At 46.7% G+C, this 106,127-nt stretch carries 96 protein-coding genes, 1 rRNA gene and 1 riboswitch (1 of these 98 cut by a window edge); of the genes, 21 read left to right on the top strand and 76 right to left on the bottom strand.

The annotated features are described in order from the left end of the window. The 16 genes from AC6EJC_RS15885 to uptA form a co-directional block, all read right to left on the bottom strand. Positions 1 to 106, bottom strand: a 16S ribosomal RNA gene (locus AC6EJC_RS15885); the annotation flags it as partial. A 495-nt stretch (positions 107 to 601) separates the two neighbouring features. Continuing rightward, on the bottom strand, positions 602 to 1,480 hold the full coding sequence (locus AC6EJC_RS15880; RefSeq protein ID WP_444954809.1) for a nucleotidyltransferase-like protein: 879 nt from the start codon (positions 1,478 to 1,480) through the stop codon (positions 602 to 604). A 113-nt stretch (positions 1,481 to 1,593) separates the two neighbouring features. After that, positions 1,594 to 3,312 carry a glycosyl hydrolase family 18 protein gene (locus AC6EJC_RS15875; protein ID WP_444954808.1) on the bottom strand — a complete coding sequence of 573 codons (1,719 nt, stop codon included), beginning with the start codon at positions 3,310 to 3,312 and terminating at the stop codon, positions 1,594 to 1,596. 184 nt (positions 3,313 to 3,496) lie between these two features. Then, positions 3,497 to 3,928 carry a peroxide-responsive transcriptional repressor PerR gene (gene perR / locus AC6EJC_RS15870; protein WP_444954807.1) on the bottom strand — a complete coding sequence of 144 codons (432 nt, stop codon included), beginning with the start codon at positions 3,926 to 3,928 and terminating at the stop codon, positions 3,497 to 3,499. A 108-nt stretch (positions 3,929 to 4,036) separates the two neighbouring features. Beyond that, the gene (locus tag AC6EJC_RS15865) at positions 4,037 to 5,440 is read right to left on the bottom strand and encodes a DUF4097 family beta strand repeat-containing protein (RefSeq protein WP_444954806.1); all 1,404 of its coding nucleotides are present in this window, start codon (positions 5,438 to 5,440) and stop codon (positions 4,037 to 4,039) included. A gap of 7 nt (positions 5,441 to 5,447) precedes the next feature. Beyond that, the gene (locus tag AC6EJC_RS15860; protein WP_444954805.1) at positions 5,448 to 6,092 is read right to left on the bottom strand and encodes a hypothetical protein; all 645 of its coding nucleotides are present in this window, start codon (positions 6,090 to 6,092) and stop codon (positions 5,448 to 5,450) included. A gap of 83 nt (positions 6,093 to 6,175) precedes the next feature. Beyond that, positions 6,176 to 6,889 (bottom strand): MgtC/SapB family protein, encoded by a 714-nt coding sequence (locus AC6EJC_RS15855; protein ID WP_444954804.1) that lies wholly within the window; start codon positions 6,887 to 6,889, stop codon positions 6,176 to 6,178. A gap of 98 nt (positions 6,890 to 6,987) precedes the next feature. Beyond that, complete coding sequence (locus AC6EJC_RS15850) at positions 6,988 to 7,449, bottom strand: GNAT family N-acetyltransferase (protein ID WP_444954803.1); 462 nt, start codon at positions 7,447 to 7,449, stop codon at positions 6,988 to 6,990. A gap of 135 nt (positions 7,450 to 7,584) precedes the next feature. Beyond that, positions 7,585 to 9,030 carry an Asp-tRNA(Asn)/Glu-tRNA(Gln) amidotransferase subunit GatB gene (gene gatB / locus AC6EJC_RS15845; protein WP_444954802.1) on the bottom strand — a complete coding sequence of 482 codons (1,446 nt, stop codon included), beginning with the start codon at positions 9,028 to 9,030 and terminating at the stop codon, positions 7,585 to 7,587. Positions 9,031 to 9,056: 26 nt separating this feature from the next. Continuing rightward, complete coding sequence (gene gatA / locus AC6EJC_RS15840) at positions 9,057 to 10,514, bottom strand: Asp-tRNA(Asn)/Glu-tRNA(Gln) amidotransferase subunit GatA (RefSeq protein ID WP_444954801.1); 1,458 nt, start codon at positions 10,512 to 10,514, stop codon at positions 9,057 to 9,059. 27 nt (positions 10,515 to 10,541) lie between these two features. Further along, positions 10,542 to 10,829 carry an Asp-tRNA(Asn)/Glu-tRNA(Gln) amidotransferase subunit GatC gene (gene gatC / locus AC6EJC_RS15835; RefSeq protein WP_013311910.1) on the bottom strand — a complete coding sequence of 96 codons (288 nt, stop codon included), beginning with the start codon at positions 10,827 to 10,829 and terminating at the stop codon, positions 10,542 to 10,544. 367 nt (positions 10,830 to 11,196) lie between these two features. Next, on the bottom strand, positions 11,197 to 11,583 hold the full coding sequence (locus tag AC6EJC_RS15830) for an ATPase (RefSeq protein WP_444954800.1): 387 nt from the start codon (positions 11,581 to 11,583) through the stop codon (positions 11,197 to 11,199). A gap of 80 nt (positions 11,584 to 11,663) precedes the next feature. After that, entirely contained in the window at positions 11,664 to 11,873 is a 210-nt protein-coding gene (locus tag AC6EJC_RS15825; RefSeq protein ID WP_444954799.1) for a hypothetical protein, read from the bottom strand. A gap of 241 nt (positions 11,874 to 12,114) precedes the next feature. Further along, complete coding sequence (locus tag AC6EJC_RS15820) at positions 12,115 to 12,744, bottom strand: MBL fold metallo-hydrolase (RefSeq protein WP_444954798.1); 630 nt, start codon at positions 12,742 to 12,744, stop codon at positions 12,115 to 12,117. 3 nt (positions 12,745 to 12,747) lie between these two features. Beyond that, positions 12,748 to 13,317 (bottom strand): thioredoxin family protein, encoded by a 570-nt coding sequence (locus AC6EJC_RS15815; RefSeq protein WP_444954797.1) that lies wholly within the window; start codon positions 13,315 to 13,317, stop codon positions 12,748 to 12,750. 1 nt (position 13,318) lies between these two features. Further along, positions 13,319 to 13,933, bottom strand: coding sequence for an undecaprenyl phosphate transporter UptA (gene uptA, locus AC6EJC_RS15810; protein WP_444954796.1), 615 nt, complete (start codon positions 13,931 to 13,933; stop codon positions 13,319 to 13,321). 144 nt (positions 13,934 to 14,077) lie between these two features. Here uptA and AC6EJC_RS15805 point away from each other — a divergent pair, with 144 nt between their 5' ends. Beyond that, on the top strand, positions 14,078 to 14,401 hold the full coding sequence (locus tag AC6EJC_RS15805) for a dehydrogenase (RefSeq protein WP_103050295.1): 324 nt from the start codon (positions 14,078 to 14,080) through the stop codon (positions 14,399 to 14,401). A gap of 80 nt (positions 14,402 to 14,481) precedes the next feature. Here AC6EJC_RS15805 and AC6EJC_RS15800 read toward each other — a convergent pair whose 3' ends face one another. Then, positions 14,482 to 15,696, bottom strand: a complete 1,215-nt coding sequence (locus AC6EJC_RS15800) for a class I SAM-dependent methyltransferase (RefSeq protein WP_444954795.1) — start codon at positions 15,694 to 15,696, stop codon at positions 14,482 to 14,484. Next, a complete protein-coding gene (locus tag AC6EJC_RS15795) occupies positions 15,683 to 16,339 on the bottom strand; it encodes a DUF6483 family protein (RefSeq protein ID WP_061831456.1) in 657 nt (218 codons plus the stop codon). The genes AC6EJC_RS15800 and AC6EJC_RS15795 overlap by 14 nt, the downstream gene beginning before the upstream one ends. Positions 16,340 to 16,740: 401 nt before the next feature. Here AC6EJC_RS15795 and AC6EJC_RS15790 point away from each other — a divergent pair, with 401 nt between their 5' ends. Continuing rightward, complete coding sequence (locus AC6EJC_RS15790; RefSeq protein WP_444954794.1) at positions 16,741 to 17,307, top strand: pyridoxamine 5'-phosphate oxidase family protein; 567 nt, start codon at positions 16,741 to 16,743, stop codon at positions 17,305 to 17,307. Between the two features lie 94 nt (positions 17,308 to 17,401). On the opposite strand, the gene AC6EJC_RS15785 is transcribed toward AC6EJC_RS15790, so the two are convergent. Together AC6EJC_RS15785 and yyaC are read right to left on the bottom strand one after the other, a co-directional pair. Beyond that, entirely contained in the window at positions 17,402 to 18,196 is a 795-nt protein-coding gene (locus AC6EJC_RS15785) for an alpha/beta fold hydrolase (RefSeq protein WP_444954793.1), read from the bottom strand. 88 nt (positions 18,197 to 18,284) lie between these two features. After that, a complete protein-coding gene (gene yyaC / locus AC6EJC_RS15780; RefSeq protein WP_444954792.1) occupies positions 18,285 to 18,875 on the bottom strand; it encodes a spore protease YyaC in 591 nt (196 codons plus the stop codon). Positions 18,876 to 18,995: 120 nt separating this feature from the next. Between yyaC and AC6EJC_RS15775 the strand changes: the two genes are divergently transcribed. Further along, entirely contained in the window at positions 18,996 to 19,223 is a 228-nt protein-coding gene (locus tag AC6EJC_RS15775; protein WP_013373034.1) for a DUF1128 domain-containing protein, read from the top strand. A 197-nt stretch (positions 19,224 to 19,420) separates the two neighbouring features. On the opposite strand, the gene AC6EJC_RS15770 is transcribed toward AC6EJC_RS15775, so the two are convergent. Continuing rightward, on the bottom strand, positions 19,421 to 20,140 hold the full coding sequence (locus AC6EJC_RS15770; RefSeq protein WP_444954791.1) for a pirin family protein: 720 nt from the start codon (positions 20,138 to 20,140) through the stop codon (positions 19,421 to 19,423). Positions 20,141 to 20,373: 233 nt separating this feature from the next. Between AC6EJC_RS15770 and AC6EJC_RS15765 the strand changes: the two genes are divergently transcribed. The 4 genes from AC6EJC_RS15765 to AC6EJC_RS15750 all read left to right on the top strand — a co-directional run bounded on the left by AC6EJC_RS15765 (position 20,374) and on the right by AC6EJC_RS15750 (position 22,494). Continuing rightward, positions 20,374 to 21,078, top strand: coding sequence for a phosphatase PAP2 family protein (locus AC6EJC_RS15765; RefSeq protein ID WP_444954790.1), 705 nt, complete (start codon positions 20,374 to 20,376; stop codon positions 21,076 to 21,078). Between the two features lie 138 nt (positions 21,079 to 21,216). Next, on the top strand, positions 21,217 to 21,474 hold the full coding sequence (locus tag AC6EJC_RS15760; RefSeq protein ID WP_444954789.1) for a GlsB/YeaQ/YmgE family stress response membrane protein: 258 nt from the start codon (positions 21,217 to 21,219) through the stop codon (positions 21,472 to 21,474). A 43-nt stretch (positions 21,475 to 21,517) separates the two neighbouring features. Then, entirely contained in the window at positions 21,518 to 21,922 is a 405-nt protein-coding gene (locus AC6EJC_RS15755; RefSeq protein WP_444954788.1) for a YtxH domain-containing protein, read from the top strand. Between the two features lie 95 nt (positions 21,923 to 22,017). Next, positions 22,018 to 22,494, top strand: a complete 477-nt coding sequence (locus AC6EJC_RS15750) for a DUF5665 domain-containing protein (protein WP_444954787.1) — start codon at positions 22,018 to 22,020, stop codon at positions 22,492 to 22,494. A 115-nt stretch (positions 22,495 to 22,609) separates the two neighbouring features. Here AC6EJC_RS15750 and AC6EJC_RS15745 read toward each other — a convergent pair whose 3' ends face one another. The 11 genes from AC6EJC_RS15745 to AC6EJC_RS15695 form a co-directional block, all read right to left on the bottom strand. Next, positions 22,610 to 23,569 carry a magnesium transporter CorA family protein gene (locus AC6EJC_RS15745; protein ID WP_444954786.1) on the bottom strand — a complete coding sequence of 320 codons (960 nt, stop codon included), beginning with the start codon at positions 23,567 to 23,569 and terminating at the stop codon, positions 22,610 to 22,612. 120 nt (positions 23,570 to 23,689) lie between these two features. Further along, positions 23,690 to 24,463 (bottom strand): sigma-70 family RNA polymerase sigma factor, encoded by a 774-nt coding sequence (locus tag AC6EJC_RS15740; RefSeq protein WP_444954785.1) that lies wholly within the window; start codon positions 24,461 to 24,463, stop codon positions 23,690 to 23,692. Continuing rightward, positions 24,460 to 24,912 carry an anti-sigma B factor RsbW gene (gene rsbW / locus AC6EJC_RS15735; RefSeq protein WP_444954784.1) on the bottom strand — a complete coding sequence of 151 codons (453 nt, stop codon included), beginning with the start codon at positions 24,910 to 24,912 and terminating at the stop codon, positions 24,460 to 24,462. The genes AC6EJC_RS15740 and rsbW overlap by 4 nt, the downstream gene beginning before the upstream one ends. Positions 24,913 to 24,930: 18 nt before the next feature. Beyond that, positions 24,931 to 25,269 carry an STAS domain-containing protein gene (locus tag AC6EJC_RS15730; protein ID WP_444954783.1) on the bottom strand — a complete coding sequence of 113 codons (339 nt, stop codon included), beginning with the start codon at positions 25,267 to 25,269 and terminating at the stop codon, positions 24,931 to 24,933. 100 nt (positions 25,270 to 25,369) lie between these two features. Next, positions 25,370 to 27,040, bottom strand: a complete 1,671-nt coding sequence (locus AC6EJC_RS15725) for a hybrid sensor histidine kinase/response regulator (RefSeq protein ID WP_444954782.1) — start codon at positions 27,038 to 27,040, stop codon at positions 25,370 to 25,372. A 19-nt stretch (positions 27,041 to 27,059) separates the two neighbouring features. Then, positions 27,060 to 27,929 carry a CheR family methyltransferase gene (locus AC6EJC_RS15720; protein WP_444954781.1) on the bottom strand — a complete coding sequence of 290 codons (870 nt, stop codon included), beginning with the start codon at positions 27,927 to 27,929 and terminating at the stop codon, positions 27,060 to 27,062. A gap of 80 nt (positions 27,930 to 28,009) precedes the next feature. After that, a complete protein-coding gene (locus AC6EJC_RS15715) occupies positions 28,010 to 31,729 on the bottom strand; it encodes a response regulator (protein ID WP_444954780.1) in 3,720 nt (1,239 codons plus the stop codon). After that, a complete protein-coding gene (locus tag AC6EJC_RS15710; RefSeq protein ID WP_444954779.1) occupies positions 31,713 to 32,894 on the bottom strand; it encodes a PP2C family protein-serine/threonine phosphatase in 1,182 nt (393 codons plus the stop codon). The genes AC6EJC_RS15715 and AC6EJC_RS15710 overlap by 17 nt, the downstream gene beginning before the upstream one ends. 236 nt (positions 32,895 to 33,130) lie before the next feature. After that, positions 33,131 to 33,472 carry a YflT domain-containing protein gene (locus AC6EJC_RS15705; RefSeq protein WP_013373048.1) on the bottom strand — a complete coding sequence of 114 codons (342 nt, stop codon included), beginning with the start codon at positions 33,470 to 33,472 and terminating at the stop codon, positions 33,131 to 33,133. 96 nt (positions 33,473 to 33,568) lie between these two features. Beyond that, positions 33,569 to 34,087 (bottom strand): hypothetical protein, encoded by a 519-nt coding sequence (locus AC6EJC_RS15700; RefSeq protein WP_444954778.1) that lies wholly within the window; start codon positions 34,085 to 34,087, stop codon positions 33,569 to 33,571. A 51-nt stretch (positions 34,088 to 34,138) separates the two neighbouring features. After that, positions 34,139 to 34,663: a DUF948 domain-containing protein gene (locus tag AC6EJC_RS15695; RefSeq protein ID WP_444954777.1), complete on the bottom strand. Its 525-nt coding sequence runs from the start codon at positions 34,661 to 34,663 to the stop codon at positions 34,139 to 34,141. A 259-nt stretch (positions 34,664 to 34,922) separates the two neighbouring features. Between AC6EJC_RS15695 and AC6EJC_RS15690 the strand changes: the two genes are divergently transcribed. Continuing rightward, positions 34,923 to 35,090, top strand: coding sequence for a DUF1328 domain-containing protein (locus AC6EJC_RS15690; protein ID WP_444954776.1), 168 nt, complete (start codon positions 34,923 to 34,925; stop codon positions 35,088 to 35,090). A 129-nt stretch (positions 35,091 to 35,219) separates the two neighbouring features. On the opposite strand, the gene AC6EJC_RS15685 is transcribed toward AC6EJC_RS15690, so the two are convergent. Beyond that, complete coding sequence (locus AC6EJC_RS15685) at positions 35,220 to 36,386, bottom strand: C40 family peptidase (RefSeq protein ID WP_444954775.1); 1,167 nt, start codon at positions 36,384 to 36,386, stop codon at positions 35,220 to 35,222. Positions 36,387 to 36,577: 191 nt separating this feature from the next. Continuing rightward, the gene (locus tag AC6EJC_RS15680) at positions 36,578 to 37,447 is read right to left on the bottom strand and encodes a cation diffusion facilitator family transporter (RefSeq protein ID WP_444954774.1); all 870 of its coding nucleotides are present in this window, start codon (positions 37,445 to 37,447) and stop codon (positions 36,578 to 36,580) included. 454 nt (positions 37,448 to 37,901) lie between these two features. Here AC6EJC_RS15680 and AC6EJC_RS15675 point away from each other — a divergent pair, with 454 nt between their 5' ends. After that, positions 37,902 to 38,087 carry a hypothetical protein gene (locus tag AC6EJC_RS15675; RefSeq protein WP_029517162.1) on the top strand — a complete coding sequence of 62 codons (186 nt, stop codon included), beginning with the start codon at positions 37,902 to 37,904 and terminating at the stop codon, positions 38,085 to 38,087. 181 nt (positions 38,088 to 38,268) lie between these two features. Here the strand turns inward: AC6EJC_RS15675 and AC6EJC_RS15670 are convergent, their stop codons facing one another. From AC6EJC_RS15670 to isdC, 8 genes are all read right to left on the bottom strand, one after another. Next, complete coding sequence (locus tag AC6EJC_RS15670) at positions 38,269 to 39,897, bottom strand: ABC-F family ATP-binding cassette domain-containing protein (protein ID WP_444954773.1); 1,629 nt, start codon at positions 39,895 to 39,897, stop codon at positions 38,269 to 38,271. A 282-nt stretch (positions 39,898 to 40,179) separates the two neighbouring features. Beyond that, positions 40,180 to 40,959, bottom strand: coding sequence for an ABC transporter ATP-binding protein (locus AC6EJC_RS15665; RefSeq protein WP_444954772.1), 780 nt, complete (start codon positions 40,957 to 40,959; stop codon positions 40,180 to 40,182). Next, the gene (locus AC6EJC_RS15660; RefSeq protein WP_444954771.1) at positions 40,949 to 41,932 is read right to left on the bottom strand and encodes a FecCD family ABC transporter permease; all 984 of its coding nucleotides are present in this window, start codon (positions 41,930 to 41,932) and stop codon (positions 40,949 to 40,951) included. The genes AC6EJC_RS15665 and AC6EJC_RS15660 overlap by 11 nt, the downstream gene beginning before the upstream one ends. Positions 41,933 to 41,946: 14 nt before the next feature. After that, entirely contained in the window at positions 41,947 to 42,906 is a 960-nt protein-coding gene (gene isdE / locus AC6EJC_RS15655; RefSeq protein ID WP_444954770.1) for a heme ABC transporter substrate-binding protein IsdE, read from the bottom strand. Positions 42,907 to 43,063: 157 nt separating this feature from the next. After that, the gene (locus AC6EJC_RS15650) at positions 43,064 to 47,074 is read right to left on the bottom strand and encodes an NEAT domain-containing protein (RefSeq protein WP_444954769.1); all 4,011 of its coding nucleotides are present in this window, start codon (positions 47,072 to 47,074) and stop codon (positions 43,064 to 43,066) included. An 86-nt stretch (positions 47,075 to 47,160) separates the two neighbouring features. After that, entirely contained in the window at positions 47,161 to 47,661 is a 501-nt protein-coding gene (locus AC6EJC_RS15645) for an NEAT domain-containing protein (RefSeq protein ID WP_444954768.1), read from the bottom strand. Positions 47,662 to 47,693: 32 nt separating this feature from the next. Next, the gene (locus AC6EJC_RS15640) at positions 47,694 to 48,161 is read right to left on the bottom strand and encodes an NEAT domain-containing protein (RefSeq protein ID WP_444954767.1); all 468 of its coding nucleotides are present in this window, start codon (positions 48,159 to 48,161) and stop codon (positions 47,694 to 47,696) included. Positions 48,162 to 48,233: 72 nt separating this feature from the next. After that, entirely contained in the window at positions 48,234 to 48,749 is a 516-nt protein-coding gene (gene isdC / locus AC6EJC_RS15635) for a heme uptake protein IsdC (protein ID WP_444954766.1), read from the bottom strand. 400 nt (positions 48,750 to 49,149) lie between these two features. On the opposite strand from isdC, the gene AC6EJC_RS15630 reads away from it, so the two are divergent. Genes AC6EJC_RS15630 through isdG form a run of 4 tightly spaced genes read left to right on the top strand, consistent with a single transcriptional unit; the run spans position 49,150 to position 52,278 of the window. After that, positions 49,150 to 50,130 carry an ABC transporter substrate-binding protein gene (locus tag AC6EJC_RS15630; RefSeq protein ID WP_444954765.1) on the top strand — a complete coding sequence of 327 codons (981 nt, stop codon included), beginning with the start codon at positions 49,150 to 49,152 and terminating at the stop codon, positions 50,128 to 50,130. Positions 50,131 to 50,139: 9 nt separating this feature from the next. Continuing rightward, positions 50,140 to 51,138, top strand: coding sequence for a FecCD family ABC transporter permease (locus tag AC6EJC_RS15625; RefSeq protein WP_444954764.1), 999 nt, complete (start codon positions 50,140 to 50,142; stop codon positions 51,136 to 51,138). Further along, the gene (locus AC6EJC_RS15620; RefSeq protein ID WP_444954763.1) at positions 51,135 to 51,926 is read left to right on the top strand and encodes an ABC transporter ATP-binding protein; all 792 of its coding nucleotides are present in this window, start codon (positions 51,135 to 51,137) and stop codon (positions 51,924 to 51,926) included. Before AC6EJC_RS15625 ends, AC6EJC_RS15620 begins: the two co-directional genes overlap by 4 nt. A gap of 1 nt (position 51,927) precedes the next feature. Further along, a complete protein-coding gene (isdG, locus tag AC6EJC_RS15615; protein ID WP_444954762.1) occupies positions 51,928 to 52,278 on the top strand; it encodes a heme oxygenase in 351 nt (116 codons plus the stop codon). Between the two features lie 96 nt (positions 52,279 to 52,374). Here the strand turns inward: isdG and AC6EJC_RS15610 are convergent, their stop codons facing one another. The 4 genes from AC6EJC_RS15610 to AC6EJC_RS15595 form a co-directional block, all read right to left on the bottom strand. After that, a complete protein-coding gene (locus AC6EJC_RS15610) occupies positions 52,375 to 53,385 on the bottom strand; it encodes an MBL fold metallo-hydrolase (RefSeq protein WP_444954761.1) in 1,011 nt (336 codons plus the stop codon). A 212-nt stretch (positions 53,386 to 53,597) separates the two neighbouring features. Then, complete coding sequence (cydS, locus tag AC6EJC_RS15605; protein ID WP_007432143.1) at positions 53,598 to 53,708, bottom strand: cytochrome bd oxidase small subunit CydS family protein; 111 nt, start codon at positions 53,706 to 53,708, stop codon at positions 53,598 to 53,600. Positions 53,709 to 53,713: 5 nt separating this feature from the next. Then, positions 53,714 to 54,745, bottom strand: a complete 1,032-nt coding sequence (locus AC6EJC_RS15600; RefSeq protein WP_444954760.1) for a cytochrome d ubiquinol oxidase subunit II — start codon at positions 54,743 to 54,745, stop codon at positions 53,714 to 53,716. Beyond that, positions 54,742 to 56,088: a cytochrome ubiquinol oxidase subunit I gene (locus AC6EJC_RS15595; protein WP_444954759.1), complete on the bottom strand. Its 1,347-nt coding sequence runs from the start codon at positions 56,086 to 56,088 to the stop codon at positions 54,742 to 54,744. Before AC6EJC_RS15595 ends, AC6EJC_RS15600 begins: the two co-directional genes overlap by 4 nt. A 749-nt stretch (positions 56,089 to 56,837) precedes the next feature. Here AC6EJC_RS15595 and AC6EJC_RS15590 point away from each other — a divergent pair. Next, the gene (locus tag AC6EJC_RS15590) at positions 56,838 to 57,971 is read left to right on the top strand and encodes a virulence factor (RefSeq protein WP_444954758.1); all 1,134 of its coding nucleotides are present in this window, start codon (positions 56,838 to 56,840) and stop codon (positions 57,969 to 57,971) included. A gap of 121 nt (positions 57,972 to 58,092) precedes the next feature. Next, positions 58,093 to 58,295: riboswitch (Lysine riboswitch) on the top strand. A gap of 134 nt (positions 58,296 to 58,429) precedes the next feature. Further along, the gene (locus AC6EJC_RS15585; RefSeq protein ID WP_348620600.1) at positions 58,430 to 59,896 is read left to right on the top strand and encodes an amino acid permease; all 1,467 of its coding nucleotides are present in this window, start codon (positions 58,430 to 58,432) and stop codon (positions 59,894 to 59,896) included. Positions 59,897 to 60,014: 118 nt separating this feature from the next. On the opposite strand, the gene AC6EJC_RS15580 is transcribed toward AC6EJC_RS15585, so the two are convergent. Both AC6EJC_RS15580 and AC6EJC_RS15575 read right to left on the bottom strand, forming a co-directional pair. Next, positions 60,015 to 61,391 (bottom strand): MFS transporter, encoded by a 1,377-nt coding sequence (locus tag AC6EJC_RS15580; protein WP_444954757.1) that lies wholly within the window; start codon positions 61,389 to 61,391, stop codon positions 60,015 to 60,017. 48 nt (positions 61,392 to 61,439) lie between these two features. After that, the gene (locus AC6EJC_RS15575; protein ID WP_444954756.1) at positions 61,440 to 62,567 is read right to left on the bottom strand and encodes a transglutaminase domain-containing protein; all 1,128 of its coding nucleotides are present in this window, start codon (positions 62,565 to 62,567) and stop codon (positions 61,440 to 61,442) included. 281 nt (positions 62,568 to 62,848) lie between these two features. Here AC6EJC_RS15575 and AC6EJC_RS15570 point away from each other — a divergent pair, with 281 nt between their 5' ends. The 3 genes from AC6EJC_RS15570 to AC6EJC_RS15560 are packed head-to-tail and all read left to right on the top strand — an operon-like array spanning position 62,849 to position 65,307. Further along, positions 62,849 to 63,094 (top strand): FeoA family protein, encoded by a 246-nt coding sequence (locus AC6EJC_RS15570; RefSeq protein WP_016820309.1) that lies wholly within the window; start codon positions 62,849 to 62,851, stop codon positions 63,092 to 63,094. Beyond that, positions 63,085 to 65,094, top strand: a complete 2,010-nt coding sequence (gene feoB, locus AC6EJC_RS15565; protein WP_444954755.1) for a ferrous iron transport protein B — start codon at positions 63,085 to 63,087, stop codon at positions 65,092 to 65,094. Before AC6EJC_RS15570 ends, feoB begins: the two co-directional genes overlap by 10 nt. A 36-nt stretch (positions 65,095 to 65,130) precedes the next feature. Beyond that, positions 65,131 to 65,307 carry a FeoB-associated Cys-rich membrane protein gene (locus AC6EJC_RS15560; RefSeq protein WP_444954754.1) on the top strand — a complete coding sequence of 59 codons (177 nt, stop codon included), beginning with the start codon at positions 65,131 to 65,133 and terminating at the stop codon, positions 65,305 to 65,307. Between the two features lie 87 nt (positions 65,308 to 65,394). Here the strand turns inward: AC6EJC_RS15560 and xylB are convergent, their stop codons facing one another. After that, positions 65,395 to 66,918 carry a xylulokinase gene (xylB, locus tag AC6EJC_RS15555; RefSeq protein ID WP_444954753.1) on the bottom strand — a complete coding sequence of 508 codons (1,524 nt, stop codon included), beginning with the start codon at positions 66,916 to 66,918 and terminating at the stop codon, positions 65,395 to 65,397. A 179-nt stretch (positions 66,919 to 67,097) separates the two neighbouring features. Continuing rightward, positions 67,098 to 68,414, bottom strand: a complete 1,317-nt coding sequence (gene xylA, locus AC6EJC_RS15550) for a xylose isomerase (RefSeq protein WP_013311966.1) — start codon at positions 68,412 to 68,414, stop codon at positions 67,098 to 67,100. Positions 68,415 to 68,549: 135 nt separating this feature from the next. On the opposite strand from xylA, the gene AC6EJC_RS15545 reads away from it, so the two are divergent. Then, positions 68,550 to 69,722 carry an ROK family transcriptional regulator gene (locus tag AC6EJC_RS15545; RefSeq protein ID WP_103050338.1) on the top strand — a complete coding sequence of 391 codons (1,173 nt, stop codon included), beginning with the start codon at positions 68,550 to 68,552 and terminating at the stop codon, positions 69,720 to 69,722. Positions 69,723 to 69,794: 72 nt separating this feature from the next. Here AC6EJC_RS15545 and AC6EJC_RS15540 read toward each other — a convergent pair whose 3' ends face one another. The 5 genes from AC6EJC_RS15540 to trxB all read right to left on the bottom strand — a co-directional run bounded on the left by AC6EJC_RS15540 (position 69,795) and on the right by trxB (position 75,647). Beyond that, positions 69,795 to 71,252 (bottom strand): glycoside hydrolase family 1 protein, encoded by a 1,458-nt coding sequence (locus AC6EJC_RS15540; RefSeq protein WP_444954752.1) that lies wholly within the window; start codon positions 71,250 to 71,252, stop codon positions 69,795 to 69,797. A gap of 16 nt (positions 71,253 to 71,268) precedes the next feature. Continuing rightward, positions 71,269 to 72,105: a BglG family transcription antiterminator LicT gene (licT, locus tag AC6EJC_RS15535; RefSeq protein ID WP_444954751.1), complete on the bottom strand. Its 837-nt coding sequence runs from the start codon at positions 72,103 to 72,105 to the stop codon at positions 71,269 to 71,271. A 50-nt stretch (positions 72,106 to 72,155) separates the two neighbouring features. Then, positions 72,156 to 74,039 (bottom strand): beta-glucoside-specific PTS transporter subunit IIABC, encoded by a 1,884-nt coding sequence (locus tag AC6EJC_RS15530; protein WP_444954750.1) that lies wholly within the window; start codon positions 74,037 to 74,039, stop codon positions 72,156 to 72,158. A 375-nt stretch (positions 74,040 to 74,414) separates the two neighbouring features. Next, entirely contained in the window at positions 74,415 to 74,645 is a 231-nt protein-coding gene (locus AC6EJC_RS15525) for a glutaredoxin family protein (RefSeq protein WP_007432162.1), read from the bottom strand. A 60-nt stretch (positions 74,646 to 74,705) separates the two neighbouring features. After that, positions 74,706 to 75,647: a thioredoxin-disulfide reductase gene (gene trxB, locus AC6EJC_RS15520; RefSeq protein WP_039273728.1), complete on the bottom strand. Its 942-nt coding sequence runs from the start codon at positions 75,645 to 75,647 to the stop codon at positions 74,706 to 74,708. A 280-nt stretch (positions 75,648 to 75,927) separates the two neighbouring features. Here trxB and AC6EJC_RS15515 point away from each other — a divergent pair, with 280 nt between their 5' ends. After that, positions 75,928 to 76,659, top strand: a complete 732-nt coding sequence (locus AC6EJC_RS15515) for a ZIP family metal transporter (RefSeq protein ID WP_444954749.1) — start codon at positions 75,928 to 75,930, stop codon at positions 76,657 to 76,659. A gap of 81 nt (positions 76,660 to 76,740) precedes the next feature. On the opposite strand, the gene AC6EJC_RS15510 is transcribed toward AC6EJC_RS15515, so the two are convergent. From AC6EJC_RS15510 to AC6EJC_RS15435, 16 genes are all read right to left on the bottom strand, one after another. Continuing rightward, positions 76,741 to 77,034: a hypothetical protein gene (locus tag AC6EJC_RS15510; RefSeq protein ID WP_444954748.1), complete on the bottom strand. Its 294-nt coding sequence runs from the start codon at positions 77,032 to 77,034 to the stop codon at positions 76,741 to 76,743. 231 nt (positions 77,035 to 77,265) lie between these two features. Then, positions 77,266 to 79,245 (bottom strand): heavy metal translocating P-type ATPase, encoded by a 1,980-nt coding sequence (locus AC6EJC_RS15505; protein WP_444954814.1) that lies wholly within the window; start codon positions 79,243 to 79,245, stop codon positions 77,266 to 77,268. Between the two features lie 315 nt (positions 79,246 to 79,560). Then, positions 79,561 to 81,015: a PEP-utilizing protein gene (locus AC6EJC_RS15500; protein WP_444954747.1), complete on the bottom strand. Its 1,455-nt coding sequence runs from the start codon at positions 81,013 to 81,015 to the stop codon at positions 79,561 to 79,563. A 298-nt stretch (positions 81,016 to 81,313) separates the two neighbouring features. Beyond that, the gene (locus AC6EJC_RS15495) at positions 81,314 to 83,743 is read right to left on the bottom strand and encodes a heavy metal translocating P-type ATPase (protein WP_444954746.1); all 2,430 of its coding nucleotides are present in this window, start codon (positions 83,741 to 83,743) and stop codon (positions 81,314 to 81,316) included. Positions 83,744 to 83,929: 186 nt separating this feature from the next. Further along, positions 83,930 to 84,298 carry an ArsR/SmtB family transcription factor gene (locus tag AC6EJC_RS15490; RefSeq protein ID WP_007432172.1) on the bottom strand — a complete coding sequence of 123 codons (369 nt, stop codon included), beginning with the start codon at positions 84,296 to 84,298 and terminating at the stop codon, positions 83,930 to 83,932. A gap of 148 nt (positions 84,299 to 84,446) precedes the next feature. Then, positions 84,447 to 85,571, bottom strand: coding sequence for an NADH:flavin oxidoreductase (locus tag AC6EJC_RS15485; RefSeq protein WP_444954745.1), 1,125 nt, complete (start codon positions 85,569 to 85,571; stop codon positions 84,447 to 84,449). Positions 85,572 to 85,875: 304 nt separating this feature from the next. Then, positions 85,876 to 86,211, bottom strand: a complete 336-nt coding sequence (gene cyoD / locus AC6EJC_RS15480) for a cytochrome o ubiquinol oxidase subunit IV (protein ID WP_430192210.1) — start codon at positions 86,209 to 86,211, stop codon at positions 85,876 to 85,878. After that, positions 86,212 to 86,820: a cytochrome o ubiquinol oxidase subunit III gene (gene cyoC / locus AC6EJC_RS15475; RefSeq protein ID WP_444954744.1), complete on the bottom strand. Its 609-nt coding sequence runs from the start codon at positions 86,818 to 86,820 to the stop codon at positions 86,212 to 86,214. It abuts the gene before it with no gap. After that, on the bottom strand, positions 86,820 to 88,796 hold the full coding sequence (locus AC6EJC_RS15470; RefSeq protein WP_444954743.1) for a cbb3-type cytochrome c oxidase subunit I: 1,977 nt from the start codon (positions 88,794 to 88,796) through the stop codon (positions 86,820 to 86,822). Before AC6EJC_RS15470 ends, cyoC begins: the two co-directional genes overlap by 1 nt. A gap of 25 nt (positions 88,797 to 88,821) precedes the next feature. After that, positions 88,822 to 89,805, bottom strand: a complete 984-nt coding sequence (gene cyoA / locus AC6EJC_RS15465; RefSeq protein WP_444954742.1) for a ubiquinol oxidase subunit II — start codon at positions 89,803 to 89,805, stop codon at positions 88,822 to 88,824. Between the two features lie 338 nt (positions 89,806 to 90,143). Then, positions 90,144 to 90,392: a hypothetical protein gene (locus AC6EJC_RS15460; RefSeq protein ID WP_444954741.1), complete on the bottom strand. Its 249-nt coding sequence runs from the start codon at positions 90,390 to 90,392 to the stop codon at positions 90,144 to 90,146. 215 nt (positions 90,393 to 90,607) lie between these two features. Continuing rightward, the gene (locus AC6EJC_RS15455) at positions 90,608 to 91,954 is read right to left on the bottom strand and encodes a GH1 family beta-glucosidase (RefSeq protein ID WP_444954740.1); all 1,347 of its coding nucleotides are present in this window, start codon (positions 91,952 to 91,954) and stop codon (positions 90,608 to 90,610) included. Further along, positions 91,951 to 94,431, bottom strand: a complete 2,481-nt coding sequence (locus tag AC6EJC_RS15450) for a glycoside hydrolase family 95 protein (RefSeq protein WP_444954739.1) — start codon at positions 94,429 to 94,431, stop codon at positions 91,951 to 91,953. Before AC6EJC_RS15450 ends, AC6EJC_RS15455 begins: the two co-directional genes overlap by 4 nt. A gap of 107 nt (positions 94,432 to 94,538) precedes the next feature. After that, the gene (locus AC6EJC_RS15445) at positions 94,539 to 96,233 is read right to left on the bottom strand and encodes an ABC transporter substrate-binding protein (protein ID WP_444954738.1); all 1,695 of its coding nucleotides are present in this window, start codon (positions 96,231 to 96,233) and stop codon (positions 94,539 to 94,541) included. Positions 96,234 to 96,307: 74 nt separating this feature from the next. After that, positions 96,308 to 97,210 carry a carbohydrate ABC transporter permease gene (locus AC6EJC_RS15440; protein ID WP_023990333.1) on the bottom strand — a complete coding sequence of 301 codons (903 nt, stop codon included), beginning with the start codon at positions 97,208 to 97,210 and terminating at the stop codon, positions 96,308 to 96,310. A 15-nt stretch (positions 97,211 to 97,225) separates the two neighbouring features. Continuing rightward, positions 97,226 to 98,239 carry an ABC transporter permease gene (locus tag AC6EJC_RS15435; protein WP_444954737.1) on the bottom strand — a complete coding sequence of 338 codons (1,014 nt, stop codon included), beginning with the start codon at positions 98,237 to 98,239 and terminating at the stop codon, positions 97,226 to 97,228. 312 nt (positions 98,240 to 98,551) lie between these two features. On the opposite strand from AC6EJC_RS15435, the gene AC6EJC_RS15430 reads away from it, so the two are divergent. After that, positions 98,552 to 99,028 carry a GyrI-like domain-containing protein gene (locus tag AC6EJC_RS15430; protein ID WP_444954736.1) on the top strand — a complete coding sequence of 159 codons (477 nt, stop codon included), beginning with the start codon at positions 98,552 to 98,554 and terminating at the stop codon, positions 99,026 to 99,028. Between the two features lie 75 nt (positions 99,029 to 99,103). Here AC6EJC_RS15430 and cydC read toward each other — a convergent pair whose 3' ends face one another. The 5 genes from cydC to AC6EJC_RS15405 all read right to left on the bottom strand — a co-directional run. Further along, positions 99,104 to 100,912: a thiol reductant ABC exporter subunit CydC gene (gene cydC / locus AC6EJC_RS15425; protein ID WP_444954735.1), complete on the bottom strand. Its 1,809-nt coding sequence runs from the start codon at positions 100,910 to 100,912 to the stop codon at positions 99,104 to 99,106. Next, positions 100,893 to 102,707 carry a thiol reductant ABC exporter subunit CydD gene (cydD, locus tag AC6EJC_RS15420; protein WP_444954734.1) on the bottom strand — a complete coding sequence of 605 codons (1,815 nt, stop codon included), beginning with the start codon at positions 102,705 to 102,707 and terminating at the stop codon, positions 100,893 to 100,895. Before cydD ends, cydC begins: the two co-directional genes overlap by 20 nt. Continuing rightward, positions 102,707 to 103,720, bottom strand: a complete 1,014-nt coding sequence (cydB, locus tag AC6EJC_RS15415; RefSeq protein ID WP_444954733.1) for a cytochrome d ubiquinol oxidase subunit II — start codon at positions 103,718 to 103,720, stop codon at positions 102,707 to 102,709. The genes cydD and cydB overlap by 1 nt, the downstream gene beginning before the upstream one ends. Continuing rightward, positions 103,707 to 105,113, bottom strand: a complete 1,407-nt coding sequence (locus AC6EJC_RS15410; RefSeq protein WP_444954732.1) for a cytochrome ubiquinol oxidase subunit I — start codon at positions 105,111 to 105,113, stop codon at positions 103,707 to 103,709. Before AC6EJC_RS15410 ends, cydB begins: the two co-directional genes overlap by 14 nt. A 399-nt stretch (positions 105,114 to 105,512) precedes the next feature. Continuing rightward, a protein-coding gene (locus tag AC6EJC_RS15405; RefSeq protein WP_444954731.1) for a response regulator crosses the window boundary here: on the bottom strand, positions 105,513 to 106,127 show its 3' portion. It continues 1,044 nt past the right edge of the window; the window shows 615 of its 1,659 coding nt (coding positions 1,045–1,659); its start codon lies beyond the right edge, outside the window; its stop codon occupies positions 105,513 to 105,515.

Here is a 106,127-nt window from a genome sequence, read left to right as displayed (position 1 = left end):
GCCGCTAGGTTGTTTAGAAGCAAGCTTCTAAACAACCCCGCTCGACTTGCATGTATTAGGCACGCCGCCAGCGTTCGTCCTGAGCCAGGATCAAACTCTCCATTAAAGACCAACCGAAGCTGGTTTATAGAAAGAGCGATAAGCTCATTTTGAAACTGACGAGATAAAATATCTCTTTTCGCTTCCATTCTATACAACCTGACGGTATATACTAGAATTTCAGCATTGATTTTGCAAGCAAAATCATTACTCACTCGTTGTTCAGTTTTCAAAGATCAAACCTGCATAATGTCTTACTTTCTTTCACCACCGCGTCTCAGCGGCGACTTAAATAATGTAACACATAACCTCATTTTTCGTCAAGCTTTTTTTAAAAATTTTATTTTTTCGCTTGATGCAACACGTTTATCCTGCTTTAAACAGTTCTAAATTATTCATGTTGCTTAATGGGGCGAGTTATAACTTAGCACATATTTTATATACTCGTCAACCTAAAATAATAATTTATATGTTTTAACCTCCTACAAATCTAATTCACGTACAAAAAAAGGAAGAAAAGTCCGTTTAACGACCTTTCTTCCTGACAAATCAACCTTACACATCAAATAAGGGAGTAGCGCAGTTCACGATTTTGTCCACGATCCCTAAAGTCCCCGTCGGCTGTTTCTCTAATAAGTGAACGATATACCAGTTTACGGAGCACGACGGTAAGATCTAATTGAAGATTCTTTAGCTCAGGATGATTAATAAGTTCACCTATAGACCAAGGTTCCCGTCTGCTGCCTAATATACGGAATAGCGGAGATGAGCACTCTTCCATTTTTGACATGACTGAAAATTCACAAGCAAGCAGTACCAGTTCAACCCGTTGCTCCAGGGTTTCCGTACTTAATGTGAGTTCGTTATACAGCTTGTCAATCGTTCGATCCAGAGGCTGTACCTGAACCCATAAGTGAACCTTTGGATAAATCCCGTGTCCAATGAGTTCAATAGACGCCCAATGATCCAATGCCTTCAGAACACTTTGATAAGCTTCAATGATCCGCCCTTCTCGCACCGCTCTTTTACCATGAACGTAATTGACCAGAAAGCGGGAGAACTCATGAAATCGCTTCTGCTCCCGCAGTGGATCGTTGAATTCAACAATTTCCTGCCTTAAAAGACGGACCCTGTCATTCCGTTCCCAGACAATACGACCTTCTAGCAAATAATCTATAATGTTGGCTTGTTCACCAGCGATAATCCAACCCTTCAGACAGCTGAGCGTTGCGTACAACACTTGGCATCTTAATCCATTAATAAATAAGTGCTGAATGGAACGAGCTGGCTTCCGGCCTTCTCCAATTATTAGAATGAGTTCATCAAAGTCGTACAACATCGAACCGTGAAAATACTCTCCCGGCTTTCTGTACGAAATAACACCTATCGAATCTTCCTGCAACAATTCATCATACATCAGGTTTAATTTGGTTAGCTGCACTTCTCCCTCCATACCTGCAAGGCGGCTACAACCGCTAAATTGGATATTTGGATACATGTGATCATTTCTACATAAAGAAGAGACTTCCTTCTTCAATTGTAAAAATTTTTATCTTATTCACTTATTTCTTTTAGAGTATCCCAAGCGTCTTCATCCGCAAAGGTTCGATTCCACACACCAATTCCCCCAAGCTTAAGAGATTTGGCAAGTTCCACTCTTGCCTCCAGAGATACCTGATCCTCCAGCCAAATCTTTTTGACCACACCGTCTTCTGTATACTCGACATAATTCTGGCCTTCGGAAGCTCTGAATTTGGGCTTCAACTTAAATTTTGCTATGATATCTGCTGCTGACTCCATACCAAGTGATTTGGAGGTAACCTTAATCTTCCCTTCTTTAGGAGTCTCGGACCATACGCGGGTATATAACGGAATACCTAAAACTACTTTTTGAGGCGGCACTTCGTCCTCCTGAAGAATTCGCTTAATTGACGCTTCCGTCCATGGTAGCGAGGCAACAGAACCAGCCTTTGGACTAGCAGCCCAATGCTCATCATAGGCCATTACCATGAGATAATCTGTGATAGTGCCCAATGATTTTCGATCCAAAAAAGCAGACCACATCTCACTTTGAGATTTGGGCGTAACATCAATAGACAGTATCAAATCATGTTGCCGAGCCATCGGTTTAAGTTCCCGCAAAAATTGGGTGACATTGGGACCATCCTTCGTATGAACATTTTCAAAGTCAACATTAATGCCGTCCAGATCATTTTCTTGTGCAAGTGAAATCATCTGATCTATAATCGACTTTCGACGTTCGAAGGTAGACAGTGCTTCTGTCGTTAATTCGGGGTTAAAACTGTTGCTCAACAAGCCCCATACCTCCATCCCCTTGCGATGTGCCCAGCTGACATAAGCAGGATCCGCATTGCTTTCTACAGTACCCTCATGATCAACGACACTGAACCATGTAGGACTCACCACATTTACTCCAGGCATAGGATCAAATTTAGAAGGATCGGGCTTGCGATTATAGACAGCCTCCCAAGCGAGGTTTACTGGTCTACCCTCCCAATGCTTCTCCGAGATGGACAAATCGTCCTTAACCGAAGGTACAGCAAGCTCTTCTCCTTCAGAGACATTGTCCGCCTTAATGTATCCCGCATAGCCATTGTCTAACTGAACAAAATACCAATCGCCCTGTTTGGACCAAATACGTACCTTCGTCCGCTGAGATATATCTGTCAAAATAAAAGATAGGCTAGAGGCTTCTTTACGCAAAGCAATTTTAGCATCCTGTTTTCCATCCTTCTTTTCTACATTACCCAGCCTGACCTTCTCCCCGGCTTTCATCAGGATGACGGCACCTGTTACAGGGTCTTCGTGTATAGATACGCCGTATACTTCACGTACAGCCTCTATGGGGATATACACCTCTCCACTGATCACCTGAGGGGCTGCGCTTAGCGCATAAGTTTTACCATTCAGTTCCCCTTGTGCCTTCGAAACATTCATATGGAGCAGGTTTTGTCTCGTTGCCATAATGACGGTTTGGCTGTCATCCTCATAACGTACTGTAGGATCAATTTGACTTTGCACCAATTTAAGCGGCATCAGCATGTTCTTGCCGGAGTTTTGAGCTTCATACCCGGTCAACTTGCCCTGCATAAAAATAGGCCGGACACTGCCCTGCCAATCGGGTTTCTCGTGAAGAGGATTACCAAACCATACGACAGTAATTGCGCATATAATCGCTGCGAACAATAGCAGGCTTGCCGCTCCTTTGAATCGTGAACGTTTACGGCGGCGTCTGGAATGATTTCTGGCCAATATTGAACCTCCATTGTAAGAACTTTGGATTTCTGCATTTTGTAACTTCAACAGATTACTTAAAACAAAAATAAAGTGATTTAAACAAAAAAACGCGGTAAATCCCCGCTTATGGGGAATTCCTCACGTTTCCAATCCATTACAATATATACATACCGCACAAAAACTTCTATTCCTTGTTTCGTTACAATTGTTTGTTACTACAAGCTTTGCATACTCCGTATAACTCCATACGATGTCCATGCACCTCGAAGCCTGTTTCCAACGCGGCATGGCGTTCCACATCAGCCAAATACGGGTAACTGAAATCTTCAATCTTTCCGCATTTTTCGCAAATGACGTGATAGTGCTCCGAAACATTGGCATCATAACGACTGGCGTTATCTCCATAGGTCAACTCATGTACCATACCCGCTTCTATAAACATCTTTAAGTTATTATAAACCGTAGCCACACTCATACTTGGAAACTTGGATTCGAGCGCTCGATATATTTCATCTGCAGTCGGGTGCCCCATAGATTCCATCAAATAGTTTAATATGGCATGGCGCTGGGGTGTTATGCGTACACCTGTCTTCTTCAGAAGTTCCAAAGCATGCTGGACGCGTGCCGCCATATATGTCCACCGCCTTATCCCTTACTTACGATCCTACCAATTACCACGCATCTATTTACAACTTACTTCTAAACCTACTCACATTGTACGGTCTACTCAAGTTTCTTGTCAACGCGCCGTATTATCGCCGGATGTTCCTGTAGAGGTATCTGTCACAGGAGCTTCCGGTTCAACCGGAGAACTTTCAGATGTAGCAGGCGCAGTCGATCCTCCGGAATCATCCAAGTCGGGTAACGACGGCATCAGTAACTTTTTAATTGTTAAATTGCTGTTACCCTCTACGTTGATCGCATACTTGCCTGTCCCGTTTTGACCTGAAATACTTTTACTGTCTATCTTAAAAGGAAAATCGGATTGAAGATTGCCATAACTGCTTGAACCCTCTAACTGAAAATCTCCATTCGACGGCAGATCCAATACGATATCACCGACAGCACTGTATATTTTCCAATCTCCGCCTACCTGCTCGCTATGCACTTTGATAGCGCCATTAAGCGAATTTGCATTCAGCTTGGCTGTAGAATTCAGCACATTCATGTCACCATTCTGAGTATCAACCGTAATATCCCCTTCCGAGCGGGCAAGCTGAATATCACCTACCATCGTGTGTAGCGCCACGGCTCCTTCAATATCCCCTGCCTGCATGTCGCCACGATTCGTTCGCACATCCACATCTCCGGAAATCCGATGCAATTTAACCTGACCGTTCAGGGTGACTCCTTTGACATTGCCGATAGCGTCATTAACTGTGAGATTCCCATTACCGCTCTCGAGCCGGATGCTGTCGATAGCGTCAACTCCGTTCAGGGTAATATTCCCGTTGGAGGTTCTAATCTGCATATTGAACCGCCGATCTTCCGGCACGGTGATCAGCATGTTCATACGGGGCTGACGTTTGCTTGATGCTCCGTATGACTGTACCTCCGGACGAATCTGGATGGTCTTGCCGTCGGTAGAAGTCAGTGAAGAAGCTTGAGCAATCTTGTCCGCTTCGGCAGCAGGTGCTTGATCCACCCACAGAGTCCCACGTACCTCTATATTGGACACAGGCCGTCTGATCAGTGTTATATCACCATTAACCGAATCAACTACTAAATCGGACGTCTGCATGGTTACAGGCACCAGCACACCGCCCATATCATACCGATTCTCTTTAGCCTGGCTAAAATCCATGGAGGCCGACGTCAGATTGAGACTGACCCGGTTCCACAGGTACATATAATGATTTTGCTGAGTCACGATAAAAACCGAAGCAGCCACTACCAAAGCGGACATAATCCCCTTCAGGTCAGGTCTGAAACGCCGTCCGTTGTCAGACTTGCCCTCTTTGCGATAGTACACACCAAAAAAAATCAGATACTCCAGTCCCCAAAGCACAAAGATTACGGGCCACCAAACAAGGAGCTGGAGCATATATTCAGTATTTTGAAACACATCTACAATAAGCAAAATGCCTACAGCCATCAACAGAAGAGAAGAGGTGTAGCGCCCGACTCTTATTTTGCGGTGCACGCCAGCTTCACCCTCTTTCTTTCAACTTTTTACGTTTAAAGGACAGAAAGGCTTCCCTTAGAAAAAGGAATAAACCGATCATCATTAATAAAATGGCCAGTGTCAGGAATCCATAATCCTCAAAGAAAATGCTCAACCAGCGAGGTTTCATGCGGAATAGAATCATAAGCCCACCGCCTGCCACCAAAAGGACGGCAAAAGCAAAGCCTCTCTCCCATGCATAAAAAGGACTACTTTGCTGGCCTTTAGCATCCATTCGTGCATAACGATCTGGCTTACGTCGATAACGAACCATGTAATCTGCTGACTGTAAGACATCATAAACATTATAAAAATATAAAACGGGTATGAACAACCCAAGCAAAATAAGTAACGGGATGTTAATCCTCAAGCCGTCAGAGGAAACATACAGCATCGCAAAAATATCTAGCAGGAGCAATACAATAAATGTAAGCCCCCTAATAAACAGCCCTAAAAAAAGATGTCCCAGTCCGGGTAACAATGCAGCCATGATAATAGCAATCACTTTGCGAAATTTAGAGTATTTCAGACGCTTCCCCTGCCGAGGCTGTTCCGGGGCTTGTGGCTGCCGAGCCTCTTCAGACGGTAACGGTTGTTCCGAGTTCATGCCATCCTCCCCTTTGAATTCCATACGTGGCTCCGCTGAAAAATGCTTTGATGGTTACATAGTACCCCAATCGGATTTAAGAGTAACTGTAAAAAAGCGGTAGACGATCATTCTACGGAGACTGCAGCTACATCTTCCCATTGTCGTAAATCAGCTGCAATACGTACTGGATTAAAATCATGGCGGGCCAGCACCTCTAAGGAAACCTCCATACTCTGCCGATCTGGGTGTAGTTCGTGAAATGGGACATTTTCATGTTCTTTAATTATGATTTTACGTATTTCCACTTTTTCTTGCTCTAAATAAGTCGAAATTTGCTCCAGTAATCCGTGAGAGGACAATCCGTACAATGTAATAAGATGACGCTTGCGTCCACGCATATACCGAAGTTCTACTTTGTTAAACACCCATAAATTTAAAAATACGAGCACCGTCGCCGCTATAGACGGGAAATAAAAGCCTGCTCCGACCCCAAGGCCAATGGCAGCCACGACCCAAATGGAAGCCGCAGTTGTTAGTCCGGTAATCGATTTACCCGTGAACATAATCGTCCCTGCACCCAAAAAACCTACGCCAGTAATCACCGCCGTAGCCAAACGCGCGGGATCTATGCGTACATTAGCTTCTTTAATAAAATCGGCAAAGCCGTAAATGGAGAGTAGCATAATCAGCGTTGAACCAAGACTGACCATAATATGAGTTCTTAAACCAGCAGCGTGATTGGAACGTTCGCGCTCAAAGCCAATGAATCCACCGAGAAGCATGGACAGTAAAAGTCGTAAAATGATATGTGAATCGTCTATAATCCACGGATTATCCATCGAGTCTCTCCTCCCGGGTATGTTGTTGCTTCCCTCTCCGGGTGCGCGGTTTGTGAGCTTGTGTGCATTTTCAATGCCAATTTAATGATATCTCAACGCTATTCCACGTTATGCAAATGGTAGGTAGTTAATTCCACGCCTGGGGCGACCTCGGCCGTGGAAACGGGGCGAAAGCCATGTTTTCGATAGAGTGTCACCGCAGGAGTATTTAAAGTTCCTGTGGAGACGATAAACAGCGGTATATTTTGATATTCATTCAAAACATGCTTCATTAATGAGTCCGCAATCCCTTTACGAAAATGATCTGGATGAACCATCATACGTGTAAGGGTAAGCGAACCGGGCGACTCAGACTGCACAGCCAAAGCCCCTAGCAGTTCACCGTCCTCCAGCCACCCATAAAAAGACTCTCCACAGCTTCTCAGCGTCTCCAATGTATCCATCAGTGGAGGAATCTCATCAAACCCAATCAGCTCAGCTTCCAGCCTATAGGCTACGTGCTGAAGACGCCATATCTGACTGACGAAATCATCATCTTCCAATGAACATAGATTAATCATGCTGTTTTCCCTCCTAAGGAAACTCATAATATGCAAGTCATCACGCTTCTAAAGCTTGTTCGCGTCCAATCGTTCTCAGCGTTTATGCAAAAGGGGCCTGTCCCTAAAAGACAAGCCCCTGTCAAATCTATGCCATTAGCGGTTCAGTACTTCCGTCAGCAACTTATTAGCGAGGCCAGGATTTGCTTTACCCTTGCTCTCCTTCATCACTTGACCGACTAGAAAGCCGATGGCCTTTTGCTTGCCAGCTTTGTAATCCTCGACCGATTGCGGGTTAGCTGCTACAACTTGCTCGACAATTGTCAGGATTGCTCCCTCATCACTGATTTGTACAAGCCCTTTTTCTTCAACAATTTGCTGTGGCAGTTTATCACTTTGCAGCATTTCCTTGAAGACCGTTTTAGCAATTTTACTATTGATCGTTCCTTTCTCCAACAGTCCGATCATTTCACCCAAGCCCCGACCTGTCAATTTAACCTGCGACAGCTCCACACTGGCACTGTTCAAATAGCCCAGTAAATCCCCCATAATCCAGTTGGATACTGCTTTGGCATCCTTGGTGTATTGAAGACTATCCTCAAACAAATCCGCCAATGGCTTGGAGGACGTAATTACCTGTGCATCATACTCAGGTAATCCATATTCCGAAGTGTAGCGTGCTTTACGCTGGTCAGGCAATTCAGGAATCGAAGCACGGATGCGCTCTTTCCATTCCTCATCTATATGCAGTGTAACAAGATCCGGGTCTGGGAAATAACGATAGTCATGGGCCTGTTCCTTACCACGCATGGATAAAGTTTTACCCTGTGCCTCATCCCAACGACGAGTCTCCTGTACAATCGTGCCGCCTTCGTCCAGTGTCTGCTCCTGCCGGAACTGCTCATATTCCAATCCGCGCTGTACGCCACGGAAGGAGTTCATGTTTTTCAGTTCAGCTTTGGTTCCCAGCTCTTTCTGTCCACGCGGACGAAGACTGATATTCGCGTCGCAACGAAGTGATCCTTCCTCCATCTTCACATCGGATACGTCACAATACTGCATAATCGCACGTATTTTTTCCAGATAAGCCTTGGCTTCTTCCGGCGAAGATATTTCCGGCTCCGAAACGATCTCGACCAATGGTGTGCCGACCCGGTTAAAATCGACCAAAGACGCGTAGCCCCCATCAACATGGGTTAATTTCCCTGCGTCCTCTTCCAGATGCAGCCGGGTAATACCGATACGCTTTGTCTCACCGTTCACCTCAATATCAATCCAGCCATTTTCGCCGATGGGTTGATCGTATTGTGAGATTTGGTAAGCCTTGGGTGAATCGGGGTAAAAATAGTTTTTGCGGTCAAACTTGCTCACATCAGCAATGGTGCAATTAAGCGCCATTGCTGCTTTCATCGCATAATCAACGGCCTGACGGTTCAATACCGGCAATACCCCTGGATGTCCGAGACAGACCGGACATGTATGAGAGTTTGGTGGTGCACCGAAGGATGTCGAGCATCCACAAAAGATTTTAGACTTCGTATGCAATTCCACGTGCACTTCAAGTCCGATGACCGTCTCATATTTGGATGTAGTTGTAGACATGAATAGGTTCCCTCCTTTTTGGCAAATTACAGCTGCGGACGCTGCTTGTGAAATTCAGTATTTTGTTCAAAAGCATGGGCTACGCGCAGCACGGAAGACTCGTCAAAGGCTTTTCCGATAATTTGTAGTCCGACTGGCATTCCATCTGCAAGACCACAAGGAATGCTGATGGCTGGCACGCCAGCTAAACTCACCGGAATCGTCAAAATATCGTTCAAATACATCGTCAATGGATCATCCACTTGCGAGCCGATTTTGAAGGCTGTTGTCGGCGCAGTAGGTCCGATAATCACATCATATTGTTCAAATACACGATCAAAATCCTGTTTGATCAGTGTACGCACTTTTTGAGCTTTCAAATAATAGGCATCGTAGTACCCAGAGCTGAGTGCATAGGTACCCAGCATAATCCGGCGCTTCACCTCGGGACCAAACCCCTGCGTGCGGGACTGATGGTACAGATCGAGCAGGTTATCCGGATTGTCAGAGCGTACACCATAACGCACGCCGTCAAAGCGGGCCAGATTGGACGACGCTTCGGATGAAGCCAACAGGTAGTATGTCGCTACCGCATATTCCGTGTGCGGAAGAGATACCTCTTCCCATACCGCGCCCAATCCTTCCAGCGTTTTCAGTGCGTCGAGCACCTTTTCCTTGACCTGTGGATCTACGCCCTCACCAAGATACTCTTTAGGCACAGCGATACGAAGTCCTTTTACATCTCCGGTTAAAGCGTTCAAATAATCAGGAATGTCTACCTTCGCAGAAGTGGAGTCCTTCTCGTCATAGCCTGCAATGGCTTGCAGGACATAGGCCGAATCCTGAACATTTTTTGTAATGGGTCCAATTTGGTCTAAAGAGGAGGCAAAGGCCACCAGTCCAAAACGGGATACCAGACCATAGGTTGGTTTCAGGCCAACTACGCCGCAATAAGAAGCGGGCTGGCGAATGGAACCACCTGTATCGGAACCGAGTGTGAAATAAGCCTCACCCGCTGCAACAGCCGCAGCCGAGCCGCCACTGGAACCGCCGGGAACACGTTCCAAATCCCAAGGGTTACGTGCTGGGAAAAAGCTGGAGTTCTCGTTAGAGCCGCCCATGGCGAATTCATCCATATTCATTTTACCGAGTGTCACGGTTTGTGCTGCGCGTAATTTGCCAACAACTGTGGCATCGTAAACGGGATCAAAATTTTTCAAAAACTGACTGCCACATGTTGTACGCAGCCCTTCCGTCACGATATTATCCTTAATACCAACCGGCAGACCAAACAACAATCCGCGTTCCTCTCCGGAAATCAGCTGATCATCCAGCTGACGTGCGGATGCACGGGCCTGTTCCTCGTCAACGGTAATATAGGCTCTGATCTTGTCTTCCCGCGCACCAATCGTCTCCAGAGCGTGTCCCACCAGATCACTCACGGAAATTTCCTTTTGATGCAGCTTGTTATGTATTTCCGGCAATGTGTTATTGAACAAGCTCAATTTGCATCCTCCTTTCAAATGTGAAATCTATTCCAGAACAGCAGGAACCTTAAACTGTCCGTCTTCTTCTTCAGGTGCATTGCGCATCACTTGCTCGTGTGTCAAACTTTCGCGAACTTCGTCGTCCCGCATGACATTGCTGACGTGCAGCACATGAGTGGTCGGTTTTACCTGCTCCGTATCCAGCTCATTCAGCTTCTCCGCGTAATGGAGAATGGCGTTTAATTGTCCTGTCATCGTTTCTTCCTCAGCCGCGGTCAGATTCAACCGGGACAGCTTGGCTACGTGACGGACATCTTCCGTGGAAATGTTCATATAAAACCCTCCTCATGTATATGAGGATTTTGCAAAAATCCAATAAGCGACTTCCAATGAACAAGATATAGATCGAAATGGTTTAGTTCGGTTATATCTTGCACTTCGGAGCGACTGGAATCGAATTTTGCAAAATCCTGATATTAAAAAATGCTGCACCGAACTTCGAAATAACGTTTTTAATTATAGGATAGAACCCTTTACAATTCAATCTTTGACGCGGTACAGAAGCAAACTGTACATTAATGAGGTAAATGTAGCTAAAAGAATATAAAAAAAGCACCTCTCGGTGCTCTTTCGAGAAAGCTATAGGAGCTGAGATCGTGCCCATTATATATTCTTAAAAAGAGTCGGCAGTAGCCGACTCCTATATCCAAGCACGCAAATTGACTTGTCTGATAAAATCAGCCTGTGACAGCAACTCTGCCGCGGTTTCTTCTTCCTCAGTCTCTACCGAATCAAGACCACCGTTCATCACATGCATGAACAGTTTCTCATTATGAGTAGCAAGGGCGTAATCTATCAGCGCTTCACGCTCAATCCGCTCGGCTTCCAGCTTGAGAATACTCTCTTCCAGCTCGATGTCCCCGGATGGTACAAAAAAATTGCGATTCACCTTCGGTACGCGAATGACATAGTCAAAAGCATTGTCCGCATTACGGTCGTAAGCAATGATATAACCATGTTCGCCCACAGGAAGATTCTGCTCAAAAGCATCCGCGACGATCATAATTCTAGCTCCTAAATGATGCATCGTTAGCCCCCCCGTTTGTCTGAACTTATCTGCTAAGTCTACTAAAAAAAAAGTAGCTTGTCTATATCATCTATGTATCTTCATAATCGACCGTCTCCACGTCCCAGCCTGTGTTCATTCAGCCTTACATGCCAGTTTTGTGTAAGGATTCCGCCCCGTCGTTTCACCTTTTTCCAAGTTATGATCTTCGGCTCGGAACCTGTCACAGAATCTTCAATATCTATTATATTGGGAACACGGAGACTACCTCCATTCTCACGTTGAACCCCATATATATGTTTTCTTTTCATTCTTGCTCCCCCTTGTGATCTGACGGCACCATGCCTCTTTATCCTCTTAATGGGCAAAAAAAAGAACGCAAACCGGGATTCATCCACAGCTTGCGTGCTTCGCGAGTTTAGTATGTAACTTTAATAAATTTATGTTAACAAAAATAAAAACCTTTGTCTATACATAATTTATATTTTGTTGTCGAATTGGGGCAAAACCTGTCACACCTTTGATTTTGCCCCCTGACAACGTTCATCACATTTACCGGATATACGGATTATTGGCTTTCTCATAACCGATGGATGTTTTGGGCCCGTGACCGCAATAGACTATAACGTCATCTCCGAGCGGAAACAATTTGTTCTGAATGGAATCGTACAGGTCTCGTTCCCGACCCCCAGTCAGATCCGTGCGTCCGACGCCCTGACGAAATAGCACATCCCCGGAGAAAAGATCCTTGCCGCACAAAAAGCTAACACTTCCAGGTGAATGGCCCGGTGTATGGAAAACTTTGAACGTGTGCCCGATTAGATTCAATTGCTGACCTTCCGCCAAATCATATTCGGCAGGTTCCGTCGAGATCGGTGGGCCTGCCTCTGGCCACATCAAAGAGCCATTCAGCTTAGGAGATGTGAGCCAGTCCTGCTCCAAGGCGTGCAGATAAACTGGACATCCTTTGGCATTGCGAATCTCCTCCACCCCTCCGATATGGTCAAAATGGGCATGAGTCAGCAGGATAGCTTCAATGGTCAGCGGCTCAATAGCTCTCAATAAAGGACCCGGATTCATCCCCGGATCAATAATAACAGCGCGCTGCGGATCATCCCCTTGAAGCAAATAAGCATTCGTTTGGAGTGGGCCGAGATTAAAGCTGCGAATAGATAACGTCATAAATTAAAATCCCGAGATCAGCTCGCGTAATTCCTGAACAATCACAGGATGGACCTCGGTTCCCTCCCCATATTTTTCAGCCATTTCTTTGCGAGCAACTGCGATTTTTTCTTGATAATCTTCGGCTTCCCGATCCGGATTTTCACGTTTGAACCCGATCATTATTTGTTGGACATGTGCAGGGCGTGGTCCCCAGTGGCCGAGTACGTGACCTCCTGTATCCGCAAAAATCACGATCGGCACAGCACGTCCGCCCATTGTCAGGAAGTCGTCCATCAGTGCCTGATGGTTTTCCAAGATTAATACTTCGGTCGGAATCCCGCTATTCTCTAGCGCACGGAACACAACTGGCACATTGCGTACCACGTCCCCACACCAGTCGGCGGCCAAAATAAGCACACGCAAATCATCCCGATGGTTCAGGCTCTCAAAATATTCTCGATCCTCTTCGCTATTCCACACAAACTGATCGTACCCGGAGCGGAAAGCTTCTTTGTTCTTTTCCATACCTTCCATAAACTGTTCAGGGCTTAAGCCCTTTCCGAAGTATTGCGATACATTAGTACGGCTCATGTTATACACTTCCTTTTTTGTTTTTGGACATAATCCATTTGATAACAAAATAAATGATCAAGAGCGCAAGGGCAACCAGCAAAATCGGTTTGATGTAAGGTGCTGCCACTTCGTCAATTTGCTCCCACTTGTCTCCCAGCAGCATACCTAAATATATAAACAAAACAGACCAAGGTATAATCGCTAGCGTCGTCAAAATAATAAAGCGCCATACGTTCATTCGAGCCAACCCGGCAGGGATTGAGATCGCGTGACGCACAACAGGGATAAAGCGAGCTGTGAAAATGACCCCTGTGCCGTATTTGTTAAACCAGGCTTCAGCATGGTCGACATGACTTTTTTTGATGAGTATGTATTTCCCATACTTATCTAATACCGGTCTGCCGCCATAGCGCCCAATCCAGTAAATAAACAGCTGGGCCAGCACCCCGCCAATCGTTCCAAAAACGACCGCGCCAAAAAAATTAATATGACCCGAGGACACTAAAAAGCCACCATAAGCAAGGACAATTTCACTTGGAATGACCTCAACCATCAAGCCTAGCATAATACCAAAATACCCAAGACTACGAATGATCTCAAACAAATAATTAATGATACTAGATATATAGTCCATTTTTATTCCCACTCCCTGCCTGTTTCTCTATTTTCATTAGTGTATCACAGCGGCAGAACAAGTCGCCACTTCGCTCAAATAGGGAGGTCAGTGACCCCAGCTCCTCTATCCGCATAAGTTGTGAGAGAGAGGAGGGGGTACAATATGCCTCCCGGCAAATTCCCCAAACATGACAATTCACAATCCCGTTTACCCACGGCTCGTGGTATCCGCCGCGCGTGCAGCAAAGAGCTGTACCGAACCTGCAAGCGTCTGCCTGTTCACATTGCTCCTGATCTGGTCAAGCAGGGTGAGGAGCTATACTGCCGCAAGGTCGTCGGACACCTCATCTGGATTGCGGAAAACCATAGCAATCGCAAACTACTGTGCGACTGGTGGGACGAAGATGTCAGCGAGGAACTCGCGGCATTGTGGAAGGTGGATCGCGATGTCTTGTGCACCGCTTTTAGAAGTGCCTATGGCGGGTAGATGTTTGCGTACTGCAACCATGAAATGTGAACTACAAAAAAGTGGAGCCACCCCGCAGTGGCTCCACTTTTACTATATTCCTAGCTGTGTGTCTGCTTCTTCCCCGCTCCTTCGGGAAGCAAATCCGCACAAGCGCGTTCCAAATAAGGATCAGCATGAATAAAATCTCGAAATGCTGTGTACTCACGCCACAGAACGGACTGCTCTCCCGCTTGGCCTTTGACGGCACGAATCAGAATATTTTTAGGTGTATGCTCCATGTCGATAAATTCCAACAGCTGTGTCCGATATCCCATCATATCCAGCAGTTTGGCCCGGATTCCATCCGTTGCCAGTGCAGAAAAGCGCTCCTTCAAAATACCATGAGAGAGCAACGGCTCCAGTATCGGATTTTCCAGTTGGCTAAACAGCTCATGCTGGCAACACGGAACCGACAAAATGACGGATGCTCCCCAGCGGACGGCCTTTTCCAGCGCAGCATCCGTTGCTGTATCGCAGGCATGCAAGGTAACGACCATATCCACCTTCTCCAGTTCGTTGTAGTCTGCGATATCACCGACCAGAAACTCCAACTGTCGATATTGCAGCTTTTGAGCCAGAAGATTACAGGTTTCAATAACATCTGCCTTCAAATCCAAACCAACGATCTGCAATGGTCGTTTTTGCTGTACAGCCAAATAGTGATACAGAGCAAAGGTCAAATACGATTTGCCACAACCAAAATCCACAATCGTCAATGGGCGGCCTACCGGAAGGCTAGGCAATACATCCTGCACCATTTCGAGAAACCGGTTAATCTGACGAAACTTATCGTACTTGCGGGCCAGTACCTTACCGTCCTCATTCATAATCCCTAGCTCAATCAGGAAAGGAATTCGCTCTCCTTCCTCAAGCACATATTGCTTTTTGCGATTATGTGACAGGTCGGCTTTACTTTTGCTCGGTGACTTTGTCAGAATGGATACTTTATATTTTTTACTGATTAGCACCTGGTAGTCTGCATCCTTGGCACATAGAAGTCCTTGGCGGAACGTGTCCTCAAACAAGGCAGTCATGCGCTCATTAGCTTCGTCAGGGGTCAGATTTTCATGAATGACTTTGTTGCTGTAATGAAAAGCAAACTGGTAATGCAGCTTGTTTCTCAATTCCACTGGTTTGATTTGTACTTTAGTAAAAGAAGCATCCTCCCGTTTGCGAAGCTGACTCAGCGTCGCTGTTATGAGGGATCCTCCCGTAGTCAATTGGTATATAAGTTCGCGCAGTGAATCCAAAAGGTACATCTCACTTTCTTTCATGTAATTGGGTGATCTCGGTCAAACCCTCGGTGACTTCCTGGCGTGAAATTCCACCCAGCTCCAGCTCTGCATTGGTCTTATCCAGTAAGTGACTGTAAAACGCCTCCGCTTCGGATAGAAGCTCTGGCTGCTCCCATGCCAATCCAAACCAGACATCGGCGGCTTCGTCCAGCCTGTTTTCTCGCTCGTAATGAACAGCTAACAGTTTGCTGGTTTCAGGGGGAAGCTCATATTCACGCACCAGTTTTACGATACACGCTATTCGTTCAGGCAGGACCTGCAGATCACGAGTCGCGCCATTCGTATCGCTGTACAAATATAAATGAAGAGATTTCATCAAGATTCGTATGCCCTCGTCTGTTCTGCTGGTTTCCAGGTAAATCACGGCTTCTTCTTCCAAAATGCGAGCCACCTGCTGAAGCTTATCCGCTTCAATTCCAGGGCCCAATCGGAAAAGCTCAATAATTTGTTCCGGCGGCAATCGTCTAAGCAAATCTGAACGAAGACGAAACTGCTTGTTGAGCAGGTCATCTAGTTGTTTCAGCGCTTCGACGTGTTTATTTTCACGCCTTAGACCGAGCACCGATGCTACTGCGGATGTCAATTCTTCCATCATACTGAGCAAATAATCTTTTCTAAGCAAGCCGTTCCCTTCCTTTCATCCCGATGCCTAGACAACCAGGAACCCTGTCCCTTCTGATTGTAAGACATCCTTGTCTAAAAGCCAAATGCCCCACATGCAGAAATACCACTTAACACAATTACAAATAATTTATAACATCAATGATCCGACACTCAGAAAATCACGTATGGTATATAACATTCCGATAGTACAGTGTTTTGTAGCCGATCATGCGAATAACGAATTACAAGTATTTCAAAAATTTAATATTGATTATGCGTTAGTCTCATGTTATTTTTGTTTCATACGAAACAAAAATACAATCAGTATATTTAAACATTCCATAAAATAATTCTTAGTAATTATTTTCTTAAGAAACAAAAAATTTATATGAATGTTTTTGTGAGAAAGGATGATGGAGTTTGGGTAAGCAATTTAGCTCGATATTACCGGAACATCAAGAGTTTATACAGCGGCAGCACATTTTCTTTGTAGGATCAGCACCGCTATCCAAGACAGGGCACGTTAACCTTTCCCCCAAGGGATATGATTCCTTCCGTATTCTATCAGGCCAGAGGGTAGCTTATCTCGACTTGGCGGGAAGCGGCAACGAGACAAGCGCCCACATTATCGAGAACGGACGGGTAACCATCATGTTTTGTGCATTTGAGGGCGCTCCCAGTGTACTAAAGCTCTATGGTACTGGTACCGTCGCGCTGCCCGATACTAAGCAATGGAATGAACTGTACCCTCTCTTCAACCCGCTTCCCGGTGCAAGACAAATCATTGTTGTGGACGTTCACATGGTGCAGAATTCATGTGGTTTTGCGGTTCCCTTTATGACATACACGAGCGAACGGGAAAAGCTGAAGGAAGTCTCGATTCAGATGGGAGAAGAAGCACTTAAAAAATATGCCTATGAGAAAAATCTGGAGAGTATTGACGGTTTGCCGACAGCGTTTGCCTTTAACAAAAGCAATATAAATTAGACACCTTACACACCTAAAAATAATTGACTACACAAAAAACCAGAACCTTCTGTTTATCACATCAGAAGGTTCCGGTTTTTGGGCTTACCTTAGTCTACCTTTTCAAGTTTTGATCCAAAAATGTCAAGATGGCATTAGCTAATAATTCCGGTGCCTCGAACAGACTCATGTGACCGGCTTTCGGTATAGTAACCTGAGTTACTCCGGCCCGATCTGTTGTAAACGTCCGCGCTGGAGGAACCGCCTGATCCTGCTCACCTGCCACTAAAAGGGCTGGCAAGGCAGAAGCCGACAACACATCCCGACGGTCAGAACGCTCGCGCATAGCCAGTGATGTTCCTACGGCTCCTTGTGGTGGCGTTTTGTAGCCAATTTCTTTGACTTTGAGTAGTTGGCTGGGCATGGACTCCACATGTTCAGGAGCAAACAGCCCTGGTACGAGTCCATCTACAAAGGTCGTAATCCCCTCTGTTTGAATGGTGGATACGGCTTTGTTCCGCTTTTCTTTACCTTCCTCCGTATCTGCATAAGCCGTGGAGTGAATCAGCCCAAAGGCTGTAAGACGCTCTGCATATCTCTGTACTGCAGAAAGGGTTAAATAGCCTCCTAGGGAGTGACCAAACCACGCAGCCTGAGGGATGTCCAACTGTTCTTGAAGTTTAAGCACATCATCTGCCATTTGATCAATAGTATAGGCTCCGAGTAGAGCATCGCTGCGTCCGTGTCCACGCAAGTCTGGAACAATACAACGATAGCTTTGGGACAGCAAGGGAACAACCTCATCCCAATAGGAGGAGCTCCCGCAAAACCCGTGCAACAGAATGATCGGATCTCCTTTGCCCTGTTCGGCATAGCAGATCGTCGTTCCTTCGCATAATACCTTTTCCATATGGAACCCTTCCTTCTCTGTATATAATCTATTGGAGCTGAATATATTAGTAAGTAGAACATGCTGATGTATATTATTAAGCAGACCATCAATATCTGAAACGGTAGCCCTCTGGAAAATCTTGCGAAGCTGTTTTTAAACCAAATTCGCAAGCCGCCGCATTCGCAATATGTGCAGCCATCGTCATAACCAGGTGAAGCGACGTCATTTGGAGTGTCCAATAGGGTTTGGGACTGCGTTCATTCACAATCGCTGCAACGCTATAATGACCGACAGACGGCAGAGACAGCCCGACCGATCGCGCAGGAGTTAGCGGTTTACGGGCAACAAGAAACATTCCTGTTGAGCCTTGTTGTCCAAGACAAGCATCTATGGCGATCACATGATGATCTTGGGGAATACCCTCCAAGTATGAAACCAGATGATCCGCATCACAGGGCTCCGTCAATGTGCCAATCACGTGCGGAAAGCCTTGCTCCTTGAGCATGGTGCCTACCAACGGACCGAGTGAGTCACCCGACGAGCGATCCGTACCGATACAGACAAAGGTTAACTTATCTATAGCATGCTGATGTTGAATTTTTCGGAAGAACGGTGCGAGCCCTTCGCGATTTATTTTCTCTACATTATGATCTAAGGGGGAGCGACCGGATGCGGAAGCTCGATTATACAAAGACAACTTTGTCCATCCTCCTTGATTCGGTTGTTTATCGGTAATCTGGCTTTCAGTACATTCTACAACAAAAACATGATACAATACAGGCAACTTCCCCTGTTATGAAAGGATGGAATATTAACGATGGATTTGTCTGTACCGTCTCATGCCAACATTGAGTATATGATTGAGGGCATTAAAACCAAGCTTCGTATGGCGAGTGGTGCTGCTATGCAGGCTTCCGCTTTCTCGCTGGAGCAATACGAGGACATCCATGATGTCTATGATATGGTGATAAGCAAGCCCAACCTGAGCATTTCAGAGGTTGAAGCTATTGTTTCTGAACTGGGCAGATTGCGCAAGTCCTCCTGATTCAGCTCGTAGGACAGACAGCGTAGCTGTATTACAACCTATCATCATGAGCAACAACCTATTATTGTAGTGGCCCTGTCACCGTAAATAAAGCTCGTATCTCCGGTCGCATCAATAGACGCGCAACGGGATACGAGCTTTATTTTTTCGATTGCATATACATATTTTCATACACTTTTCATTCCCTCATGGATGCTTCAAGGCAAATCCGCTAACACCAGTTCAGATATATCCTCATTACCTGTAGCTAGTATTTTTAATGTACAGCTTTTCTGAATTCGCGCGGCATCGCCAGGTCCTAACTGAAAATCCCCATCCTGACACGCAACTTCCACATGACCGCTAACTACATAAATGTGGGTGCGGCGCTCCTCTTGCTGCGGATATTCAAGCTGCTGTCCTTTTTCCAATCTGCTCAGATACAAAGTTATATCCTGTGCGATGGATAGCGCTCCCTCTACTTCTGAACCAGACACAACGGGCTGAAGTCGATTTAGACGTTCACTGTGCTTGAATCTTTGCACCTGATAAGAAGGCTGAATCTCAGGACTCTCGGGTAAAAACCACATTTGCAAAAAGCGAACCGGTCTTTCATCCCCAGTATTTCGCTCCTCATGTTCAATTCCGGTGCCTGCACTTAGAACCTGTATCGAGCCGCTTTTCAAATCCTGCTCATGTCCCAAGCTGTCGCTATGATGCAGTTGGCCTTCAATTACATAAGTGACGATTTCCAAATCGTGATGCGGATGTCGTTTGAAGCCTTGCTGCGGTTTAAGCTCGTTATCATTATGAGCTAGCATACAGCCAAAATGCGCATTGCTCGGATCTTCATAATCAGCAAACGAAAAGCTAAACTCACTATGAATCCATCCTTTATTTGAGGTATGTCTTTCTGCTGATGTCACTATTTTAATCATTCTTAACACCTCCATGGATTCCAGTGCCGTAAAGCAGCCCTTACTTTGTGATTCCTAATCCACTTCCGGCCCTGGCATTTACAAACGCTGTAATACGATCCCTTTACCCCGGGCTTATATGCGTCAATCAGCCTGTCGTCTCTGTCGGGTTTTGCTCTCAAGTTCATTATTGGTTAAGTTAATAGTACGCAAATTTGAATCTATTACAGCCATAAGGAGGAGATTTATTACATATGCTATCCCATGAACCTCAACGATCCCGGTTCTTGCCAAGCTATTTGCGTCGCAGTCTGTCTGCATCTATTATCATGATCGCTGTCTTGCTGCTTATTGCCTATTCTGTACGATGGATTGGCACAGCTCCTTTTCTATATTGGGATGAACGTATTCAGGATGTCGTTTTTCCAGACACAGCGGCTGCTCATTACCAACTGCTCCCCGTCGCTATATTCATTACGTCTCTCGGTTCATTCCGCATATCGTTACTCATCGCCCTCGGTGCTGCCACCTTGTGCTGGGTCTATCTTCGCTCAAAAGCTTATCCCTTTGCTATCCTAAGCAGCTTTACGGCGATGTGGGTGCTGAATACGCTCATTAAAGAAGTTTTGCAACGGGAACGTCCATCACTTCAACATTTGGTTGAAGCCGGGGGCTACAGTTTTCCCAGCGGTCATGCGATGATTTCCATGGGATTTTACGGAATGATATTTGCCATTTGGGCTATAGAACGAAAGATTAATAATCGTGCGTTCTTCCTTCCGTGCGTTCTTGGAGCACTGCTCATTCTCTTGATTGGACTAAGCCGCGTATATTTAGGAGTTCACTTTCCTACCGACATTGTGGGTGGCTATGTTGCAGGTATCATTTGGCTGGTGTTTACCGTTCCTGTGATCTACTGGCGAGCACGCATGAAGCTTTCTTCCACTCCCCGCCCGTAAACATCCGAGACGGCTTTTTGTTTCACTCAGGGTCACAACGTTTATATACGAAGTAAGCAAGGCAAAGCAATATCGAAGCTCAGCATTCATCAAAAACGTTATGGTTTTGTGAATTCAGGATAAGGGGGGGCGATCCTTGTGTGGGGAATTGTACTAAGTATTGTAATGGCTATTATTATCGGATTGATTGGCGACGCACTGGCTGGTCATGAAATGCCTGGCGGCATTTTGGGCTCTATGATTGCTGGATTTGTAGGAGCTTGGCTCGGTGTCATGATACTGGGAGACTGGGGTCCAGTCATCGGAGATTTTGCAGTCATTCCAGCCATACTTGGAACCGCATTGTTCGTGTTCTTGCTCGGACTTGTGTCCAGGCTAGTAAAAAGGGCTACCTAACATTTATATATATTTTTTTATTCTATAAGAGGAGTGATATAACATGAGTAACATCGACAATCAAAATACGGTAGGTAATACTTCAGGTTTTGCAAAGGGTTTATTCATTGGGGGTTTGATTGGTGCTGCGGCAGCCTTGCTATTCGCGCCGAAGCCGGGTCGTGATTTGCGTAGCGATCTGTCTGATAAAATGACAGTTGTCTCCGATAAAACAAAAGACGTCGCGTCCGTAGTCAGCAGCAAAGCGACGGATTTGGCCAAGACCGTTTCCACCAAAACAGCAGATGTAGCCAAAACGGTATCCGAGAGCAAAGACAACATCGTATCCAGCGTAACCAAAGCCTCTGCCGATGTCGCTAATGAAGCGGCCAAAGCGGATAAAGAAGTTATGGATGCAACGGCTCAGGCGGCCAAGGATACGCAGAAACAATTGAATACCACTTCCTAATAGCTACACATTCTGTGACAACAAAAATAAGCCCCTAAACACTGAACAGCCAGCATGCAAGAAGCTGGCTGTTTTTAAATGATAGAAAGGCTGGGATGACAATGAACAAGCCAAACTCCTATGGAGATGATCTTACCGCGAACAACAAACGAACCTTTCATCCCCAACAGGCTCAAGATCAGCCAGATGAGGTTTCATCCAAGCGAGCTTCTTCTACTCATAATCATGTTAAAACGCATGCTCACGAGAGAGACTTTGATGTAAATGAGCATCCTTTTGAGCTACGCCATGAGGTCAAGCGGCTAAATAAACGCTTAGATCAAATAGCAGATACGCTGGAAAGAGCAGAATTCCGTGATATTCTGGAGAACTACTCCAGTACTAAAAGAAGAATCATGAGTAATCTGACGGCAGGCATTGCACGGGGTCTCGGCCTTACGCTGGGTACGGTGGTCATACTCGCCTTACTCGCTTGGTTGCTCAGTTTCCTAGTACAGTTAAATCTTCCGGTCATCGGAGATTTCATCGCTGAATTATTAGGATATATCAAAATGAGCCAAGGTACTAAGTAATTGTCCTCTATCTCATGCAAAAAACGACCCATCGTAACCGGTAATAGACTCCCAAAAGAGCCTCAGTAACGATGGATCGTTTTTTATATGTAAATGGTAATGCTGTAAGTAGCCGCTACAATTTGTTGCGCTTGTTCGCTTTCAATAAGTCTCCTGTCCACCCCTTCATCATCAGCCAGCCGTACATCCCCGCCATACTTAGCAGAGTCGCAATAATCACGGCGGTAAAACCCCAGCCTGTTTTAATCCAGGGCAGATTTTCAAAGTTCATGCCCCAAATGGCGCCCACTACAGTTGCAGGTGTAAATACGGCGGTCACAATGGTGAGCGTCTTCGTAATCTCATTGCCTCTAAAGGCGGAAATGGCGTCGTCAATGGAGATCAGTGTGTCGATTTCCTTTTCATAATGAAGGAAAAGCCCCTCCATCCGAGTGACACGGTAAAGTAACTGTTTAAAAAAGCGATTCTTCTCCAGCTCATCCAGATACGCCTCCCGGGAAGCCGTAACCAGCTCTGAAAAAGGAATGAACATATTGCTCCAATACAACAGCTCGAAACGCGCATTCAATATAGAATCCATCAGCGTACGTGCATTTCTTTTCTCCATGTCCTCTTCCAGTCTTCTCAGGTTGATCTCAAACTTATCCATCCCTGTATGAAAATAATGAAGCACTGCTCTGGCCAATACAAACATGCCGTCTGCTGCGTTCTCACACTGTTCCAGCATTTTTTGGCGTTCCGCAGTGTGCATAATTTCACGGGTATTTTGATCCAGATTTAACGTCACTAACTTCTGGTTCAGAACCAGAAAATAAAACTTGTTACAATTTCGCTGACTATCGATCTCCTCCTGAACGGAATAGATCAGCGACCCGCACATCAAGGGCTGATTGCCATCTGGAAAGCGCACAGAAATAAAGCTTGATGGAATGTCCTCTACCCTGTCCAGCCATTCTGCAGCCTCTGGGAGCTTCTCCTTCAAGTGATGTATGATCGAATCCTGCCAGTCTGCAACACTAATGTCCCACCATTCCCATCCTCCACGAAAGGAAGAAATCTGTTCAAATGCTGTCATGAATTCCAACCTTCCTCCCTTTCCTTTTTCCGCTTTAAAAAGGACACGCTTCCCTAATTGGAATAACGTGTCCTTACGAGGTGACGTCAAATATTTTAAGCCATGAATTCCGCGGTCTTCTCATGAAATAGAGGAATTAGACATAATCTGCTTCAACTTTTCCGTTGCACGCTTCTGAATACGGGAAACGCTCATCTGCGATACGCCCAACGTCTGCGCAATCGCACGTTGAGATTGGCCGTCCTGAAATGCCAGAAGAAGCACTTTCTGTTCCTGCTCTTTCAGTTGACTTAAAGCCTGCTGCAAATCCATCCGTTTTTCCACAGTGTCATAATCGTTAGCATCTGAGCTAATGAGCTCACCTAACGTAGCTGCACTCTCTTCCTGGGATAAAGGCGAGTCCAGTGAAACATAATGGTAGCACTCACGGCCAGCAAGCACCTCGATCGTTTCTTCTACGTTAAGATCCAAATATGCCGCAATCTCGTTCACATTTGGCGAACGTTCCAGTTTAACGGTCAGTTCATCAATGGCATGTTGAACAAGCGCACCCTTTTCCTTGATACGGCGAGGAACCTGGATGTACCAGGATTTGTCGCGCAAATAATTTTTCATATGTCCCAGCATACTTTTCATAGCGTACGGTTCAAATGGGATACCCAAGCTGATATCGTATTGCTGAAGCAGACGAATCAAAGCCATCTGACCGGTCTGATATAAATCCTCGTATAAGTCTGGACGGTTACGGGAGATCTTCCCGGCAGCCATCTTGACCATCGGCTCATACTTGCGGATCAGCACGGTAGCAATCTCGTTATCTTTTGTTTGCTGGTACTCCCAGATTAGACCAACGGCTTCATCCATCGACTCCGGGGGAGTTACCTTTTCATTCATACTCTTTCCTCACTTCTGGTCAGACGCTTTACCAGCACCACTTCGGTGCCTTTTCCTGTCTCATTCAAGATATGGACATCGTCCATAAGCGCCTGCATGAGATAAAAGCCTAATCCGCCTATCTGCGCATCATTCAACTCCTTATCATGCAAGGATGCGATACGGGACGGGTCCTCAACGCGTTCAAAGCTCTCCCCTTCATCTTTGACACGAATGGACAACGAAGCTTCGTCAAATTCGAACGTAACTTCCACGATTCCCCCCTCATGACCATATGCATAAAGAACAGAGTTATTACAGGCTTCCGATACAGCCACTTTCATGTCTTCAATATCCTCATAAGAGAATCCCATTTTCGCGGCAATACCGTATAAATTTAATCTTACAATATCAACAAAGTCAGCAGTTGCCGGCAAATTAAGAACTACTTTTTGAATTTGAGCATTCATTTCTTTTTCTTTCCTTTCCTATTGGGAATTCTCCTGTGGGACAAAGAATTTGGCAATACCGGTCATATCAAACAGCTTTTGAATTTGAGGCGGTACCTCTTGAACAGCAAAGCGAGACTCCGTTCCATGCCTTGCTTTTAAAATGGATAACAAAATACCAATGCCCGTGCTGTCAATGTATTTAAGGTCTCTCAAGTTAATAATCAAATCCTGGCTGGATTCCTCCACCAAAGGCTCCATCACCAGACGAAAATCAGGTGCCACCGAAAGATCCAATTCTCCACTCAGATAAACGGTATTTACGCCATCGCTTGTTTCTGTAATCGCATTGAACTTCTCATTTTTATTTGTATTCATAGGCCTACTCTCCCGAAAAAAGATTTCCCTACATACTAACCCATTATACGAGCGCTTGAATCACGGTATAACTTTTTATACACCTTCCAAATGCCACCATCTAAGCCTCATTGATTTGATCTTTACCTGACTGCATTGGAAAATGGTCCGGAGAATGCCGTAGCAGCGCCTGTTTTACACTGCTGATTTTAACGGGCTTACTAATATAATCGTTCATCCCAGCTTCAATACATCGAGGCTGAATACCCTCCATGACGTTAGCCGTCATGGCGATAATGGCAGGTTGGGATCTTCCAGCCAATTGTTCACGTACTCTACCCGTACACTCCAGACCGTCCATCACAGGCATCTGTAAGTCCATAAAGATATAGTCATAATCCTGATTAGCTAGGACCATTTCAAGCGCCTGTTGCCCATCTGCTGCTACGTCTGAAGCCAAGCCGAGCTTATCCAGTATATTGACCATCAGCTTCTGATTGATCGGATGGTCATCCACGACCAGTACAGGTTTACGGCTTGGAGACTCCTGATGTGGAATTTCCCAATCGTGGCTGGACTCCCCCTCCAATTCATTTTCCTGAGCAAAGCCAAGCTTCATTGTAAAATGAAACGTCACACCCTGTTCTCCGCTCGTATCTACACGGATATCTCCGCCCATCATATTCACCAAAGTTTTGCAAATAGCGAGTCCTAAACCGGTTCCACCATATTTACGCGTCATTGAAGAATCAAGTTGGGAAAAGGGCTGAAACAACCTTCCAACCTTAGCGGGATCAATACCAATGCCTGTATCCTTCACAGAAAACTCAACGGTAAGTCCGTTGTCGCTACGCTCTTTGACAGATGCGAAGACATACACCCCGCCCCGGTCTGTAAATTTGACAGCATTGGATACCAGGTTAATCATTACTTGACGCAATCTTCCCATATCTCCATATAACACAGGAGGCATCTGTTCATCGAGAAAATAAACCAGTTCCAAATTCTTTCGGTTCACTTCTACCGTAAATAGGCTGAAAACTTCCTTGATACAGGAAACCAGATCAAAAGGATATTCCTCTACCTCCATTTTGCCCGACTCCAGCTTAGTAAAGTCCAGAATATCATTAATGACTGCTACAAGCGCGTCTGCACTGCGGCGGATGATATCGGCATATTCCTGTTGATCGCTTTGAAGCTCTGTCTCCATCAGCAGATCAATCATGCCAATGACGCCGTTCATAGGTGTGCGGATCTCATGGCTCATCATCGCCAGAAATTCCGTTTTGGCATTGGCAGCAATCTCTGCTGCCTCCTTGGCGGCAATCAGTTCGCTGTTCATCTTCTCCAGCTGTTGCGTTTTCTGGTGAAGCAGCATGGACTGTGTCTTCAAGCGTTTGTTCGTCAAATACATTTGCACGAAGCCTTCAATTTTGGACTTGAGAATTTGAGGGATGAATGGTTTCACCATATAATCAATACCACCCGCTGAATATCCCGCAAACAAATGCTCCGCTTCCTTGCTGTTAGCTGAAATGAAGATAATCGGAATATCCTTCGTTTTCTCTCTGGCCTTGATTAACTTTGCAGTCTCAATTCCATCCATACCCGGCATTTGCACATCGAGGACTACGAGTGCAAATTCATCTTTTAATAAACATCGTAGCGCTTCTTCCCCGGATGTGGCCTTTACCAGATTATATTGTTCACTCTCCAGCACCGCCTCAAGAGCGAGCAGGTTCTCAGGTCTGTCATCTACCAGCAATATATGAATCGGTTCATGAAGCCCCATGGAATCCTCCTAAACATCTCTATTTAATCTTCCGGTAGATCTTTTCTATCCGGTCCAGCGGCTCGTAGGAATCACTATAATCGGTAAAATGTATGGATTCCTTGGCCCCAAGCACCAACACACCAAAATGACTCAAGCTATCATAAAACAACCCATGTACATGGTTGCGAAGTTCGTCGTTAAAATAGATCATGACATTCCGGCAAAAAATAACATTGAACTCGTTAAAGGACCGGTCTGTCGCTAAGTTGTGCTCCGCAAAAATGATATTTTTCCGTAAAAAGGGGTGAAACATCACTGAATCATACTTGGCTGTATAATATTCAGAGAACGATTGTGTGCCCCCCGACTCCAAATAATTTTTGGTATACAGCTTCATTCGGTCGATCCCGTATACGCCTTCCTTCGCCTGCTGTAAAGACAGGTTATTCATATCCGTCGCATAAATGCGGGCCTTATCATATAAGCCTTCCTCATGCAGCAAGATCGCCATAGAATATACTTCCTCACCTGTGGAGCAACCCGCATGCCATATTCGAATGTACGGATATGTCCGTAAAATCGGTATGATTTTCTGCCTAAAATTCAGAAACAGCTCCGGGTCGCGAAACATCTCCGTCACCGGAATTGAAAGGCTCTGTACCAGTCTGTCGAAGGCGCTGCGATCATGCAACACCTTCTCCTGAAGTCCTGATACCGTGCTTACATTCTCGGACTGCGCATGATAATAAATACGCCGCTTGATCGAAGACAGAGCATAGTTACGAAAATCGTAGCCGTACAGCCGATGAATTCCTTCCAGCAACAGCTCAATCTCAATCATTTCCCGCTCAGCGTCGTTCGATTCTAATTCTTTAGCAGCATTATCCGCCATATCCTTCGATGTCATAATCTCTCTCCAATTCCTGAATAGGTTTTACCTTGTACCGCTCCAATCATGTGTTGATTTATATTACCCATTTTTTTGGGTTACGAATACAACCACACCCGCATTAATGACAAAAGCTGTTCGGTTTGAATCGGCTTTTTCACATAATCGGAAGCGCCCGCTTCAATACACTTGGAACGGTCATCCTTCATGGCCTTGGCTGTCAGCGCAATAATAGGCAACTTCTCGAATTGCGGCATCATTCGAATGCGCCGCATGGCCTCATATCCGTCCATCTCCGGCATCATCATATCCATCAGCACCAGATCAAAATCAGGGGTTTGTTCCAGCAGTTCGATCGCTTCTCTTCCATTTTCCGCAAAGGTAACCTCCATGCGGTAGCTTTCCAGCACGCTGGACAGAGCAAATACATTGCGAATATCATCATCTACTAACAGTATATTTTTACCTTCAAACAGTTCTTCTTTATTGTATAGCTTCTGCAAAATTTTGCGTTTGTCCTCTGGAAGATTCGCCTCAACACGATGCAGGAACAGCGTTGTTTCATCCAAAAGCCGTTCCGGCGATTTAACATCCTTAATAATAATGGACTCTGCATATTTGCGAAGTTGCGTTTCTTCTTTGCTATCCAGATCTTTGCCTGTATAAATAATGATCGGCAGATCGGCTAGTTGCTCATTCTCCCGAATACGATCCAACAGTTCAAAGCCTGTCATGTCGCTTAGCATCAGATCCAGTACCATGCAGTCATACCGCTGGGTCGCCAGTTCATTCAGTGCTTCCTGACCGGTCGATACCGCCGTAATAGCAACATCATCATGGTCGATCAGCTCAATAATAGACTTACGCTGATTATCATCATCTTCGACTACAAGGAGACGTTTTACCATTTGGTCCGTATACGATTTTATATGTGAAAATGCCTTATCCAGACTTTCCTTCGAAGAAGGCTTTTTGAGAAAGGCAATCGCGCCCATCATCAAGCCCTGCTTCACATCATCTATGACCGAAATGACATGCACCGGAATATGACGTGTCGATGCATTTCCTTTCAGCTCGCCCAAAATGGACCAGCCATCCATCACAGGCAACTGAATATCTAAAATAATGGCATCCGGTAAATAGGACTGAGCCATGTTCAGCCCATCGTCTCCTTGGAGGGCGATCAGCGCCTTAAAGCCCCGACTACGGGCCATGTCGTACAAGATATTAGCAAAATTAATATCATCCTCAATAATCAGCAGCACTTTATCCTGCGAGGTAATCTCATTTCGGTCGTCCCCCGGATGTATAATGTCCTCTGCTTTGTTCTTCGAGGGCATCTGATACAATGGCAACCGTTCAGCAGGCACAATCATTGGAATATCCGTTTCTGCCGATGCTGCGACATCCTCAAAATCCGGGTTCACATCGGCACCGTAAAGTTCCTCTCTCGAATGAGAATCCATATCCTCAATCGTAGGCGTTTGTTCCGGCAAAAACAGTGTGAAGCAACTTCCCTGTCCCTGCTCGGATTCCACGGTAATGACGCCGCCCAACAATCTGGAAAGCTCGCGGCTGATCGATAGACCCAGCCCAGTTCCCCCGTATTTCCGGCTAGTTGTACCGTCTACCTGCTGGAAAGCTTCGAAGATCAGATCCGTTTTATCCGAAGCAATCCCGATGCCCGTATCACGCACAGATAGGGCCAGATAGGATTTTCGTGGATTTAGCAGACCGGGAAGCTGCTCTCCGGTTGCCCGAGAAACACTAAAACGAATAGAACCTTCCATAGTGAACTTGAACGCATTGGACAGCAAATTACGTAAAATTTGTTTGAGACGATAACCGTCACTTATAATGGCATCTGGCAAGTTCTCTGCGATCTCGGTATGCAGTTGAAGCTCACGTTTGGCTGCGACCGGAGCAAAATTCTGCTCCACAAACAGCTCCAGTTCCTTCAAATGGACCGCTTCGTGGTTAATATCCATTTTTCCAGCGTCCACTTTGGATAAATCCAGAATTTCATCAATCATTTTCAACAAATCCGCGCCTGACATATAAATGGTTTGTGCATATTCCACCTGCTTTGGCTTGAGATTGCCTTCCTTGTTCTCGGACAAGAGCTGAGAAAGAATGAGCAAGCTATTTAGCGGAGTACGCAGCTCATGCGACATATTGGCCAAAAACTCGGATTTGTATTTGCTTGTGATCCCCAGTTGCATTGCCTGTTGCTCCAACTGGGCTCGTGCATGTTCGATCTCGTCGTTCTTTTCTTCCACTTCTCGAACCTGTTCTTCCAGCGCTCTCGTTTTGGCAATCAGTTCAGTGTTAAAATGCTCCAATTCCTCCTGTTGACGCTGTAACAATTCCTCGGAACGTTGGAGCTCCTCTGTTTGCTCCTCCAAATTTTCATTGGAGCGCTTGAGCTCCTCTTGCTGAGTTTGTAGCTCTTCGGACTGGCATTGCAATTCCTCGGTAAGTGCCTGTGATTCGCGCAGCAATTGCTCTACCCGCATCCGTCCCTTGATATTGTTCAAAATGATCCCCAAGCTCTCCACTAATTGAGCAAACAGCTTCGTTTCCAGATCACTGAAGCGATCCAGTGACGCTATTTCTACGGCACCGATGCACTCATCCTCGAACAAAATAGGGAAAATCATAATTCCTACTGGCTTACTTTCTCCTAAGGCGGAGCCGATGGACAAATATCCGTCAGGAGCCTCTGTAATCAGGATCGGTTTACGATCCAGAACACATTGTCCAAGCAACCCTTCGCCAACATGGATAACTTCCTTAATCGAAGCTTCGCCAGCCGCCTTCGCATAGGAGCCGTATAACTTAAATCGGTTGTCTTCTACATCTTTTCCTTGCAAATAGATGGCTCCATAGCTGCCTCCCAAGATGGGCGTAAACTCACTAATAAACATCTGAGCAACCTGCTCCAGTGAATTCACACCTCGGAACAGCTCAGTTACCCGAGCAGTATTGGCATTAAGCCAAGTTTGATCCTTCTGCGCCTGAAGAACGGAATGCTCGAATTTCCGCTTTTCTTCCAAGTCTCCAGCCATTTGTTGAAATACGCGGGCAACCTCCCCGATTTCGTCCTTGGAAGCAACACTCATCCGGCTGATGGCCCTGTATTTCCCCTTGCCAAAACCGTTAATCATGAGATTAACGATATTTAGACCTTTGGCAATGCTCGGGAGCACCCACAAAATAACGAGTAAGCCCATCATCAGACCGGCTGCCATCAGAATTGTGGTAATCTGCACGGATTCTTCATAGGCCAGATTGGCTTGCTTCATGTCGCTATCTATTTCCCGATCCTGAAAAACGGCCAGGGCATTAATGCTATCCATCGCCTCCTCTTGAGCAGGCAAACCTGTGCTATTGCGGAAAGCATTCGCCTCATCAATGCGATCTTGCCCCAATAAGGAAACAAGCCTCTCTTCGTAGCTTAAAAATTCTTTCCATGCGACAGCTACCCGATCGACTTGCTGCTGTTCTTCGCTGGTGCCGGAGCTGTTTTGCAGACTTGCCAGCACTTTCGCTCCAGAAGCAGATATATCATCGAGCTCGCCTTTGGCCTCACTGACGGAGGACCCTGGATTCAAGATCAGGTTGGCCATAACTTTGGCCATATCATTCACCTGACCGCGAATAGCCGTTGTTTTCCGGACCTTCATATATCGGTCCTGATAAACCTGGTTCAACTGCTCATTCAGGCTCCCCATTCGATCATAGCTGATTAGCGTCAGCACAAGGAGGATCGCCATAAGCGATCCAAAGCCGATCAGCAGTTTATTTCTGATTTTCATGCAAGCTCTCTCCCTCTTTCAATGAAATCCAGATCAGGCATTTATCATCATCACGATCCTGTGGCGCCTCTTTACGAAAAAAAGCATCCAGCATCGCTTCTTCATTCCATTCCTCATACTTGCGTAGACACGCAGTTAGATACTCCAATTGCTCCTCATATTCGCCTTCTACCGCCTCCAATAAGCCATCCGTATACAAAGCGATATGTCCAGTTCCTTCATAATAAATCGTGTGCATCTCTGCATCAATTTTATCAAACAAACCGACTGGGCTACATGCACGGTCAAATTTGGTAATGCTGCCGTCCTGGTTGAACAGCAAGCCGGGGGGATGCCCCGCATTTACATAGTCAATTCGCCGTGAACGAGTATCAATCACCATATAAATCGCCGTAAAATAATACTGCACGAGCTGCTTGCCCAGATCCAGTTGATTAAAACGACGATTCAGCTCTTGTATGACCTTCTCAGGTTCCACATACGTGGTTACCGTATCCTTAAGTACAGAAGCAATGAACATGCAGAACAGCGAAGAAGAAATGCCATGCCCCATCATATCGAGCAAAATGATGGCATATCTCCCTTCCCCTAGCGGATACCATGAATATAAATCCCCTGCCAGTTCAAAGGAAGGCTGATAGAGCGCATTCACTTGTAGCACCGGGTCCTGAATGGCAGGACTAAGCACCGCCTGCTGCACCATCGCAGCCAGCTTCAGCTCATCCTGAATTCGCTGATCCCGATCCTTATGCCAGTCCTTCTCCTGCTTGAGACGTAAGGCAGACCGAATTCTCGCCATTAGCTCTACCTTGTTGATCGGCTTCGTTACGTAATCGACGGCTCCCACATCCAGAGCTTCGGCCAATTTTTTAGAATCGCCTACAGCCGTTACCATAATAATCGGTATATCTTTTAAATGCTCATATTCCTGCACAATACTGCAAGCTTCAATGCCATCCATTTCAGGCATCATCATATCCAGCAGCACCAGATCAATATCCGAAGGGCGGGGTCGAAGACTAATGGTACGGTCGCCGATTCCCAGATGCTCCAACATTTCTGCGGCCGAGCTCGCAGAGATCACATCGCGATAATTTTCTTTTTTTAGTATTTCACGAATAATAATGACATTCGTCGGATTATCGTCAACAATTAGAATTCTCATTGGCCTCTCCTTATCTTTAACCCATGTATTATACTATACCTGCCTAAGCGGCAACACTCTTGTTGATTAGAAATAGTGTTTCCGTAAGAAGGCATTCCAAAAACATAGATAAGGAATGGGGCTCCAGCCCCATTCCTTATCTATGTTTTTAGAGGACCCGCGAAACACTTGTGCTACGGTCAACATCCTCTTTTTTCAAGTCTAAGCCAGTCTGATTTTATGATGAGCTGGCAATATCACGCTTTTTTAGCAATGACCAGCACTTTACCCTGATCCAATTCTTTTTCATAAAAGTCAGCTTCCGTATCTGTAAATCCTAAGGAAGTAATTTTAGCGCGAAGCTCATCACCACGGGAACGGAACAAATTGGCTAATGAGTCGAAAACGCCCTCTTCCTTAATCCCGATTTCCTTGGCAGCCACCGTATCGGCAATACGATCCGTCCGATCCTGATCATGAGCGAGCACGAACACATCCTCATAACGATAGCCCGTGTTACGCAACTCATTCACTGCTTCAACGGCTTGTACACCGTTCTCTACCACTTTGGCATAAGATTTATGATTGGTCTGATTCATGTTTCTCACGCTCCTTTAAGGATTGACTTCTCTGACTATTACACTTCACACATCCATTTGAAACTTCCATGTTATGTCACGCCTCGAAAAAATCATTTACCACTCCGTTTCATCAAAAAATTCAACATACTTTGGCTTATCAGACGTCTCATCTGTAAACACTTTGATCGCACGCTGTCCGCGTACATACACCTCTCCGTCTTCGGCCGTGAATTGCGAGCCACCCAGCGCCTGATCCAGCGTTTTCCGTTGCAGCGGTAGCCATTTATCATTCACCTTGATTCGACCGGCAGCCGGATCTACATGCACATAAGAAACGACGTCCTCACGCATACCTACCACAACATCTGGATATTGGTATTCTGTAGAAAGCAGCAGCATATCCTTCTTGACTCGAAGTGGCTTACCCAGTTTTTTCAATACATCCGCACGGGTATCATCCAGAGATATGCCATTTAACGTATGAAAATCAACTGGCGCAGCATGTCGAGCGGGTATCGTCTGCACAGCCCTTACCATATGCCCCGCTGTTTGCGGGGAAACGGTTTGCTGAACCGCATCCTGTCCGGAAAAGGGAGTGAGCAAACCAGCAGCTAGTAATAATGTCTTCATCATAAATCTCACCCTTTCAATGAATTTCCTGTAGTTTACGGTTCAGCCACTATGCTACTGACGCATTTTCTGCCACACCCCGGCAGCGATGTCTACATAACCCAACCAGTTGTTTTTAGCCGGCTTGGCCGCAGGCTCCTCATAAGTCGCATTGTAGCTCTGAACCGTCCGCTCTGTTGCGGTCAAAGGTCTATTCGGTGTCGTTGACTTAATCGCGTTTTCCGTTCTGGAAGTCTTGCCCACAGCGCTATGCGACTTCTGAAACCGTGTCATTAACGCTGTTGAAGCCTGCTTGGCAGCCAACGTCACTTCGCTGAGTACCTCCCCCAAGTTTCTAACCGATTCCATCACAGGCTCCACTTGCTTCAATTTATGATCAACGTCTGCGGTGATGTCATTGGCATGTCGAACCGTTTGTTTTATTTCATAACTCAGTTCATCTACCGTCTTTTGTACATCCTGCAAGGTTTGGGTCACCTTATCCAGAGAGCCTTGTGCTGCTTTCAGCGTTTTAATGAGGAAAATAACGAGAACTGCAAATGCGATAGCGATTATAAAAATGCTGACCTGTGTTAACATGGCGTAACCTCTCTTTCGTCTTTCACGATGATGTTTATGATTACTGCATAGTTACCCTTTACATTCAGACACGAAACAACGTCCAAACTGGGGTTCTTCTCCGCTCCAAACGTTATGATTCATGGACTCTCGCACCGTTTAAAACAACATATAACGATGGCACAGCCACGAATATTTAAAGAAGTCACCGTCATCTGCAACCGCGCTCTACGGGGCGTGAGTATGCCACATTATATACAATTAAAGGAGGATACAGAACATGCTGAAATGGTCCGCTTTATTCTTATTTTTTGCTGTGATCGCCGGGATTTTAGGTTTTTTTGGTATCGTCGTGTCCATAGCTGCTACAATCGCTAAAATATTATTTGTGTTATTTCTGGTGTTGTTCGTCATTTCACTCTTTACCGGAAGAAAACGAGCTTCATAGACATCGGATGATAGCTTCACAAAAGTAATAATTTTATAATATCTATTAAAAAAAGGATGTTCCCACCCTGGTCAACAGGGCTGTGGAACATCCTTTTTTGATGCAACTTTTTAACAGTTAGCGGCGCTTTTATTGGATCACACTGCCCCCAAACAGGAAACGGTCCTGCCAAGGCTTGCTGAAATCCGTAACTTTTACACCGCCACCCGCTACAGAAAACGTATGGAGAAGCTTGTTGTCTCCCAAATATACAGCTACGTGTGTAATCGTTTGGGAGGAATTATCCAGGGACGTGTATGCCCCGGAAGATGCATTGTAATTTGTAAAGAAGAGCAGATCGCCACGCTTCAGCGTAGTCATGTCCGTATTTGGCTGACTGTTTTGCTTGATCCACTCACCCTGTGAACGAGAATCTGCCGGAAGCTGGATACCTACAGCCTGACGGAAAATTTGGCGGGTAAATGCCGAGCAATCAAAAGTAGCCGTACTGTTACGATCTGAACCATATTCATATGGAGTCCCGAGATAAGTCATACCCGTGTTAATAACCTGTTCTATTGCAGCCGCTGCGTCACCGGAAAACATGTTCACAGTTGACGCAGGAGATGCTGTCACAGGTATTACGGTAGCATCAGGAGTGGTTGTCACCGTAGCAGACACAGGCTGCTGTACAACAACGCCCTCACCAATACGAATATACTGTGGAGACGAACTGACATAGCCTACCGTACCATCAGCATTGGTAACCTTGAACCAATAGGCATTACTTGGATCGGTAATCGTAACGACATCCCCTGCATTCAAATAGCCCAAAACTTCGGAAGAAGTGGATGCCTCCGCCCGCAAACGAACGGACGTTTGAATCGTGGCTTTCGTTTGACCGGCAGAACTATTCACTGAGGCCACAGCCTCTTTAGCTGAAACATTTTTAACTGGCTCTGCGGCTTCCGGTTTACGGCTGGCAGATGAGGTGACAGCAGCAGCGACGCTGGTAGCGCCAACCTTTATGTACTTGTCGGAGCTGCTTGTGTATCCGGTTACTCCATTGGAAGTCTTGATCTTATACCAATAGCTGTTTGTTTTCTCCAATACCGTTACGGCCTCTCCCTGCTTCATAAAGCTGACTACATCCCCCGTAGTCGAAGGACCGGATCTAAGCTTTACAGCCGCCTGAATAACCGCCTTCTGTCCTGTAGATGCTGTCGATGCCGCCGCGTCAACCTGACCCGGCACCACATGAATTGCTGCCAACAGCGCGGCTGACGTCATGAGCATTCCCATCACGCGTCTTCTCAATGTTGCACCTCCTGGCTGTTTTTACGAATTTGAAGAACATATCCAATTCCGACGAATATAGCCGGACATGCCTTCATTATAGTAAAAGCAGCAGGAAGAGAGATATAATCCAAACGTCACAAAAGAGAGCGTATACACCTTTTTCATATAGGTCTAAAGTCACTTTTAATACTAACTATTAAATAATTAATCTATAATTTAGGTTCTACATGGACATGAACATGCATCGTATTATGAACCTCTTGTAGACGTTCCTCAATCCGGTCGCTGATCCGATGTCCTTCAATCAGGCTGAGTTGCGGATTCACCTCAATGACCACATCCACCAACGCATGATTGCCATGTACACGTGCTTTAACGTCCCGAATCCCCTCTACTCCAGGTATACAGGCAATCGTACTCCGTAAGTCGGACAGTTCTTGCTCATCAAATCCATCAGTCAAGCTGTGTGTGGAATCCTTAAAAATATCCCACGCTGTTTTACAAATGATGAATCCTACCGCGATCGCCGCAACAGTATCCAGCCATGGCAGCCCGAACTGTGCGCCGATAATGCCAACCGCCGCCCCAACACTGACAAGTGCATCCGATAGATTATCCTTGGCCGCTGCCAGCAAAGCCTTGTTGTTAATTTGCCGGGCCAGTCTGTTGTTGTACAGGTACACTCCCAACATAATCACGGCACAAATCACGGCTACACCCGCTGAGGTGATATCCGGTATTTGCTTTCCTCCCTTGAAAATGCTCCCGATACCGTTAATAAGCACCTGCAGACCGACGACAGCCATAATAAAGGACGCCAACAGCGCTGCGATTGTTTCTGCCCGAAAATGTCCATAGGCATGGTCAGAGTCCGGTGGTTTCTGGGAAATTCTCAGACCAATCAGTACAGCAACCGATACCACAATATCAGTGACATTGTTGAAGCCATCCGCCAGCAACGCGCTAGAAGCAAATATATATCCACTAATCAGTTTAAAGGCCGACAGCAAGAGATAAGCAGCAATGCTCACCCACGCCCCTCGCTCACCTTTTCGTATTTCATCATAGACATTTACCACAACGGAGGACACTCCTTCAAATATATAGTTCCCAGCAAAACGATCTTACCAGCCCAAAAATAAAATAGCAGCATAGCTGCCTGAACCCCTCAACACTAGCTCTTTAGACCAAGCAGCGTAGCTGCCCTGAACAATAACAATTTGCCTTTGGGTAACTGTTATTTTCAGGATAGCAGACGAACTTTGTGTGGGTCTAGAGAAACAGTCTTTCCGCTCTGCATCGCTGTAGGAACAACGAAAAAGTATTGCCAGGCCCCATTCCTGTAGGTTACACAAAACATTTTTTCCTTCACACAAAAAATAGACATTTTCTCTCCCGCCCCACTCCAGCGGTGTGTTATCATTGTTGCCCTTGTCCCTTCTTTTAAAAACGTATAAAATGAGGACACAGCCGCGTTTTTCTTCAATCCAGCATGATTGACATGAATCTGGCGGTAACAGGAGGAATTTATTCATGAGCGATGCTAATGAACCACGTAAAGTTAATCTCGCAGATGCCATTCGGGAAAAGCTGGCACAAAAAAAACAGCAGTCCGGCGCTTCACAGCAGGGCGGCTTTCAAGGCGGTTCCACCAAAACACTGAAAAGCCAAAATACGAAGAAGCCGAACAACCAACGCCGTCGTACAGGCGGATCATAAGAGCCACCCCATAGACAATATATGGTACCGAAGGTCAGAGGGGGTCATCTTACCTCACTGCCGGAATCGAGTAAGCTATGGGGCATGGCACAAACGAAAAAGAGGAGTCTCCCGGCCATATCAATGGCCTGATGGAGCTCCTCTTTCGTTTATCTATTTGCTAAAATTAGCCGGTTTGGATTTAGCCGATTTCTACGGGATACATACGTTCACGCAATTTCGCGATCTCTTCATTTTCCAAATATTCATCATAGCTCATCGTACGGTCGATTACACCGTTTGGCGTAATTTCCACGATACGGTTCGCGATGGTTTGAATGAACTGATGGTCATGCGATGTGAACAATATAGTGCCGTCAAAATCAATCAGACCATTGTTCAGCGCTGTAATGGATTCCAGATCCAAGTGATTGGTCGGTTCATCCAACAGCAGCACATTGGCACCGTTGAGCATCATTTTCGCCAGCATACAGCGAACCTTCTCGCCTCCGGACAGCACGCTTGCCTTCTTAAGCGCTTCTTCACCTGAGAAGAGCATACGTCCCAAGAAGCCGCGCAGGAACGTTTCGTCCTGATCTTTGGAATATTGGCGCAGCCATTCCACGAGATTCATATCCACACCTTCAAAATAGGTGGAATTGTCTTTCGGGAAATAAGCCTGAGTCGTAGTGATCCCCCATGAGAATTCACCGCTGTCCGCTTCAGTTTCGTTCATCAAAACCTGAAAGAGCGTCGATTTAGGCAAACCGTTCGGGCCGACAAATGCAATTTTATCGCCTTTGTTCACAACCAGACTGAACTCATTCAGCACTTGCTCGCCTTCAATGGATTTGCTGAGACGGTCTACTGTCAGGAGTTGTTTGCCCGCTTCGCGTTCAGGCTTGAAGTTCAGGAAAGGATATTTACGGTTCGACGGACGGATGTCGTCCAGCGTAATTTTATCCAGTTGTTTTTTACGTGAAGTAGCCTGTTTGGACTTGGAAGCATTCGCGGAAAAGCGCTGAATAAAGGCTTGCAGTTCCTTGATCTTCTCTTCCTTTTTCTTGTTGGCATCACGAGTCAATGCAAGCGCAAGCTGGCTGGACTCATACCAGAAGTCGTAGTTGCCGACGTACATCTGGATTTTGCCAAAATCAATATCCGCGATATGCGTACATACCTTGTTCAGGAAGTGACGATCATGGGATACGACGATGACGGTGCCTTCATAGTCCATCAAGAAATTTTCCAGCCATTGAATGGATTCGAGGTCCAAATGGTTGGTAGGCTCATCGAGCAGCAAATTGTTCGGACGGCCAAACAACGCTTGAGCCAGGAGAACACGTACCTTGTCATTACCGCTCAGCTCAGACATGTTCTTGTCATGCAAGTCGCGGGGAATACCAAGACCGATCAGCAAGGAAGCTGCGTCCGGCTCAGCATCCCATCCGTTCAGCTCCGCAAATTCACCTTCAAGCTCACCGGCACGTAGGCCGTCCGCTTCGGTAAATTCCGTTTTGGCATACAGTGCATCCTTTTCCTTCATGATTTCATACAGACGCGTATGCCCCATAATAACGGTTTCCAGAACCGGGAATTCATCGTATTCATAATGGTTCTGCTTGAGCACTGCCATCCGTTCGCCCGGTGTCATGTGAACCTCGCCTGAATTGGCTTCGACTTCACCGGAAAGAATTTTCAAAAAGGTGGATTTGCCCGCGCCATTCGCCCCAATCAGGCCGTAGCAGTTCCCAGGAGTAAATTTGATATTAACGTCTTCAAAAAGTGGGCGTTTACCATAACGAAGCGTTACGCCGCTTGTACTGATCATATAAGCATACCATCCTTATCATTAGTAAAGTGCTAAATACAAAATTACCGACGGCAATAGTATAACACACAAAAGATCGGATTCGAACCGTGGTATAAGCAGAACCGCCCCTGAATCTTATCCAATATCTTATAAATAAAATAAAAAATGCTTCTGTCTCCACGATTGTCACCTGACAAACACATGGACCAGAACCATTTTCATGATTTAAATTCGTTAAGATGCCGCCAGGACAGAGGCGTTATTCAGTTGCAGCATTGATGTTCCGTGTGCTTGAAAATGTCAGGAAGCCCCGACACCTATCGGAATGAGATACATTCCCGCTTCATCGTCCTGTCTGACTACGACCTCCACATCATAGACCGCCTGTATCAGTTCGGACGTGACGACCTCTGTAGGCGGACCGTTCGCTATAATACGCCCCTCCTTCATAGCGATCATAACGTCGCTGTAACGAATGGCATGATTGATATCATGCAGCACCATCACGATCGTCAGTCCATGTTCCTGGTTTAACTGCCGAATGAGCTCTAAAATTTCAAGCTGGTAGTACATATCCAGATAGGTGGTCGGCTCATCCAAAAATAAAATTGGCGTCCGCTGTGCCAAGGCCATTGCAATCCATACACGCTGCCGTTCTCCTCCTGAGAGCTGATCCAACGTGCAAGTTCTACGTTCGTTCAGGTTGGTACAAGCTATCGCCCACTCGATCGCCTCTTCATCCTCATCACGTCTCGCAGTAAACATGTTCTTATGCGGCAGCCTTCCGAAGCTAACGAGCTTTTCTACAGTCAAATCGGAAGGTGCCTCGTTCTGCTGATGAACTACCGCCAATTGACGAGCCAGCTCCTTTGGCTTGTAGTGGGCTATCTCCTTGCCGTCCAGAACTACCTGACCCAAGCGGGGAACGGCATTGTTGGACATCACGCTAAGCAGCGTCGATTTGCCGCATCCGTTGGGACCAATAATGGTAGTAATCCGTCCCGGCTCAATAACAGCATTGACAGCGTGTAGGCGATCTATTTTCCGATCATATGAGAAGGTTATATCCTTAATGTCCATAGGTGCGATCCGCCTTTCTGATCAGGAATATCAGGAACGGCCCGCCAATGACGGCCATAATAATAGAAGCCGGAATTTCATTGGGAGCAAGCACCGTCCGTCCCAGTGTATCCGCAAGCAGCAGCAACAAGCCGCCGCATAAGGCAGAGAACGGAATCAGCCACTTATGATCCGAGCCAACTAGGTAACGGGCACAATGCGGAACGAGCAGACCGATAAAGGCAATCACTCCTGCAATGGCTGTAGCTGTTGCTGCAAGCAGTACTGCAATCACAGAAATCAAAAGTCGTGCTCGCGTCACATTGAATCCCAGGTTTTTAGCCGTTTTATCTTGAAGGGACAAGAAATTGCACCAGGAAAATACGAGCATGGCTAAAATTAGCCCAATCCCGCCATAAGTCACAATAACCTCGACATCTACCCATTTTTTCATAGACAAGGTTGAAGTGGTGACCTGATTAATGCTAGTGACTGCATAACTGCCCCGATAGTTAAACGACTGCCCTAGACCGGAAAAAATAGCATTCACGGCCACCCCGATCAGGATGAGACGAATCGGATGCAAGCCGGATTTCCATGAAAATCCGTAGACCATTAGACAGGCTAACGCACCACCGATAAAGGAAAAGAACGGCATCCAGAAATAAAGCGCCGGAAAGATCGTCACCGCAATCAGCGAGACCAATGCCGCTCCCGAAGAAATACCGATAACCCCGGCATCCGCCAGCGGGTTTTTCATAACGGCTTGCAGCAAAACGCCCGCCACTGCAAGTGCTGCACCCGCCATCACGGCTACGATAATTCTCGGTAATCTGAGGTCTTTGACCACATTCACCTGATCATCCGTACCTGTCCATAATCCGGTCACCAACTGACTCAAATTCACCTTGAGACTGCCTGTCATCGCTGAATACAGCATGACGCCGACGAGCAAGACAATTACAACAATAAGGCTCCATACTTTTTTTGACATGTCATCAGCTTCCTTTAATTCGAAGGATACAGCATTTTCATCAGCTCATCCAGCGCCGAGTTTGCCGCTAAATTCCCTGTTGTGCCAAACAACGGTTCAGGCAGATCATAGACATGCCCATTTTTCACAGCGTTGAAATGCTTCCAGATATCGTTAGTTTTGAACTCTTCATCGAACATTTTCACTACCTCATCCGGCATCCCGTGTGCAGCGCGCAAAATGATATCGGGGTTGGATTGCTGCAAGGCTTCGGTATTGTGGGCAATGAACTCCACCTTCTCGCCCTGGACCACATTTGTTCCACCTGCAATTTTAACCAGATCCCCAATATAGGAATGCTCGGTAGCTACCAGATAGCTTCCCGGTACGCCCAGCAAAATCAATACTTTAGGAGATTTCTTGCCTTTGATCTTTTGTTGAATCTCCGCGACTTTGGCATCCAAAGCTCCATTAATCTCTTTGGCCTTATCGGCTTTGCCAAACGTATCACCCAGCTTTTGAATCTCTTTTTGCATATTCGCAAGGCTTTCAAAATTCAAAAATTCAGCATTGATTTTCAAGTCCTTAAATTTGGGTTCCAAATCATATTTTAGTGTTGTCACCGACAGTACATCAGTAGGCTTCAATGACATCACTTTTTCCATATCAGGACTCATCGGATTACCCACATCAGGGACATTCTTGTATCGGTCAGGCAGCACTTTTGTGCTTGTCGGCTTGCCTGCCAAATCCAGACCCAGTGCATCCGTAATTTCCGCAATGGCTACCGTAGTCGCCACAATGCGTGGAGTTTGAGCTTTATCATCAGCCGACTTTCCGGTTGCATCAGATGTTGCCGTTGTTTTCAAACCTTCGCTATGGTTCTGTCCAGCCTGTGCTCCTCCCGAGCATCCGGCCAGCAACAGGATCACGATGCCGAGCAACATATAAAAACAGAACGATTTTCTTTGAGCCAAAGCTATATATCGTTTCATGAAAATCCAATCACCTCAATTCAAAATATAGAGCAACAGCATGAGCCTTAACTTTTTCGGTATGTAAATGCTGACAAGTCTTGATGCCGGGGCACCAAGACTTGCTCGCATACAAACTTTGCTGTTATTCGGACTTCATTGATGTCACAATCTGAGACTACTTCGCTTTCAGGCTTGCTTCATCAAATTGGAACTGAACCGTATACCAGTGATCATACGGCACCCCGCCGAGAACCAAACCAGGCACAATTACGTGTGTGTAAGCACTGATTTTATGGGACAAGTCCCCTACCTCGAATTGAACGACACGTGTATCGCCGGATGTCGAGATTACTTCTACATCTTTCAGGGTACCGTTTTGCTCGACTTGTAGAGTTGGCATCCAAGAGCTATTTTTCAAAGTAACTTGGATATAGCGCTTGTCTCCCTTTTCAATCAGTGTGGCTGGCTTGTCGAGGTAACCATCCATAACGGAAGCTTCACTCGTTTTGTCTTTAAATACGTTGTAATTGATCGTGTATTGCTTCTCGGAAGCAGTTTGAGCTGGTTGCTCAACTACTGGTTTTGTTTCAGCCACAGATGTGGTCGTTTCTGCTGCCTTGTCCGTAGAAGCTGCTGTCGGTTCAGTAGTGGTTGCAGTTGTATTAACTCCCTCACCTTTAAGTGATGCACGGTCAAATTGAATCTGTCCGCCGAATTTCTCATTCAAAATGTATTTCTCAGGCAGATATACCTGTGTGTACACACTCAACTTTTTATCCAGATCAGGCACTTCGAAAGCAATAGTGTGCGTATCACCTTTTGTGTTGGAACCCATAATCATAGGATTTGTATAACGACCTTCAAAATCCGTTTGGAACGACTTCAAAGCCTGAGTGTTTGTAACGGTTACATGGGCCTGAACCTTACCATTTTTCACAATCAGCTTTGCTAGACTCTGTACAAAAGGAGCTACCAGAGAATCCTTGTCCGTTCCGTTCGCTAGCACACGGAAGTTCGCAGTATACTCTCCATCGGCTAAGTTATTTTTCCCTTGTTCTACTTCGTCTGCTTTTGTTTCGGTGTAGTAAGAAACATCACTGGTGTCAAACTTGAATTCAAAATCGTACACCCTCTCTACACGATCCTCAGCCTTGAAGACCATCGGAGCGGCACTTGCCACTTTAGGGGCTTCATAGACAACCAGTTGGCCTTTTATATTGTTCTTAAAGTCATTCACGCCAAAACGAACGTGCTTCGTATTACTTGCTGCATCTTCCTGGGTCACTTCTGCGTCTTGGTAACCTCCGCTTGCGTTATCCCAAATACGCAACGCCTTCACTTCATTACTGTTTTGCAGCTTCAGACCTACAAACCGTTTGTCGCCTTCCACGACCAATTGCGCTGGTTCATTGGTGATAAAGCGTTGAGCCGGGGAATCCGCTCCTGTGGAGCCATCTGACAACACAATGCTGAATTTCAAAGCATATTTACCATTGGTAAGCTTGTCAAAATCCAATTTAACAATGGGATCTGCTGCTCCAGAAGAGGATGGCTCGACATAGCTACGAATGGTAGTAGGCTCGAATTGATACTGCACATCATATACGTGGTCGTAAGGGATGCCACCCAGTTCTAGTCCAGGTACGATGACATGCGTATTCACTGTAACTTTATCCGAGAGATCTGGTACTTCAAATTGTACGGTTCTTGTATCTGCCGAGGTTGATTGTTCAACAACCAGAGCCTCTGCACCATTTACTTTGAACGTTTTAATCCAACTGCTCTTATCCATTTTAATTTGTATTATATTTTTGCCAGACTGTTTTAACAGAGTGGCTGGCTTTTGCATATATCCATCCATCACAGATAGTTCATCGCTTCCGTTCTTGAGTACGGAGAAATCAATGCTGTATCTGCCATTTTCAGTCACGGGAGTTGTACCGCCGCCATCCGTTCCTTTCACTGCAATGCTGCTACGGTCGAAATGAAGACGAATCTTATGGTCCATCTCATAAACCGTTCCGTTATAGCTCGTACTTACATGGACTTGTGCATTCAGAATAGCGTCCAAATCGGCCACTTTAAATTTCACAACACGCGTGTCTGCTTTCTTGTCCTCACTTACGATATCTGCATCTGTCAACGTTCCGTTTTGTTCTGTTTTGAACTCCGTCACTGTGGCGCTGTCTTTGATGGTAAAGGAGGCTTCATACTTGCCTTTCAATGCCGTCAGTGTCGCTGGAGATAATAAATATTGCGCCATTGCCGATTTTTGATCCTTTGTTGCGTGCAATGCATCGAAATGGATTGAATACGTTCCATCAGCTAAAACCTTTCCTGGCGTCCCAGGCGTTCCAGGATCAACCGGGGATGTTGCCGCTCCTAATTGAAGATCTACATTATACGTGTTCACATAGTTAAGCTCAGGCCAGTTGATGCTTACCCATGCGTTTAACTTGGCAGGTAGTTCTTTAACTTCGAATTCAATAATTCGTGTATTCGCAGTTTTGTCTTCACTTACTGTGGCAACACTAGTTAATGCTCCGTTTTTTTGCTCTACCTTAAAACCATCAATTTGCTTACTGTTTTTCAAGGTAAAACGAACATACTTTTTGCCATTACGTTCAATCAAAACGCCTGGTTTCTCCGTATACCCATCCATCATGGACTTTTCATTCGTTCCATCCTTCAAAAGGGTGAAATCCAGATTGGAATTTGTTTCTGGAGAGGTACCATTTCCTGTAATACTATTCTTGTCAAATTGAAGACGAAGCTTATGATCCATTTCATAAACCCCACCTGGATAGGTCGTGCTCACATGTACCTGTGCGTTCAAAATAGCGTCCAAATCGGCTACTTTGAATTTCACAACACGCGTATTGGCTGTCTTGTCCTCACTTACAATATCCGCATCCGTCAACGTTCCGTTTTGTTCTGTTTTGAACTCTGTTACCGTGGTGCTGTCTTTGATGGTGAAGGAAACTTCTTTTTGCCCCTTCGATACCGTCAAAGTTGCTGGAGACAACAGATATTGCGCCATTGTCGATGGTTGGTCTTTTGTTGCGTGTAACGTATTAAAGTTAATGGAGTATATTCCATCTGCCAAGGTCGATGGAGTACTAGGATCAGGTGTAATACTTGTGTCAAATTTGATTTGAACATTATACCAATGATCGTAAGGTACTCCTCCCAGTTCCAAACCAGGCACAATCACATGAGTGTAAGCATTCAATTTATTGGACAAGTTACTTACTTCAAACTCAACCGTACGCTGATTAGCGTTACTAACCTCCGAAATAATTGCTGCTTCCTCAAATTTACCGTTCTGCTCGGTTTGGAATGAAGGAATCCAACTACTGTTGTTTAATGTAAGTTGAATATACCATTTATCACCTTTTTGAACGAGCTTCGCAGGCTTCAATGCGTAACCGTCCATAACAGAAGGTTCTTCAGATTTATCCTTCAGTATTGTAAAATTAAGGACACCCGGCTTTAAGGGAACTTCCGGCTCAGGTGAAGGTGTGGGTGGAGTTACTGGTCCCTCTTTCACAGTTATAGTTGATGGATCAAATTCAATCCAATTTTGTCTGAGTCTATTATTATAAATGTAATTCACATCAATTTTCTGATTCAGGTCGTATACATCAAATGTTACTGTTCGCGGAGTATACAGACCTCCCTCTTGAGCTAAATCTGTAATATGGGCCGGAACAGTTTCCCCGTCTCGTTTAAATTCGATATCTGTAAAGGGTTGATTAGGATTATCAAGCATTAAAGAAACATGATAAGTAGCCTGTCCAACAGTTGAATTCTGTTCAACTGTAAAAGTAGCTGGTTTAAGGAACATATCATTATACGGGGAAGTACCTATTCCCGATGCTTTACTTTCGTTTTTCACCACGTAGTTAATAGAATATACATTCGAATCCTGCATAATACTGGAACCTTGTGTCTCAGCGGCTGCTACTGTGTACGTGCTTGCCACATCTACTGTTGGAACCACTTCTACCGTACTCGGCTCTACCGGATACACATCTTGGGTCACAGAGGACTCGGATGCACTGGATTCAATTGATGGATTTGTCTCATCAGACGCAGAAACAGTCGGAGCAAATGGGAAAACAACGGAAAGCAGCATGACAATAGCTGCAAACGTCATTAAGTATTTTTTAAATTGCCTTTTCAAGTTTATTAATCCCCCTACTTAAAATATACTCATTTGGAACTCTACAGAATCCCAAATGAGTATAAGATCAATATGTTATCATTCCACTATTCGATAGTATCTTCGTCAAATCCAAATTGAACGGTGTAATCGTGGTCATATGGAATGCCGCCAGTGTATTCTTTAGGTACGCTTACGTGCAATTTAGCATTCAGTTTTTGAGAAAAATTACTTACAGGGAATTCTACAACTCTTGTATCACCGGATGTGCTTACTACAGTTGCATTCACATATTGACCGTTTTGTTGTGTCTTAAACTCAGTTACCCAAGCACTTTTGGTAATGGTTACTCTTACTTTGTATTGACCATTAGTAGCGATCAACGTAGCAGGTTTGGCGACATAACCGTTTGAGTCCATGTAGGAAGCTTCATTGGTGCCATCCTTGTACACTGTATAGTCAATGGTGTACGTTCCATTAGGCAAAGCCGCATGCGCTTTATTAGCAGAAAATGGAGCAAGTACCACAAAAACAAGCGCTGCCATCAATACAGTAAGAATTACTTTTTTCAAAGACAATTTCTCCATACGATTCATAACCATGTTCATGTCCTTAATCTCCTTTTAGGTTTTATTTTGGATTAGATTTCGTCGAATTGCAGTTGTACATCGTACTTGCCTGTGTAGCCAATCACTGGAATTGTGATTTCAGCGTAAGCATTCACTTTTGCATTCAGGTCAGCAACTTCGAATTCCACTACACGAGTGTTGTTAGCAGTATCTGTGCTTACCACAGTCGCATCTTGCAGTACGCCATTTTGCTCTACTTTGAACGTTGTAATCAAATCGCTGCTTTTCACAGTCAGACGAACGACATTTTTGCCATTAGCTACCGTAACCTGAGCAGGCTTCGTCAGGTAGCTATCCAATCGAGAAGTTTCATTGGTTTGATCCTTCAGAACGGTATAGTCTACGGTATACGTGCCGTCGGCTGCTGCCGCTTTAGCTGAGAATGGAGCAATGAGTGCAAAAACAAGCGCTGTCATGATCAATGCTACGAATACCTTCTTGAAAGAAAATTGCTCAAAGCGATTCATTACCATATTCATATCTACATACACTCCTCAATTTTTTATGCTTGAATTTATGTTGATTTTATGAACGATAAAGATGGCTTGAATTTACTTCTTGGAAGATTTAGTTGATTTTGCTGACTGGACGGCTGCTACTTTTTTGACGCTTTTGGAATCAAAAGCGAAGCGGATCGTATAGTCATGATCGTAGTTATACGCAGGGACAGTAACATGAATTTTAGAGATCAGCGGGCTGTTCACACTCGTAATTGGAAATTGTACGGTCCGAGTATCGGTTTTGGCATCCTTATGAATGACCTTTGTATCGATGATTTTGCCTTTGTAATCCACTTTAAACCCGGTTGTCCATTCGCTATGATTCAGCTTAATTTGCATTGTCATCTGACCTTTTTTTACATACAACTTAGCTGGTTTTTCAAAATAATCATTAGCCATGGACACCGAATCATTTTCCGCCTTGAGAATATTGTATTTGAGCGTGTATGTACCATCCGCCAATTTTGGAGAAGCCGCAGCGGCTACTACAGATGACGAAATTGGCCAAAAGCTCAGCACACTCACCAGCAGAAACACAGCAATAATTGCAGAATACCCCTTCTTCATTTTGACAGCAGTCCCTCCCCACGAGAATATAATTAATTGATTATCATTCTCAATTGATAACTTAAAAAAAATAGCTCTTTTTGAGCTTTGTCTCCCCACCTTTCTATACCAGAATTTCGCAAAATCAAGTAAACCCATCACCAATATATCTTACACTTTTCGAAAATGTCAATATGTATTTGCGTGTGTATAATCCCTTGATATATGCTATTTTTTAAGAAAAATTTGGAGTTCCTTCTTCTATAATTCGAATAGCTCCCTCATATTTTTAGTTCAAAATTTATTTAAAAGTTTTCTTTTTTCAATTGACAATTCCCAGTGATATTCATTATCATTCTCTTATACATAAATGAAAATGATTATCATTATTGTTTAACTCGAAAATTGCAGGAGGAATGACATGAAATCTTATGTGTTGTGGTCGTCCGCAGCGCTTTTATTGGCAGTTACCGGATGTAGTAATGGTGCTCCGACCGCAGATCACAAACCAACCAGTGCATCCGTATCTGCCACTTCAAGCACAACAAGTGGTGCGGCGATTCAAGTTACTGATTTTTCAAAACGGACGTTGGCGTTTCAAAGTGTCCCTCAACATATCGTTGCACTCAGCAATGGCGATCTGGATATTATATACGCATTGGGCGGGACAGCCGTGGGCAGGCCCAACTCAAATGGACCTTCCGTCGTACCTGCTGCTGAGAACGTTCAGCAAATAGGCTCCACTCATGAAGTCGATCTGGAGAAAATTACGATGCTCAAACCGGATGTCGTGCTAGGCAATTATCCTATGAATGAAAAAGACATTCCAGCCATTGAAGGAGTCGGTTCACAGCTGCTGCTGACTGGAGCCAATTCAGTTCACGATATTCAGTCGCAAATTACGCTGTTCGGACAATTACTGCAAAAGCAGGCTCAGGCCGTAAAGCTGAACCAGGAAATTGACCAACAAGTAGCTAAGCTGCAAAAGGAAACAGCCTCTACCTCCAAACCGAAGGTGTTGCTGGTCTATGGGGCCCCGGCCACGTACATGGCAGCACTGCCAAATTCACTGAGTGGAAACATTCTGGAAGCTGCAGGTGGCTCCAACATCGCAGCTGATTTTCCGGGCCTGCAAAATTTCCCGCAATATGCGCAGCTGAACACAGAACGCATCATACAGGCTGACCCTGACTACATCTTCATCATGACCCATGGCAATACAGAAGATGTTAAAGCCGCATTTATAAAGGAAATGCAGGAAAATGCAGCTTGGAACGGAATCCGGGCAGTCAAAAACAATCAGGTCGAGGTTTTACCTTCAGATCTGTTCGGAACGAATCCGGGCACACGGGTCACTAAAGCGCTGGATTTGATGCATCAAAAGCTGTATCCGGCGAAATAGGCGATGGCGATGAATAAACTACAGCGCGCCAGAAGACGCACCATCGCCTGGATTACCCTTCCGATTCTACTGCTGGCCGTCTCTGTGTACGGTCTGGCCTACGGTTCGGTGTCGATTCCACTTCAAGAAATCAATCAGGTTTTGCTACATCATGATGAATCTACATACCGCACGATCCTGATGGATCTCCGACTACCCAGAGTATTAGTAGGTTTACTAGTAGGAGCTTGTCTCGCAGCTTCCGGAGCACTTCTTCAAGGAGTGATGAAAAATCCATTGGCTGACCCTGGCATTATTGGTGTATCGGCTGGGGGTGGACTTGCAGCCGTCATTACGATGGTGATGCTTCCACAGCTCAGCTACCTTCTTCCGGTAACCGCCTTTTTGGGAGCCTTTCTGAGCGCGATCATCATTTACCTGCTGGCTTGGGACCGAGGGGCTTCCCCTGTCAAAATTGTGCTGGCTGGCGTTGCGATCAACGCGCTGCTGGGCGCACTCACCAACGGCGTGATGGTCATGTACAGCGACCGCGTACAGGCCGTTCTTCCTTGGCTATCCGGCGGATTAAACGGACGAAGCTGGCATCATCTGGAGTTCATGGCGCCTTACGCCATCATTGGCTTAATCGCCTCTTTGTTTGCGATTAAGCCTGCTAATTTGCTGCTGCTGGGCGACGATTCAGCCCAACTGCTTGGCCAGCGAGTAGAGCTTCAACGTATGCTCATTATCTTGCTCTCTGCCCTGCTCGCCGGTACGGCGGTCAGTGTAGCCGGGCTGATCGGGTTCGTAGGGCTGGTCGTTCCCCATGTCATACGGCTGCTGATCGGGGAAGATTATCGTTTCCTCCTTCCCCTTTCCATTGTGGGCGGCGGAACGCTGGTTGTCCTGGCAGATACGGTGGCACGATCCTGGTTTGACCCGATTGAACTGCCTGTAGGTATTTTGCTGGCCGTCATCGGGGCACCGTTCTTCTTAATCCTGCTCAAGAAACGGGGGAATTTCGGATGACAGCCATTCAGGGTGAGCATATCTCCTTACAACGTGGGTATTTCAAGCTGGACGATGTGAACATCACCTTGCCCGCTGGCCAGCTCACCGCGATTGTCGGACCCAACGGCTCAGGCAAGTCCACGCTTTTGCGGATTATGACCCGACTGCTCAAGCAGGATCAGGGTCAGGTTTCCGTACTGGGCAAGCCTATGAAGGAATACAAGCGGCGTGATTTTGCCCAGGCGATTACAATGCTGCCGCAAATGAAGGATATGCTGCCGTTATTAACGGTTCGTGAGCTGGTCGCTTACGGAAGATCTCCTCATGCCAAGGGCTTGAGGACACGCCATACCAGACAAGACCAGCATATTGTTGACCATGTCATGGGAATCACAGGCATCCAGCCCTATGCGGATCGGATGTTCCATACTCTATCGGGAGGTGAACAACAAAAAGCGCGAATTGCAATGGCTTTGGCCCAACAAACAGGTATTCTTTTGCTCGATGAACCGACCACTTTTCTGGATATCGCCCACCAATTTGAAGTTATGGATATGCTGCGGCGTATCAATCACGAGTCCGGCTTGACGATTGTTATGGTACTGCATGATTTGCAGCAAGCTGCGGCCTATTGTCATCATATGATTGCGCTTAAAAAGGGACGAATCGCCGTTGCCGGCGAACCCCGTCAGATTTTGACGTCTGCTTTTCTTCGCGACATTTATGAAATGAACGCTACCATCAAATTTGAGGATGGCTATCCGGTTATTATACCGACCATACCACATCATTCAGGAGGAATTTAATATGGTTATCGTTACAAATACATCTAAAATCACACCGGGCAATGCCCATCTACTCATCGAAAGATTTAACAAAGAAGGAAAAGTTGAAAAAATGGAAGGTTTTCTCGGTCTGGAAGTGCTGCTGACTGAAAACACGAAGGATTATGAGGAAGTAACGATCAGCACACGCTGGAAGGAGAAAGAGAACTTCCAAGGCTGGACTAAAAGCGAAGCGTTCCGCGAATCCCATAGCCACCGTCAAATTCCGGACTATATTATTGAAAATAAAATCACGTTCTATGAAGTCAAAATCGTTCGTCATCCCATCACCAACAGCGACTCCTCTTTGGCGAGTGATACCGAAGCAGTTTAATCCTGAAATCATAGCCTAAAAACAAAAAAGCGGCTCCGCAGACAAAATCAATTGTCCGCAGAGTCGCTTTTTTGGATACGCATCTTGTTGAACCCCTCAGATTGTAGTTGAGCAGCGTCGCCCAATTTTCAGCGTCTCTCCGTGCCCCAGTATATGAATGCGTTCCTTCGCGATGCCCAAGCGCTCACGCTCCGCTTCGAGACGATCCAGCGCCTCTCTCGGCGTATCATCCGCCAGCTTAAAGGCTCCGTAGTGCATCGGAATCATCTGGTCCGCGCCGCAATCTACAAACCCTTGCAATGCTTCCTCCGGTGTCACGTGCTGTGAGGTCATGAACCATTCCGGTTCATAAGCCCCAATGGGCATAAAGGTCAGATCAATGGCAAAGCGCTCTCCAATCTCCTTAAACCCACGGAAATATCCGGTGTCCCCCACAAAATACAACGTCGGTGCATCCGCTGAATCTGCATCCGAATGACGATGGGATTCCGCGACGGACGTGGCAGAGCCGATCACCTGCTGCTCACTTTGCAGAACGTATCCACCCCAATGCGAAGTATTGGTATCAAACGGCGTACGTCGTGTCCAATGCTGGGCTGGAACAAACGTAAATCGTACCCCGCCTACCGTAAAATGCTCCCACCATTGCAGCTCATGGCAGTTACGAAAGCCTTTGCGGATCATTTTCGACTTTAACCCCGAGGGTACGAGCATCAGCGTATCTGCACGATATAATTTCCGCAATGATTCTAAATGTAAATGATCATAATGCGAATGAGACAGCAAAATGATATCCAGCGGCGGTACATCCTGAATGCGAATGCCGGGTGGAGCCAACCTTTTGTCGAAAGCCATACGCTCTGCCCATACCGGATCGGTGACGATGTTCAGCCCAAGATACTGGATGAAAAAGGTGGAATGTCCTACCCAGGTTGCTGTCGTCATTTCCCGATTACTATGCAAAAACTCCAGCTCCGGGGGATGGTTTGGAACAACGAACGTATAATCCTTTATTTTGCTGCGTCGCTCCTGCCGCCATTGTCTGAATTGCTTAATCGTTTTATCGGTATTTACATGATCCATATTGTTAAAACGTACTTTGGGCATGATGCAGCTCCCTCCCTGATGAACCCGTTCTCCAAAAAACACAACGGTTCAATTTAACTATATATTGTCACTCGAGTGTGAACATTAAATGATGCAACATCCTGATATATGTAAAGTATAATTCAATCACGGCTGTAAAGGAAATTCTGCGATAATACAGCAAGAACAGACCCTCCCGGATCAATCAGGAAGGCCTGTTCCACATGTTGCTGTCAGTCCTGTGGATTTTTAAAGCGTGCCGAATAAATAAACAGAAACACAATCGCCACCACTATAATAATAGGCGACTCATACATAATCGTAAAATGCTCGAAAGCAGCCATTGAACTCATCCTTTCTTCCCTGCTTCTCCTCGCACATATTTTGCATCGAATAGGAACAGTCTTAATATCAGGATCAGCGAAGGGATCAGCACCAGCAGACCCGCAACAAACGCCGTAATCAATGCATACGCCATCGTAGAATTTGTAAAGCTGTCGTAGACATTAATGTAGGGATACAAAACATAGGGAAGATGCGAGCGGCCATAGCCATACCAGGCAAATGCAAATTGCAGCATCACCAGTATGAATGAGGTACCTAGATGCCGCCGCTGCCACACCAGATAAACAGCTCCCACAAAGCATATGAAGGATGCGACAAACATCCAGGCCATACTTAGCATATTGGCAAAATGGTCTGGATTTTGTTTGTTAATCTGAAAAAATGCGAGCAGACTCGCTACAATCGTTGGACCGCTCCAAAGCAGCGCGTATCCCCGTACGATTTCGAAAGCGACCTTGTCTCCCGCCCTTTTGGCATAATAGGACAAAAACATCGCTGAAATATACAGCACACTCACCAACGCCAGAAAAATAACCGCCCACGTATAGGGGTTGCTTAATAGCTGGCCCCATTGAAGATGAACACCTGTGTCGTTCTCTACAATTATGCCGCCTTCCGAAATAGCAAGGACCGTCGACAGTGCCGCCGGAATCAGCAACCCAGTCGCACCGTACAACGCCATGTAGACGATATTATTTTTACCGGAATGCCCATACGTATTGTACGCATAATACACTCCCCGGATCGCGAGAAGCACAATCGCAATACTGCCGGGAACGAGTAACGCCGTGCCATAGTAGTAAGCCGCATCCGGGAAGAACCCGTTCAATCCCACCACAAAAAAGATGAGAAATACGTTCGTTACCTCCCACACTGGAGACAAATACCGTTGAATGATATTGTGGATTTTGTTCTGGTGGCCTGTTAACACACTGTAAAAGCTGAAAAAACCTGCACCAAAATCAATAGATGCCACAAGCAAATATCCGAACAGGAAGGTCCACAAAATGGCGATACCTACAATTTCATAGCTCACTTGCCTTCAGCCCCTTCCAGGCCCAGCTGCCTTATCTCTTCCACCGCATCCTTATTGCGGAATAGCTTGCTGAGTACCTTAATGGCCGAGAAACACAATACCAGATACAAAATAACAAACAACACCAGCATCCACCCAACACTCGTAGAAGTGGTTGCTGCTTCGGAGACCTTCATGTATCCGCGTAAAATCCACGGCTGCCTGCCGACCTCCGCAAACATCCAGCCCAGCTCAATAGCTACCATCGCCATCGGTCCTACCAGAATGAGAGCTAACAGCAGCCATTTGGGGTATGGTTTGCGACCTGGCAAACGCTTGCGGATCAGATATAACAGTGGGATGACGAGAATCAGCACCCCGGTGGTGATTTTGAGGTCAAACATATAATGGATAGACAGCGGCGGACGCTGATCTACGGGATAATCATTTAATCCCTTGACCTCCGTACTGGGCAGGTTCCCGGCCAAAACACTAAGCGCATAAGGAACTTTCAGCGCATACTTGATTTCGCCATTCTTATCCATGTATCCGCCATATATGAAGGGCGCGTGCGTCATCGTATCAAAATGCCATTCGGCGGCAGCCAGCTTCTCCGGCTGATATTTTGCCAGAAATTTACCAGAAGCGTCTCCAATCATCACCGTACTGATGGCAAACACAATGGTGCAGGTGGCAGTCAGCTTCAGCGCCTTTTTAAAATACGGGTGATTACGCCCCCGCAGCATGCTGTAAGCCGCCAGTCCCATCAGCACCCCAGCGCTCAATGTATACGAAGAAGCCAGTACATGAGAAACTTTGGTCGGGGTGGCCGGATTTAGCATGGCCTGGATGGGATGAATATCAGTCATGACTCCATTTTTGAGTGTAAAGCCTTGAGGTTGGTTCATGAACGAGTTCACAGTCGTAATAAAAACCGCTGATGCAGATGAGGCAATCGCTACCGGGATGAGCAGCATCAGGTGAAAATATTTACTTTTAAACCGATCCCAGGTATACAAGTAGATGCCCAGGAATATAGCTTCGATGAAAAAAGCAAACGTCTCTAAAAACAGGGGTAGCGCAATCGCTTGTCCAGCCACCCGCATAAAGGTGGGCCAAAGCAAACTGAGTTGCAGACCAATTGAGGTGCCTGTAACGACACCCACGGCAACGGTAATGACAAACCCCCGCGCCCACCGTCGGGCCAGCAGAGTATAATGCGGATCACCAGTTCGCAGCCCGCGCCATTCTGCAAGTGCAATCATTAAGGGTACGCCAACGCCGATGGATGCAAATACAATATGAACAAACAAGGTAATTCCGGTCAGCATCCGGCTTAGCAATACAGGGTCCAGTGAAGACAAATGGGTTTCACTCCTTCATTTCACATTTTAAACATCGCGGATCACTCTGGATTACCAACTAAGGAGTCAAGCGAGCTATGCTTTTAATTACGGCATATAGCATAATGGCCGCAATCACTATACATACAATAATGAGCGTTCTTTCCTGCTTGCGGAACATAGGAACGCCTCCTTCACTTATCTATTGGCGCATTTTGGTAACCTATTCACAGTTTGGTTCATTCTTCCGAGTTTTAACCCTGTTTCTGCATTGAATGTAGCAGTATTTCTTTTTAGATATTGTTTTATGCATTTCAAATGTTTTGTCAGCGGCATTGTTATCGCCTCTCTCCTGATCCATCAGAAGCGGAATGCATAGTACAGCATCAAACTATAAACCGAACTTAAAAGCTACCTATAGTGCCACTGCGCAGTCGGATGGTGCTTCCCATCGCCACCGCCCCCGGATTCCTAGAATAAAGCCTATGATTAGGGTAAAAATCCGGGGACAAAAGCGACCGCTACGCTTGTACAGCACCATTCCGCCTACTCCGTTTTCATGTTAATTTTTCGAGTTTCGCTTATATAGCATCCTGTTTTTATTAAAAAAACCTCCATATTCATCAGACATGTTTACCTGAATTAGTGTGAGATATGTCATTGTGTTTTTCTCGTATACGCGAACTTATCTTTGGAGACATTCGCAGAATGAGTTACAATACAGATAAGCTATATATGGAGAACTTTTGAACAGGAGGCTGCACTGAGCTATGAAAATAACATCTATCGAGCCAACTCCCAGTCCGAACACCATGATGCTGCATCTGGATGAGCGACTGGAAGCGGGTATCCGCAGAACATATACACGGGACAATGAGCGTTCCGCTCCCCCATTTATCCGGCGCATGCTGGGCATTGAAGGGGTCAAAAGCGTGTTTCATACGACTGACTTTGTAGCCCTTGACCGCAAAGGGAATGCAGATTGGTCTACCATTCTGGGTCAAGTCCGGGATCAGCTAGGCGAGGAAGGCGCTGACGCCAATTGGGATTTGCCAGAGGAAACCTCTGGAGAAGCATTTGGCGAGGCACAGGTCTTTGTGCAATTTTTTCGCGGCATTCCAATGCAAATCCGAGTCAAGGCGGGGCAGCAGGAGGAACGAATTTCCTTGTCCGACCGCTTCGTGCAAGCCGTTACCCGTGTAGCGAGTGCAACGCTGATCAAGGAACGCAAGCTGAGTGATTACGGCGTCCGCTACGGTGAGCTGCCGGACATAGCACGTGAGGTCGAGCAGGAACTGGAGGCAGCCTTTCCGCAAGAGCGGCTGGAGCAAATTATCCAGCAGGCGATTGCCCACGGCGCAGACAACAGCGAATTCGTGGAGGAACGCCGCGAGTGGAGCGATGCCGAGCTGGAGCAGGCCCTGCAGCACGAGGATTGGCGCACACGCTACGCTGCGCTGGATCGGCTGGAACCGACGCCCGAGCATTTGCCGCTTATCCGGCAAGCGCTGCATGACGACAAAATGCAGCTGCGGCGGCTGGGGGTCGTCTATCTGGGCGATATTCGCTCACCGGAGGCGATGGATCTGCTAGCCGAGGCACTGCGCGATCCTTCAGCGGCAGTACGCCGCACCGCAGGCGACACGTTGTCGGACATCGGCGACCCGGTCGCTACCAGCGCAATGATCGGAGCCCTGTCGGATAGCAGCAAGTTGGTGCGCTGGCGGGCGGCACGTTTTTTATACGAGGTTGGAACCGAGGATGCGCGTGATGCGCTGGAGAAGGCCGTCGATGATCCCGAATTTGAGGTCAGTCTGCAGGCTAAAATGGCGCTGGAGCGTATCGAATCAGGCGAACAAGCCGCGGGCACAGTTTGGCAACAGATGGCCAAGCGGAACTCTTAATTTAAGATTCTACGAGTGATTTTCAAAAAATTGCCGATTGTCAGAAGATGTACAGGTACGATATACTGTAGTTCGCTATACAATAAAATATCATGTCATACACCTCATCAACCCTGTTTTATGATGAGGTAGAGGTCGCGGATGTAATCAGTACACCGGAGGAGACGATAAGAGCCGTCTGAGATTCCAGTGGAAAGGTACACCCGCCGAAGTATGCGGAGCTGACTCTTTGTAAATACTCCGAATGCTGGGGCTGCTAACCGAAAGGAGCAGAACTGTCACACGCTGTCCTAACACAGACACGTGTGTTGAGCTATCTTGTTATAGAAGAAGGTATGGTGCGGAATGCATAGACAAAACCGCAGGCGTATTCCCTGCGGTTTTTTGATTTATATACTCCCCCTCCTTCTGGCTCTTGCCCTGACATGAAATACAATTTCATGAAGGAGTGTTTGAACGTGCAACACAAAGCAACACCTGACGCAACCTTGCGGAAAAGTCTCAAAGCCCGCCATATGACGATGATCGCCCTCGGCGGCTCTATCGGAACAGGCCTGTTCCTCGCCAGTGGAGGCGCGGTTGCCGAAGCTGGACCCGGTGGTGCCCTGCTGGCTTATGCAGCAGTTGGTCTCATGGTCTACTTCCTTATGACCAGCCTCGGTGAGTTGGCTACATTTATGCCTGAATCTGGCTCTTTTAACACCTATGCAGGTCGCTTCGTCGATCCAGCTTTTGGTTTCGCCATGGGCTGGAACTTCTGGTACAACTGGGCGGTGACGATTGCTGCCGAATTGGCAGCAGCGACTGTGCTAATCAAATACTGGTTCCCGGAAAGTCACTCTGCCTGGTGGAGTCTGTTATTCCTGGCCGTAATCTTCGCGCTAAACGCGTTGACCGTCAAAGGCTACGGTGAGTCTGAATACTGGTTCGCCATGATTAAAATTGTGACCGTGGTCATCTTTTTGACCGTAGGTGTGCTGATGATCTTCGGCATTATGGGTGGTCCTGCGGTTGGCTTTGCCAACTTCACAGTAGGAGACGCCCCGTTCCATGGCGGATTCTTTGCTGTTTTGGGCGTATTCATGGCTGCGGGCTTCTCCTTTCAGGGAACGGAGCTGATTGGGGTAGCCGCTGGAGAGAGCGAAAATCCACGTGAAAATGTGCCGCGCGCCATCCGTCAAATCTTTTGGCGTATCTTGTTCTTTTATATTCTGGCGATTCTCGTTATTGGATTGATCATTCCGTACACGAATCCGAATCTGCTGCGGGGAGATATCAGTGACATCGGGGTCAGCCCGTTCACGCTCGTATTTGAAAAAGCGGGGCTTGCGATTGCTGCCTCTGTCATGAACGCCGTTATTTTGACTTCCGTATTGTCGGCAGGCAATTCGGGTATGTACGCGGCAACTCGGGTACTGTACGCTTTGGCACGGGAAGGTAAAGCCCCCCGTTTCCTTGGACGTATCAATCGACGCGGCATTCCTATGAACGCGCTGCTGATCACGACTGCTGTCGGTATGCTGGCCTTCCTCGCCTCCTTATATGGAGACGGTGTAGTCTATAACTGGCTGCTGAACGCCTCCGGGATGTGCGGATTTATTACGTGGGTCGGTATTGCAGTCAGTCATTATCGTTTCCGCCGTGCCTTTACTGCACAGGGTCACAGTCTGAGTGAGCTTCCATACAAAGCCCGCTGGTTCCCGTTTGGGCCGTTGTTCGCCTTCGCTCTGTGTATCATTGTCATTATCGGGCAAGGTGCGGATGCCTTCACCGGACAGGAGATTGACTGGAAAACGATGATCGCTACGTACATGAGTGTGCCGCTGTTCCTTCTGCTGTGGCTCGGCTACAAATGGACCAAACGTACTAAAATCGTTCCATTAAAAGAATGTGATTTGAGTCCAGATGCTTCTTCTGATAAATAATAGAAAACAGTGAAAAAGCCCGTCTCCACATATCAGGGAAAACACGCTGGTAAACCTGGTCCCAAGACCGTTTATCCGCATTTTCACCTGTATATGTCCGGAGACGGGCTTTTTCTGTTTATTTGGAAGAAGAAGCTAATGAAGCTGACAAAGACATAGATAAAGCACGACGACTAAAAACACCGTATATAACAGCAATCAGCGTCAACACTGCAGAAAACAAGTACAAATTAACGATGCCCAGATGATCTGCAATCCACCCCATTAAAAGCAGCGAAATACAAAATGTCATGCTTGTCAACGTAGCCTGGGCCGACAGCACCTTGGGCAAATCATGGGCAGAAACACTCATTTGCATCATTGTGCGGCGGGATACGACGGACATTTCCGCAGGTAGTCCCATCAACAGCACGATAAGCAGCGTCAGCGGCGGTAATGTGTTCAGTGCATACCAGGCCGTTAGCAGCCCATAGCCTGCCATCCCCGCCAGCATCGCGGGCAGCAGTCTGCGCTGCAAATGCTTGACGCAGGCGAGGACAACGATGCCGCCGCCAATCGCACCTGCAAAATAAGCTGCATTGATGTATCCCCACCATGCCTCGCTCTTGTGCAAGACCTGCTGAGCGAAGGCAAGCGTGAACGCGCCTACCCAAACCGAGCCCCCTAGCAGGTCAATCATATCCATAAAAATAAGAGCTTTCAGTCTGCGACTGGCTCCGATGAGGCTCCAGCCTTCACGGAGTATTTCCTTTTTACGTTTGGGAGGTAGCGCCGAGCTCTCTGATTCCGGGCCATACAGTGTGTCTTCCAACTGTGCGGGAGGCAAGTCATGGTGCTCTTTCCCCGGCTCAATTCCAGCCTCGGAAGCCAAGACATCTCCACTTCGCACCCTTGTTCCGGGTTGCAGCAAATAATGGGCTTTGCCCTCTAGTGGATCTCGAATCAAGCTGGTGAAGATCATCGCTACCATATACAGTCCGCCAGCCACCAGCAGTGTTTTTTCCGACCCTAGCATGGCTACGAGCACACCACTAAGCCCCCACCCCGCTAATTGCACCGTCTGATCGCTGACCGATACCAGACTGTTTGCCCGCATGAGTCCTTCCCCGGATGCAAGGCGAGGAATCAGTGCATTACGCGCAGGGGTGGTCCATCCGTCCAGAAAGGACATAGCTGCCACCAACGTAAACACTATCACCCATATCGGCTCCGTGCCTGCTGACCACAAGTGGCCCAGCAGAACAGCGAAGAAAGCCAGTTGTCCGAACTGGGAAACGAATAAAATAAAAGGAAGCTGGAATCGGGCCAAAATCAGCGGTGCTAAAAAACCACTGATCATCTGCGCCCCCATTCGCAGCAACGGAACGAGCACCGAAGAGAAGATCGAGTCCGTTTCATGAAAAACCAGAGACACAAGTGCCATAATATAAAGAATGTCGGCCGCATTTGACATGGTCTGCGTGCCAAGCAAATAAGTAAAGGAACGCTTGTGCATATAAATAGAATACTCCTTTGTTAATGTAGCTTTTTTACAGCAGGATGATTAGGTCCATTTCAGGGTTACACGAAGATTACCGGTACTTCCTAGATCCGTAATCTGATAGGAAATGGATTTCAAACCGAGTTGATACAAGGACTGCAAATCTCCCTTGAGACTTCGCTCCGTTCCCTGATAGGCGAAGGTAAGTGTTGTCCCTCCCTTATTTGTAACCTTACGAACCTGTTCCTTGATGTCGGCGGATGATTTAACTAGACCCTTGCCGTCTTGCAACGGATATTCGAGGTTATTGTACAGTTTTTGATACACAGCAGCCTTTGATCCTCCGGCAGCTACCAGTGCTGATAAGGTTTCCCGATACGATGTATTCGCCTGAGGGTATTGTTTAACCCATGAGTGATCCCGCCGCATTTCTGTATCCGTCAGCAGATAATATGAAGTGCTTACCTCGTTCGCGCGATCCGGGGTTGGATCATCCCATGTCGTATCCATGTGATACCAGCGACCATCCAATAAAACAAGATTCCATGCATGCAGCTGGCCCCCTGCTCTTCCTTCCACAATCCGATTCGTAATCCCTGCGCGTTCCAGCATTTTATAGGCCAACAGTGAATAACCCTGACAGACCGTGCTTCCCGTTTTCAGGCCATCGTAGGCTGTATACTTTTGCTGTGTTTCATCATATTTCAGACGAACGACGATCCAATCATGAATGGCCTTCACCTTCTCATGATCCGTCATTCCCCTCGTAGTGATATCCCCCAGCACGGCTTGAACTGTGCTATCCACATATGCCGTCTGTTCCTTCGTCTCCCGGTAGCTTAAACGAATCGTAACCTGGGCGGAGGTGGTTGTGCCTGTATAGCTGAATGCGTAGCTTTTGATCGTATAATTCACATACGGATCACTCTCCATGGCCTGTTGGATGGCCGTCTGTAACTGCTGCTTGAGACCGTTCACTCGCCCTTGATATGTAAAGGTCAGCGTTTCACTCCGCGTAGCCATTGCCTGTAAAAGCTTATTCTGAAGCTGCTGCGACGATACGGATGGAGCTGGCTTGACCGACGCCGCATACACATTGCTGCCCCACTCCACAGCCTGCGGCAGCAACACAGCCAGCGCTGCACCCGCAACCAGACATTTTACAAGCCTAACCCCGATTTTTCTATTCATACAGAGCGTTCCTGCCCTTCTTAGCATAGTTGTAAACAGCTCTATCTTACCATAAAAACAGTTGCCCCAAACGCTCTAGTTTTGTCGGTTGCAGACGAGTAAGAGTGCAGTTAAAGACAGGTTGTGACACCATACTCGACTATATAACAGATGGGACAATGGGCAAAACATGTCGTTTGCAGAGAGTTTTATCACAGCAATCTAGGTTTCCTCATGTTATGGTACTGACATCGGAAGTAAATGATATTGATTCTCATTCTAGATCAGAAAGGCTGAGCACCATGCCAGAATGTATCTCACTCCTTCGTACGCCACTGGGTCAAACTGTGCGTTTGCAATCTCTTGCCCCTCTTCATCCCTCATTGCGCCGCCGCTTGACAGACATGGGCATCAACGAAGGTTCCATCATACGGTTAAAAAAAATCAGTTTATTGGGCGGCCCTATCGTCATTGAATGCAACGGTCAGCTGGTCGGCCTCCGTCAAAATCAGGTGAAGCAACTGGAGGTTGTTCCGACATGGACATGATCGCTCTATTCGGCAATCCCAATACAGGAAAAACCTCATTATTCAACAAGCTGACTCGTACGTATGCAGAGGTAGGAAACTGGTCCGGTGTCACAGTGGAAAAGAAAACAGGGCTTCTGCGTGACAAGTCTGCCGTATTGGTGGATTTGCCGGGTGCCTACTCTTTACTCCCGCTTTCGCTGGATGAAGGTGTCGCAACCCGTTATTTGCTGGAAGAACCGCCTGCGGCCTTGATCAACATCGTGGATGCCTCCCAGCTCCAGCGCAATCTGTATCTGACCGTGCAGCTACTGGAATATGGCCGTCCGCTTGTACTTGGTTTAAACATGACTGACGTAGCCGATGCCACCGGTCTTCGGGTAAACAAGGATTTGTTGGCTGATCAATTGAACGTTCCCATCATTCCTATGGTGGCGCGCACAGGCAATGGAAGTAAGCAAATGCTTGCTTCTCTGCGAGAGGTAAGACGTACATCCAATACTTTTCAATTGGACTACGGCCCTGCCGTCGAAGCTGCCATTACTGATATTTGCAACTTGCTGCCCGATGCACCAGTACCGCAACTCCGGTGGGCCGCACTGCAATGTCTGGAAAACAATCCTGTCGTCATGGAATGGATGACGAATAAGATACAGCGTGAACAAGTAACTGCACGCATCCATCATTGCGAGGAAGATCTTCTCGGTGAAGGCCATGCCATCACCCCTGCTCAGCATATTCGTTCTGTACGAACAGCATGGATTGCTGATCTGTGCACCAAAGCACTCGACACCTCCAAACTCAGACCGCACAGCCTGACGGATAGGTTGGATGCACTATTAACTCACCGGTATCTCGGGATTCCGATCTTTTTGCTGCTGATGTACGCTACCTTCAAGTTCACCTTCGATTGGGCAGGTACTGTTTTTTCAGATATGCTGGACGGATTTTTTTCAGGGACACTAAGCAGTTGGATTTCTGAATTGCTCGTTCACTTGAACGCGTCCGCTTTTACGCAAAGTCTAGTCGTGGACGGCATCGTGGCTGGGGTCGGGGGTGTGCTCGTTTTTCTGCCTCAGATTGCTATTTTATTTCTGATTATTTCGGTGATTGAAGACTCCGGGTATATGGCACGGGTCACGATACTAATGGATCGCCTGATGCAAGCCGTTGGCTTGAACGGGAAAAGCTTCATTCCCTTCATCATCGGATTTGGCTGCAATGTCCCTGCGATTATGGCGGCACGCACCATTGAACAGCCCAGAGAACGTCTCATTACAACATTGTTGGTGCCTTTTATGTCATGTTCGGCCCGCCTGCCGGTATATGCGTTGTTTGCGGGGGTATTTTTCCCAACACATGCGGCAAGCATCATCATGCTGATGTATGTGTTAGGAATCACCGTATCGCTTATACTTGCTAAAATTTTTTCCAAAGTATCCATTTTGTCGGGTGAGCCCTCCCTCTTCATCGTGGAACTCCCTCCCTATCGGGTGCCGCAGGCCCTTACACTATTTCGCAGCACATGGGAGAAGGTCAAAGGCTTCGTCCGTAAAGCCGGAACGATTATTCTTGCAGGCTCCGTTGGCATCTGGCTGTTGTCCAATTTTGGTCCGCAGGGCTTCGGCGCAGAAATGAATGACAGTCTGCTCGCCACCGTTGGAGGATGGTTTGCGCCTATACTGGCCCCTCTCGGTTTTGGCACCTGGCAAGCAGGCGCGTCCTTGCTCACGGGCTTTATGGCCAAGGAGGTTATCGTATCAACGATGAATATCATTTACCACGTTCCTGATATGCAGGGACTGGAGCTGCAAGTTAGCCATGCCTTTACACCGCTTGCTTCTCTTAGCTTTATGGTGTTCATTCTGTTGTATGTGCCGTGTCTGGCTACTGTAGCGGTCATTCGTAAAGAAACACTTTCCTGGCGCTGGACCGCATTTTCTGTGATTTATCCTTTGACCGTTGCGTATATCATCGCCGTCTTGATCTATCAGTGTGGCAGATTATTAGGTTGGGGTTAAGTCAGGCCCTACAGTAAATATAAGGAAGTGGATTCCATGATCAATATAATTATTTTATTGGTGATCCTCGGTTATAGCGCGTGGGTGTTGGTACGATTTTTGCGAAAAAGCCGTCAAGGCGCCTGTGCCGGGTGTTCATCAAGCAAGTCATGTTCAGGCTGTGCCGCGAGCTCTATGAATGAAGATCATGCGAAAATCAAGAAAAGTATTTAATTCAAACTCATCATCATATGAAAAAAGCGGCTTCGGGGATTTCCTACACCCGGAGCCGCTTCTCATTCACTCTAAAACTCACCATATTCAGCGATATACCGCCAAATGCTCACCTAGTTCCCGCGTGTGCAGGTAAACTTCACGATACAGCTCGTATAAGCCTTCATACCGTTCCACACGTTCCGGGTTCGGCGAATATCTCGCTGCTTCACGAAGAAAAGCTTCAGCGCACGCTTGCAGAGATTCAAACCAGCCGCTACCGTATGCAGCCAGCATGGCCGCACCCAAGGCAGGTCCCTGCTCGCTTTCCAGCTTGATGATATCCGCGTTAAAAATATCTGCCTGCATTTGCAGCCACGCCTCATTACGCGCACCGCCGCCGATGGAAATCACTTCATTTACCGTTTTGCCCGTTCCTCTGAGAATATCAATGGATTCCTTGAGCGAAAACGTAATTCCCTCCAACACCGCCCGTGTAAAATGCGCAAGCTTATGCCCCGCATCCATCCCGATAAAGCTGCCTCGAATGGTTGCATCCGGATGAGGTGTACGTTCGCCGACGATATAAGGCGTGAACAGCAGCCCTCGGCTGCCCGGCTCAATAGAGTTCACATCTTCCAACAGTGCATCAAAAGAATGCTCCGGTGCAAAAGTATCCTTAAACCAGGTCAAGCTGTATCCGGCCGCGAGTGTAACGCCCATAATATAATAAGCATCCTGCTCACTATGATTAAAAAAATGTGCCCGCCCCTGTACATCGATATCCTTGCGTTCCTCATAGGAAAGCACAACCCCTGAGGTGCCGATGCTGCACAAGGTGCGGCCTTCGCTCAAAATACCGGCGCCAATCGCGCCACATGCGTTGTCCGCACCACCTGCAAAGACCTTCGTTTCAGGCGAAAGCCCAGTCTGCTCTGCAATCTCCGGCAGTAGCATACCCGTCTGATCAAAGGATTCCACCAGCGGCGGGAACAGCGACAACGGTAGGTCAAACGCGGCAGCGATCTCTTCGCTCCACTGCTTGTTCGCTATATCCAGCAGCAGCGTGCCCGCCGCATCCGAATACTCCGTCGCCAGCTCTCCTGTCAGACAGTAGCGCACATAATCCTTGGGCAGCATAAAATGTGCCGCACGGGCCAGCACGTCTGGCTCATGCTCCTGCACCCATAGCAGCTTGGGCAGTGTGAAGCCTTCCAGCGCGCGATTACGTGCGATGTTCAGCAGCTCCGATCCGAGCTTTTCTTCAATACGACGGCATTGTGCTGTTGTACGCGTGTCATTCCACAGAATAGCCGGACGAAGCACTTGGCCTTCCTTGTCAGTCAGCACAAGCCCGTGCATCTGTCCCGAAAAGCTAATACCGTCCACAGCATCTGTGCCGCCGATTCCAGCCTTCTCCACAAGCTGTTTCAGTGATGCTAACGTGCCACTGACCCAGTCCTCAGGGTGCTGTTCGCTATATCCTGCCTTCGGCTGATGGAGCGGATAAGACTGGGAGGTTTCATAGGAAACCTGCCCCTTGCGGTTAACCAGCACCGTTTTGACCGCGCTGGTACCCAAATCTACGCCGATGACATAGCGTTCCTGCTCCTGATTTAGCTTCTCCTGCACTGGAGTTCCTCCTTCCCTGTTATCGTACAGCCGTTTTTTCATCAGGATTTTGCAAAATCCGATTCCAGTCACTCCGAAGTGCAAGATATAGACGAACTAAACCATTTCGATCTATATCTTGTTCATTGGAAGTCGATTATGGGATTTTTGCAAAATCCTCACATATATAAGTTCTGGTATTAGTCAGCCAAAATGTATTGATTTAATGTTGCTTTCAGATATTCCTGACGACCGGATACGTTTTTACGTGGTGTTTCGTTCGCCAAAGCATATTCAGCCAGAGAAGCAAGCGTTGCTTTTCCGGATACGATGTCTGCTCCAATACCTTCCTTAAAGCTGCTGTAGCGCTTCTCAATAAAGTCTTCAAACACACGATCCTCGATCAATTTAGCGGCTACCTTCAACCCCTTTGCATACGTATCCATACCTGCGATGTGCGCAAGGAACAAGTCTTCCGGCTCAAATGATGCTCTGCGCACCTTGGCATCAAAGTTGATACCGCCACGGCCCAAGCCTTCATTTTGCAGCACTTCATACATGGTTAGTGTGGCATCATACAGATCCACCGGGAATTCGTCCGTATCCCAGCCCAGCAGCAAATCTCCCTGATTTGCATCCAGTGATCCCAGCATGCCGTTAATCCGTGCTACACGTACTTCATGATCAAATGTATGACCCGCCAAAGTTGCATGATTAGCTTCCAGATTAAGCTTGAAATGCTGATCCAGATCATATTTTTGCAGGAAGGCAATCGTCGTCGCCGCATCAAAATCATACTGATGCTTAGTTGGCTCCTTCGGTTTTGGCTCAATCAGGAACTGAGCGTCAAAGCCGATTTCACGCGCATAGTCTACGGCCATATGGAACATACGTCCCAAATTGTCCTGCTCCAGCTTCAAATCCGTGTTCAGCAGTGTTTCGTAGCCTTCACGGCCTCCCCAGAAAACATAGTTATCTGCGCCCAGACGTTTGCCCACTTCCAGTCCTTTTTTAATCTGAGCAGCTGCGTGTGCGTATACATCTGCATTGCAAGTCGACGCAGCCCCATGCAAATAACGTGGATGGCTAAACATGTTTGCCGTGTTCCACAGCAGTTTTTTCCCTGTAGCTTTCATATGTTCCTCAATTAGATCCACGATGGTATCCAGATTGCTGTAAAATTCCTTCAATGACGCGCCTTCTGGTGCAATATCCACATCATGAAAAGCAAAATAAGGTAAATTTAGCTTATCCAGCAGCTCAAAGGCAGCCTCCACACGTGCCTTTGCCAAATCCAGCCCGGTAAACTTGGACCATGGACGTTCCGCTGTTTCTACACCAAAAGGATCGGAGCCGCCTGCAACCAGTGTATGCCAATAGGCCATGCTAAAACGCAAATGTTCCTCCATCGTTTTTCCCGCTACAATTTCCTGTGGATTATAAAATTTGAACGCAAAAGGATTGTCGGATTGCTTGCCCTCAAAGTTAATTTTAGATACCTGTTCGAAATAAGCCATTATAAGTTCCTCCTTTATAGTAAACGTTTACAAAAACGATTCTAGCACAGCCGAAAGACTTTGTCTATTGCTTAAACTAAGTTTGTTTTTATGATATAATAACAGGAATTACACCAACAGGAAGTGAAATAAACCATGAATGTCACTGGCGATCAGGCGCTTGTCAAAAAGCTGAATAAATCCATTGTGCTGGAGCGTATTCGCCTTCATGCTCCGCTATCCCGGGCACAATTATCCAGTCAAACTGGATTAAACAAGGCCACCGTTTCCAATCTGGTAGCAGAGCTCATCACCGATGGACTTGTGTATGAGACGGGATTAGGGGAATCCAGCGGCGGGCGTAAGCCTTTAATGCTGCTGTTTAACAGCCGTGCAGGCTTTGTACTCGGTATCGAGGTCAGCGTACAGTACATCAAGGGTGCTCTGACTGATCTGGCAGGTACCATTGAAACTGAGCTTGCCCTTTCCCTAACTCAGCATGATCCCGCCTTTGTTATGGAACAGATTCGAAAGCTCGTTCAGGAGCTCATGCAGGCCACTCCTCCCTCCCCTCACGGTATTGTCGGCATTGGGCTGGGGGTGCCGGGTATGGTGGATGAAACCGGAACCGTTTTGTTCGCACCCAATCTGGGCTGGGAAGAGGTTCCGCTGCGGCAGCAGCTTGAGGCCGAGCTAGATTTGCCCGTCGTAGTGGATAATGAGGCCAACGTCGGCGCGCAGGGCGAGCTGTACTATGGTATGGACGGCGATCACCGACAGCAGGTGCGGGATCTGGTCTACATCAGTGCAGGGTCCGGGATCGGGGCCGGGATTATCATTGACGGCAAACCGTATCAAGGAGCTTGGGGGTACGCCGGAGAGACGGGTCATATGACCATTGATTGGAACGGACGGCTCTGCTCCTGCGGTAGTCGCGGCTGCTGGGAGCTCTATGCTTCAGAGAAGGCGTATGTAGCATCCACATTGAAACTACCTGCACATAATACAGCGGAATTACTGCCGTTTGCTCAGCAAGGTGAGGCGAGTACATTAAGCGTCCTTGATGATATTGGGCGATATTTGGGTGTGGGTATTACCAACATTGTGAACAGCCTCAACCCCGGAATGCTTATCATCGGCGGTCCACTGGCGGAAGCCAGACCTTGGTTGGAGCAAAGCATGCGTGATGTGATTGACGAACGTGCCCTGCCCTATCACCGTCGGCAACTACAGATTCGTTTTTCCACGCTTGGCAGCCGTTCGACGATGCTAGGTGCCGCCTATGCAGCAACAGCTCCTTTTCTGGGGCGTGTACGCGTGTCTTTATAAGAAAAAAAAGCGTACGGGAACACTCAGGTTCCTGTACGCCCACTTTTCTCGGGATTTTGGGAAATTCTCTTCTTACAACCCGTTATTGGAGATAACATCCTTATACCAATAGAAGCTCTTTTTTCGTTTTCTTTCAAGTGTCCCGTTACCGTCATTGTCTTTGTCCACATATATAAATCCGTATCTTTTTTCCATTTCAGATGAGGAATAACTGACCAAGTCGATCGCTCCCCAGCTGGTGTAACCCATGAGTTCAACCCCGTCTAGAATCGCTTCATGCATTTGTTCAAAATGTGCGCGGAAGTAATCAATACGATAATCATCCTGAATACTACCATCTTCCTCCACCTTGTCGTATGCCCCCAAGCCATTTTCTACAATGAACAATGGTACTTCATAGCGGCTGTAGAGCTCATTCAGAGAAAGTCTCAAGCCGACTGGGTCAACCTGCCAGCCCCAATCACTCGTTTCCAGATAAGGATTTTTAACGCCGCCAATCGTATTCCCACTGACTTTTTCCATGCCTTCACTATCCGCACTAGCAACCAACGACATATAGTAACTAAAGGAAATGAAATCCACCGGATGCGTTCTCAAAATTTCATCGTCACCCTCGAGCTTTTCAATCACGATTTCCTTTTCACGGAAGAAGCGTTTCATATAATGGGGATACGCTCCACGAACCTGTACATCCGTGAAAAAATAGTTGAATTGATTATCTTTAAATGCTGCCAGAATATCCTGCGGATTACAGGTGTGCGGATACGTCGTTAGCCGGGTTAACATACAGCCGATTTTAGAATCCGGAATGATTTCGTGGCAGTATTTTACGGCCAGAGCACTAGCTATAAATTGATGATGCAACCCCTGATAAACCGCTTGCTCTACATTTTCAAAGCGCTCCGGTAAAATACCACCGCTCGTAAACGGATGGCGCACGATACTATCTATTTCATTAAAAGTGATCCAGTGCTTCACTTTATTTTGGTATCTTTTAAATACAGTCTTGCAAAAATGGATAAAGAAATCTACAACTTTCCGTTGGGTCCAGCCCCCGTAATGGTTCACAAGGTACATCGGCATTTCGTAGTGGGACAGGGTGGCAAGCGGCTCTATCCCATTTTTATGCATTTCATCAAACAGCCGATCATAAAATTGTAATCCAGCCTCGTTGGGCTTGTCCTCATCTCCGTTGGGAAAAATACGCGTCCATGCAATAGAAACTCGCAACGTTTTAAATCCCATTTCACCAAACAATGCTAAATCCTCGGGATAGCGGTGATAGAAATCAATTCCCTGGCGTTTGGGATAATCATGATCTGACGTGTCCTGCATCGCCTTTTGGATATGTTCCTCAGTCATTGAATTGTGTTTTTTATAATCAGCTTTGCTCACATTCTTTTTGTAAATAGCCATATCTGCTGTAGATATCCCTTTACCATCGACATTCCAGGCGCCCTCCACCTGATTTGCGGCTATCGCTCCTCCCCATAAAAAGCCTTTCGGAAATGTTCTTTTCATCTCTGTCATCTCTAGCTCCTCCTCTTTAATTTCTGCTTATAACTCGTTTCAAGTGAATAATCAGATACATGAGTTCTTCATCCGGGACCGAAAGGTCGAATTTGGCTTCAATATATTGTTGAATGGATAACGCACACTTCTCTTCTTCCGGATACTTGTTCACAATTTGGCTCATTAATTCTGGATCTTGAGAATCCAACATTTTATGCTCAAGTAATCTCTGAACAAAAAATTGAAGGTGCGTTAAAAACCGTGAATAGTTGATGCTGTGGGTATCCAGTTCGATTTGGTAATGCAGTTTAATGATGTTCAAAATATCTTTGACCGTATTGGTCATCAATAAAACCTGGTTCATATTGTTATCGGTCTGTTGAGCATTAACCAGATGAAAGGCGATATTAGCCGCTTCCTCTTCAGGCAGATTTAGACCGATACGCTTTTCAATCAAGGTGAGCGCATACAGGCCAATACCGAACTCTTCCGGATAAAACTTTTTGACCTCCCACAGCATCCGATTCTGAATCGTCATGTTATCTTTAAATCGTTTGGTTGCCATATACAGATGGTCTGTCAGGGATACATACAGGTGCTCATTCAAGTGACTGGATAGTGTATTTTTGGCATAAGATATGATTTCGTCTGCCAGTATCAAATACTCCTTGGGCGTTTCCTTCATTAGAGCTGTTAAATCGGAAGACATGCTTTCATTTTCAAGAACATATATCTTTTCAATTTCGTTCTCATCGACCAAGTCGCCAGGTTTGCTTTTAAAGCCGATACCTTTCCCCATCACGATAATTTCTTTGTGATCCTCACGTTTGGCAAGAACAATACTCGTATTGAGAACTTTAATTACTTTCATATCCAACGACCTCTCACTTTCCAGGCTTGATTCCCCCAACAAACACACTGTTAAAGTACAGTAATCAGAGGCTTCTCCGGCCCTGTCTTTTCTGAACTTTCACGACCCATGATTTCCAGATAGTCCGCCGTGTTGGTCACAATAATCGGAGTTATCGTATCATACCCCGCCCTTTGTATGGCTTCAAGCTCAAATTCAATCAGAAGCTGACCATGCTTAATTTCGTCCCCTTCTTGCACATGCACAGTAAAATGCTGGCCCTTCAGCTTAACGGTATCCAAACCGATATGAATGAGCAGTTCTACGCCTTCAACCGATTTTAAGGCTATGGAATGCTTGGTGCGGAATACATTTGCTACGATGCCGTCAAAAGGTGCGACCACTTTTCCGCTACTTGGTTGAATAGCCATTCCTTTGCCCATCGCTTCCTGAGAGAACGCTTCATCTTTTACCTGCTGTAAGGGAATAGCGATACCTTCCATAGGTGCGAAAATAACGGTTTTGGACTTGAAATTTTTACTTTGTGCTTTGGCAGGCTCGGGACGAGCTTCTATTTTAGCCGGTTCGGTAACCGTATCTTGAAAGCCGATCACATAAACAGCAATAAACGTCACAATAATCGAAATGGCCATCGTTATGAGCGCATATACCAGGTTAGAGTGATCTTCACTGATAAACATCGGCAGGGATGCAAAACCAGGCCCCACAGCTGCATACGCTTTTAAATTCATAAGACCGGCAAACAATCCGGCAACCCCGGCTCCAATCATACAGGCGAACAGTGTTTTTTTCAGGCGTAAATGTACGCCATACAAAGCGGGTTCCGTAATTCCGAATACCCCTGAAATACCTGCGGACAAAGCAATTTGCTTGAACTTGGGATCTTTCGTTTTCAGCGAGACGGCAAATGCACCCGCGCCTTGTGCCATATTGGAAGCCAACATGGCAACCAGTACCAATGTTTCATATCCTGGTGAAGCCAGCGCAGCAAAAATAATGGGATAGAATACTTTGTGCATGCCGAACATGACGATTAGCGGCATCACGATAGACATCAATACTACCGTAAGCCAGCCGATTCGTTCCTGAATCCAGAATACACCGTTGGACATACCTAAGCCCAAATACGTACCTAGCGGTCCTAAGGCAATGAGAGAAATAGGCGCGACAATCAAAATGACGATTAATGGTTTTAGAAAAATTTTCACAGGTCCAGGAGAGATTTTATCAGCAAATTTCTCAATGTATGACATGAGCCATATAGTCAAAATAATAGGAATAACGGAGGTAGCGTATTGTACCGATGCTACGGGCAGGCCCGCAAATGTGACAGCTTTCTCACCTCCTAGCAAACTGATTAAGTTCGGATGGAGCAGCACCCCCCCAAGGAGTACGGATACGAATGGATTGGTCTTGAACTTCTGCGCGCTGGAGAAAGCCAGCAGCATAGGCAGAAAATAAAATGCCGCATCGGAGATTACACTAAGGATCATATACGTTTGGCTTTCCTTGCTCATGATTCCGGTTACTGTACACAGCAAGAGCAGTGCTTTTAACATCCCTGATGCAGCAATGGCCGGAATAATGGGCTGGAAAATACCTGCAATCATGCCCGCAAAGCTATTAAACAATCCCTTAAGACTTCGGTCTGCCTTCACTTTTTCGGCTTCTTCCACAGACGATTTATTCGGGTCCAGCAATTTGACCAGCTCATTGTAGACATAACCTACATCATTCCCAATAATGACCTGATATTGTCCACCGCTATTTACAGCTCCCATAATACCGTCCAGAGCTTTAATTTCATCTGTTTGTGCTAATTCCGGCTTACGAAGCGTCATTCGCAATCGAGTAGAGCAATGAATGACACTATTAATATTATCGTTCCCACCCACTTTATTAAAAATGGCTTGTGCGATATCTTTGTAATTCATGAGTTACACCTTCCTTCTTAAAATAAGGAACAAAAAAAGACCTAAAAAGGGTAGGGAAAAATATCCTACCCAATCTAGGTCTTGCCTGCCGAACAGTAACACGCCTTTAATTGGATACTGGTACTATTTAGTTGATTAGAAGTCATAATTGATTGTACATTGAGAATTGTTACATAATGCAACCCGGGTTTTAAGCGCTTACAATTAAAATATAGCACCGATCATCTACAGATGCAACACTTTTCGACAAAATTCTCACTATGAAGAAAAAGATTAGAGGCTATAAAAAGACCCCCATCGCAGCATGTAACTGCAATGAGGGCCTTATTTAAACCATATGAAGATCACAGGACCGTCGTCTGCTGTTAAGTTGAATTAAGCGTTCAAGACTTTTTCAAACTTGGTTTTGTTCATACCGGAAATACGTTCTTCCCCGATCAGAGTCAATGGCACGGCACGAATGCCCATATCCCAAACCTCTTGAGCAAAAGCTTCATTGGTTTCAATGTTGCGTTCTTCGTATTCCACGCCTTTTTCACTCAAGTAGCTTTTTACTTGACGGCAATGCGGGCAGTTGGTAGATGTGTATACAATTGCTTTTTCCATGAATATCACCTCATAATTTATTTTTGTAGAAATTATATTTATTCATACTTAAACGAAATATTACAGGGCCAGTGCGCTGTGCTCCAGGCTTTCGATGTATTTCTCGCTGTCCATAGCAGCCATGCAGCCACTACCTGCTGCGGTAATCGCTTGTCTGTAGCGTGTATCCTGTACGTCACCACAAGCGAATACGCCAGGTACGTTTGTTTCGGAAGTGCCCGGATTTACGACGATATAACCGTTCGCATCCGTTGTAATTTGCCCTTCGAGGAAGCCTGTATTCGGATGATGACCAATCGCCACGAATACGCCGCTAACTGTAATGATTTCCTCTTCACCTGTTGCATTGTTCAGCACTTTCAAACCAGTTACTCCGTTCTCGTCAGCAATCACTTCTACAGGAGTACGATTGAGTGCCCATTCAATTTTGTTGTTCGCACGAGCACGATCCTGCATAATTTTGGAGGCGCGCATTTCTTCACGACGATGCACCAACGTTACTTTGGAGGCAAAACGAGTCAGGAAATTAGCTTCCTCGAGTGCAGAGTCCCCACCGCCGATGACAACAATTTCTTTGCCACGGAAAAAGAACCCGTCGCATGTTGCGCAAGTGCTCACACCACGTCCGATATTATCTTGTTCACCGGGAATCCCCAGGTATTTGGCAGTCGCCCCTGTAGAAATAATCAGAGTGTCGGTAACCAGTTCACCCAAACCTTCTACATCCAATGTAAAAGGACGAGCAGTTGTGTCTACCTTGTTCACCCAGCCTGTGCGGAATTCGGCGCCAAAACGCTCCGCTTGCTTACGCATATTATCCATCAGATCGGGTCCCATGATTCCTTCAGGAAAGCCTGGAAAATTTTCGACTTCTGTAGTCGTGGTTAATTGTCCGCCTGGCTGTGGTCCTTCGATCACCAGTGGGTTCATATTGGCACGTGCCAGATAAATTGCAGCGGTCAAACCGGCAGGGCCGGTACCTATAATAATGGACTTGTACATATCTTGGTTCCTCCTAAAATATCATAGTATTATATAACGAGTTTTCGGTACCGGGCGCTGGGCAGATGCATATACTCTAAAAGTAGTTCTGCCAGAAGCTTATCCCAAAATGTGGACACCCGGATATTACAAAAACGAATCACTTGTTTTGTAGCTCCTTATGACTTAGACTGATTCTAAATCCTAATTTCATTATGCGGAAATAGCTGTAAACAGTCAAATGAAGTTTTCATGAAGCGAAGCTTAAAGATAAATCAGGTATGGAGGGATTATCCCGATTATGAATGACGTTTTTGTAGGTAGCCTTATTTCTGCCCTGTCCACTGGACTCGGCGCCGTGCCCATATTGTTTATGCGCAATATCACGCATCGGCTTCGCGATGTTTTGTTGGCTTATGCCGCAGGAATCATGACCTCTGCATCCGTGTATAACCTGATTCCCGAAGCTATTCAGCATTCCAATTGGTTCGTGCTGACTGCGGGTATCTTGCTCGGCTGCCTCGTATTACTGGTAATGGAAATGTATATTCCCCATGCCGATTTGGAAGACCCGGATGCCAAGACCTTTCAACTGGAGTCCAAATCTTTTCTCATTATCGCAGCTATTACGTTACATAATTTGCCAGAAGGGCTCTCCGTTGGGGTCAGCTATGCGAGTGAGACTCAAAATCTCGGCAATCTCATCGCCTTCTCTATCGGCCTGCAGAATGCCCCGGAAGGCTTTATCGTAGCGTTATTCCTTGTAAATCAAAACATCGGCCGTTTCAAGGCATTGGGCATCGCTACCCTCACCGGAGCCGTGGAAATCATTACGAGTCTGATCGGGTTTTATTTGAGTAGCTGGGTTAACGGACTGGTACCTTACGGCCTTGCTTTTGCCGCCGGAGCCATGATGTTTATCGTCTACAAGGAACTGATTCCCGAAAGTCACGGGGACGGCAACCAGCGGATCGCCACATTTTCTTTTATTCTCGGCTTAATTACGATGATTGGGCTAACCGAATGGTTATAGCCGAGCAACACAAAAAGGCTGCCTTCTGCCTGTAATCCAGACAGATAAGCAGCCTTTTTGGCATGTTCAAATGAAGATACCTCATTTTTTCCGGTTCATGGAGCGCAGTGCTTCACGGTACTGCTCGTCCTCACTTTTGTGAGTCTTATTCTCTCCATTGGATATTTGGGAACGTCCATCCTTTTCTTCCTTCTTTCCAGTAAAACCACGCAAAGCCGAACGATAATCCTGATCCCCGTAAGCACCTTTGATGTTCTCGTGATCCTTTTCTACCTTCTTATCCGTATGGATATCAGGCCTATTGTGATGCTCCTCGGCATGATGTTCTTCAACGTCGAGATCCTTATGCTGCATCTCTCGCGTATGATCTGTCAATTCACGCGCCTCAGGTTCCACCTGTTGCGCTGGCGGGACTATTGTTTTCCTTGTTCTTGCGACGGTCTACACCGCGCCGAAGATAGACGTACAGTGTTGGCGAACTAGAGGTATGAGATAGACTTGCCTTGCACACAAGATAGGCTGTACTGCAAAAGAAGGAGCATTCACCCCCTTGATTTTTAAGAGGTATGAATGCTCCTTCCTGTTGTAATCTTGTGAGTATTAGGCTTATGACCGCAATAAACGCAAGCCATTCAAAATGACAAGTAATGTGCTGCCTTCATGCCCAATGACCCCAAATGGCAGGGCTATATCTTGCACAAAGTTGCTGATCACAAGCAGCAGAATGACACTTACCGCGAAGATCATATTTTGCTTGACCACCCGCTGCGCCTTGCGCGCCAGTGCTACCGTCGGAGCAATCTCTTCGATTCCGTCGTTCATCAGCACCACATCCGCGACCTCTAGCGCTGCTCCGCTGCCGTGCATACCCATGCCTAGTCCTACGGTTGCTACTGTCAACGCAGGTGCGTCGTTCACACCGTCACCGACCATAACGACATGCCCGTACTGCTCCCGAAGCATACGGATATGGCTGACTTTGTCCTCCGGCATTAAGCCAGCATATACGGCGTCGACTCCGGCCTGCGCCGCGATCACGGCGGCCGTTTCAGGACGGTCTCCGGTTAGCATGACGACCCGGATACCCTGTGCTTGCAGGCGTTTCACGGACTCTTGCGCCTGTGGACGCAGCTCGTCGCGTAACGCCAGCATCCCGGCAATCCGGTCATCTGCGAGGATGATGGATACGGTTTTGCCCTCGGCTTCCAGCCGGGCCCGACTCTCCACCCACTCTGGCTCTGCCAGAGGACTAGGTCCATCCAGCACATCTGTGCGACCGATTTTCCATTTCACTCCGCCTATGATGCCTTCCATTCCCCATCCGGTGAGTGCCTGCACTTGCTCGGCTGTGAGAAACTCTCTCTGTCCCAATTCAGCTTCAGCTTTGGATACAATCGCTCGTGCCAGCGGGTGCAAAGAATAACTTTCGATTGTAGCGACAATGTGCAATAGCTCATCAGCATCGTAGTCTGCGGCGGTAATCCAATCCGTGACGACAGGTGACCCCATCGTTAACGTGCCTGTTTTGTCAAAAGCAACAACAGAAGTTAATGCCATATTCTCCACATGCGCGCCACCTTTGAACAGGATGCCCCGTCGGGCACGGTTGGAAATGGCCGATAGCATCACTGGCATAATGGATGATACGAGAGCACATGGTGAGGCCACGACGAGGAACACCATAGCCTTGTAAAACGCCGCTGCCCACGTCCAGCCTAATGCTATGGGTGCACCCACAATGACGATCAGCGTGACAGCAACAACAATTCGGGCGTATACCGATTCGAACGTTTTAATAAACCGCTGGGAATCGGGAACTTCGGTCTGAGCCTCTTCCACCATACGAATGATTTTTGAAAATAAAGTGTCCTCCGAGGACTGACTAACCTCTACATATAGCACGCCTTCTCCATTAATGGTGCCGGCATATACTTCGTCACCTGCCACCTTATTCACCGGAACAGATTCCCCGGTAATGGATGCCTGATTCACCGCCGAAACGCCCTTGGAGATTCGGCCGTCCGCCGGAATCAGTTCGCCCGGCTTCACTAGCAGCAGGTCGCCTGGCAACAGCTGCTCAATGCCGACCGTTTCCGTCCCCTCGCGAGACAAGCGCAAAGCCGTTTCCGGCTTCAACGCCATTAGCTCGGAGATATCCTTACTACTGCGCTCGGTGGTATAGCTCTCCAGCGCACCGCTGAGTGCAAAAATAAAGATCAGCATGGCTCCTTCATTCCAATAGCCAATGGCCGCAGCTCCTAGGGAAGCAGCGATCATGAGCAGATTAACATCCAGATCATGTTCTCGGATCAGTGTTTCGATCCCTTCTCTGGCTTTGGACCAGCCCCCAAGGGCATAGGACACCACATACAGAATGACCGATAGCCATTGTGACCAATGTGAGACCCCCCATGCCATCAGCATCAGCATTCCACTACCTAGAGCAGCCTGCATCTCCTTATTTTTCAGCATACTTTTAAGCTGAAATTGCGGCTTGCGATTCGGACCGGGTCGTCCGCCACTGTTTTTTGAAAGTGTTCGGTTAGAGGGAGACAATGTATCTTGTAGTCGTTGAACAGCTTGCATCATGTCACGTTCCTTTCCATTTTTTGTTCCTTGTACTTGCATCTCATTGAGAATGATATGCATTGTTAAGTGCCCTAAAATAGCACATGCTGCTTCGGGAAGCCCGAAGCAGCATGTTTGGCAATGAGAATGATAATCATTTTTGCGTGTATACAATTATTTTGGTTTAGTGAAACTTTTGTTTTATTATATACCTTTTCTTTTACGGTTGTAAACCAGCAATGGCCTAAATAAAAAAAGATACCCGCGCAAGCAACGCAGGTATCTTCTATATTTTGAAGTATTCTATCACATGAATTCCGTGTTATCTTCAGGCTAAAGTGGAAACTGCTGCGCATGGTTGTGTGCAGCCCCTAAAGTGTGTTGCTGATCTGCGTGCTGTTGCAGTCCCAAACGCGCAGCCGCAAGGCGTGCAGCAGGAACTGCTGTGTCCGGGCAAATGACACCCGTCAGCTCATTCTCCCAGATCGAAGTCCCCTCCAGAGACTGGTGAATTTCATCTATCGCCACCCATATAGGAAGCTCGGGCTTTACACGCCGAACAGCTTCCATTATGCATTTTATCGTATCACTAGCATTCTCCTGACCATCAACACCGGATGGATTCAACTGATCCTCAGCCCTATTACCATCAGATGGAGTTGGTATGACTTCTAAAATCACCGTATCGGCAAAACGTGCCATATCTGTAGCTTGAGCCGCCTGCTTGATCTGTCGCGCTCTTACTTCGGCCATGTTATTGGGGCTGGGGTTGCCCGACTCTCCCGACCGTACAGCTTGAACGTTCCATGTTTGGCTTACGTTAGGCATCAAAGACGGATCAACTGTCAAAAGCACGCCTACCCGATATGGAATGCACCGCAGACGTCCGCATAAGGTCTGCTCCGCAACGCCGTCAATCCAGTCTCGGATTGCCCGGAATTGGTTCACGTCAGCCGGATTGCGCACCATAATCTCCAGCTGTGGTTCTCCCCCCTGTCGTACACTCCGCAACGCTGCACGCAGCAATGCCTCCAGCTGCATATCTTGCAGGCTTCCGATGCCCACTGCGTTGGCCTGTTCGATTAGGGCTATAGTGAGCGGTGATCCGTCCAACAACTCGAACAAGCCTTCATACTCCGTTTCCAGCAGGCCGATGATTCGGCGGGACAAATGCTCACACAATCCAGGCAGGCCAGATGCTTTATTAAAAGTTTTGTACGTGTCGGATGCACGAGAACCGGGAATAAGGATGGGATCGGGCTCCCCGTCAGGGGCATGGATCGTCTGTCCAGACTCTGCCACGTCCAAATAGGCATAGCATAATTCCCTCACGCGGCCAGATGCCTGTGACAAGGGGCCATGCAGAAGACTATAACCATCAAAAATGCCTATTCCTGATGCTGTCTCTGTACTTATACGACTCATACTTGCAGGAGCATCGGCATAAATCCGTATGGAGGTCCGCCTATATTCGTCGCTCCATTTTAGTAGTGTTTCCATTGCTTGCCCAATATCGTTGCCGTTATTCAGCATCGTTTCCCCAAGTAATTCCGGGTTTGTAGCCAGCAATGCCTCCGCTCGACTGATTACACCCTGCTCGGCTAAACCAACCAGCCAGCCCAATGGATCTTCCTCCTGCGCAGCAGAAACTTCATGGCTTCCTGCCCTTAGCGTCTCCATAGCCAACCTCCGTGCAGCAGCTTCCATACCTGGCTCTGGAACTTTGCGATCCCGGCTGTTTTTGCCGCCCAACAGCTCTGCGAATACATGCATCAGTTTAGCCTCCATGCTATTAATCCATCCTTTCTTCCGTCAGCAAGTTGGCACACACGAATTCGAGTACCCCTCCAAATAAAGAAAACGCTTACTCGTTATTGAGCAACCGAATCTTACATGGGTCTTACTTGTAAAGTCCCTACCTTAACCTATTAGGCACGCCACACATTTATACATCCCAGTACAACTACCATACATGACAAAATAAATCTCTATAACACATGACTACTGGAAAAAGTCACCTATAAAAAACACCCCCGGTTTTCACAGGATGCCCACATCCAATGTTAACCCGAGGGTGATTATTTTTTTACTCGTAAGAACGAGCCTTCAGTACACGCATAACATTCAGTACGGCTAGCAGTGTTACACCTACATCGGAAAATACAGCCTCCCACATGGTAGCAATACCGAACGCTCCCAATGTGAGAAATACCGCTTTGACACCTAACGCAAATATAATGTTCTGCCATACGATACGACGTGTGCGTTTGGCGATATGGATCGCCGTAACCAGCCTCGAAGGCTCGTCGTTCATGATTACGATATCTGCTGCCTCAATCGCAGCGTCCGAACCCAAACCGCCCATCGCTACACCGACATCTGCCAACGCAAGTACGGGTGTATCATTGATTCCATCGCCCACGAACAAAATTTTGTCGCTCGTTTTTTTACTTACAGACAACTGCTCAATGGCTTCGGCTTTATGCTGAGGTAACAGTTCTGCTCGTACTTCGTCCAAACCGAGCTGTCGTCCTACGGCCTCGGCAACTGTCCGATTGTCACCCGTTAGCATGATGGTTTTCACCACACCCAACTTTTTCAGTGAAGCAATGGTCTTGGCTGCGTCTTCCTTAACCTCATCCGAAATTAGAATGCATCCGGCATACGTTCCGTCTACAGCCACATGTACGACCGTTCCTTCATCTAGTGCTGTCTCCTGTGTATCTTTAAATGCAACGTGCTCCCGCTCCATCAGCTTGGCGTTCCCGGCCAATACTAGATGTCCATCTATCTGTGCCTGAATCCCGTGACCGGATATTTCACTATATTGCTGAACCCGTTCTGCTCTGAGTTCTTTACCGTAGGATTCACGCAAAGACGCAGCAATGGGATGTGTGGAATGCAGCTCCGCCAATGCGGCGGTTTCGAGCAGGGTTTCTTTTGAAAAATCCCCGGCAGGATAAATTCCTGTCACGCGGAAAACCCCTTTGGTGAGTGTACCTGTTTTATCAAAAACAGCGTATTTTACATGATTCAAAGCTTCAAGATAATTCCCGCCCTTGATCAGTACACCTGAACGGGAAGCTGCCCCGATTCCGCCGAAGAAGCCCAGTGGAATAGATACTACCAGCGCACATGGACAAGAAATGACGAGGAAAACAAGCGCACGGTATACCCAATCTGCAAACTGTGCACCCGGTACAACAAGCGGTGGAACAACCGCCAGCAACAGCGCGACAATAACCACTACTGGAGTATAGTATCTGGAAAATTTCGTGATAAACTTTTCAGTCGGCGCTTTTTTGGCACTCGCATTTTGCACCAATTCCAAAATTTTAGAGACCGCGGATTCACTAAATTCTTTGCTAACTTCTACAGTCAGAAGTCCGTTCGTATTAATAAATCCACTCAACACGCTGCTTCCCGGTTCTACGGTACGAGGCACCGATTCACCAGTCAACGCCGAGGTATCCACATGCGATTTACCATCTACAACCTTACCGTCCAGCGGAATCTTTTCCCCTGGTTTAATTACAATCAGATCACCAATGCGAACGTCTTCTGGGGACACCCTACGTACGGAGTCAGCCGTCTTCAGGTTGGCATAGTCCGGTCTAATATCCATTAGATCACTGATGGATTTACGTGAACGGTTAACTGCAATGCCTTGGAATAGCTCTCCGATTTGATAAAAGAACATGACAGCTACACCTTCGGGGTATTCCCCAATCGCAAATGCGCCAACAGTAGCCAGCGTCATCAGGAAGTACTCGTCAAAGGCCATTCCACGCACCAAACTGCGTGCAGCCTGCAAGACAACATCACCGCCAACGATGATATATGCCAGTAAAAATAGGGCCAGCTTGCCCACACCTTCGACAGGTAGCCACCAGGCAACAGCCGCAACGACTGCACCAATAGCCAAGCGTGCAATCATGCGGCGCATACCGACTGTACCGTGATCATGCGTATGCCCAGCGTGGCTATCATCTCCATGCGAATGTGAATGAGCATGGGTGGCTTCACCATGATCGTACGCTGCATGGTGGTTGTGATGCTCGTGTGCATGATCGCCGTGGTCGTGTCCATCGTGCGTATGGGCTTGCTCACCATGTGCATGACTACGACTGACGTGGCTGTGAGCGGCATGTTGCCCGCCTTCGTGTGTATGTCCTTTACCATCATGCTCATGACCGCATGCGCAATCCTCTGTGCTGCCTGCCTGTACTGCACAAGCATCGCTTCGACCGTCTTCACGCAGGCGTCCACGGGCACTTTTTACAACCATTCGAACATGAGGCTCAAGTCTGTGAACCTTCCGTTCCGTCTGGCGAAAAACCTCTTCTTTTTGATCCGAACTTGTGGTCATCGTCAACGTTTTCGTAACAAAATTGACCGAGCAATCAAGAACACCTTCTATTTTACTGACTCCATTTTCAATCTTTAGAGCACAGTTGGCGCAATCCAAACCTTCCAAAATCCATTCATGCCGTTCCGTTCTTTTTAGAGCATCCATAATCATCGGCCTCCAATTAACTATATATGAGCAACTGTTCATATATTATTTGTTAAGGCCATTATATTCAGGATCAGGGTCAAAAGTCAATGACTCTAGCCCGTTTTTGCCGAAAAAATCGACTTCAACGGACAAACACCAAAAGAGCGCCAATCGCTTGGCGCCCTGCTGTTGTTTTATCCAAAATCATTGATGTGATATGTGCTGATGAGTTTGCAAAAAGATCTGCTCCACATGATTATCATCCAGCGAATAAAACACCGTCTTGCCTTCCTTGCGTCGTTTGACAATACGCAGATTGCGCAAATAACGAAGCTGGTGGGATACCGCAGATTGTCCCATGTTCAACACCTGGGTCAGATCATGAACACACAGTTCTTTTTGTGCCAGGGCATAAATCAGCTTGATCCGTGTCGGGTCACCCAGTGCTTTAAACAGCTCCGACATTTTGTATGCGATGGAATCCTCAACAAGGGAAGATTTTATGCGCTCGATTTCCTGATCTGAACCGTGACAAGCCGGCTCGCAATCCAAAGCTTCCGTTTCAGAATTCATCTTTTTCACCCCGTGTATTTCGACTTGATGCTCCTATTATAGCAAATTCGTAGAATTTACGAATAGCTTATATTACAGCTTGCCCTGTAACAGAAAATTTCCAAGTCTCAATGCTTGCCTAAAGCTATAGCTTTACACTACATAAAGCTTAATTCAACGTCTTTAATACTTCATCACTGTAAGGGATAATTTCTTCTATCTGTTGATCACGTAACTTCACCGCAAACGCCGGATCAACCAGCAAAGCACGTCCAACCGCAACCAGATCAGCTTCCTCTCGTTCTACTTGTCCCACGAGTTGTTCTAATCTTGCCTCTACACTACTTGATTGATCGGTCTGACGATTATTATTTTTTTCCAAATCACTCAAAAAGGCCTTCTCCAAACCAATGGAGCCCACAGTAATAACTGGCTTGCCTGTTATCTTTTTGGTCCAAGCTGCCAGGTTTAGATCAGACCCTTCAAATTCCGGTTCCCAAAAACGGCGGCTTGAGCAATGGAATACATCCACCCCGGCTTTTACCAATGGAGCGAGAAACTGTTCAAGTTCCTGTGGTGTCTGTGCCAGCTTGTCTTCATAGTGGTACATCTTCCACTGGGAGAATCGCAGTACAATTGGGAAATCCGGCCCCACTGCACGACGACAAGCCTCAATGACCTCCACCGCAAACCGAGTACGTTGGGCTAAATTGCCTCCATATTGATCGGTGCGCTTGTTGGTTTTGTCCCAGAAAAATTGATCAATTAAATAGCCGTGTGCTCCGTGAAGTTCAATGCCGTCAAAACCCACTCGCTGGGCATCAGCAGCGGCCTGGGCATAGGCTGCGATAATATCCACAATCTCTGCCTCCGTCAACGGCTTAACTACCTTTTCACCGGCGGGTGAGATACCGGACGGACCAACGGGTAATGCCTCGGGATTCGGTTGATTATCCGCGCCTATTTTCCGGGCCGTACCTACATGCCAGAGTTGCGGTATAATCTTGCCACCTACCGCATGGACCTCCTCTACTACCTTAGCCCACCCCTTCAATCCCTCACCATAAAAGTTAGGAATACTTGTATGCTCCACTGCTGCGGGATGATTAATAGCAGTTCCCTCCGTAATAATCAATCCAACCGCATTTTCCGCACGGCGACGATAATACGCGGCCACGTCAGGCCCTGGAATACCTTGAGGAGAAAAATTCCGTGTCATTGGCGCCATAACAATCCGATTGGGAAGAGATAAATTACCTGCCTTAAAAGGTTTAAACAGTAATTCTGTATTCATTACTTTTTCCTCCGCTCTCCACTAGTATTATCGTTTTTACTCCACTGTTATACAATTCCATTTTACACATATGTAAACTTGAGTTCAAGCAGCCACAGTTTATAATTCCAATATGCTTAATACAAAAAAAAGAGGAAGCAGCTCTATGTCCGCTTCCTCTTACCTAATTAGTTTGTACTTGAGTGATTTTGCAAAAATCCAATAAGCGACTTCCAATGAACAAAATATAGATCGAAATGGTTTAGTTCGTCTATATTTTGCACTTAGGAGTGACTGGAATCGAATTTTGCAAAATCCTGACTTATTAGTGTGCTACCATGTTGTATTCCATAATCCATACAGAACCACCAACGACGGTCAACAGGATAACTACACCGAAAATCAAAGTCATGACATTCCAGCGTGGTCCATTGCTTTCACGGATGTGCATGAAGAAGAAAAGCTGAACCAGAAATTGCAGTACTGCCGCGGCTAAAATAACAACCATGGTCGAAGTGCGACTCAACATATGATTCATAACCACACCGAGAGGAATGATGGTCAGTACGATGGACAGAATAAATCCGATAACATAGGATTTCACTGAACCGTGAGAATCATCATGACCATGCGAACCCGCTCCTGATTGATGCTGTGCCATCTACATCACCCCCATCAAATAGACGACTGTCAGCAAGAAGATCCAGACAGCGTCCAAAAAGTGCCAGTACAAGCTCAATGCCGAAACTTTGCCCTTCGTCTCTGAAGTAAGCCCGCGTTTTTTCAACTGGAACATGAGTCCAATCATCCAAACCAGACCTAATGAAACGTGAAGTCCGTGCGTTCCGACCAAAGTGAAGAATGCCGACAAGAACGCACTGGTTCCAAAATTGGCTCCTTCGTGTACAATCTCAACAAACTCGTAAACCTCAAAACCGATAAAACCAAGACCCAGGATCGCCGTCACGATTAACCAGTTGATTAATCCCTTCATGCTTCCTTTGTTCATAGCCAACACAGCCAGACCACTTGTGAAGCTGCTCGTGAGCAAGAGGAACGTTTCAATAATAACGCCCGTCATGTTAAACAGCTCTGCGCCACCCGGTCCTCCGGCTGTGTTGTTCCGAAGGACGACGTAGGTTGCGAACAAGGTACTGAACAGGATCACGTCCGTTACGAGGAAGATCCAAAAACCAAGCATCTTCAATTCTTGCGGATCGTGATGCCCGTGGTCATGATCATGGCTTTGGTGTGCTGCAGCTTGTGCCATTATACAGACCCCCTTATTGCCGCTTCCGTGCGTTTTACTTCATCCGCAGGGATATAGTAGTCGCCATCATAAGAGAAGAACGAACGACAAATCATACAAATTGCCACACCGATCAGCCCTGGAATATAGAAGAACGACCATCCGAATACGAACCCGAAACCTGCAATGAAAAAGAATACCGACATAATGAATGGAATCGCCGAGTTTTTCGGCATATGAATCGCTTCAATTGGCGGTTGCTTTCTGAAAATACCTTTTGCACGTTTATCTTTTTCTGCCCACCAGTCATCGCGTTCTTCTACTTGCGGAATGGTAGCAAAATTGTATTCCGGTGCAGGTGAAGGAATCGACCATTCCAACGTATGACCACCCCAAGGGTCACCTGTTGTATCCTTCAGCTTGCGGTAATTCTTGATACCCAGAAGAATTTGAAGAACCTGGAACAAGAAACCAATCCCCATCAGGAATGCCCCAACGGTCGAAACGAGGTTAAGCGGCTGCCAGCCGGTATCCCAGCCATAAGTGCTCAGACGACGCGTCATACCCATCAGACCAAGGGAATATTGCGGAATAAAGCATACATAGAAACCGATGTTCCAGAACCAGAAAGCCCATTTACCAGGCGTTTCAGGCAATGTGAAACCGAACATTTTAGGCCACCAATAGTACAGACCTGCCAAGTAACCGAACACTACACCACCGATCAAAGCGGAGTGAAAGTGAGCGATCAGGAAGTAACTGTTATGGAACTGGAAGTCTGCAGGCGCTACAGACAACATTACGCCCGTCAAACCTGCAATCAGGAAGTTCGGAATAAAAGCAATTGACCACATCATAGGGGTCTTGAATGTGATCTTACCCCGATACATCGTGAACAGCCAGTTAAATACTTTAACCCCTGTCGGTATTGCGATAACCATCGTCGAAATCGCAAAGAATGCATTAACATCTGCCCCTGATCCCATCGTGAAGAAGTGATGCGCCCAGGTGAAGAAGGACAAGATAGCAATAATGAACATGGCGTAAACCATGGACTTGTATCCAAACAATTTCTTTTTGGAGAACACGCTGATGACCTCGGAATAAATACCGAAGGCAGGCAAAACTACAATGTATACCTCAGGGTGACCCCACATCCAGATCAAGTTGATATACATCATCGGGTTACCGCCGAAATCAAGGGTAAAGAAGTGTCCTCCTCCGAAGCGGTCAAGGAATAGCAGTGCTAAAGTAACCGTCAGAATTGGAAACGCGAAAATGATAATAACACATGATGAAAATACGGACCACGTAAAGACAGGAATCTTCATCCAAGTCATACCAGGTGCACGCATTTTGATAATGGTAACAATGAAGTTGATACCCGTAGCCAATGAACCTATACCAGAAATCTGAATACCCCAGATATAGAAGTTCTGACCGACGCCGGGACTAAATTGCAGTTCTGAAAGCGGTGGATAACTCAACCAGCCTGCGTCTGGCGAACCGCCGATAACGAAGGACAGGTTGAACAACATCGCTCCCATAAAGAAAAGCCAGAAGCTCAATGCGTTCAGGAAAGGAAACGCAACGTCACGCGCACCAATTTGAAGGGGTACGGCGATGTTAAACAAACCAAACATCAACGGCATCGCCATAAACAAGATCATGATCGTGCCATGTGTTGTGAAAATCTGGTTGTAATGCTCAGGATGCAGGAGTGTAACATCCGGTGTAGCAAGTTGAATACGCATCAATAATGCATCCACGCCTCCGCGGAATAACATCAAGATGGCCGCAAGAATATACATAATACCGACTTTTTTATGGTCAACGGTAGTCAACCAGTTTTTCCAAAGCCAGCCCCATTTTTTGAAATAAGTGAGCACAAACACGATCCCGATCGTTGCTAGTGCGATAGAAACGTCCGCTCCATAGATCATCGGATCTCCAGTAACGAAGAAAGTGGATGCAAACTCTTTTATTTTGTCAAGCATTGGGGGCCTCCTTCCCTATAATCATTTAATTGTGTCCGCTCATATTCATATGACTCATGTCCATTCCAGCATGATCTTCTGTGCCGGACTTGGTTGAATCTTCTGTGGATGTAGCTCCGCCATGTCCAGCATGGGGGTTAGGAGCCCCTTCCACTACATACTTGTTGACAATCTCTTTGAACAAGCCATCTGGAATCGAAGAATACTCATCAGGCTGGGACAAACCTGGTTTTGCAAGCGCCAAATAGCCGTCTTTCGTCAGCGGCTTAGACTGCTTCTTGATGTCAGCGACCCAGTTTTTATACTCTTCATCCGACTGGACTTCTACATCAAAACGCATTTGTCCAAAATGCTCACCGCTAAAGTTTGCACCCGAACCAAAGTAAGTTCCTTCGTGATCGGCCTGCAAATGCAGTTTCATAGCCATGCCTGACATGGTGTAGATTTGTCCGCCCAATTGCGGAATCCAGAACGAGTTCATCGGTGCGTCGGCAGTCAGTTCAAAACGGACTGGAACACCTTTAGGAATGTGAACTTGGTTAACTGTAGCTATACCTTCCTCTGGGTACATAAAGAGCCATTTCCAGTCCAGTGAAGTCACTTGAATGGTTACTGGCTTTTGTGTACTTGCCAACGGCTTGGAAGGCTCCAGCAAGTAGGTATATCTTGCAGTAATGACCGCAATAATACAGATAACGATAATTGGAATAGCCCACCATGTGGTCTCCAGCTTTTTGCTGTCATCCCAGTGGGGTTGATACTTCACCTTGTTTGCCGGTGTATCACGATACCGCCAAATGATGAAGAAAGTCAAAATCATGACCGGTACAATTATTAGCGCAGACAATGCCGTTGTAAGAATGATCAGCTCTTTTTGTGCTTGCCCAATAGGTCCTTTCGGATCGAAAACAACGTATTTTCCGCCAGCATAAAAACACGTCCAAATGAGCAATGCTACCGTGAGCACGGTCAAAACCAACGCAATAATCGCTTTTGGTTTTTTGTTCATGTTGTTCCCCTCTCCTTAAATAATAAATTACTCAAAACTTTACGAACTCCTGTAATGTTGCCCCTATATAAGATAGCAGAAAAGCGGCCACTTTTTTTATTGTTAACAAAATTGTCGATTATTTGTCCGTTTTTTGTGAAAAACCTCTCTTAAAATAAAATTTCTCTTGCAAATTCAAAATCTTTTATTACTTCAAAGATGACATAAAAAACGATATTTTTATAACGCAAAGAAGCTATATATGCAAAAAGCGGGACTCCTTACAGTTATCATGCTACACTGCTCGAAGCCCCACGTTGTTGTTTTCGTTATATATTTTCTTTCATTTTCTAATTGTATTAACTGCGGCCGTTTTCCTGGTCTTCCTTCTTGCGTGCAATGACAAATGATTTCCCTATTAGAAAAATAAAAATTCCGGCAACAACGCAGCCAATACCTGTCATTAAATATATATTACGATCAGTTAAATTTCCTATATCAAGCAAAATAAGGATAATACCTGCAATACAGGCGATCCAAGCGATAACAGATACCGTGCGGCTCATTTGCCCGTCAGTTGATCCTGATTTCCTAAAATTCGAAGCCATACCCTCCACTCCCTTTTGTTTAATGGTTTAAAACGCCCTCGTCAGGTATTTTTTTCAGTATGCACATTTCTTATTTTTATATTCCTGCTAGCCTCTACATACTTAGAACAACCTGTAATTTATCTTAGCTATTATTACCCCGGAGGGCCTCCTATTCAAACAAAAGGGAGCAGCGACAGGACTAAATCTGCTTCTTTTTCAAAACATCTCTTCGTTTAACGTCTGGTCTCCAACCAGTTATTACTTACTACATTTCGATACCAATAGTAACTTTCCTTGGGGGTGCGGACCAGTGTGCGAAAATCGACATAAATCATGCCAAATCTCATATTATATCCCTCTGCCCACTCAAAATTGTCCATAAGTGACCAAGCCATATATCCTTTGACATGAAGGCCGTCATGAATAGCCCGGTGTACCTGCACCAAATGCTGCTGCATGTACGAAATACGACGGTCATCCTGAACCTTGCCATTCACGATTTCATCGTTGATACATGCCCCATTCTCTGTGATGTAAATATCGAGGTTACCGTATTTTTGCAAATAATGCAGTACCTCATACAGCCCACGCGACTCCACCGGCCAGCCGATATCCGTTACGGGTAGTCCCATATTGATTTCTTCAGATTGAAGAAACCCGGCTTCAGGATTGAAGCGATTAACCGACATACTATAGTAATTAATACCGATCATATCAATAGGCTCACCGATCATATCCATATCCCCATCTTGAATGGGTACGGTGGCTCCCTGCTCCGCAAACCAGTCTACTAAAAACTGAGGATACGAACCTTGATAAATAGGCTGGAGAAACCAGTCACTGTGCAGGGAAATGGTGCGCGCACAAGCGGCTTTATCTTCCTCAGAAGTGCTGTAAGGCACAGCCCAGGAGACATTGGGGGCGATACCGATCTGGCCGCTGGTACCGAGCTCGCGGAAACGGCGTACAGAAAGACCATGCGCAACTAGCAGATGATGTCCTACATCAATGGCTGTCTGGAGATTCGTCAGACCCGGGGCATGAACTCCCAGCATATTGGATAAAAAGGCGATGCACCACGGTTCATTGAATGTTAGCCAATGATGTATTTTACCGTGGAACTCGCGGAACATTGTCTCCGCAAACTGGACAAATGCCTGAATCGTGCGACGATTTTCCCATCCTCCGGCATCCTGGAGCACCTGAGGTAGATCCCAGTGATACAGTGTACAAAACGGTTCAATCCCGTTTTCGTTCAACAAATCAACTACGCGATGATAATAGTCCAGCCCTTCTTGATTGACTTCATCGTCACCATTGGGGAATATACGCGGCCAGGACACCGAAAAACGATATGTACGAATGCCCAGCTCTTTCATTAAGCGAATATCTTCCTCGTAGCGATGATAGCTGTCACAAGCTACATTGCCGTTATCACCGTTGAACACTTTGCCAGGCGTATGGGCAAAGGTATCCCAGATAGACAAACCTCTCCCATCCTCCTCATAAGCCCCCTCGATTTGATAGGCTGCCGTTGCGGTGCCCCACATAAAGTCCTGCGGAAATTGAAAAATGGTCATATCGTCTCTTCCTCTCCTTCAATTATAATCGTATGTCCGTTCGTTATTGCCTGCTCTTTGGTAAAAATCCATGACAAAATAAACCCTCCGTGCTTGGGATCAGGCTGAGCCTGACGAGCATCTGCGCTAAACGGATGTGCACTGCGAATCGTGCAGCTTCCCGTCGGGACGGATGCGGTAAGTTCAGCACGGACGAGCCGGGAACCGGACCATTCCATGCCGACCGTCACCCCACCATGCCCCTTCAATCCGCTGACCCGTCCCTCCGACCATGCCGAAGGCAGGGCAGGCAGTAACGTCAGCTCCCCTGGACGGCTTTGGAGCAGCATTTCTGCGATCCCCGCCGTTGCACCAAAATTACCGTCGATCTGAAAAGGCGGGTGAGCGTCGAATAAATTAGGGTAGGTCGATCGCGACAGCAACGTGCGAACATACCGATGCGCGGCATCGCCATCTTCCAGCCGAGCGTACAGGTTAATCAACCAGGCACAGCTCCACCCGGTATGCCCACCACCGTGATCGAGCCGTCGACGCAGCGATATGCGGGCTGCCTCAGCCAACTCCGGGGTATCACGAATATGAATTTGTCGACCGGGGTACAACCCATATAGATGCGAGACATGTCGATGCCCAGGCTCCGCTTCCTCAAAATCGACAAACCATTCCTGTAACTGGCCGTGACGACCGATTTGATAGGGCATTAATCGTTTCCGTGTCTCCTCGCAGCGGTTGCGGAACTCATTGTCTAATTCCAGCAGGTCCGCAGCCTGAATGCAGTTACTCAATAGCTCCCGAATCAGCGTCATGTCCATGGTGGAGCCCATAGATATACTGCAATCTTCGCCGTCCAGCGTTTTGAATTTATTTTCAGGTGATGTGGATGGGGACGTCACGAGCCAACCATCTGGGCCTTCCACGAGCCAATCCATGCAAAAGGCCGCCGCACCCTTCATAAGCGGGTAAGCTTGTTCTGCCAAATAGGCTGTATCCTGGGTAAACAGATAACGCTCCCATAGGTGGGCAGTCAGCCATACACCCCCAAGTGGCCAAAAAGCCCAACTGGCATGGCCGCCTGACGGCCCGGCGTATCTCCACACATCTACATTGTGATGAGCTGTCCACCCTTGAGCACCATAATTGATGGAAGCGACTCTGCGTCCCGTATGACCGACTTCCCCAATCATGTGCAGCAATGGTTCATGGCACTCGCCAAGATTGCACACCTCTGCCGGCCAATAGTTCATCTGTGTATTAATATTGGTTGTATAATTACTGTTCCACGGTGGCTGCACACGGTTATTCCAGATGCCCTGAAGATTGGAGGGCTGACTGCCTGGACGCGAACTGCCCATGAGCAAATAGCGTCCATACTGAAATAACAGCACTTCCAGCCCAGGGTCCGCCTGACCTTTCTGATAACGTTCCAATCGCAGATCGGTCGGCAGAATTGACACTTCGGTTAGAGTGTCATCTCCCAGCTCTAATGCAACCCGGTCAAACAGCTTACGGTGATCCTGTTCATGGCGTTGTCGAACCTGCTCACTTCCCAGCAAAATCGCGCTGTCCAAAGTGACTTGGCATGCTTCTACTGACTCCGTTGCATCACTATTCGGCATAGCGTGGAATCCCCGAAATCCGGTAGCTGCTGCCAAATACACCGTGATTTTATCCGCGCCCGCTATGATCAATGCTCCGTCAGCTCCCGCCGTCAAGGTTCCTCCCTCGGGAATAACCCTCGCCTGAACTGCAAAAGCCATCCCCAAATCATTTTCGTAAACGACAGACTGCGGATGATCGCCGTGATAATTGGATTCCACATGACTGGGCGCTCTTCCGGTCAACGTAATAAAGTCCCTGGACGGTTCATCGGATGGATCATCATCTTTATCGCTATCCCATTTGGATGAATCACCAAAATGTGCATCCTCCCCAACCTCGTCTTCACAAGGATGGGGTGTAGTGATGCGCACAGATGCATGGATCTTCCCGACCTTATTCGCAGTCAGCGACACCATAATGATTCCATCTGGCGCACTGGCGATGACTTCACGGGTGTAGCGGATGCCATCACTATGAAAAGTGACTGCTGCCGTTCCGGTCAGTAAATCCAGTTCCCGTTCATAATGCGCAATTTCCCCAAGGCCCTCCTGCGTAATCCACAAATCCCCCAAAGGCTGATAGGCTTCCGTATCGCGACCCAACATGTTCGTATTAATCAGGTGTTCCGCTTCCTTATATTTTCCATCTGCAATCAGCTTTCTGACGGGTTGCAAATATCGCAATACATCATACTGAACGCCATCTCTGGGAAATCCGGACCAGAGCGTGTCCTCGTTTAATTGCAAATGCTCCTCCCTGATTCCGCCAAATACCATAGCTCCCAGCCTTCCATTGCCAACTGGCAATGCTTCCTCCCATACCTCAGCAGGTTGGCGATACCATAACCGCAGGGACTGCGGCTTTTCGCCTTTCGTCACGTCAAACCCTCCCCTTTGAGATCAAACAGAGCGCCGATCCTGTATTAAACTCTCTAGGACAAGCGCTCTGTCATTTCGGCATTTCAAAGTTTAGTTAAGTTGACTCGTTATTTAGAAGCCTTCCCACTCCATAACTCCACTCTGTCCTTCACCAGTTGCGTGTATTGCTGTTCCATTTGTACAGCGCCGGCGGCATCCAGTTCTTTCAGCATGTTGTCGTACACTGTGTCAAAATTGGAGGCTGGCGCCAAAATAGCCTCCGGTATACGCTTGCGGATAATATCCGTCGTTTTTTTGAACGTAACGTTATAGTTGGATTCATTGTCTGTTGTCAGGTTATAGGCTGCGCCCCAAGGCTTTACATCAAATTCTTCCTTGTCCGGGAACAGCTCCTTCCACGTTTTTACGCCATACGCTTTAAGTGATTCTTTCTCCGGCTCCGAATAAGCCGCGATAATTTGCTCCGGGAATTTGGCAGTATAGTAGTTACCCGTAGGGTCCTTCACACCATCACCATAGTGTCCGCTGATCAACGTGTACAGATCCATTCCGCTTGTTTTGTTGAAGCTGGTGGCGTTGTTCGTTTTTTGCTCCAGTATATTTGCCGGAATGATGCGTTTGCCGTCTTTGATCTCATAATGCTTGCCTTCGATCCCCCAGTTCACTAGCACCTGTCCTTCATCGGAAGCTAAATAATCAAGGAATTTAATAGCCCGCACCGGGTCCTTGCAATTTTCTGTAATACCTACTCCATAACCGGACGTGAAGCCCGTATCCTGAAAGGAACGATCCTTGTATTCCTTCGAAAGTGTAACTGGAAAATGCGCGTAGCTGGCTTCGGATTTACCTGACGCTTTTAACGCATTTTCGGCATCCTGATAACCCCACTCCTGGTCGATCAGACCAAGAACACGACCACTGGCAATTTTGGATTTGTATTGATCACTTTTCTGCACAAACGAATCTTTATCGAGCAGTCCTTCATTGTACATGTGGTTCAACCAACGGAAATATTCCTTTTCTTCCGGACGTTTGTAATGAAGTTGGGCTTCAAATGTTTTGGGATCAATAAAATATTCACCATCATCCGGCGCTCCAGTCGTCTGGAAGGCCGGATTTGTTACGGTAATCATAATTCTCCAGTCGTCTGCATCCAGCGTGAGTGGGATCGTTTTTTTGCCATTGATCGTCGGATGCTTGGCTGCATAGGTTTTGAGTACGTTTTCATAATCCTGTAGCGTTCTTACCTTTGGATAACCTAACTCCTTGAGCACCTTATGCTGAATTTCAAATCCTCCCGTCGCGTCAAAACTCTCCTGTCCCACACCTGCATACGTAGGAATGACATAGATGGATTGATCCTTATTGCTGTACTTCAACCGATCCATATAGGGTCCGTATAGCTTTTTGAGATTCGGTGCGTGATCGTTGATCAGATCTGTCAGATCAATCACGGCCCCCGCATCCACAAGCTTGTTAATATTCGCTTTAGGGGAAACCAGGTCCGGGTATTCTCCACTTGCTGCCATCAAAGCAATTCGGTCATCTCCACCTCCACCGCTGACATCAAATTCCGCATTCAAGGTTACACCTGTTTTCTTGGTGATTTCCTTGCCTATTTCATCCTTCATTCCATTCCATTGCGGGCTTGTATCTGCTCCGAAGAAGCTAAACGTAATCGGGTCTGTGCCGCTGGATGTGCCTTCCTTCGCTGCTTTTTCGCTTCCTCCACAACCTGCGAGTGCGGTAAGTGACACCGCGAGCAAGGGAATCAGTGCAAATCTGGACCAGTGTTTTTTCATGTATAAATCCTCCTATATTCCTATGATGACTTCTCCTGCAAATAACTGCTATTTCACTACCGGAATCCCGGCTTTTATGATTTCACTGCCCCCAGCGTCATACCGCCTACAAAATACTTTTGCAGGAACGGATATACCATCAGAATGGGAAGTGTAACCGTAATTGTAATTGCCATTTTTATCGACTCTGGTGAAATTTGAGCCATTTGCTTAGCCATATCGTTACTATTCGTCATACTGGAGCCGCCTTGCTGCGTACTTTGCAGTATCTTCATCAGCTCATACTGCAGCGTCGTCCATTGCGGCGCCCCACCATTATACAAATACGTATCAAACCAAGCATTCCACTGACCTACTGCCAGAAAAAGAGCAATCGTTGCCAATACTGGTTTGCACAGCGGCAAAATAATCCTCCAGTAAATCGTAAAATCATTCGCCCCATCGAGTTTGGCAGACTCCTGCAACGCATACGGCAAACCGTCCATAAAGGAACGAATAACAAACACGTTAAATGCGCTAATTAAGCCTGGAAAAATGTACACCCAAAACGAACCCAGCAGATGCAGATCACGCATCAAAATAAAAACGGGCACCATCCCGCCGGAAAAATACATCGTCAACGCCAAAAACGTAGAAATAAACTTACGAGCGCGAAACTCGACCCGACTCAATGTAAAAGCAAGCATAGACGCGCAGATCAATCCGAGTACCGTCCCGACCAAAGTACGAAGAATAGATATTTGCAGCCCCTGAAGAAGGCCATCGTACTGGAAAATCGTTTTGTAATTTTCGAGCGTAAATTGGCGGGGCCATATATAAATACCGCCGCGAACCGTGTCCGTTGAATTGTTCAGGGAAATCGCAAGTACGTTCAGAAACGGGTACAGCGTCAACACCACGATCAGAGCCATGAGGATATAGTTGAACAGGTCAAACAGCTTTTCAGACCGGGTAGCATTAAATGCCTTATTCGTCATTTCGCCTCTCCCTCCCTACATGATGCTTTCTTTGGTCAGTTTTTTGAATATACCGTTCGCTGTAAACAACAGTAGAATGCTGACTACTGAGTTGAAAATACCAATTGCCGTCCCATAAGAGAAGCGACCCAAATTAATCCCGTAATTCAGCGCATACAGATCCAGCACCTCGGAATAATCCGTCACGAGACTATTGCCAAGCAAGAACTGCTTTTCAAAACCGTTGCTCACCAAATGTCCAATCGCCATAATGAACAGAACGGCAATCGTCGAGCGGATACCCGGAAGTGTAATATGCCACATCTGTCTCCAGCGGCTCGCTCCATCCACGCGCGATGCTTCATACTGTTCTTGATCAATTCCGGTGATGGCAGCTAAATAAATAATCGTATTCCAACCTGTCTCTTTCCATATGTCGGAAGCGGTTACAATGTACCAGAACCAGCTCCCCTTTGCCATGAACTGAATTGGTTCATCCACAATATGAAGCGCTACTAATAAATCGTTGACAATGCCTCCGTCAATGGACAGCATCTTGGTGACCAAACCGGCCACAACTACCCAGGATACAAAATGCGGGAGGTAGGATATTGTCTGCACAAACCGTTTGAACAGCATACCACGCAGCTCATTTAACAGAATTGCAAAGAAGATTGGTACAACAAAACCAAATACAATCCCCATCAGGCTCATCGCTAGCGTATTGCGTAATACCAGATAAAATCGTTCATCCTGAAATAGCTCAATAAAGTTATTCAGCCCTACCCATTTCTGGTCCGAAAAAGATTTGGCTGGCTTATAATTTTGAAACGCCATCGTCCAGCCCCAGAGCGGAAGATAGCTGAAAACAAACACCCATATGACGAAAGGAATGGACATAAAATAAAGATACTTTTGCTGCTTCACACTGTCCCACAAGCCTTTTCTACCACGTTCAGGCTTCGGGCCGCGAGCCTTGCGCGGTCTTCCCCGGTTGGATTCAGGAATCACAGCACCATTGTTGGAAGCGGTTTCAGTTGAAGATTCCATAACAAGCTCCTCCTCATCTCTAGATACTATTATCATACTTTGCTGGCTCGGAAGCGGGTACCCGACGAATTAGGGGAAAAATCAGTTCAAAATTAGATATATAGGGGGTCTCTATGCCTTCAAAGCATAAACTTTTTTGCTGATTTCAAACAAAATCGATGCTATATTGGAATATGACTAAAAATAAAGATATTATGGTTGCTTCACACTGTCCCACAAGCTTTAAGCAGTCTACCCCAGTTATAAACAGGGTTATGGTTTGGGGTTTCGTTATAATCAAACTTGACAAACTTATTGGATGGAGGAGACTTTATGGAAACTAAAGTAATAACATTACCTCTTTTTCATGTTGCAGGTTACAGAATCGAAGCAAATATTAATGAATTTGAGTCTGGTCTTGGCAAGAGCATCTATCATTCATTAATTGAAAGAAAAGATGAAATTCGGGACAGGAAAAATGAGAATATAATTTTAATGCAAATTTATCCCATGAAGCCTGATTTTAATCCTCAGGTAGATAAGTTTACAAATATAATCTGTTATGAAATAAGTAAATTAGGTGAGGTTCCATTAAATATGATAAGTCATACTGTAAATGAAAGTAAGTATGTAACTTTCACACATAAGGGGCTTGAATCGGAGCTTAATAATTCGTATGACTACATATATGGCCAATGGATTGAAGATACCGGAAATGAACCGAAGGATTATGATTTTGAGATTTGGGGTGAGAAATATAATCCAGAAAGTTCAGACAATGAGATTGAATTATTTATAGCATTGAAATGAGCAAGACACAGCAATAGCCCCCAGCACAAAATGTGTTGAGGGCTATAAGTTTGCTTAGGTCAATCTATTCCTATTTCACAGACTCGGATGATCCAGCTCATACAGGTTGCGGTATCGGGGCTGCTCCTGCCACAGCTGTTCATGACTGCCTCGCATGGAAATGGTACCCTGTTCCATAAAGATCACCTCGTCCATGTGCTCCATTCCCGTCAGATGATGTGTGATCCAGATGAGCGTTTTGCCCTCCAGCACACGAAACATCGTCTGCATAAGTTCATGCTCCGTCAGCGGATCAAGCCCTACTGTTGGCTCATCCAGCAAAACAATCGGGTGATTTTGCAGCAAAATCCGCGCCAGCGCAATTCGTTGTCTTTCTCCGCCTGAAAAGCGAAGGCCCGTTTCCTGCATTCGGGTATCGTAGCCCTCCGGTAATGAATCAATCAGGGTTCCAAGTCCCACCTGTTCCGTTACCGCACGAACCTCTTCCAGCGTAGCATCGGGTCGTCCTAACCGAATATTGTTCGCTACCGTCGTATCGAACAAATACGGTTGCTGGTTTAACACTGCAAACAGACTGGAGTAAGCTCCACCTGTATATACGGGTATCCCTGCGACAGTGACGCTACCTTCATCTGGCTGCAATGCTCCCTGAATCAGGTTCAGCAGCGTGGACTTGCCTGCACCACTGCGGCCAAGCAATGCAACCTTGCCCCCCTGCGGTACGTGCAGGGAGATATCACGCACGCTCCATTCTTGCGTTGCTGCATAGCGGTAGCTTACGCTGTTCAGCAGCAGGTCCCCTCCGTGACCAAATCCCTGAGTGGCAGCCTGTTCCTCTATAGTGTCTGCTGGGCCGCCTGCTGCTGGTTGCCCTGCATCCACAGTAACCGCAAGCGATGATGACGCAGGTGTATGTGTATCTTTCTCTGAATCCTTTAACCGACGAAGTGAATCCTGATACTCCGGTGCATGAACCACCGCTTCTCCAGCGCGTACGAAGGCATCCAACAACGGAAAAGCTACAAGTGCAAAGGATGCCAGCCATGTTGCTTCAATACGATCCTGTGCTACCAGCCCTCCGGCCCACACAGTCATAATCACAATTCCGCCGCCTACAACACATTGTGCGATCCAATGAGAGCGCCACTCGGCCCGGCGAAGCGAATTTTCCACCACAGCAGCCTTTTTGTGCCGCTGTGTAAAGGTGCTCAGGAAATGTCCAGTCCGTCCGCTCAGCACCAGATCACTCATGCCGAACAAAGCATCAGTCAGCTCCTGATAGGCTTTACTCCGTTCCTGTTTGAACGCTCGCCGTTTGGCGAGCGAAGTCCATAGCGAGATGGCTGGGGCGATAAAAAGCAAAAATCCGCCATATAGCGCCATTAGCAGAGCAAATGTTCCATCCATCCATCCGAGCGCAGAGATGCCTACTGCATAAATCAGTAACGCCGATAACGCAGGCAGGACTAGCTTCAAATAGATGTTTTGAAGCTGCTCAATATCTTCCGCCAGCAATCCCAACAGATCCCCTGTACGGAATTTGCTGCGGATCATCAGCGCTTGCGGTTCCACTGCCCGATACAAGCGTACCCGCATACGGGACACAAGGCGCAGCGCAGCATCATGTCCTACCAAGCGTTCCAGGTACTGAATGACCGCTTTACTAAAGCCAAACGTTCGCACAAGCACAATTGGGACGTACACCATTAATATATTTTCCGGTTTTAAGGCCGAACGGGTAATCAGATGACCGGACGTAAAGAGCAACGCGCCTGCACATCCAATTGCCAGCGCGCCCAAAAGGGCAGCTGCCAGAAAGGCCCAAAAATATTGTCTCAGATAAGTCACAAACCAGCCTTGACTGCTATTGTCCGTTGCTCTCATATCGTCCGCTCCCTCCTTCCGACATCCCCGTCAACAATCGGTAATATTCCCCCTTATGGGCAACCAATTGCTTGTGGGAGCCTACTTCTTCCAGACGACCTTGATTCATCATCCAGACACAGTCCATATCCGGCATCCAATGGAGCCGATGGGTGGCAAGAAACATTCTCTTGTGTTTCAAAACCGACAAAATCGTCTGTTTTAGCTCCCATTCTGTCTCAATATCCAGATGTGCCGTTGGCTCATCCAATAAAATGACCGGACGGTTACTGAGCAATGCCCGCGCCAATGCAATCCGCTGCGCCTGCCCTCCGCTCAGCGTCCGACCTGCTTCACCAATAGGCTCATTCAATCCCCCCGGAAGACCGTCCACCAGTTCACGCAGTCCAACCGCGTCAATCGCCCACTCTACTCGCTGGTTGGATGCCTCCGGTTCATAAAAGCGGATATTATCTGCCAAAGTAGCGCTAAACAGGTATGGATGCTGAGGAATATAGGCAATATGCCGCTGCCATTCAGCTTTAGCATCCCCAGCCAATCGGCATCCATTAAGGATCAGCTCGCCCGAAGTAGGATCAGCAAAGCCGCCAAGCAGACTAAGCAGCGTCGTTTTACCTGCACCGCTAGCTCCGACGATGCCGATCATGTTCATGTGCGGTTCAACATTTGCAGACACATGTTCAAGCCGCGCGGAACCGTCTTCATTAAGGAGGCACACATTGGACAACTCGAGGGTATCTTGTCCTGTGATGTCCAATCCTTTACCGTTATCCGCATCCTTAACATTGACCGTACTGCCACTCCCCGTGAGGGTATCCGCAGAATTTATGTGTGGCTCTCCTTCGGTCGCTTCATCCTCTGTACCGAGAATGGAACGCATCGCTCCCCAAGCCTCCTTACCATCCAGTGAGGCATGATAGTCTGATCCCAACTGGCGTATAGGCATAAAATATTCTGGTGCCAGAATAAGCACCGCAAGTGCTGCCTCCAGACCCACCGAACCACTAATCAGGCGCAAACCCAAGCCTACCGCGACAAAAGCGACCGATAGCATACTAAAAAAATCGAGGGCAAATGAGGAAAGAAACGCCACCCGCAGCGTACGCATCGTTGCCGTGCGGTATTGGTCGCTGACCTTCCCAACGCTTTCCCCATGCTCTCGGCTACGCCCCAAAAACCTTAGTGTCTGTAGTCCACGCAATGAATCGGTGAAATGATGTGATAACAGACGATAGGAACGCCACTGCTTATCTGCCTGCTTCCGCGCCGCCAAGCCAAGCAAAATAAAGAAGCCCACCAGGATCGGCATCGTAGTCGTCAAAATCACACCTGAAATGACATCTAACGTGAAAACATACACAAGCACAAGTAAAGTTACAGCCATCATGTCAATCATGCGAGGAATGGACAGTTCCAAATACGTGCGAAAACGATCCACCCCGTCCAGAGCTAGCGTTACCAACTTGCCGCTACCTTCCTTCGCAGCAAAACCCGGACCCCGCTCGAACAAACGTGCAAGCAGACGCTCCCGTAAGGAAGCGCCTGATGCTTCGGCAAAACGGCCGGCTGTCCGGCGTTGCAGCCAGATCATCGTATGCCTCGTTGCAAAAGCCGCGAAAAACAACGCCAGCGACGGCCAAGCCATCACCAGCGGATTTTGTTCAAATAAAATCGTAACAGCCTTTGCCAAGAAGATTGCTTGTGCAATCACAGCGGCCCCCTGGAGCAGGGAAAGGGCGGCCAGCAGCAGCATTACTGGCCGAATGCCCTTTAATTCAAACCATGCTTTATCCATTAGTATTCCAAATGATCCTTCTCACTGAGACGCTTATGGAACACAAAATAGCTCCACGCCTGATAAGCCAACACAAAGGGTAAAAGCGTTGCTGCAACAATCGTCATGGCTTTCAGTGTGTAATGACTGGAGCTTGCATTATATATCGTCAAATCAAAAGCACTGTTGATCGAACTCACCATAAATCTTGGGAACAAACCGACGAATAATGAAACGAAGGTCAGCAAAATCATTGCACCTGTCATCCCGAAGGCCCATCCTTCACGGCGCTGCTTCAGGAAATACCATGTCAGCACATAGGCGACAATTCCCACCGCAACCGCAACATACATAAAAGGACCGCGACGTGCAAATAAATCCGTTGCAAAATAAGTCCATACCACCATACCAGCGAGTAAAATCCCAAATACCGGAAGAAATTTGGACGCGATCACACGAGCACGATCCCTTACTTCTCCAATCGTCCGCAGAGAAATAAACGTCAGTCCGTGCATCAGGCACATTCCGACCACTGTCAGTCCAATCCATACGGTATATCCATTGAACACATCGGAAAATCCAGCTTTCAAATCCATGTTTTGCTGAATCGGTACACCTTTCACCAAAGCCGCAAAGGCCATACCGAACAGCATCGGCGGCAGGAAGCTGCCAATCAGAATGCAAGCATCCCACGTTCCTGTCCACCATTTCCCTTCTGCCTTGCCACGGAACTCAAAGGAGACTCCACGTAAGATCAAACCTAGCAAAATAAACACAAATACCAGATAATATCCGCTGAACATGGTCGCATAAAAATGCGGGAAAGCGGCAAACATCGCACCCGCTGCTGTGATCAGCCACACTTCGTTGGCATCCCAGAATGGACCAATCGTATTGATCATCAAACGTTTTTGTTGGTCATTACGCGGTACCAACCCTGTAGCCATCCCCACGCCAAAATCAAAGCCCTCCAGAAAAAAGAAGCCGGTGAACAATACAGCGATTAATAAGAACCATAAATCATTTAGCGACAATGGTGTCACCCCCTTGAGCAAATGGGTCATGAATGACCGTTTGCTGATGTGGCTCGATATCCGGACCTTTGCGAGCCGTACGGAAAAACAGAAACGCCAGCACACCTGTTAAAATTAAATACAATGTGGTAAATGAGATGAACGAGAACAGCACTTCTCCTGCCACAACAGTAGGCGAAACAGAATCTTTTGTTTGAAGCAAACCAAATACAGTCCACGGTTGGCGACCTATTTCAGTCATGATCCAACCAGCAGTATTCCCAATGAATGGAAGAGATATCCCCCATATCATGAGACGGAAGAACCAGCGATGCGAACCCTCCAACTTTTTACGGAAAGTCAAATAAGCTCCGTATAAAGCAAGTGCAATCATGGCGCACCCCGCCGCAATCATAATGCGGAAGCTCCAGAACGTAGTACGTACTGGCGGGATATAATCGCCCGGACCATAGGTTTTTTCATATTCTGCCTGAAGCTCATTCATACCAGGCACAGAGCCGGAAAATTTACTATAGGATAGAAAACTCAAAGCAAAAGGAACTTTAATCTCAAAGGTATTTTCCTTGTTTCCAGGATCAATCCATGCGATAACCGTCCAAGGAGCCGGGTCACCACTGTTTTCCCACAAACCTTCACTGGCAGCCATCTTCATTGGCTGTGTTTTCACCAAATATTGAGCCTGACCATGACCAAACAAAGGAATAGCTATAGCGCTGATTAATGCAACAATAATACTTAATTTAAAAGAAGGTTTAAAAAAGTCCATATTCTTTTTGTGCATCAGCTTCCATGCACTAATACCCGCGATGAGAAATGCCCCCGTCGCAAAGGCAGCAAACAACGTATGCGGAAATTCCCATAGCAGTTGTTCGTTCGTTAACAGAGCGGCAAAATCTTTCATTTCTGCACGCCCATTTTGAATCTCATATCCTACTGGACGCTGCATGAATGAATTGGCAGCCAGAATCCACAAAGCCGACAACATCGTACCGATAGATACCAACCACATGCAGATTAAATGGACACTTTTGGACAATCTTTCCCAACCGAATACCCATAATCCGATAAAGGTTGATTCCAGGAAAAATGCAAGCAGCGCTTCAATTGCCAGCGGCGTACCAAATACATCACCCACAAAACGAGAAAAGTCCGACCAGTTCATCCCGAATTGGAATTCCTGCAAAATCCCGGTGACTACGCCCAGTGCAAAGTTAATCAGCAGAAACGTTCCCCAGAATTGAGCCATTTTTTTGTACAAGTCATTTTTCTTGATAACATACATAGTCTCCATAATTGCCACCAACAACGACAATCCAATGGAGATCGGCACATAAACAAAGTGAAGAATCGTTGTGGTTGCAAACTGCAACCGTGCCAAATCCAATACGTCCATGATGTTGCTCCTCCCCCTGCACTTCTCTTAACAATGATTTATAGTCTGAAGCCTTCTTTATATTTGTGATAGTATTCACATTCTTACATATGCAGCGGTCACTTTTTAGGGAATGACTCACTCAGCTACCTTCACCATTGTTTTCATGATCCGGCTTCAGAATATCCCCATTATATAGAATAAATTTAAATAAAATAGAATCGAAAATGTGAACATCGTGTCAAAGGTGTGTCATAACGATGACGAATTTATGAAAACAGCCTAAATTTCTTAATAACTGTGATATTTTCGATTGATCTATCCATTTTTTTACCATACAAAAAAAGCCTCTCTTCGTTCGGAGGACGTTCCTCCGACATCTGCAAGAGAGACTTCATAGCGTTAAACCAAGGGGATCTATCAACTGCCATCTGTTCCTCCGTTCTTCTGAACCCGATTACGGTAAGAGGAAGGCGACATCCCAGCATACTTTTTGAATTTACTATGAAAATAATCTGCATTCGCATACCCCACGCGTCCCGCCACCTGATGCACCTTAATTCCCTGTGCAAGCAATTCCCTTGCTCGCTCAATCCTCACCTTATCCAGGTAGGCATTAAAGGCCTCGCCTGTATAACTTTTGAACAGTTTACCCAAATAGCCACTATTGTAATTAAACATATCTGCCAGTAACTCGAGTCGCAAATTTCCATCATAATGACTATGTATAAAGTCAATCATTTGTTTCATGATGATCTCTTTGCCACCAGTATCAGTCTGGCCAATCCATTTCAACACATGCTCCAGCGAGTGATCCACCAGCTCGCACAATGTGGAATAAGCATATACATCGGTTATCAAGCTGGAGTGCTCCTCCAGCACGGCTCGGCTGTGCTCCTGTCCAGCTGCATACTTGTTAAGCGCCAGTGTGAATGTCTGAGCGAACGCCGCCTTGATTGCAGATTCTGTACGATAAACCCGTGGAAATCGGGCTTCCATTTCCTTAATTACACGGGTCGCAGCTTCACCATTAGC

This window comes from Paenibacillus sp. TY11 (genome assembly GCF_059772165.1).
Note: the sequence above shows the minus strand (reverse complement) of the source record. Positions and strands in the feature narration are given on the sequence as shown.

Excerpts from the sequence above, each read along its gene's own strand:
- uptA (WP_444954796.1), bottom strand. The coding sequence starts at position 13,933 with ATGGACTATATATCTAGTATCATTAATTATTTGTTTGAGATCATTCGT.
- licT (WP_444954751.1), bottom strand. The coding sequence starts at position 72,105 with ATGAAAGTAATTAAAGTTCTCAATACGAGTATTGTTCTTGCCAAACGT.
- AC6EJC_RS15830 (WP_444954800.1), bottom strand. The coding sequence starts at position 11,583 with ATGCATCATTTAGGAGCTAGAATTATGATCGTCGCGGATGCTTTTGAG.
- AC6EJC_RS15710 (WP_444954779.1), bottom strand. The coding sequence starts at position 32,894 with ATGAGAATTCTAATTGTTGACGATAATCCGACGAATGTCATTATTATT.
- feoB (WP_444954755.1), top strand. The coding sequence starts at position 63,085 with ATGGACATGATCGCTCTATTCGGCAATCCCAATACAGGAAAAACCTCA.
- AC6EJC_RS15730 (WP_444954783.1), bottom strand. The coding sequence starts at position 25,269 with ATGAATACAAATAAAAATGAGAAGTTCAATGCGATTACAGAAACAAGC.
- cyoC (WP_444954744.1), bottom strand. The coding sequence starts at position 86,820 with ATGGCACAAGCTGCAGCACACCAAAGCCATGATCATGACCACGGGCAT.
- AC6EJC_RS15755 (WP_444954788.1), top strand. The coding sequence starts at position 21,518 with ATGAGTAACATCGACAATCAAAATACGGTAGGTAATACTTCAGGTTTT.
- AC6EJC_RS15545 (WP_103050338.1), top strand. The coding sequence starts at position 68,550 with ATGAATGTCACTGGCGATCAGGCGCTTGTCAAAAAGCTGAATAAATCC.
- AC6EJC_RS15625 (WP_444954764.1), top strand. The coding sequence starts at position 50,140 with ATGAATAAACTACAGCGCGCCAGAAGACGCACCATCGCCTGGATTACC.
- AC6EJC_RS15750 (WP_444954787.1), top strand. The coding sequence starts at position 22,018 with ATGACAATGAACAAGCCAAACTCCTATGGAGATGATCTTACCGCGAAC.
- AC6EJC_RS15785 (WP_444954793.1), bottom strand. The coding sequence starts at position 18,196 with ATGGAAAAGGTATTATGCGAAGGAACGACGATCTGCTATGCCGAACAG.
- AC6EJC_RS15690 (WP_444954776.1), top strand. The coding sequence starts at position 34,923 with ATGCTGAAATGGTCCGCTTTATTCTTATTTTTTGCTGTGATCGCCGGG.
- AC6EJC_RS15825 (WP_444954799.1), bottom strand. The coding sequence starts at position 11,873 with ATGAAAAGAAAACATATATATGGGGTTCAACGTGAGAATGGAGGTAGT.
- AC6EJC_RS15560 (WP_444954754.1), top strand. The coding sequence starts at position 65,131 with ATGATCAATATAATTATTTTATTGGTGATCCTCGGTTATAGCGCGTGG.
- AC6EJC_RS15675 (WP_029517162.1), top strand. The coding sequence starts at position 37,902 with ATGAGCGATGCTAATGAACCACGTAAAGTTAATCTCGCAGATGCCATT.
- AC6EJC_RS15525 (WP_007432162.1), bottom strand. The coding sequence starts at position 74,645 with ATGGAAAAAGCAATTGTATACACATCTACCAACTGCCCGCATTGCCGT.
- cyoA (WP_444954742.1), bottom strand. The coding sequence starts at position 89,805 with ATGAACAAAAAACCAAAAGCGATTATTGCGTTGGTTTTGACCGTGCTC.
- AC6EJC_RS15720 (WP_444954781.1), bottom strand. The coding sequence starts at position 27,929 with ATGACATCGAAGGATATGGCGGATAATGCTGCTAAAGAATTAGAATCG.
- isdG (WP_444954762.1), top strand. The coding sequence starts at position 51,928 with ATGGTTATCGTTACAAATACATCTAAAATCACACCGGGCAATGCCCAT.
- AC6EJC_RS15580 (WP_444954757.1), bottom strand. The coding sequence starts at position 61,391 with ATGCACAAGCGTTCCTTTACTTATTTGCTTGGCACGCAGACCATGTCA.
- AC6EJC_RS15815 (WP_444954797.1), bottom strand. The coding sequence starts at position 13,317 with ATGAGCCGTACTAATGTATCGCAATACTTCGGAAAGGGCTTAAGCCCT.
- AC6EJC_RS15435 (WP_444954737.1), bottom strand. The coding sequence starts at position 98,239 with ATGGAATCTTCAACTGAAACCGCTTCCAACAATGGTGCTGTGATTCCT.
- AC6EJC_RS15445 (WP_444954738.1), bottom strand. The coding sequence starts at position 96,233 with ATGAAAAAACACTGGTCCAGATTTGCACTGATTCCCTTGCTCGCGGTG.
- AC6EJC_RS15610 (WP_444954761.1), bottom strand. The coding sequence starts at position 53,385 with ATGCCCAAAGTACGTTTTAACAATATGGATCATGTAAATACCGATAAA.
- AC6EJC_RS15715 (WP_444954780.1), bottom strand. The coding sequence starts at position 31,729 with ATGAAAATCAGAAATAAACTGCTGATCGGCTTTGGATCGCTTATGGCG.
- AC6EJC_RS15470 (WP_444954743.1), bottom strand. The coding sequence starts at position 88,796 with ATGCTTGACAAAATAAAAGAGTTTGCATCCACTTTCTTCGTTACTGGA.
- AC6EJC_RS15485 (WP_444954745.1), bottom strand. The coding sequence starts at position 85,571 with ATGAATACAGAATTACTGTTTAAACCTTTTAAGGCAGGTAATTTATCT.
- perR (WP_444954807.1), bottom strand. The coding sequence starts at position 3,928 with ATGGCGGCACGCGTCCAGCATGCTTTGGAACTTCTGAAGAAGACAGGT.
- cyoD (WP_430192210.1), bottom strand. The coding sequence starts at position 86,211 with ATGGCACAGCATCAATCAGGAGCGGGTTCGCATGGTCATGATGATTCT.
- AC6EJC_RS15430 (WP_444954736.1), top strand. The coding sequence starts at position 98,552 with ATGGAAACTAAAGTAATAACATTACCTCTTTTTCATGTTGCAGGTTAC.
- AC6EJC_RS15495 (WP_444954746.1), bottom strand. The coding sequence starts at position 83,743 with ATGGATGCTCTAAAAAGAACGGAACGGCATGAATGGATTTTGGAAGGT.
- AC6EJC_RS15455 (WP_444954740.1), bottom strand. The coding sequence starts at position 91,954 with ATGACCATTTTTCAATTTCCGCAGGACTTTATGTGGGGCACCGCAACG.
- AC6EJC_RS15805 (WP_103050295.1), top strand. The coding sequence starts at position 14,078 with ATGCCTCCCGGCAAATTCCCCAAACATGACAATTCACAATCCCGTTTA.
- AC6EJC_RS15540 (WP_444954752.1), bottom strand. The coding sequence starts at position 71,252 with ATGACAGAGATGAAAAGAACATTTCCGAAAGGCTTTTTATGGGGAGGA.
- AC6EJC_RS15745 (WP_444954786.1), bottom strand. The coding sequence starts at position 23,569 with ATGACAGCATTTGAACAGATTTCTTCCTTTCGTGGAGGATGGGAATGG.
- AC6EJC_RS15490 (WP_007432172.1), bottom strand. The coding sequence starts at position 84,298 with ATGAATTCTGAAACGGAAGCTTTGGATTGCGAGCCGGCTTGTCACGGT.
- AC6EJC_RS15700 (WP_444954778.1), bottom strand. The coding sequence starts at position 34,087 with ATGATGAAGACATTATTACTAGCTGCTGGTTTGCTCACTCCCTTTTCC.
- trxB (WP_039273728.1), bottom strand. The coding sequence starts at position 75,647 with ATGTACAAGTCCATTATTATAGGTACCGGCCCTGCCGGTTTGACCGCT.
- AC6EJC_RS15770 (WP_444954791.1), bottom strand. The coding sequence starts at position 20,140 with ATGATTAAAATAGTGACATCAGCAGAAAGACATACCTCAAATAAAGGA.
- AC6EJC_RS15645 (WP_444954768.1), bottom strand. The coding sequence starts at position 47,661 with ATGAACATGGTTATGAATCGTATGGAGAAATTGTCTTTGAAAAAAGTA.
- AC6EJC_RS15630 (WP_444954765.1), top strand. The coding sequence starts at position 49,150 with ATGAAATCTTATGTGTTGTGGTCGTCCGCAGCGCTTTTATTGGCAGTT.
- cydS (WP_007432143.1), bottom strand. The coding sequence starts at position 53,708 with ATGGCTGCTTTCGAGCATTTTACGATTATGTATGAGTCGCCTATTATT.
- AC6EJC_RS15855 (WP_444954804.1), bottom strand. The coding sequence starts at position 6,889 with ATGGATAATCCGTGGATTATAGACGATTCACATATCATTTTACGACTT.
- gatB (WP_444954802.1), bottom strand. The coding sequence starts at position 9,030 with ATGTCTACAACTACATCCAAATATGAGACGGTCATCGGACTTGAAGTG.
- AC6EJC_RS15570 (WP_016820309.1), top strand. The coding sequence starts at position 62,849 with ATGCCAGAATGTATCTCACTCCTTCGTACGCCACTGGGTCAAACTGTG.
- AC6EJC_RS15590 (WP_444954758.1), top strand. The coding sequence starts at position 56,838 with ATGAAAATAACATCTATCGAGCCAACTCCCAGTCCGAACACCATGATG.
- cydC (WP_444954735.1), bottom strand. The coding sequence starts at position 100,912 with ATGAGAGCAACGGACAATAGCAGTCAAGGCTGGTTTGTGACTTATCTG.
- AC6EJC_RS15500 (WP_444954747.1), bottom strand. The coding sequence starts at position 81,015 with ATGGAGGCTAAACTGATGCATGTATTCGCAGAGCTGTTGGGCGGCAAA.
- cydD (WP_444954734.1), bottom strand. The coding sequence starts at position 102,707 with ATGGATAAAGCATGGTTTGAATTAAAGGGCATTCGGCCAGTAATGCTG.
- AC6EJC_RS15820 (WP_444954798.1), bottom strand. The coding sequence starts at position 12,744 with ATGACGTTATCTATTCGCAGCTTTAATCTCGGCCCACTCCAAACGAAT.
- AC6EJC_RS15620 (WP_444954763.1), top strand. The coding sequence starts at position 51,135 with ATGACAGCCATTCAGGGTGAGCATATCTCCTTACAACGTGGGTATTTC.
- AC6EJC_RS15740 (WP_444954785.1), bottom strand. The coding sequence starts at position 24,463 with ATGAATGAAAAGGTAACTCCCCCGGAGTCGATGGATGAAGCCGTTGGT.
- AC6EJC_RS15460 (WP_444954741.1), bottom strand. The coding sequence starts at position 90,392 with ATGGCTTCGAATTTTAGGAAATCAGGATCAACTGACGGGCAAATGAGC.
- AC6EJC_RS15765 (WP_444954790.1), top strand. The coding sequence starts at position 20,374 with ATGCTATCCCATGAACCTCAACGATCCCGGTTCTTGCCAAGCTATTTG.
- AC6EJC_RS15800 (WP_444954795.1), bottom strand. The coding sequence starts at position 15,696 with ATGAAAGAAAGTGAGATGTACCTTTTGGATTCACTGCGCGAACTTATA.
- isdE (WP_444954770.1), bottom strand. The coding sequence starts at position 42,906 with ATGAAACGATATATAGCTTTGGCTCAAAGAAAATCGTTCTGTTTTTAT.
- AC6EJC_RS15850 (WP_444954803.1), bottom strand. The coding sequence starts at position 7,449 with ATGATTAATCTATGTTCATTGGAAGATGATGATTTCGTCAGTCAGATA.
- AC6EJC_RS15695 (WP_444954777.1), bottom strand. The coding sequence starts at position 34,663 with ATGTTAACACAGGTCAGCATTTTTATAATCGCTATCGCATTTGCAGTT.
- AC6EJC_RS15660 (WP_444954771.1), bottom strand. The coding sequence starts at position 41,932 with ATGTCAAAAAAAGTATGGAGCCTTATTGTTGTAATTGTCTTGCTCGTC.
- AC6EJC_RS15575 (WP_444954756.1), bottom strand. The coding sequence starts at position 62,567 with ATGAATAGAAAAATCGGGGTTAGGCTTGTAAAATGTCTGGTTGCGGGT.
- AC6EJC_RS15505 (WP_444954814.1), bottom strand. The coding sequence starts at position 79,245 with ATGCAAGCTGTTCAACGACTACAAGATACATTGTCTCCCTCTAACCGA.
- AC6EJC_RS15665 (WP_444954772.1), bottom strand. The coding sequence starts at position 40,959 with ATGGACATTAAGGATATAACCTTCTCATATGATCGGAAAATAGATCGC.
- AC6EJC_RS15515 (WP_444954749.1), top strand. The coding sequence starts at position 75,928 with ATGAATGACGTTTTTGTAGGTAGCCTTATTTCTGCCCTGTCCACTGGA.
- AC6EJC_RS15725 (WP_444954782.1), bottom strand. The coding sequence starts at position 27,040 with ATGGGGCTTCATGAACCGATTCATATATTGCTGGTAGATGACAGACCT.
- rsbW (WP_444954784.1), bottom strand. The coding sequence starts at position 24,912 with ATGAATGCTCAAATTCAAAAAGTAGTTCTTAATTTGCCGGCAACTGCT.
- AC6EJC_RS15530 (WP_444954750.1), bottom strand. The coding sequence starts at position 74,039 with ATGAATTACAAAGATATCGCACAAGCCATTTTTAATAAAGTGGGTGGG.
- AC6EJC_RS15705 (WP_013373048.1), bottom strand. The coding sequence starts at position 33,472 with ATGAATCAGACCAATCATAAATCTTATGCCAAAGTGGTAGAGAACGGT.
- xylA (WP_013311966.1), bottom strand. The coding sequence starts at position 68,414 with ATGGCTTATTTCGAACAGGTATCTAAAATTAACTTTGAGGGCAAGCAA.
- AC6EJC_RS15670 (WP_444954773.1), bottom strand. The coding sequence starts at position 39,897 with ATGATCAGTACAAGCGGCGTAACGCTTCGTTATGGTAAACGCCCACTT.
- AC6EJC_RS15440 (WP_023990333.1), bottom strand. The coding sequence starts at position 97,210 with ATGACGAATAAGGCATTTAATGCTACCCGGTCTGAAAAGCTGTTTGAC.
- AC6EJC_RS15860 (WP_444954805.1), bottom strand. The coding sequence starts at position 6,092 with ATGGAATTCAAAGGGGAGGATGGCATGAACTCGGAACAACCGTTACCG.
- gatC (WP_013311910.1), bottom strand. The coding sequence starts at position 10,829 with ATGAACATTTCCACGGAAGATGTCCGTCACGTAGCCAAGCTGTCCCGG.
- AC6EJC_RS15640 (WP_444954767.1), bottom strand. The coding sequence starts at position 48,161 with ATGAATATGGTAATGAATCGCTTTGAGCAATTTTCTTTCAAGAAGGTA.
- AC6EJC_RS15410 (WP_444954732.1), bottom strand. The coding sequence starts at position 105,113 with ATGGACGTATTGGATTTGGCACGGTTGCAGTTTGCAACCACAACGATT.
- AC6EJC_RS15775 (WP_013373034.1), top strand. The coding sequence starts at position 18,996 with ATGGATTTGTCTGTACCGTCTCATGCCAACATTGAGTATATGATTGAG.
- isdC (WP_444954766.1), bottom strand. The coding sequence starts at position 48,749 with ATGAAGAAGGGGTATTCTGCAATTATTGCTGTGTTTCTGCTGGTGAGT.